The 115,343-nt window shown below is 40.9% G+C and carries 112 protein-coding genes and 1 tRNA gene (2 of these 113 running past the window's edge); 50 read left to right on the top strand and 63 right to left on the bottom strand.

Annotated elements, in window-relative coordinates; genetic code table 11:
- The 5 genes from QWZ01_RS14225 to QWZ01_RS14205 all read right to left on the bottom strand — a co-directional run.
- Window positions 1-1,231: the beginning of a CHAT domain-containing protein gene (locus QWZ01_RS14225; RefSeq protein ID WP_290324196.1), read on the bottom strand. 1,544 nt of this gene lie to the left of the window's left edge; the window shows 1,231 of its 2,775 coding nt (coding positions 1-1,231); its start codon is at window positions 1,229-1,231; its stop codon lies beyond the left edge, outside the window.
- Between the two features lie 15 nt (window positions 1,232-1,246).
- Window positions 1,247-2,590, bottom strand: coding sequence for a S8 family peptidase (locus QWZ01_RS14220; protein ID WP_290324194.1), 1,344 nt, complete (start codon window positions 2,588-2,590; stop codon window positions 1,247-1,249).
- A gap of 4 nt (window positions 2,591-2,594) precedes the next feature.
- Window positions 2,595-3,326 (bottom strand): hypothetical protein, encoded by a 732-nt coding sequence (locus tag QWZ01_RS14215; RefSeq protein WP_290324192.1) that lies wholly within the window; start codon window positions 3,324-3,326, stop codon window positions 2,595-2,597.
- Window positions 3,319-3,909, bottom strand: coding sequence for an RNA polymerase sigma factor (locus QWZ01_RS14210; protein WP_290324191.1), 591 nt, complete (start codon window positions 3,907-3,909; stop codon window positions 3,319-3,321). Before QWZ01_RS14210 ends, QWZ01_RS14215 begins: the two co-directional genes overlap by 8 nt.
- Window positions 3,910-4,130: 221 nt before the next feature.
- Window positions 4,131-5,744 (bottom strand): CBM96 family carbohydrate-binding protein, encoded by a 1,614-nt coding sequence (locus QWZ01_RS14205; RefSeq protein WP_290324189.1) that lies wholly within the window; start codon window positions 5,742-5,744, stop codon window positions 4,131-4,133.
- A gap of 792 nt (window positions 5,745-6,536) precedes the next feature.
- Between QWZ01_RS14205 and QWZ01_RS14200 the strand changes: the two genes are divergently transcribed.
- Entirely contained in the window at window positions 6,537-8,051 is a 1,515-nt protein-coding gene (locus QWZ01_RS14200) for a glycosyl hydrolase (RefSeq protein WP_290324187.1), read from the top strand.
- An 82-nt stretch (window positions 8,052-8,133) separates the two neighbouring features.
- Here QWZ01_RS14200 and QWZ01_RS14195 read toward each other — a convergent pair whose 3' ends face one another.
- Window positions 8,134-9,036: a glycerophosphodiester phosphodiesterase family protein gene (locus QWZ01_RS14195; protein WP_290324185.1), complete on the bottom strand. Its 903-nt coding sequence runs from the start codon at window positions 9,034-9,036 to the stop codon at window positions 8,134-8,136.
- Between the two features lie 196 nt (window positions 9,037-9,232).
- Between QWZ01_RS14195 and QWZ01_RS14190 the strand changes: the two genes are divergently transcribed.
- From QWZ01_RS14190 to QWZ01_RS14180, 3 genes are all read left to right on the top strand, one after another.
- Complete coding sequence (locus QWZ01_RS14190; RefSeq protein ID WP_290324183.1) at window positions 9,233-10,588, top strand: alkaline phosphatase family protein; 1,356 nt, start codon at window positions 9,233-9,235, stop codon at window positions 10,586-10,588.
- Between the two features lie 334 nt (window positions 10,589-10,922).
- Entirely contained in the window at window positions 10,923-14,579 is a 3,657-nt protein-coding gene (locus QWZ01_RS14185; protein WP_290324181.1) for an ABC transporter permease, read from the top strand.
- 100 nt (window positions 14,580-14,679) lie between these two features.
- The gene (locus QWZ01_RS14180) at window positions 14,680-15,207 is read left to right on the top strand and encodes a DUF4760 domain-containing protein (RefSeq protein ID WP_290324179.1); all 528 of its coding nucleotides are present in this window, start codon (window positions 14,680-14,682) and stop codon (window positions 15,205-15,207) included.
- Window positions 15,208-15,298: 91 nt separating this feature from the next.
- Here the strand turns inward: QWZ01_RS14180 and QWZ01_RS14175 are convergent.
- Window positions 15,299-15,371, bottom strand: a tRNA-Phe gene (locus tag QWZ01_RS14175).
- A gap of 237 nt (window positions 15,372-15,608) precedes the next feature.
- On the opposite strand from QWZ01_RS14175, the gene QWZ01_RS14170 reads away from it, so the two are divergent.
- From QWZ01_RS14170 to QWZ01_RS14160, 3 genes are read left to right on the top strand one after another with little or no spacing between them, the layout of a single operon-like run.
- Window positions 15,609-16,910, top strand: a complete 1,302-nt coding sequence (locus QWZ01_RS14170) for a 4Fe-4S dicluster domain-containing protein (protein WP_290324178.1) — start codon at window positions 15,609-15,611, stop codon at window positions 16,908-16,910.
- 4 nt (window positions 16,911-16,914) lie between these two features.
- On the top strand, window positions 16,915-17,346 hold the full coding sequence (locus QWZ01_RS14165; protein ID WP_290324177.1) for a DUF2750 domain-containing protein: 432 nt from the start codon (window positions 16,915-16,917) through the stop codon (window positions 17,344-17,346).
- Window positions 17,347-17,377: 31 nt separating this feature from the next.
- A complete protein-coding gene (locus QWZ01_RS14160; protein ID WP_290324176.1) occupies window positions 17,378-18,169 on the top strand; it encodes a (Fe-S)-binding protein in 792 nt (263 codons plus the stop codon).
- Here the strand turns inward: QWZ01_RS14160 and QWZ01_RS14155 are convergent.
- Window positions 18,164-18,646: a hypothetical protein gene (locus QWZ01_RS14155; protein WP_290324175.1), complete on the bottom strand. Its 483-nt coding sequence runs from the start codon at window positions 18,644-18,646 to the stop codon at window positions 18,164-18,166. The genes QWZ01_RS14160 and QWZ01_RS14155 overlap by 6 nt on opposite strands.
- A 45-nt stretch (window positions 18,647-18,691) precedes the next feature.
- Here QWZ01_RS14155 and QWZ01_RS14150 point away from each other — a divergent pair, with 45 nt between their 5' ends.
- Both QWZ01_RS14150 and QWZ01_RS14145 read left to right on the top strand, forming a co-directional pair.
- Entirely contained in the window at window positions 18,692-19,174 is a 483-nt protein-coding gene (locus QWZ01_RS14150; RefSeq protein WP_290324174.1) for an ABC transporter ATPase, read from the top strand.
- Window positions 19,175-19,215: 41 nt separating this feature from the next.
- Window positions 19,216-19,827 (top strand): YdeI/OmpD-associated family protein, encoded by a 612-nt coding sequence (locus QWZ01_RS14145; protein ID WP_290324173.1) that lies wholly within the window; start codon window positions 19,216-19,218, stop codon window positions 19,825-19,827.
- Between the two features lie 76 nt (window positions 19,828-19,903).
- Here the strand turns inward: QWZ01_RS14145 and mtgA are convergent, their stop codons facing one another.
- From mtgA to rpsF, 4 genes are all read right to left on the bottom strand, one after another.
- Window positions 19,904-20,584 (bottom strand): monofunctional biosynthetic peptidoglycan transglycosylase, encoded by a 681-nt coding sequence (gene mtgA, locus QWZ01_RS14140; RefSeq protein WP_290324627.1) that lies wholly within the window; start codon window positions 20,582-20,584, stop codon window positions 19,904-19,906.
- 179 nt (window positions 20,585-20,763) lie between these two features.
- On the bottom strand, window positions 20,764-21,207 hold the full coding sequence (gene rplI / locus QWZ01_RS14135; protein ID WP_290324172.1) for a 50S ribosomal protein L9: 444 nt from the start codon (window positions 21,205-21,207) through the stop codon (window positions 20,764-20,766).
- 15 nt (window positions 21,208-21,222) lie between these two features.
- The gene (gene rpsR / locus QWZ01_RS14130; RefSeq protein ID WP_022833472.1) at window positions 21,223-21,486 is read right to left on the bottom strand and encodes a 30S ribosomal protein S18; all 264 of its coding nucleotides are present in this window, start codon (window positions 21,484-21,486) and stop codon (window positions 21,223-21,225) included.
- Window positions 21,486-21,851 (bottom strand): 30S ribosomal protein S6, encoded by a 366-nt coding sequence (gene rpsF, locus QWZ01_RS14125; protein WP_290324171.1) that lies wholly within the window; start codon window positions 21,849-21,851, stop codon window positions 21,486-21,488. The genes rpsR and rpsF overlap by 1 nt, the downstream gene beginning before the upstream one ends.
- Before the next feature lie 194 nt (window positions 21,852-22,045).
- On the opposite strand from rpsF, the gene QWZ01_RS14120 reads away from it, so the two are divergent.
- Complete coding sequence (locus QWZ01_RS14120; RefSeq protein ID WP_290324170.1) at window positions 22,046-22,255, top strand: hypothetical protein; 210 nt, start codon at window positions 22,046-22,048, stop codon at window positions 22,253-22,255.
- 77 nt (window positions 22,256-22,332) lie between these two features.
- Window positions 22,333-24,150: a DNA polymerase III subunit gamma/tau gene (locus QWZ01_RS14115; RefSeq protein WP_290324169.1), complete on the top strand. Its 1,818-nt coding sequence runs from the start codon at window positions 22,333-22,335 to the stop codon at window positions 24,148-24,150.
- A 100-nt stretch (window positions 24,151-24,250) separates the two neighbouring features.
- On the opposite strand, the gene QWZ01_RS14110 is transcribed toward QWZ01_RS14115, so the two are convergent.
- Window positions 24,251-24,703 (bottom strand): hypothetical protein, encoded by a 453-nt coding sequence (locus tag QWZ01_RS14110; protein WP_290324167.1) that lies wholly within the window; start codon window positions 24,701-24,703, stop codon window positions 24,251-24,253.
- A gap of 84 nt (window positions 24,704-24,787) precedes the next feature.
- On the bottom strand, window positions 24,788-25,498 hold the full coding sequence (locus QWZ01_RS14105; protein ID WP_290324166.1) for a hypothetical protein: 711 nt from the start codon (window positions 25,496-25,498) through the stop codon (window positions 24,788-24,790).
- A 211-nt stretch (window positions 25,499-25,709) separates the two neighbouring features.
- On the opposite strand from QWZ01_RS14105, the gene QWZ01_RS14100 reads away from it, so the two are divergent.
- Both QWZ01_RS14100 and QWZ01_RS14095 read left to right on the top strand, forming a co-directional pair.
- On the top strand, window positions 25,710-26,939 hold the full coding sequence (locus QWZ01_RS14100; RefSeq protein WP_290324165.1) for an NADP-dependent isocitrate dehydrogenase: 1,230 nt from the start codon (window positions 25,710-25,712) through the stop codon (window positions 26,937-26,939).
- Between the two features lie 136 nt (window positions 26,940-27,075).
- Window positions 27,076-28,056, top strand: coding sequence for a type I phosphomannose isomerase catalytic subunit (locus QWZ01_RS14095; RefSeq protein ID WP_290324164.1), 981 nt, complete (start codon window positions 27,076-27,078; stop codon window positions 28,054-28,056).
- Window positions 28,057-28,133: 77 nt separating this feature from the next.
- Here the strand turns inward: QWZ01_RS14095 and QWZ01_RS14090 are convergent, their stop codons facing one another.
- The 6 genes from QWZ01_RS14090 to QWZ01_RS14065 form a co-directional block, all read right to left on the bottom strand.
- Window positions 28,134-28,538, bottom strand: coding sequence for a response regulator (locus QWZ01_RS14090; RefSeq protein ID WP_290324163.1), 405 nt, complete (start codon window positions 28,536-28,538; stop codon window positions 28,134-28,136).
- 15 nt (window positions 28,539-28,553) lie between these two features.
- Window positions 28,554-30,059 carry a PAS domain-containing sensor histidine kinase gene (locus QWZ01_RS14085; protein WP_290324162.1) on the bottom strand — a complete coding sequence of 502 codons (1,506 nt, stop codon included), beginning with the start codon at window positions 30,057-30,059 and terminating at the stop codon, window positions 28,554-28,556.
- 324 nt (window positions 30,060-30,383) lie between these two features.
- Complete coding sequence (locus QWZ01_RS14080) at window positions 30,384-31,037, bottom strand: DNA alkylation repair protein (RefSeq protein ID WP_290324161.1); 654 nt, start codon at window positions 31,035-31,037, stop codon at window positions 30,384-30,386.
- A 6-nt stretch (window positions 31,038-31,043) separates the two neighbouring features.
- Window positions 31,044-31,514, bottom strand: coding sequence for a YciI family protein (locus QWZ01_RS14075; RefSeq protein WP_290324160.1), 471 nt, complete (start codon window positions 31,512-31,514; stop codon window positions 31,044-31,046).
- 108 nt (window positions 31,515-31,622) lie between these two features.
- On the bottom strand, window positions 31,623-32,747 hold the full coding sequence (hppD, locus tag QWZ01_RS14070; RefSeq protein ID WP_290324159.1) for a 4-hydroxyphenylpyruvate dioxygenase: 1,125 nt from the start codon (window positions 32,745-32,747) through the stop codon (window positions 31,623-31,625).
- 47 nt (window positions 32,748-32,794) lie between these two features.
- Window positions 32,795-33,955, bottom strand: coding sequence for a homogentisate 1,2-dioxygenase (locus tag QWZ01_RS14065; RefSeq protein WP_290324158.1), 1,161 nt, complete (start codon window positions 33,953-33,955; stop codon window positions 32,795-32,797).
- Window positions 33,956-34,337: 382 nt separating this feature from the next.
- Here QWZ01_RS14065 and QWZ01_RS14060 point away from each other — a divergent pair, with 382 nt between their 5' ends.
- From QWZ01_RS14060 to QWZ01_RS14045, 4 genes are all read left to right on the top strand, one after another.
- Complete coding sequence (locus tag QWZ01_RS14060) at window positions 34,338-35,333, top strand: fumarylacetoacetate hydrolase family protein (protein ID WP_290324157.1); 996 nt, start codon at window positions 34,338-34,340, stop codon at window positions 35,331-35,333.
- A gap of 9 nt (window positions 35,334-35,342) precedes the next feature.
- Complete coding sequence (locus tag QWZ01_RS14055) at window positions 35,343-36,233, top strand: flavin reductase family protein (RefSeq protein ID WP_290324156.1); 891 nt, start codon at window positions 35,343-35,345, stop codon at window positions 36,231-36,233.
- Between the two features lie 111 nt (window positions 36,234-36,344).
- A complete protein-coding gene (locus tag QWZ01_RS14050) occupies window positions 36,345-36,560 on the top strand; it encodes a hypothetical protein (RefSeq protein WP_290324155.1) in 216 nt (71 codons plus the stop codon).
- Window positions 36,557-37,324 carry an NlpC/P60 family protein gene (locus QWZ01_RS14045; protein WP_290324154.1) on the top strand — a complete coding sequence of 256 codons (768 nt, stop codon included), beginning with the start codon at window positions 36,557-36,559 and terminating at the stop codon, window positions 37,322-37,324. Before QWZ01_RS14050 ends, QWZ01_RS14045 begins: the two co-directional genes overlap by 4 nt.
- A gap of 34 nt (window positions 37,325-37,358) precedes the next feature.
- Here QWZ01_RS14045 and QWZ01_RS14040 read toward each other — a convergent pair whose 3' ends face one another.
- The 7 genes from QWZ01_RS14040 to QWZ01_RS14010 form a co-directional block, all read right to left on the bottom strand.
- On the bottom strand, window positions 37,359-38,105 hold the full coding sequence (locus tag QWZ01_RS14040; RefSeq protein WP_290324153.1) for a LytR/AlgR family response regulator transcription factor: 747 nt from the start codon (window positions 38,103-38,105) through the stop codon (window positions 37,359-37,361).
- A complete protein-coding gene (locus QWZ01_RS14035) occupies window positions 38,102-39,136 on the bottom strand; it encodes a sensor histidine kinase (protein ID WP_290324152.1) in 1,035 nt (344 codons plus the stop codon). Before QWZ01_RS14035 ends, QWZ01_RS14040 begins: the two co-directional genes overlap by 4 nt.
- A 156-nt stretch (window positions 39,137-39,292) precedes the next feature.
- Complete coding sequence (locus tag QWZ01_RS14030; RefSeq protein WP_290324151.1) at window positions 39,293-39,628, bottom strand: DUF4288 domain-containing protein; 336 nt, start codon at window positions 39,626-39,628, stop codon at window positions 39,293-39,295.
- A 114-nt stretch (window positions 39,629-39,742) separates the two neighbouring features.
- A complete protein-coding gene (locus tag QWZ01_RS14025) occupies window positions 39,743-40,555 on the bottom strand; it encodes a LiaF transmembrane domain-containing protein (RefSeq protein ID WP_290324149.1) in 813 nt (270 codons plus the stop codon).
- Between the two features lie 305 nt (window positions 40,556-40,860).
- Window positions 40,861-41,262 carry a LiaF transmembrane domain-containing protein gene (locus tag QWZ01_RS14020; protein WP_290324146.1) on the bottom strand — a complete coding sequence of 134 codons (402 nt, stop codon included), beginning with the start codon at window positions 41,260-41,262 and terminating at the stop codon, window positions 40,861-40,863.
- 346 nt (window positions 41,263-41,608) lie between these two features.
- Window positions 41,609-42,670 carry an agmatine deiminase family protein gene (locus tag QWZ01_RS14015; protein WP_290324144.1) on the bottom strand — a complete coding sequence of 354 codons (1,062 nt, stop codon included), beginning with the start codon at window positions 42,668-42,670 and terminating at the stop codon, window positions 41,609-41,611.
- Between the two features lie 191 nt (window positions 42,671-42,861).
- Entirely contained in the window at window positions 42,862-43,731 is an 870-nt protein-coding gene (locus tag QWZ01_RS14010) for a carbon-nitrogen hydrolase (protein ID WP_290324142.1), read from the bottom strand.
- A gap of 196 nt (window positions 43,732-43,927) precedes the next feature.
- Between QWZ01_RS14010 and QWZ01_RS14005 the strand changes: the two genes are divergently transcribed.
- From QWZ01_RS14005 to QWZ01_RS13970, 8 genes are all read left to right on the top strand, one after another.
- Window positions 43,928-44,875 (top strand): lysylphosphatidylglycerol synthase transmembrane domain-containing protein, encoded by a 948-nt coding sequence (locus QWZ01_RS14005; protein WP_290324140.1) that lies wholly within the window; start codon window positions 43,928-43,930, stop codon window positions 44,873-44,875.
- A gap of 108 nt (window positions 44,876-44,983) precedes the next feature.
- Window positions 44,984-46,762: an aromatic amino acid hydroxylase gene (locus QWZ01_RS14000; RefSeq protein WP_290324138.1), complete on the top strand. Its 1,779-nt coding sequence runs from the start codon at window positions 44,984-44,986 to the stop codon at window positions 46,760-46,762.
- Window positions 46,763-46,808: 46 nt separating this feature from the next.
- Window positions 46,809-47,513 carry an SDR family NAD(P)-dependent oxidoreductase gene (locus tag QWZ01_RS13995; protein WP_290324136.1) on the top strand — a complete coding sequence of 235 codons (705 nt, stop codon included), beginning with the start codon at window positions 46,809-46,811 and terminating at the stop codon, window positions 47,511-47,513.
- Window positions 47,514-48,074: 561 nt separating this feature from the next.
- The gene (guaA, locus tag QWZ01_RS13990; protein ID WP_290324134.1) at window positions 48,075-49,604 is read left to right on the top strand and encodes a glutamine-hydrolyzing GMP synthase; all 1,530 of its coding nucleotides are present in this window, start codon (window positions 48,075-48,077) and stop codon (window positions 49,602-49,604) included.
- Window positions 49,561-50,805, top strand: a complete 1,245-nt coding sequence (locus QWZ01_RS13985) for an ABC transporter substrate-binding protein (protein WP_290324132.1) — start codon at window positions 49,561-49,563, stop codon at window positions 50,803-50,805. The genes guaA and QWZ01_RS13985 overlap by 44 nt, the downstream gene beginning before the upstream one ends.
- Window positions 50,802-51,974: an RsmB/NOP family class I SAM-dependent RNA methyltransferase gene (locus tag QWZ01_RS13980; RefSeq protein ID WP_290324130.1), complete on the top strand. Its 1,173-nt coding sequence runs from the start codon at window positions 50,802-50,804 to the stop codon at window positions 51,972-51,974. The genes QWZ01_RS13985 and QWZ01_RS13980 overlap by 4 nt, the downstream gene beginning before the upstream one ends.
- Window positions 51,975-52,171: 197 nt before the next feature.
- The gene (locus tag QWZ01_RS13975) at window positions 52,172-52,477 is read left to right on the top strand and encodes an ArsR/SmtB family transcription factor (RefSeq protein WP_290324129.1); all 306 of its coding nucleotides are present in this window, start codon (window positions 52,172-52,174) and stop codon (window positions 52,475-52,477) included.
- 10 nt (window positions 52,478-52,487) lie between these two features.
- Window positions 52,488-52,976 carry an SRPBCC family protein gene (locus QWZ01_RS13970; protein ID WP_290324128.1) on the top strand — a complete coding sequence of 163 codons (489 nt, stop codon included), beginning with the start codon at window positions 52,488-52,490 and terminating at the stop codon, window positions 52,974-52,976.
- Between the two features lie 95 nt (window positions 52,977-53,071).
- On the opposite strand, the gene QWZ01_RS13965 is transcribed toward QWZ01_RS13970, so the two are convergent.
- From QWZ01_RS13965 to QWZ01_RS13950, 4 genes are all read right to left on the bottom strand, one after another.
- Window positions 53,072-53,641, bottom strand: coding sequence for a MarC family protein (locus tag QWZ01_RS13965; RefSeq protein ID WP_290324127.1), 570 nt, complete (start codon window positions 53,639-53,641; stop codon window positions 53,072-53,074).
- A gap of 10 nt (window positions 53,642-53,651) precedes the next feature.
- Window positions 53,652-54,815: an MFS transporter gene (locus QWZ01_RS13960; protein WP_290324126.1), complete on the bottom strand. Its 1,164-nt coding sequence runs from the start codon at window positions 54,813-54,815 to the stop codon at window positions 53,652-53,654.
- A gap of 94 nt (window positions 54,816-54,909) precedes the next feature.
- The gene (locus QWZ01_RS13955) at window positions 54,910-56,466 is read right to left on the bottom strand and encodes an amino acid permease (RefSeq protein ID WP_290324124.1); all 1,557 of its coding nucleotides are present in this window, start codon (window positions 56,464-56,466) and stop codon (window positions 54,910-54,912) included.
- Window positions 56,467-57,031: 565 nt separating this feature from the next.
- Window positions 57,032-59,284: a sodium-translocating pyrophosphatase gene (locus QWZ01_RS13950; RefSeq protein WP_290324122.1), complete on the bottom strand. Its 2,253-nt coding sequence runs from the start codon at window positions 59,282-59,284 to the stop codon at window positions 57,032-57,034.
- A 155-nt stretch (window positions 59,285-59,439) separates the two neighbouring features.
- Between QWZ01_RS13950 and QWZ01_RS13945 the strand changes: the two genes are divergently transcribed.
- From QWZ01_RS13945 to QWZ01_RS13935, 3 genes are all read left to right on the top strand, one after another.
- A complete protein-coding gene (locus QWZ01_RS13945; RefSeq protein WP_290324120.1) occupies window positions 59,440-60,906 on the top strand; it encodes an APC family permease in 1,467 nt (488 codons plus the stop codon).
- A complete protein-coding gene (gene dacB / locus QWZ01_RS13940) occupies window positions 60,884-62,290 on the top strand; it encodes a D-alanyl-D-alanine carboxypeptidase/D-alanyl-D-alanine endopeptidase (protein WP_290324118.1) in 1,407 nt (468 codons plus the stop codon). The genes QWZ01_RS13945 and dacB overlap by 23 nt, the downstream gene beginning before the upstream one ends.
- A gap of 71 nt (window positions 62,291-62,361) precedes the next feature.
- A complete protein-coding gene (locus QWZ01_RS13935) occupies window positions 62,362-62,763 on the top strand; it encodes a hypothetical protein (protein WP_290324116.1) in 402 nt (133 codons plus the stop codon).
- Between the two features lie 205 nt (window positions 62,764-62,968).
- Here the strand turns inward: QWZ01_RS13935 and QWZ01_RS13930 are convergent, their stop codons facing one another.
- The 3 genes from QWZ01_RS13930 to QWZ01_RS13920 form a co-directional block, all read right to left on the bottom strand.
- The gene (locus tag QWZ01_RS13930; RefSeq protein WP_290324114.1) at window positions 62,969-63,388 is read right to left on the bottom strand and encodes an OsmC family protein; all 420 of its coding nucleotides are present in this window, start codon (window positions 63,386-63,388) and stop codon (window positions 62,969-62,971) included.
- A 72-nt stretch (window positions 63,389-63,460) separates the two neighbouring features.
- A complete protein-coding gene (locus QWZ01_RS13925; RefSeq protein WP_290324113.1) occupies window positions 63,461-64,528 on the bottom strand; it encodes an NADH:flavin oxidoreductase/NADH oxidase in 1,068 nt (355 codons plus the stop codon).
- 143 nt (window positions 64,529-64,671) lie between these two features.
- Entirely contained in the window at window positions 64,672-67,089 is a 2,418-nt protein-coding gene (locus tag QWZ01_RS13920) for an outer membrane beta-barrel protein (protein ID WP_290324112.1), read from the bottom strand.
- A gap of 134 nt (window positions 67,090-67,223) precedes the next feature.
- On the opposite strand from QWZ01_RS13920, the gene QWZ01_RS13915 reads away from it, so the two are divergent.
- The 4 genes from QWZ01_RS13915 (at window position 67,224) to QWZ01_RS13900 (ending at window position 70,143) form a co-directional block, all read left to right on the top strand.
- The gene (locus tag QWZ01_RS13915; protein ID WP_290324111.1) at window positions 67,224-67,760 is read left to right on the top strand and encodes a GNAT family N-acetyltransferase; all 537 of its coding nucleotides are present in this window, start codon (window positions 67,224-67,226) and stop codon (window positions 67,758-67,760) included.
- A 111-nt stretch (window positions 67,761-67,871) separates the two neighbouring features.
- Window positions 67,872-68,714 carry a bifunctional helix-turn-helix domain-containing protein/methylated-DNA--[protein]-cysteine S-methyltransferase gene (locus tag QWZ01_RS13910; RefSeq protein ID WP_290324109.1) on the top strand — a complete coding sequence of 281 codons (843 nt, stop codon included), beginning with the start codon at window positions 67,872-67,874 and terminating at the stop codon, window positions 68,712-68,714.
- A 13-nt stretch (window positions 68,715-68,727) separates the two neighbouring features.
- On the top strand, window positions 68,728-69,435 hold the full coding sequence (locus QWZ01_RS13905) for a 2OG-Fe(II) oxygenase (RefSeq protein WP_290324108.1): 708 nt from the start codon (window positions 68,728-68,730) through the stop codon (window positions 69,433-69,435).
- A gap of 141 nt (window positions 69,436-69,576) precedes the next feature.
- The gene (locus tag QWZ01_RS13900; protein ID WP_290324106.1) at window positions 69,577-70,143 is read left to right on the top strand and encodes a hypothetical protein; all 567 of its coding nucleotides are present in this window, start codon (window positions 69,577-69,579) and stop codon (window positions 70,141-70,143) included.
- Window positions 70,144-70,161: 18 nt separating this feature from the next.
- Here the strand turns inward: QWZ01_RS13900 and QWZ01_RS13895 are convergent, their stop codons facing one another.
- From QWZ01_RS13895 to QWZ01_RS13880, 4 genes are all read right to left on the bottom strand, one after another.
- Window positions 70,162-71,049: an alpha/beta hydrolase gene (locus QWZ01_RS13895; protein ID WP_290324104.1), complete on the bottom strand. Its 888-nt coding sequence runs from the start codon at window positions 71,047-71,049 to the stop codon at window positions 70,162-70,164.
- Window positions 71,050-71,072: 23 nt separating this feature from the next.
- On the bottom strand, window positions 71,073-71,960 hold the full coding sequence (locus QWZ01_RS13890; RefSeq protein ID WP_290324103.1) for an alpha/beta hydrolase: 888 nt from the start codon (window positions 71,958-71,960) through the stop codon (window positions 71,073-71,075).
- 65 nt (window positions 71,961-72,025) lie between these two features.
- A complete protein-coding gene (locus QWZ01_RS13885; protein WP_290324101.1) occupies window positions 72,026-72,955 on the bottom strand; it encodes an MBL fold metallo-hydrolase in 930 nt (309 codons plus the stop codon).
- Window positions 72,956-73,340: 385 nt separating this feature from the next.
- Window positions 73,341-74,435, bottom strand: a complete 1,095-nt coding sequence (locus tag QWZ01_RS13880) for an AI-2E family transporter (protein WP_290324099.1) — start codon at window positions 74,433-74,435, stop codon at window positions 73,341-73,343.
- Between the two features lie 203 nt (window positions 74,436-74,638).
- Here QWZ01_RS13880 and QWZ01_RS13875 point away from each other — a divergent pair, with 203 nt between their 5' ends.
- Window positions 74,639-74,815 (top strand): DUF6496 domain-containing protein, encoded by a 177-nt coding sequence (locus QWZ01_RS13875; protein ID WP_290324098.1) that lies wholly within the window; start codon window positions 74,639-74,641, stop codon window positions 74,813-74,815.
- Between the two features lie 317 nt (window positions 74,816-75,132).
- On the opposite strand, the gene QWZ01_RS13870 is transcribed toward QWZ01_RS13875, so the two are convergent.
- From QWZ01_RS13870 to QWZ01_RS13830, 9 genes are all read right to left on the bottom strand, one after another.
- Window positions 75,133-76,104, bottom strand: coding sequence for a Gfo/Idh/MocA family protein (locus QWZ01_RS13870; protein WP_290324097.1), 972 nt, complete (start codon window positions 76,102-76,104; stop codon window positions 75,133-75,135).
- Between the two features lie 69 nt (window positions 76,105-76,173).
- On the bottom strand, window positions 76,174-77,166 hold the full coding sequence (mgrA, locus tag QWZ01_RS13865; protein ID WP_290324095.1) for an L-glyceraldehyde 3-phosphate reductase: 993 nt from the start codon (window positions 77,164-77,166) through the stop codon (window positions 76,174-76,176).
- A gap of 218 nt (window positions 77,167-77,384) precedes the next feature.
- The gene (locus tag QWZ01_RS13860; protein WP_290324093.1) at window positions 77,385-78,692 is read right to left on the bottom strand and encodes a bifunctional folylpolyglutamate synthase/dihydrofolate synthase; all 1,308 of its coding nucleotides are present in this window, start codon (window positions 78,690-78,692) and stop codon (window positions 77,385-77,387) included.
- 111 nt (window positions 78,693-78,803) lie between these two features.
- Window positions 78,804-79,616: an energy transducer TonB gene (locus QWZ01_RS13855; RefSeq protein ID WP_290324092.1), complete on the bottom strand. Its 813-nt coding sequence runs from the start codon at window positions 79,614-79,616 to the stop codon at window positions 78,804-78,806.
- 95 nt (window positions 79,617-79,711) lie between these two features.
- Window positions 79,712-80,113 (bottom strand): ExbD/TolR family protein, encoded by a 402-nt coding sequence (locus QWZ01_RS13850; RefSeq protein ID WP_290324090.1) that lies wholly within the window; start codon window positions 80,111-80,113, stop codon window positions 79,712-79,714.
- The gene (locus QWZ01_RS13845) at window positions 80,110-80,823 is read right to left on the bottom strand and encodes a MotA/TolQ/ExbB proton channel family protein (RefSeq protein ID WP_290324088.1); all 714 of its coding nucleotides are present in this window, start codon (window positions 80,821-80,823) and stop codon (window positions 80,110-80,112) included. The genes QWZ01_RS13850 and QWZ01_RS13845 overlap by 4 nt, the downstream gene beginning before the upstream one ends.
- A complete protein-coding gene (locus tag QWZ01_RS13840; protein WP_290324087.1) occupies window positions 80,820-81,926 on the bottom strand; it encodes an HU domain-containing protein in 1,107 nt (368 codons plus the stop codon). Before QWZ01_RS13840 ends, QWZ01_RS13845 begins: the two co-directional genes overlap by 4 nt.
- Before the next feature lie 37 nt (window positions 81,927-81,963).
- Window positions 81,964-83,865 (bottom strand): porin family protein, encoded by a 1,902-nt coding sequence (locus tag QWZ01_RS13835; protein ID WP_290324085.1) that lies wholly within the window; start codon window positions 83,863-83,865, stop codon window positions 81,964-81,966.
- Between the two features lie 5 nt (window positions 83,866-83,870).
- Window positions 83,871-86,990, bottom strand: a complete 3,120-nt coding sequence (locus QWZ01_RS13830; RefSeq protein WP_290324084.1) for a tetratricopeptide repeat protein — start codon at window positions 86,988-86,990, stop codon at window positions 83,871-83,873.
- Between the two features lie 229 nt (window positions 86,991-87,219).
- Here QWZ01_RS13830 and QWZ01_RS13825 point away from each other — a divergent pair, with 229 nt between their 5' ends.
- Entirely contained in the window at window positions 87,220-88,362 is a 1,143-nt protein-coding gene (locus QWZ01_RS13825; protein ID WP_290324083.1) for a hypothetical protein, read from the top strand.
- Between the two features lie 28 nt (window positions 88,363-88,390).
- Here the strand turns inward: QWZ01_RS13825 and QWZ01_RS13820 are convergent, their stop codons facing one another.
- Both QWZ01_RS13820 and QWZ01_RS13815 read right to left on the bottom strand, forming a co-directional pair.
- Complete coding sequence (locus QWZ01_RS13820; RefSeq protein WP_290324082.1) at window positions 88,391-88,759, bottom strand: response regulator; 369 nt, start codon at window positions 88,757-88,759, stop codon at window positions 88,391-88,393.
- A gap of 983 nt (window positions 88,760-89,742) precedes the next feature.
- Complete coding sequence (locus QWZ01_RS13815) at window positions 89,743-90,099, bottom strand: response regulator transcription factor (protein WP_290324080.1); 357 nt, start codon at window positions 90,097-90,099, stop codon at window positions 89,743-89,745.
- 187 nt (window positions 90,100-90,286) lie between these two features.
- On the opposite strand from QWZ01_RS13815, the gene QWZ01_RS13810 reads away from it, so the two are divergent.
- The 7 genes from QWZ01_RS13810 (at window position 90,287) to QWZ01_RS13780 (ending at window position 97,302) form a co-directional block, all read left to right on the top strand.
- Window positions 90,287-90,640, top strand: a complete 354-nt coding sequence (locus QWZ01_RS13810; protein ID WP_290324078.1) for a hypothetical protein — start codon at window positions 90,287-90,289, stop codon at window positions 90,638-90,640.
- Between the two features lie 8 nt (window positions 90,641-90,648).
- A complete protein-coding gene (locus tag QWZ01_RS13805) occupies window positions 90,649-91,746 on the top strand; it encodes a sensor histidine kinase (RefSeq protein ID WP_290324076.1) in 1,098 nt (365 codons plus the stop codon).
- A gap of 137 nt (window positions 91,747-91,883) precedes the next feature.
- Window positions 91,884-93,200, top strand: a complete 1,317-nt coding sequence (locus tag QWZ01_RS13800) for a gluconate:H+ symporter (RefSeq protein WP_290324073.1) — start codon at window positions 91,884-91,886, stop codon at window positions 93,198-93,200.
- A gap of 12 nt (window positions 93,201-93,212) precedes the next feature.
- On the top strand, window positions 93,213-94,025 hold the full coding sequence (locus QWZ01_RS13795; protein ID WP_290324071.1) for an alpha/beta fold hydrolase: 813 nt from the start codon (window positions 93,213-93,215) through the stop codon (window positions 94,023-94,025).
- A 114-nt stretch (window positions 94,026-94,139) separates the two neighbouring features.
- Window positions 94,140-94,484 carry a YMGG-like glycine zipper-containing protein gene (locus QWZ01_RS13790; RefSeq protein ID WP_290324069.1) on the top strand — a complete coding sequence of 115 codons (345 nt, stop codon included), beginning with the start codon at window positions 94,140-94,142 and terminating at the stop codon, window positions 94,482-94,484.
- 215 nt (window positions 94,485-94,699) lie between these two features.
- The gene (locus tag QWZ01_RS13785) at window positions 94,700-95,866 is read left to right on the top strand and encodes a BamA/TamA family outer membrane protein (protein ID WP_290324067.1); all 1,167 of its coding nucleotides are present in this window, start codon (window positions 94,700-94,702) and stop codon (window positions 95,864-95,866) included.
- 209 nt (window positions 95,867-96,075) lie between these two features.
- Window positions 96,076-97,302 (top strand): multidrug effflux MFS transporter, encoded by a 1,227-nt coding sequence (locus tag QWZ01_RS13780; RefSeq protein ID WP_290324066.1) that lies wholly within the window; start codon window positions 96,076-96,078, stop codon window positions 97,300-97,302.
- Window positions 97,303-97,477: 175 nt separating this feature from the next.
- Here QWZ01_RS13780 and QWZ01_RS13775 read toward each other — a convergent pair whose 3' ends face one another.
- The 5 genes from QWZ01_RS13775 to QWZ01_RS13755 all read right to left on the bottom strand — a co-directional run bounded on the left by QWZ01_RS13775 (window position 97,478) and on the right by QWZ01_RS13755 (window position 99,870).
- Window positions 97,478-98,161, bottom strand: coding sequence for a ClpP family protease (locus tag QWZ01_RS13775; RefSeq protein ID WP_290324064.1), 684 nt, complete (start codon window positions 98,159-98,161; stop codon window positions 97,478-97,480).
- A gap of 31 nt (window positions 98,162-98,192) precedes the next feature.
- Window positions 98,193-98,453 (bottom strand): hypothetical protein, encoded by a 261-nt coding sequence (locus QWZ01_RS13770; RefSeq protein WP_290324062.1) that lies wholly within the window; start codon window positions 98,451-98,453, stop codon window positions 98,193-98,195.
- Complete coding sequence (locus QWZ01_RS13765) at window positions 98,446-98,988, bottom strand: RNA polymerase sigma factor (protein WP_290324059.1); 543 nt, start codon at window positions 98,986-98,988, stop codon at window positions 98,446-98,448. The genes QWZ01_RS13770 and QWZ01_RS13765 overlap by 8 nt, the downstream gene beginning before the upstream one ends.
- Before the next feature lie 181 nt (window positions 98,989-99,169).
- A complete protein-coding gene (locus QWZ01_RS13760; protein WP_290324058.1) occupies window positions 99,170-99,577 on the bottom strand; it encodes a hypothetical protein in 408 nt (135 codons plus the stop codon).
- Between the two features lie 131 nt (window positions 99,578-99,708).
- Complete coding sequence (locus tag QWZ01_RS13755) at window positions 99,709-99,870, bottom strand: hypothetical protein (RefSeq protein ID WP_290324056.1); 162 nt, start codon at window positions 99,868-99,870, stop codon at window positions 99,709-99,711.
- 274 nt (window positions 99,871-100,144) lie between these two features.
- Between QWZ01_RS13755 and QWZ01_RS13750 the strand changes: the two genes are divergently transcribed.
- On the top strand, window positions 100,145-102,022 hold the full coding sequence (locus QWZ01_RS13750) for an SPFH domain-containing protein (RefSeq protein ID WP_290324054.1): 1,878 nt from the start codon (window positions 100,145-100,147) through the stop codon (window positions 102,020-102,022).
- 50 nt (window positions 102,023-102,072) lie between these two features.
- On the opposite strand, the gene QWZ01_RS13745 is transcribed toward QWZ01_RS13750, so the two are convergent.
- Entirely contained in the window at window positions 102,073-102,540 is a 468-nt protein-coding gene (locus QWZ01_RS13745) for a hypothetical protein (protein WP_290324052.1), read from the bottom strand.
- Window positions 102,541-102,569: 29 nt separating this feature from the next.
- Window positions 102,570-103,031 carry a hypothetical protein gene (locus QWZ01_RS13740; RefSeq protein ID WP_290324050.1) on the bottom strand — a complete coding sequence of 154 codons (462 nt, stop codon included), beginning with the start codon at window positions 103,029-103,031 and terminating at the stop codon, window positions 102,570-102,572.
- Window positions 103,032-103,289: 258 nt separating this feature from the next.
- Here QWZ01_RS13740 and QWZ01_RS13735 point away from each other — a divergent pair, with 258 nt between their 5' ends.
- Window positions 103,290-104,459: an acyltransferase family protein gene (locus QWZ01_RS13735; protein ID WP_290324048.1), complete on the top strand. Its 1,170-nt coding sequence runs from the start codon at window positions 103,290-103,292 to the stop codon at window positions 104,457-104,459.
- A 90-nt stretch (window positions 104,460-104,549) separates the two neighbouring features.
- Here QWZ01_RS13735 and QWZ01_RS13730 read toward each other — a convergent pair whose 3' ends face one another.
- Genes QWZ01_RS13730 through QWZ01_RS13720 form a run of 3 tightly spaced genes read right to left on the bottom strand, consistent with a single transcriptional unit; the run spans window position 104,550 to window position 107,141 of the window.
- Window positions 104,550-105,536 (bottom strand): MlaD family protein, encoded by a 987-nt coding sequence (locus tag QWZ01_RS13730; RefSeq protein ID WP_290324046.1) that lies wholly within the window; start codon window positions 105,534-105,536, stop codon window positions 104,550-104,552.
- A gap of 23 nt (window positions 105,537-105,559) precedes the next feature.
- On the bottom strand, window positions 105,560-106,333 hold the full coding sequence (locus QWZ01_RS13725; protein ID WP_290324044.1) for an ABC transporter ATP-binding protein: 774 nt from the start codon (window positions 106,331-106,333) through the stop codon (window positions 105,560-105,562).
- A gap of 1 nt (window position 106,334) precedes the next feature.
- Window positions 106,335-107,141 carry an MlaE family ABC transporter permease gene (locus QWZ01_RS13720; RefSeq protein WP_290324043.1) on the bottom strand — a complete coding sequence of 269 codons (807 nt, stop codon included), beginning with the start codon at window positions 107,139-107,141 and terminating at the stop codon, window positions 106,335-106,337.
- Between the two features lie 427 nt (window positions 107,142-107,568).
- On the opposite strand from QWZ01_RS13720, the gene QWZ01_RS13715 reads away from it, so the two are divergent.
- Window positions 107,569-107,838: a hypothetical protein gene (locus QWZ01_RS13715; protein ID WP_290324041.1), complete on the top strand. Its 270-nt coding sequence runs from the start codon at window positions 107,569-107,571 to the stop codon at window positions 107,836-107,838.
- On the opposite strand, the gene QWZ01_RS13710 is transcribed toward QWZ01_RS13715, so the two are convergent.
- The 3 genes from QWZ01_RS13710 to QWZ01_RS13700 form a co-directional block, all read right to left on the bottom strand.
- Entirely contained in the window at window positions 107,839-108,990 is a 1,152-nt protein-coding gene (locus QWZ01_RS13710) for an MFS transporter (protein ID WP_290324039.1), read from the bottom strand.
- A 171-nt stretch (window positions 108,991-109,161) separates the two neighbouring features.
- Window positions 109,162-109,656: a hypothetical protein gene (locus tag QWZ01_RS13705; RefSeq protein WP_290324037.1), complete on the bottom strand. Its 495-nt coding sequence runs from the start codon at window positions 109,654-109,656 to the stop codon at window positions 109,162-109,164.
- A 180-nt stretch (window positions 109,657-109,836) separates the two neighbouring features.
- Window positions 109,837-110,541, bottom strand: coding sequence for a DsbA family oxidoreductase (locus QWZ01_RS13700; protein WP_290324035.1), 705 nt, complete (start codon window positions 110,539-110,541; stop codon window positions 109,837-109,839).
- A gap of 164 nt (window positions 110,542-110,705) precedes the next feature.
- Here QWZ01_RS13700 and budA point away from each other — a divergent pair, with 164 nt between their 5' ends.
- Together budA and QWZ01_RS13690 are read left to right on the top strand one after the other, a co-directional pair.
- Window positions 110,706-111,518: an acetolactate decarboxylase gene (budA, locus tag QWZ01_RS13695; protein ID WP_290324034.1), complete on the top strand. Its 813-nt coding sequence runs from the start codon at window positions 110,706-110,708 to the stop codon at window positions 111,516-111,518.
- Window positions 111,519-111,776: 258 nt separating this feature from the next.
- Window positions 111,777-113,015: a DUF3179 domain-containing (seleno)protein gene (locus QWZ01_RS13690; RefSeq protein ID WP_290324031.1), complete on the top strand. Its 1,239-nt coding sequence runs from the start codon at window positions 111,777-111,779 to the stop codon at window positions 113,013-113,015.
- A gap of 137 nt (window positions 113,016-113,152) precedes the next feature.
- Here QWZ01_RS13690 and QWZ01_RS13685 read toward each other — a convergent pair whose 3' ends face one another.
- The gene (locus QWZ01_RS13685) at window positions 113,153-113,452 is read right to left on the bottom strand and encodes a hypothetical protein (protein WP_290324028.1); all 300 of its coding nucleotides are present in this window, start codon (window positions 113,450-113,452) and stop codon (window positions 113,153-113,155) included.
- A 191-nt stretch (window positions 113,453-113,643) separates the two neighbouring features.
- Here QWZ01_RS13685 and QWZ01_RS13680 point away from each other — a divergent pair, with 191 nt between their 5' ends.
- The 4 genes from QWZ01_RS13680 to QWZ01_RS13665 all read left to right on the top strand — a co-directional run.
- Window positions 113,644-114,012: a hypothetical protein gene (locus QWZ01_RS13680; RefSeq protein ID WP_290324026.1), complete on the top strand. Its 369-nt coding sequence runs from the start codon at window positions 113,644-113,646 to the stop codon at window positions 114,010-114,012.
- A 188-nt stretch (window positions 114,013-114,200) separates the two neighbouring features.
- A complete protein-coding gene (locus QWZ01_RS13675) occupies window positions 114,201-114,560 on the top strand; it encodes a HupA family protein (protein ID WP_290324024.1) in 360 nt (119 codons plus the stop codon).
- An 81-nt stretch (window positions 114,561-114,641) separates the two neighbouring features.
- A complete protein-coding gene (locus QWZ01_RS13670; protein WP_290324022.1) occupies window positions 114,642-115,013 on the top strand; it encodes a hypothetical protein in 372 nt (123 codons plus the stop codon).
- Between the two features lie 286 nt (window positions 115,014-115,299).
- Window positions 115,300-115,343, top strand: the 5' portion of a protein-coding gene (locus tag QWZ01_RS13665; protein WP_290324020.1) for a TonB-dependent receptor. 2,314 nt of this gene lie beyond the right edge of the window; only the first 44 of its 2,358 coding nucleotides appear in the window; its start codon is at window positions 115,300-115,302; its stop codon lies off the right edge, out of view.

Here is a 115,343-nt window from a genome sequence, read left to right as displayed (position 1 = left end):
TCATATCAACAGACCTGTCTGCGAGCATAAAAGTCTGTAAAGCCGCTTTTAACAAAGATGTGTCCTGGTGTCGCTTGTATAAAGCCAATAAACTTTCACCTTTATCGGCCAATAATGTGCTTACGTAGTAATCGTTTGACACCTGGTTCAACATACTTACAGTAGGATTGCTGGTGATCTCCTGATTTGTAAAGTTTATCGGAAGGCTATTCAATCCCTTTTGATAAAATTGTAAAGCCAGTTTATGATCATTCCGAAGCGCGTAGCTTACCCCTATATTTTCATAAAAGCCCACTATTTGATAAGTATTCTTGTATTTTCGGGCTAAATCAAGCCCTTCATAAAAGCATGTTCTGGCATTGTTCCCTTGTTGCAGTTCGTTGCTATAAACATTGCCAAGGTCATTCAAATCGTTTGCGCTTTGGGTGTAGTTTTGACGGTCCTTATTTAAATTAACTGCTTTGCGGTAATAAAACAAACTGGACGGGTATTGCCGGGTAGCTTTCATCAGGCTGGCGTAAATAGAATAGGCCGATGCAAGTTGAATAGTTGGAGTTGATTTTAGCTTTGATAATGAAGTATCAATACTTTGCCGGGCATTTTTAAAATCACCAAGTTCAATTTCGGCCTGCGCTTTTTGAGCCCAAAGAGCTCCTAATTGTGCAGTATCCTTTGCAGCGTTGGAGTAAAACATGCCTTTCAAGGCCATTCCCTTTGCCTGCTGATAATCGCCGGCTTTATATGCCGAGTAAGCCAGTTGGGTATAAGCCATCCCGATAATAAAATATTTATCATGAAATTTTTTGCCAGCAGCAATACATTGATCAAAACAACTGTTTGATTGATATATGAGGTTTAATTTTAAATAAAATATGGCTAGGTTATAATAGCTATTGCATAAAAAAGGCTCCGGTTTTCCGGTGTGTTTATTGATATCAATAGCAGTGGCCGTGTAAGCTGCTCCCAACTCGAAGTTGCCGGAATGAGCATAAAAATCACCAAGCCTGTGAATAATCTCTGCGTATACAGCTCCTTTTGTTTGATTACAGTTAAGATAGGCAAACCGTAATTGTGTAAGCATATGTATTTTAATATCATCAGTTCCAGAGGCCTTTTTAATAATATTGATCGTATGCCTTATGCTGTCGTCAGAAATACATTGCGCATAAGCCGTAATTGTCCATCCAAGAAAAAGGCATAAACAAACAAAGGGTTTGCGCAAGGTATTCATGATACAAATTAATAATCATACCTGTTCAATACAGACACCATCTTTGATCAGCTCATTTGCCATTGCCGGTTCACGGCTACAAACAGTTGATCCTGGCAAATTAATAAGTTCCTGAATAAATGATTGCTTGTTAATGGTAAACTTGGTATAGAGTTCTAAACTGCAGTGTGCGCCAATAATGCCTGTAGCTATTGCCGTAGCAAATGATGATCCTCTAACATATTCATCTTCTCCAATTTGCTCAAAAGGAACTTTAAAATACTGATCTCCATCTTGGTATTTGTCGGCCTTAACGCCCATATCAACAAAAACATTGGAATGATTTTCAGTTGAGGCAACTTTATCTTTAAGAAATGTGGTAACAGTGACCACATTTTTTGCAGGGTTGCTGAGGCACGCAGGCAAAAATCTGTGTATGGCTAAATTTCGAAGTTGAAACGGTGTAACAATAATTCCTTGTGCTGCAAGAATTTTTTTTGCCTTGTCATCATCCTCGTCTATCTGGTTGCCCGAAGCTGTAACAAATAAAATTCCCTGTGTTCTTAATTTTTCAATTAATATATCAAGTATTTGTACAGAGCTTTTTCCATAATAATAAAAACCCCAACTGGCATTAATGATTTTTGCTCCTCTTGCTATAGCGTAGTGAATAGCGCAAAACGTATCAAATAAATTGCCCCTCCCTGTACTATCGTGGGTTTTAACAGGAATGATCCTTACCGTTTTGGTTGTAATATTTTTAAATTGGTTTATAATAAACTGGGTAACCAGGCTACCATGACGGCCAGGATTATCATCGTTTATATTGTCGGAGTTTTCAATAAAGTTCCAGCCATCTTTCTTATCCCCAAAACATTCAAAGCCGGGCTCATTTTGGTTATCGGTACTAATGTAGGTTTCGTCTACTATTGTTCTGTCCAAACCGGTGTCAAGTACAGCAATTTTTACAATCTCCTTATTGTATTTTTCAGTTACGTAAGAGTTGTCGCATGAATTAGTTTTTGAATGCTTATAATCAAGGGGGGGTATTTTGTTTAAAAAATTCAAAGAGTAGCTTTCCCCAACGGTTCTGCCGTCAGAGCCAGACCCTGAATTAACCCCTTTAGTTACTACCACTGATTCTATATTTTCAGCTTCCCATAATTGTACGTATAGATCGCAATTTTTACATTTCTTTATCTTAACGTTATCAAAGCCCATCTCATGAAAATAGCCTTGCACCGTTTCTATATCCTCAGGTTTAGGGAAATTCTCAAAAGTTACAATCAATTGATTCTTAACATAGGTATCTCCAAGCAAACTGTAATCAGGTATGCAAGGAATGGTTATCCTTTTAAATAAGTTAGGGGAGCTTTTCATGATCTTAATTTTTAATGTATTTTATCCAGTTCCTGGCTTCCTGGCTACCATATAAATTATTGTTGATAACATGCTGTAATATTTCTTTTGCCTGTTTAGTATCTGAACCTTGAGAACGTGCCATTAATGTAAGCGCCTTATAAAACTGCCCTGGATTGGTGTATAAGGGCATGGCCGATAAGTGATCAAAGTTTTTTAATGCTTCCTCATATTGTTTTACAGCCAGATGGGTTAGCCCGAGGTATTTTAGGGCTTCGGGAGCAGTTTCCGGTTTAAATGTAAGAGGAGCGAAAAAATCTTCGGCCTTTTCGTAAGATTTGGCATTGTAGGCAGCTATACCAGCCTGTAATGAGTCTGAACTGCCCATGTTTAATCCCAATGTGTTTAAATTGCTCGCAATGTATTTATCAGCAATTTTTTGAGGAGTGGGAGGTTGTAAAAATGCGAACCAACCTATTATCAATAAAATGCATGCTGCAGCTAAAAATGCTATTCTTTTAAAAGTTACAATTTTAGCAGGTTTTGGAGTGGCCGATAGTTGTTCGTATAGCCGTGCGAATTCTTCTTTCTTTTGTTGTTGTAAATGCGCATTTAACCCATCGCGAACGCTGATGTAGCTGGCAACCTCATTTGCAAAGGCGCCGTCGGTAAGGCATCTTTGTTCAAAGCCCTTCCTTTCTTCATCTGTTAGTGCTCCGGTGAAGTAATTATCTATCAGGTTTAATGAGTTATTCATTTTGATGCAGTATTCTAACTAATTTCAACTTCAATTTTTCCAGGCAGCGTAATCGTGTTGTTTTAACCACGTTAGCCGACTGATACTTCATATGCCCGGCAATTTCTTTGTCGTTATATCCCTCTTCAAAAAGCAGCAGCAACTCTTTGCATTTGTCGCCTATCTCTTGTAATCTATCCATAACCTGCTGCCTTTCATCCTTAGCAATAAGGGCCTGGATAACGCTCCTGGTTTCATCGGGGAGTTCATAAACTAAACTATCATAGGGCATGGTATTTTCTAACTTTCCCTTATTAGTCGTTTTTTTCCGAAGCAGGTCAACACATTTATTTGAAAATATTTGATAGGTGTAAGTTTTTAGCGAAGATCGCCCCTCAAATTTTCCGGAAATGATATTTTTAATGATTGCTATAATGGTATCAGAATATATGCTTGCAGCCTCCTCGGTTTCTATACCATATTTTTTTGCTGCTTCTCTGATTAGGTAGAAGAATGCTTTATACAGGTCTTTTTCAAAAAGATGCCTTGAAAGTCCACCAGACCTTAGTCCATTCAAGATCAAATTTTCTGAAGCTGGATCCATAGCGGTAAGGAGTTATTGCATAGGTAGTTGCGGTAGAAATATATAACCAATATATAATAAAAAACGCCATAAAATGCGTAATTATGGGTACAATTTAATACCCATAATTATTCATATAACTATCATGCAGTCTGCTGTTTACACTCAGGCAAGCTGTTAGCTGTGTTTGTACTTAGTGTAATAGATTAATCGTAATTAATACTTAGTATTTTGAGATTGGCTTATTGAATAACTAATTGCGGTTTATTGGCAGCGTTTTCCTTACTATTAAATTGGATAGTACTGTTTTGATTGGTTGCATCTTTTATGCATAAACTAACAATTTTATCGCCTGATAACTGTGTTTTCACGTATGCGGTTACATCAAATTCAACGTATTTGCCCTGGTTGTTAATTGAAGCGGAGCTCAAATTAGTGCCTGTTGCCGGCGAATTGTTAAAGTTGATTGCTCCTTCTGTCCAGGTATCGGTGTCGACCCCATAGCAGGATAAACTTACTGTTGAGGCATTATCAATATTTAATCCGTAAACCCTCAGTTTGGCTGATGTAATACTGGTTGTTGAACTGCTCAGTGTAAATTTAAGGTAGGCCTTGCGCGCATAGTTGTTAACATTTGAGCCTTTTACCGTTAAACTGGCATCGGTGCCATAGTTGGTGGTTGCAAAAGTTCCGTTGCGCACAAATGCATCGGCAGTTGGTGACAAAGTGTTTCCAGTGGTTGGGGTGCCACCACCACCGCTTGGTACACCTTTATGGTTAACACTTGAAAAATTACCACCGGTATAATATATATTCCCGTTTAATACAGCACCGACACCTGCCGATTTACCAACGGGGAGTGGAGTGAGCTCGGTCCAGGTATTTTTTGCTGGGGTATAAGCCATTACCTGTTTGCTTAATACATTATGCGATGTTTCGCCGCCAAGAACAATAATACGGTTATCATAGGTTACTACAGCCGAAGATATATGATCAACCCCGGTTGGCATGTTGGCTAATTGAGCCCATGAATTGGTTGCTTCGTTATAAACTTCAAGCGTGGTTTGGGTTTGTGTTTCTTCGTCCTGGTGATGGGCGCCACCTAAAAAGTAAATTTTTCCACCCAATACTGCCGAACCCGGATGGTTTACGGGGTTAAGTACGGGAGCTAATGATTTCCAGCCGGCAGCCAAATTGCTCAGATCTAAAGCGTAATGAACGCCTACATCTGCACGTGACAGGTTTGCACCGCTCATATAATGTATTTTGCCATTGAGATACTTTAACTGACCTGCAGCTAAGGCCTGGGGCAGATCGGGCAGGCGTACATAACTGTTTGATGCAATAATATATTTCCAAACCTGCTCTGTTCCGAAGAGTTGTCCGGTACCATTTGCATTTGAGGTATAGCCACCTGCAAAATAAATATCAGTACCGTCAGTAGTAAGGCCAAAGTGGGTAACTCCGCCAAAATTACTGCCACTTGGTGTTTGAGGTAGGCTGGCAATGGATGTCCATGTGTTGGCTATTGGGTCATACACGTAAGCGCGTTTTGTTGGTGTATAGGCAGGCCTTTTATTAATATCGTACCCTCCAAAAATGTATAACTTTCCTTTAACTACCTCGCCGTGCACTTCGTGAGTTAAACTGGGCTGACTTTTAGCGGTTGACCATGTTATAGTAGTAAAATCTGCAGCGGCCTCAACTGATGGGATTGTAGTTACATTCTCCTCCGCTGATGGGGAAGTAGGAGCAGGTGCTTCCTCTTCATTTTGGCTTTTCTTACAGCTTTGAAAGAAAAGAATGCCAATAACAAAAATCAAAACGGGCAGATACTTGACTTTTAAATTTTTCATGCTGTAATATTTATTAATGCTTGGTAATAAGGTTTTCGATATTTATCCACGGCAAATGCTGCCATCTTTATTAAAGATAACGATACATAACACAGTAATAAGGAATGGCGATTTGAATGTTATAAATATGTGAAAAAGTGTAGATTTTGAGTTAGATACTAACTTCAGTTATTGAGTTAAAAGGTTTAGGTTGGCTTGCAAAATGGTCTTTTGGTTAGGTGTGATTATTATGCGGGGAGAAAAATATATTTTTTATTTATGAAAAATAATGAATTTTTAGCTATTATTGTAATAGTATAATTATTAATTATAACGATAGTAATACTTAACCATAAAAAAGTTTCAAACAAGGGGTTGTTTAATTCACAAAATGGTTAGCCCGCGGAAATATTTTTCGCGGGCATTTTTTTGCTCTCTAATTTGGATTTTTTTGTTGAGAAATAAGTTCGGGTACGGTTATTACAAACACATCAGCAAGCAACCGAATTTCTTAAGAAAAAGAATTAGGTGAGATAAGTAAATTAATTTTTAGTTTATGATTTTTTAACAGGAATGAAATACAGCTGTTTTTAGAATTTGTTTTATCGTTACAATTTAATGACATTTTTATGACAAATTAATTTTCTTATAATATTTTATACTTGAAATAGCTTGTAAATGACTGTTTTAGTCAGGTACAAGTGTCATAATGGTGTGAAAAATATTCACACTTTTTCTCACAATTGTAACTTTCTTGTGACTGGTGCGTAAAGAGGGATAATTAAACTATTGATTAACCCCTATTGGACAATTATGCTTAAGTCGAAACAACTATTAGCTATTACAGCCCTTGCTTTGTCATTAAATGCCTGTAATAAAGAGAAAGAGATCACGCCGGTTACTGCAACAGCAAACACATTGGCGGTTAACGCAGTCAGTACACCTGCTGTTAATTTAATTAGTAATGTGGTGGTAGCATCGGGAGCTGCCAATCAGATCTCTACACTTTCAAAAGGAACGGTGTATTACACAGATCGTACTTATACGATCACATCGGTGCCCGATTCATTAGCCAGCCTCCCCATGATCAAAACAACTAATGCCGATAAGTGGAACACCATGGCCTCTTATCTTACCTTTAGTTTGTCGCAATCATCAACAGTTTATGTAGCGTTTGACCCCCGCGCTACAGGATTGCCTACCTGGTTAAAAAGCTGGCAAAAGCTTAAAGCCGTAATTGGCCTTAATGATTCAAAGGTTACGCAGTATTCATTGTACAGCAAAGTTTATCCTGCTGGTACAGTGGTTTTAGGAGGCGCAAATGCCAGTGGAGCCGCAGGTGTATTAAATCAATACTTTGTGCTTGCCAAGCCTCATGCTGTTGTTACCCCTCCGTCTGCACCTGATACCGGAACACCCATAAATAATACTTCGTTTATGCTGGGTGTTAATGGTCACTCATTAGGTGTGCCGGCGTATACATCGGTTAGCCCCGAAGAACAGATCGCGCTTTTGAAAAAGATGGGTATGACCTGTTTCCGCCAGAATATCAACTTTAACGCCGATGGATCAATTCCTAACCAAAAGGTTTTTACTGCACTATATAATGCAGCAACAGCAAACGGAATTACCATATTGCCAATGGTTAACACTACCACCCTTAATTTGGGTGCAACTGAAAGCGCTTCATATGCTGCCGGTAATGTTTTAGGTGCTAAATTGGCGGCCAAAAACGCAGCTTATTTTAAATATTATGAGCTGGGTAATGAGCTTGATCTTCAATGTATCAAAAGCGGTAATGGCGATAAATCAACTGATTACGACGCTAATAAACTTAAAATTATAGCTGCTTACATGAAAGGTTTGGATGATGGTATTAAATCTTCACAACCTACCGCTAAAACCATGATCGATGCAAGCTGGTTACATTACTACTTCTTGCAATACATGGAAGCATACGGCAATAAGTTTGATATCGTAGCATATCACTGGTACTCAGATATGGAAACTACTGCTGCAAGAATTAAAATACCTGATATTTCAGTAAAAGTAGCAAGCTTATTTAATAAACCGATCTGGTTTACCGAAGTAGGACAAAGACCAGATAAAGTTTCTGATATTGATCAGGTACAAAGCGATTTCTTATATGCCTTCTCTAAAAAGATGAAACAAAACCCACAAGTGAAAGCCGTATTAGTGTACGAGCTATTCAATGAACCACAAAGGGGTACTGTTGAACAGAACTACGGTTTAATAAGATGGGCTATACCTTACACTCAGTATACCATGAAAACAGTAGCGCAAACTTTTTCGAATAACCGATTATAAGACGACCCCTATTTAACATATATACTAAAGCCGGAAAGTATTGCAAAAATACTTCTCCGGCTTTTTTGTTTTAATGATTGGGTTATCGATGTAATGATCGTTTGCGCAGATAGGCCAAAAGCTCTCTTATTCTGTCGGTTTGCATCATTGTGGCACCATGGTTAATGATCCAATCCCAGCTATCTTTGGTATTGCCATCATCTACGGCAACATCGTCTTCATGGCCCGCATTCAGGCTGGCCCATAAAGAGTTGATCCATATTTTTGAACCATTCTTGTTAATGAAATCATTTTTGGCCAATATACTTGAAGTATCCGACTGAAAATTAAGCTCAAATGCTACGGGTTTTATTTGCTTTTGATATTCGTTTATTATTTGACGCGCTTCAGGTTTATCAAGATTAACCACCGGCATAAATACAATGCTATCCAGTAGTTTTCCATATTTGGCCCTTACATTTTGATAAGTATCTTCAGTTTTAAAAATGGCCTGGTTTAGTGTGCCTGTTTTTTTCAATACCTCGTATGCTTCAATGTAATAAGGATAGCTTTTATCCAGATTAACAAGCACCTTGCCCTTAGCCAGGGTCATTACCTCTTCCAGTGTAGGTATGGTGTGCCTGGTAACGCGGCCCAGTCCGTTTCTAAGATGAAATTTTTTGATCTCCGCTAATGTATAGTCAGATGGTTTTCCTTTTCCATTGGTGGTTCTGTCAATGGTGCCATCATGCATAATAACAATTACGCCATCGCTGGTTTTATTCAAATCAATTTCAATAACATCCACACCCAGTTCAATGGCGCGTTTATAAGCCTCTAATGAATTTTCGGGTGCGTCGCGCCAATCACCGCGGTGAGCGGTTACCATCACATGTTTATCATTGGGGTCGTGAAGCTGACTGATGATCTTGCTTACTTGCCCGTATGAGTCAAGGCTGTAAAGCGAAAACAGGGATATCGTTGTAATTTTTAATAGGTTTTTCATAGCGGGCAAAAATCCGCTTTTATTATTATAGCAATGTTAACCAGATGAAAATAACCTATTGTTGAGTAAGGTTGTTACAAATCCGTGTATCAGGTAAAAGGCATGACACTTCACCCAATAGAGATAGATTTGATGTTTTGGTAATGCAGTCTTAACATTCCGGGTGCTTGCATCACATATTTTCGCGAAAAAAACTATGAAAAAACTATTCAGCAGCCTTGTCATTGCTCTATTAATGACATCGATGGCCCAAGCCCAGGACAAACATGTGGTATTGATCAGTATAGACGGGTTACGCCCTGAATTTTATATGGACCCATCATGGGGCATGGTGAATGTGCGCCAGGGTATGAAAACCGGCGCTTATGCTGAAGGTGTTCGCGGAAGTTTCCCTACGGTAACATATCCATCCCATACTACCATTATCAGCGGAGTATTGCCGGCTAAACATGGTATTTACTACAATACCCCGGTAGAGCCTTTAGGTATTTCTGGCAAGTGGTTTTGGTATTATAAAGATATTAAGGTACCTACATTGTGGACTGCCGCTAAAGATGCCGGCTTAACCACAGCAGGAGTAAGCTGGCCTGTAACCGTTGGCGCGCCTATTGATTATAACCTGCCCGAATATGTGATACTTCCTAAAAACAAGGGCGAAAAGAATGATGAGGTTAAGGCTTTGTACGATGAATCGAACCCGAAGTCTTTATTTCAGGAGGTTCAGGACAACGCTATTGGCAAGTTTGGTGAGTATGGAGCAAGTCTTGATTTTTATACAAATGATCAAAACAAGGCCCGGATGGCTGCCTATATTCTGCGTAAATACAAACCCGCGTTTTTGGCGATACATATTGGCCTTACCGATCATTTTGAACATGAACAAGGCCGCGATGGTGATAAAGTACGCTCGGCAGTTACCGGGGTAGACGTTGCTATTAAAACCATTATGAATGCTGTGGAGATGGCAGGTATGCGTGAGAATACAACATTTGTTATCACTGGCGATCATGGTTTTGTTAATATCAACACCCAGTTTAACCCTAATGTGATGCTGGCCGGTGTGGGTTTGTATAACAACGATAATAAGGAAAGCTGGAAGGCATATTTCCAGGCCAGCGGCGGTTCGGCATTTCTGCATCTTCGCGATCCTAAGGATAAAGCAACACTTGAAAAGGTAAATAAAGCACTTGCAGAATTACCGGATGGTATTAAAAAGCTGTTCCGTGTTGTAGATAAAAAGGAGCTTACTGACGCCCAAGGCGATCCGAATGCAGCATTGGCGCTGACGGCCAAGCAGGGTCTTAGCTTTGGTGCTACTGCTAAGGGTGATCTTTTATCTGCGGCAAAAGGCGGTACCCATGGATATATGCCGACTGATTTTAAAGAAATCCAAACCGGTTTTGTCGCTTTTGGCCGTGGGATAGCGCCGGGAGTGGTGTTGCCGCTTATAGGACAGGAAGATATAGCACCGCTGATAGCAAATTTGCTGGGTTTGAAATTAAAAACTGATGGTGTTCTTTACCCAGGTATTCTGGCAGCCGAAAAAAAATAAATTTGATAAGGAGTAAGGTTGCCTTTGTAACCTTACTCCTTAATTAATATGTTAACCACATATTGACCAATAAAAAATATCAGGTACAGGTAGTTGGAGGCTTTCCCAAACTCACTCAATTTAATAACCTCATCTACTTTTTTGTGCATCAGCTGTATGCTTAATGTTACAGCGTTTCTTTATGTTACCACCACAGTGTTTCATTGAACTTTTCTCATCTAAAACCGAACATATGGTTGTTCGGTTTTATTACAATGTGTAATGAGTAAATATATAATTTATTATATATCAATTAGTTGTAAATTTGGAACAGGTATTGAGCCACATAAGCTGATTGAAAACCTACACATTTCATATTAACCTCTTCGATCTGGCCTTTTTGGGAGTTATTTTCCTTGGATTGGCTTTGGCCGCGCTTTTATGGTTTACCAAAAAAGTAAACAAGGTTGCAAACCGATTTTTAGCACTGGCGCTGATCGCTATAGTATTATTTATAGCCCGCATATTAGCCATTGATATTGGGCTGGAGGTCTATATTGCACATTGGAGTTGGGTGCCCTTACAGTTTTTGTTTGGAATTGGCCCGCTGATATTCTTTTACGTTCTTAAATTAACCCGCCCCAAATATAAATTCAGGCTGAGGGATCTGTCGCATTTCATTCCATTATTGCTGGAGTTGAGCATTCAGCTGATGGAGGTTAAAGAAAGTATCGTGACTGGTGCGGCCACTTATCATACACTCGTTTTTCATCAGCTTAATCAGTTACTACAAATACTGGCTTTTATTTCGGTGATAGCTTACCTATATGCATCTCGCAAGCTCATAGAAAAATTTTATCGTCGCCTCAAATTTAATAATGGCGATAGATACCGGTACGAAATGCGATGGCTACACCATTTGTTGACAGGTTTTGCAATACTTTGGGTATGTTGGGTATTCTACGCGGCTATAGACTATTTTTATTACCATTATCAGTTAAGTTCACATGCCTATTATCCTTTGTATCTCTTTTTGGTGATTCTTAGTTTCTCAGCAGCGGCCATGGCTTACTTTCGGCCCGAAACTGGTTTTATGCCGGCCGCGTCTCCACTATTAAAATCAGCACCACCGGCTGAGTTAAAACAAAAGGGCACCTGGCTTAAAAAAGCATTGAAGGCTAACGCATATTACCAGGACCCGGAACTTAATTTGCGTTCACTTGCCGAAAAACTCAACCTGCATCCCAATGAATTATCAAGGATAATTAATACTGTGCTCAAAAAAAGTTTTAACGATTTTGTGAATGAGTATCGCGTTGCAGAGGTGGTTAGGAAGATGCATGATCCAGGTTTCGATCACCTGACACTGCTCGGTATTGCATTTGAATCCGGGTTTAATTCAAAAACAACCTTTAACCGAACTTTTAAAGAAATAACGGGTAAAAGTCCAACGGAATACAAGGCTGAACTAAAAAAAGAGCGACCATATTATAACTTGGAGCGCTATTCGCGTTTTGCGACGGTAATTTCACAACATGAAACGGCTCCAAAGTGGACTGTCGGGAAATCAAATCGCAACCTTATGTTCAAAAATTATTTAAAGACTGCATGGCGTAACCTGATGCGTAATAAAGGTTATGCCACCATTAATGTTACCGGCCTGGCAATAGGCATAGCTGCTTGTCTGCTCATATTCCTGGTTATTCAGTTTGAAACAAGCTTCGATAATTATCATACTCATAAAGACAGTATTTATCGTATTGTAACAGTAAGCAATGGCCCTGATGGAACCCATGCCGGTCCCGGAACGCCTTTGCCGATGACAGAGGGTTTGAAGCTTGACTTTCCGCAAATAAAGCATTTTGCTAACATTATGCGGAACGATGGTTCGCATTATGCGGTGAGCAATGGGAGTAAGGATGGATCGCCGAAAAAATTTAAGGAAGACGTGGCTTATTATGCTGATCCCGAATTTTTTCAGATTTTTGATTTTAAGTGGCTGGCCGGAGATAAGAATACCGCTTTAGCAGAGCCCAATACCATTATCCTATCCCGTGATGAAGCTGATAAGTTTTTCGGCGACTGGCATACCGCAATGGGAAAAATAGTACGATACGAAAACAAACGTGATCTTAAAGTGACTGGTATTTTAGAGTCAACTCCTGACAATACTGATTTTCAGATGAAACTGGCTGTCTCCTGGGTTACGCTTGTTGGAAAAGGAGGCGATCTTAACGGCAATGCACAGGATTGGGTAAGTAATTTTAGCGATAAGAACTGTTATATCATTTTGCCACCCGGCATGAATGAAAAGAGATTAAATACCGAACTCGCGGCCTTTGCAAAAAGGCATATTCCTACACCTTATAATAAAAACCAGATCTTCCAGCTGCAGGCATTGAAAGATATGCATTACAATACCGAAGTGGGCGTTTATGGTGGCCATTCGTTCAGTAAGCAGATGATCAGTGTTATCAGTTTGATCGGTTTATTCCTGCTAATAATAGCCTGTGTTAACTTTATCAATCTTGCTACTGCCCAGGCCGTAAACCGCTCAAAAGAAGTAGGTATACGTAAAGTTTTAGGAAGCAATCGATACCAACTGGTATTGCAATTCATTAGCGAAACTTTGATCATTACTTTATTTGCGGTAATACTGGCTTGTATAATATCGTTGATAACTTTACCAATGTTGAATAACCTTCTTGAGATACATGTGATTGGCGGTTTTTTGGGCAACCCAATGGTGATCTTGTTTTTATTTGGAGTGCTTATTGGGGTTACCTTGCTGGCCGGGTTTTATCCTGCACTGGTGTTATCGGGATTTAACCCTATAGCGGCATTGAAAAACAAGATCAACGCCGGGCGGGCAAGCGGCATCTCCTTACGCAGAGTATTGGTGGTAACCCAGTTCTGTGTGGCACAGTTCCTGGTAATTGGAACTTTGGTCATGGTTTATCAAATGAATTATTTTAAAACCAAATCTCTTGGATTTAATAAAGATGCTGCGATAATTGTCCCTTTCCCGGGCGATAGCATAAGCAGAACAAGGGTAAATGCTTTGAAAAACCAGCTTTTAAAAGAGCCAGGAATAAGAGCTGTGAGTATGAGTACCTATGGGCCATCTGATTACAGTGCTTGGTTTAGCGATTTTAAGTTTAATAATGCGGCTAAACAGGTTGACTTTGCCGCATGCTTGAAATGGGCCGATGTCGATCATTTTAGCTTGTATGATTTAAAATTTGCTGCCGGTGCACCATACAAAAATACGGATACTATATCAGGTTATGTTGTTAACGAAACCTTGATACATAAATTAGGAATCACCGACCCCAAACAAGCCATAGGCAAATATATTATGCTATGGAACAGCAAAAAATTGAATGCGCGGATAACAGGTGTGGTAAAAGATTTCAATGTAGGATCGTTGCGAAGCGCTATCCCGCCTGTGCTGATGGGGCCATGGAAAGAGCAATATTCAAAATTGAATATAAAAATAGAGCCGGGGAATGTGAAACAGACCCTTGCCAACATTGAAAATCTGTGGAATAAAACTTACCCGGAAGGTGTATATGAATACCAGTTTCTTGACAAAACGATAGCTGATTTTTACAAAAGTGAAGATGAATTATCTACACTCTACAAAATATTTGCAGGCATAGCTATCTTTATTTCGTGCCTCGGTTTGTATGGCCTCGTGTCGTTTATGGCACTGCAGCGTACTAAAGAGGTGGGTATACGTAAAACATTAGGCGCTTCTGTAGTGAATATTGTATTGTTATTTTCAAAAGAGTTTACTGTGCTTATTGTTATCGCCTTTGCAGTATCAGCTCCTATTGGTTACTATTTTATGCATAAATGGCTTCAGGATTTTACATACAGGATCACTATTGGCCCGGATATATTCATTTTGGCAATACTGGCATCAATAGCCATAGCCTGGACAAGCGTAGGTTATAAGGCTGTGAAAGCAGCATTGGCTAATCCGGTAAAAAGCCTGCGAAGCGAATAAGATAATTATTAGGAACGGATTAAGTTATGAGGTGAAAAATCTTATTATATCCTCTGTTTTTATTAATTTCAGGTAACAATTATCTTAAACAATCTTTAGCATGTTCAATACCCCTCATGAACTTATAGATCTTGTTTTTAAGATCATAGCTTCTATAGCTGCTATCGTGGCAATATTGCAGTTGATAGAAGTGCGGAAAAAGAGGTTGGTTGAAATGTATTGGAAGATTGCTGAGATATATGCAACTGATGAACAGAGAAATGCCCGGAAAAATGTTTGGTTGCTGAGGGAAGATTTCCTTAAGAAAAATGGGATATCAGCAAGTAATGACGAGGAATTGATTGACCTGTATAACAGAGATTACCATAATGCTGCAGAGGGAGATAATAAAGACATAGATACAAGCATTATAAATAGAATACGATTTTTAAATCAGGTAGGAGTGTTATTAAACAAAAGGCTAATTGATCAGGACATGCTTTTTGGTTTGATTGGAATAGGCTTTGAAATTGATTACGAAACCTTAAAGTTTGTGCTTAGGGCACATAGAAAAGAACATGGAACTCCTAATATGTACGCACATTTTGAAACCACCTGGCATCAATATAAACTATGGGCTAAAAGTTGAATGAATCGAACCTCAATTGTATAAATAATTATTGTGAAGGTCATTTTTAAGCAAAAAAAAGTCTCTTAGTATACTAAGAGACTTTTTTTTGTGGTACCAACTGGGATCGAACCAGTGACACAAGGATTTTCAGTCCTTTGCTCTACCATCTGAGCTATGGTACCTTCCTTCGTTTCGGGAGTGCAAATGTAGCTTTTTTTTTATGGTTGCAAACTTTTTTTTGAAAAAAGTTTGCAACCATAACTTTTCAGAAGGTGATTTTTAAGGTGTGATCTTGTTAATACTAAACAATGTTTCAGATAATCAGTTGGTTAACGCTTGCTTTGTTTTTCGGCGCCAAAACGTTTTTCTCTTTCAACATTTCATTTAACTTTGAATAAAACTACCATGCACAAACCATAATGATTGCACAAGCTATATTTATTATCATTTTAGGATTAGCCGTATTTCTGTTTGCCAAAAATGTGGGTAAAATAAGGCGTAATATATTGCTGGGGAAGGATACTGACCGTTCTGATAATCCAGCTTTGCGCTGGAAAGTAATGGCTAAGGTAGCCTTAGGGCAAACAAAAATGGTAAAAAGGCCGGTAGCTGCTATCATGCACTTTTTTATTTATGTGGGTTTTGTGATCATAAACCTTGAAGTGCTCGAGATCATGATTGATGGGATATTCGGTTCACACCGCATATTTTCGCAGCCTTTAGGAAGTCTGTATGGTTTACTTATTGGCGCGTTTGAGTTGTTAGCAGTTTTGGTGCTTACTGCTTGTGTAGTTTTCCTTTGCAGGCGTAATGTGGTGCATTTAAAGCGCTTTTCGGGCGTGGAGATGACCTCGTGGCCTAAATCTGATGCTAATTATATCCTCATTACCGAAATATTACTGATGACAGCGTTTTTAACCATGAACGCGGCCGACTATAAATTACAGCTATTGCATTTTGAGCATTATGTTAAAGCAGGTAGCTTTCCGGTGGCATCACTTATAGCTCCTATACTGCCTGATGGCGCAGGGGCATTAGTAGTTGTTGAACGAGTTTGCTGGTGGTTTCATATTATTGGTATTTTGGCGTTTTTGAATTATTTGCCCTATTCCAAGCATTTTCATATCCTGCTGGCTTTCCCAAATACTTATTACTCAAATTTGAACAATAAGGGGAAGTTTACCAATATGGCATCGGTTACCAACGAAGTTAAAGCAATGCTTGATCCTTCTTTCGTGCCTGAAAATACCGGCGAACCTGCCCGTTTCGGAGTTAAGGATGTAACCGACCTGAGCTGGAAAAACCTGATGGAAGCATATACCTGTACCGAATGCGGCAGGTGTACTTCGGTATGTCCGGCTAATATTACCGGTAAACTTTTGTCGCCACGCAAAATTATGATGGATACGCGCGACAGGGTTACCGAGGTAGGCAATAACCTGGATAAGTATGGAAAGGATCATGATGATGGAAAAACCTTACTGGATAATTACATCACCCGCGAAGAACTTTGGGCCTGTACAACCTGTAATGCCTGTGCAGAGGCCTGCCCGGTAAACATCAATCCTGTGGAGATCATTACCGAGATGCGCCGCTATATTGTGATGGAAGAATCGCAAGCCCCCGCAAGCCTCAACAACATGTTTGGTAACGTGGAGAATAATGGCGCTCCATGGAAATACAGCCAGGCCGACAGATTTAATTGGGCTGAAAATAAATAAATATATGTTACAGGACACGGAGACAATTGAATCTAAATATCAGCTATTTATAAACAGGGTAGCAGCTACCAAACTGGTATGGGCTTTAAAAAGTAAAGATGGATGGGCTAATTCTCACTCAAATGACGATGAAGCGATTATTGTGATACCATTTTGGTCAGACAGAGCTTATGCCAAAGTTTGCGCCAAGGATGATTGGAAGGGCTATTTACCTGTTGAAATTCCGCTGGCAGATTTTTTGGAAAACTGGTGCGTAGAACTGGCAGAAAATGAAGTTTTAGCTGGTATTAATTGGGATGCCAACATGTTTGGAAAAGAAAGTGAGGCCTTAAGCGTTGCACTTGATATTTTGAAGCAGTTGGATGCTATAGATTCTGCAATTGTATTTAAAAACTATAGCAGTATAAACGAATTTATAACCGAGATCAGCGAGTAAGTGGATCAATTGGTCATATAAAGGATAAATAATGAGTGAAATAAAAATACCCACCATGGCCGATATGGCCGCACAGGGCCTTGAGCCGGAAATATTATTTTGGGTGGGATGTGCCGGTAGTTTTGATGAGCGTGCACAAAAAATAACACGCGACATTTGTAAGATATTACAGCATGTAGGTATAGGTTATGCTGTGCTGGGTACTGAAGAAAGCTGCACCGGCGACCCAGCTAAACGTGCCGGCAACGAGTTTCTATTCCAGATGCTGGCCATGACCAATATAGAGGTTCTTAATGCCTATAATATTAAAAAAATAGTAACCGGCTGCCCGCACTGTTTTAATACCATTAAAAACGAATACCCAGGCTTAGGTGGCAACTATGAGGTAATTCACCATTCACAACTGATACAGCAATTAATAAACGAAGGTAAATTAAAGGCCGAAGGCGGAGAAAGCTTTAAAGGTAAAAAGATCACCTTTCATGATCCCTGTTACTTAGGTAGAGGTAATGATGTATATGAAGCGCCCCGTGCCGCGCTCGAAGTGTTAGATGCCGAACTGGTTGAACTGAAACGCTGCAAATCAAACGGCTTATGTTGTGGTGCTGGCGGTGCACAGATGTTTAAAGAACCTGAACCGGGCAAAAAAGATATTAACGACGAGCGTATGGTTGATATTCTGGAAGCAAAGGCACAGGTGGTAGCTGCTGCTTGTCCGTTTTGCATGACCATGCTTACCGATGGTGTAAAGCATCAGGAGAAAGGGCTGGAGATACAGGTTCTCGATATTGCCGAGATCACCGTTAGGGCAAATAATTTATAGGCCCTTCGCCTTAAAATAACTTAGCGCGTTTTTAAGGCTATCCAAACGGCCGGAGCTCATGTTTCTTACCGGCAACTCAAGGGTGGTCGACATGGAGTCGATATCGCCCTTGGGGTCTTCATAAGTTTGCACAATAATGTCATCGGCAGTGGTATTTAGTTGGAGGACTCCAACCTTGTCATCGCCCTGGTATTCTACGTTGTTTAAGCGGTGCAAATTGAAGGAAAAATATTCCTGTTTACCATGTTGATAAGTTTTTCGCAGGCGCAAAAAATAATCGTTTGTGAGGGCAAGTTCCCACTTTTTTAATTTAACATCGGGTAGGGGATTGTAGGATTCTGTAAGACATTTATTGCTCCAATCCAGCCATTCAATATCGTCAGTTTCTGCTTTAAAGCTATAATTAAGCCAACTTATGAGCAAAACAGGGCCAACCAACAATATTTTTTTTGTTTGCGACAGAAGTGTTTTTTTCATGACAACAAAATGTAACCCGAAGTTAATAAATTGATATTTTTGTAAATGGAATTTTCTCAACACTCAAGAGTTTGGGTCTATCAGGCCGATAAAAAATTAACCGATCAGGAAGCTCAGCAAATACAGCAGGAACTGGATAATTTTACCATCAGCTGGACTGCTCACAACAACCAGTTAAAGGCAAAAGCTGAGGTTAGGTACAACCGCTTTTTTATCTTGATAGTTGATGAAAGCCAGGCAGGTGCCAGCGGTTGCTCTATTGATAAATCGGTTCATTTTATGAAACAGCTGGAGCAGAAATTCAATATTAATTTGTTCGATAGGTTTAACCTCGCCTATCGCGAAGGAGAAGAAATTAAATCATTACCCCGTCAGGCCTTTGAAGAATTACTTAAGCAAGGGAAAATCAATACCGAAACCATTGTATACAACAATATGGTACAGAATGTAACCGAGTTGGAAAATAAATGGGAGGTGCCGTTTAAAAATAGCTGGCATATACAACTATTCAGAGATTTGGTTAGTTAACAAGTTCTTGTAAAAATCGTAGTGTTTGTATAAATTTATTTATGGAACAATATGATAGCCGGGTAGATGCATACATAGCCAAGTCTGCCGAATTTGCCAAACCCATATTAGAACACATTCGCGACGTTGTACACGAAGCTTCGCCGCTGATTGGCGAAACTATGAAGTGGGGTATGCCATTTTTTGATTATAAAGGCCCGGTATGCCATATGGCCTCCTTTAAACAACATTGTGCGTTTGGTTTTTGGCGATCATCTCTTATTAAGGATCTATCAGGAAACTTATTACAGGGAACCGATGATACTGCCCATGGTACCTTTGGCCGCATTATAAGCATTGATAAACTACCCCCCAAAGCAATACTGATTGACTATATTTTGCAGGGAATTGAACTGAACGAGATGGGAGTTAAAGCTCATCCTAAGAAGCCTGCAACAGAACGGGCAGAGTTAGTTATCCCCGAATATTTTACCGGGTTGCTTGCCAATCACCTAAAAGCGAAAGAGGTTTTTGATGCCTTCAGTTATTCTAATAAAAAAGAATATGTAGAATGGTTTACCGAAGCCAAAACCGAAGCTACCCGCCAAAAACGTTTGGATACAGCCATTGAGTGGCTTACTGAAGGTAAAACAAGAATGTGGAAGTATAAGTAGAAAACCCCTCTATCTCCTAAAGGGGAAGTGTTAAAACGTAATTAACTTTTATTATTCCCTTTTAGGGGTAGAGGACCTAAAAATCCAATGGCCCTAACCTGCGCATGTTCTTCATAATCAAGTATTGCCTATGCTTTAAGTAGCGGGTAGGCTTAGTGGCCGACCATTTCAATGGGCTCGGGAATATCACCGCGATGGCCGCTGCTTCATGTTTGGTTAAATCAGCTGCAGATTTATGGAAATAGGCCTGCGAAGCAGCCTCGATACCATAAATGCCATCACCCATTTCTATTTCGTTGAGGTAAACCTCCATGATGCGTTTCTTGCTCCAGAAAACCTCGATCAGCACGGTGAAGTAGGCTTCAATACCTTTGCGTAATAAAGAGCGGCCTTCCCAAAGGAAAACGTTTTTGGCTACCTGCTGCGATATGGTACTGCCGCCAATTAGTTTTTTGCTGTGCGCGTTTTTTTCAATGGCTTTTTCAATAGCCCTGAAATCAAAACCATGATGCTCTAAAAAAGACTGGTCTTCGGCGGCCACAGCTGCGCGCTTCATGTTGTCTGATATATCATCAAAATCTTTCCACTGCTTATCTATCTTCCACTCTTTACCGGCAGCTTTACGCTGAAAACCACGCTCAATCATGAGCCAGGTAAAGGGTGGGTTTACAAAACGGTAAAAAAGTACCCCTAAAAGGCTTATGCCAACAAAAACCAAAAACACCAGTTTAAATACCCTGAACACAAGTTTAAAGATGCCTCCAAATTTTGATTTGGAATTACCAGATTTTGAACGTTGACTGGGCTTTTTATTTGATGGAGCAGTTCGTTTCACGAAAAACTAATTTGAGCTATAAAAAAGAGGGTGCTTTGCTCAGCAAAACACCCTCTAAAATTTTAAATAACATTGATGATCCTAAAGTGGATCTGTATAAATTACTCAGCTACAACTGAGAAAGGAACCTGTACTTTTACTTCTTTGTGCAGGTTTACGTTTGCGATGTAATCACCAACAAACTTAGGTTCCTGATCAAAAGTAATACGACGACGGTCAACCTCAAAGCCTTCTTTTTTCAATGCATCAGCAATTTGAATAGTGTTGATGGCACCGAAAATTTTACCGCTTTCACCGGCTTTAGCGCCAATGTTCAATTTAACGCCTTCTAAACGGGCAGCTATCGCGTCGGCATCCTTACGGATTTTTTCTTGTTTAAACTGAGCTTGTTTCAAGTTTTCAGCTAAAACTTTACGTGCGCTTGGAGTAGCTAATATGGCGTAGCCTTTTGGTAAAAGGTAGTTACGGCCATAACCTGGTTTAACGTTTACTACATCGTCTTTATCACCCAGGTTTTTTACATCTTGTTTTAAAATAACTTCCATTTCTTAAATCTCCTATTATTTTAATGAATCTGTAACGTAAGGTAATAAACCAATGTGGCGTGCACGTTTAACAGCTTGAGCCACTTTACGCTGAAATTTTAATGAAGTACCAGTTAAACGGCGTGGTAATACTTTACCCTGATCGTTAATGAACTTTAATAAAAAGTTTGCGTCTTTGTAATCAATATACTTAATACCATTCTTTTTGAAACGGCAGTATTTTTTACGGTTATCCTCCACTTTAGGAGCGGTAACGTATTTAATTTGTTCGTTAGCCATTAGTTTGTTTCCTCCACTTTAGCTGCTGGTTTCTTGTTAAAAGCACCGCTGCGTTTTTTGTCATTGTAAGCGATGGCATGTTTATCCAAAGCAATGGTCAGGAAACGCAAAACACGCTCATCGCGCCTTAACTCAACCTCCAATTTGTTAATTAATTCACCTGGAGCCTTAAATTCAGTTAAGTGATAGTACCCTGTAGTTTTTTTCTGGATAGGGTACGCTAATTTTCTCAAACCCCAATTATCCTCCTGGACAATTTCGGCTCCGCCATCTGTTAAAATTTTGCTGAATTTGGCATTTGCCTCTTTAGCAACCTCTTCAGATAACAACGGGGTTAGAACGATCACGATTTCGTACTGTTGCATTATTATTTGATTTTTAATTATTTACCCGCACTAAACGGGCTGCAAATGTAGATAGATTATCTGTATTTATCAAATGTTTTTAGCGCGAAAAGTAAAATAGTTTTCTGTACAAATTGTAGTTTTTGAATATATTTTAATGAAATATTAACCATGAACAAACTCTCTGTGTAAATTGCGCCTGATATTATTAAACTATGAAATTTACGCATAACGAGGGCGAAAATTTAATTCAACATACAATGAGCCCTCTGGACATTATACTACCAGGTGGTAACGGACATATTGAAGGTGACTGGGATGATGAGGATGATGAAGATTTTGACGACAGGCTTGACGCAGAGAACGACATAGCCGCTGCCGGCGCAGAGGATGATGATCATTTGCCTGATGATGACCTCCAATAACACTCCGCTGTTTTAATTTTACACATTCGTTTTATTGGCACTTTAACTTAAAGCAATTTCTTGCTAACTTCGTGGCTGTGGATAATTTTATTGTTTCGGCCCGTAAATATCGCCCGGCTACTTTTGAAACCGTTGTTGGTCAGCAACATATAACCAATACGCTCAAAAACGCTATTAAAAATAATCAGTTAGCGCAAGCATTTTTGTTCTGCGGCCCGCGTGGTGTGGGTAAAACTACCTGTGCGCGTATATTGGCAAAAACAATAAACTGTACCAATTTACAATCCAATGGCGAGGCCTGCGGCGAATGTGCCTCATGCAAAGCCTTTGAAAATGGCAATTCATTTAATGTGCATGAGCTTGACGCGGCATCAAACAACTCGGTTGATGATATCCGCAGCCTTATTGAGCAGGTACGTATACCACCACAAGCTGCCCGTTACAAGGTTTATATTATTGATGAGGTGCACATGCTATCGCAGGCGGCTTTCAATGCCTTTTTGAAAACGCTGGAAGAGCCACCTCATTACGCCATATTTATATTGGCCACTACCGAAAAACATAAGATATTACCTACTATACTTTCGCGCTGCCAGATATTTGATTTTAACCGTATCAGGGTTGAGGATATGGCCGCGCACCTGGCCTCTATTGCTGGTAAGGAAAATATAAGCTACGAGCCCGATGGCCTGCATATCATTGCTCAAAAGGCGGATGGTGGCTTGAGGGATGCCCTGTCAATGTTTGATCAGATCGTTAGCTTTTCGGGCGGTAAGGTTACGTATCGTTCTGTAATTGATAACCTCAATATACTTGATTACGATTACTACTTTAACGTAACTGATAGTCTGCTTCAGGAAGATACAGCCAAAACACTGCTCTTTTTTGATGAGATATTATCGCGTGGTTTTGATGGTGCTCATTTCATCGCCGGCTTGAGCGAACACTTCCGCAACCTGCTGGTAAGTAAAGATCAATCAACCTTAAAGCTGCTGGAAGTAAGTGAGGGTATTAAAAATAAATACCTGCAGCAATCGCAAACAGGTTCGGTATCGTTCTTGCTTTCGGCCATGAATATTGCCAACCAGTGCGATATCAGTTATAAGCTAAGTAAAAACCAGCGACTACAGGTTGAACTGGCACTACTTAAGATGTGTCACCTGCCCTCGGCCTTTAATATGGCCGTTTCGCCGCTCACTGCAACATCCGCTACCGACGGGTCATTAAAAAAAAAACCTGATACCCCAGCAGTAAAGCCTGCAGCACCCGAAAATAAGATCAATAATGATACATCTGTATTAAGTGATGCGCCATTAACTTATAATACCGCTGCCAGGCCGCAAGCTGCTCAAAACAGCCAGGCAACAGCACCTGTAAGGGAGCAAACACCTGCCGAAAAACCAAAAATATTTATCCCAAGCCCGAGCTTAGGTTCATTATCAGTAAAAATACCTTCACTTACAGATACCGCTAAAACAGAAGAGGAAAAAGCCGAAGAGGAAGATCCGTACCTGAAAGGTGATGCCCAGGATGATTTTACGATGGATAACTTTTTACGCTACTGGAGTGATTTTGCAGCCAGGGTGAAAGCTGAAGGTAAAAAGAATTTAGTTACCATTTTTACGTCAAACGCTCCGCGGATGATAAAGCCTTATGAATTTGAGGTTGTGGTAGGTAACAAGGTACAGGAAAATCTTTTTAAGGAGGAACGCCCCGAAATGCATAACTTTTTACGCAGTAAATTAAACAATTTTACTATTGAGGTAAATGCTCGGGTAGATGAACAGGAGGTGGTACGTAAGCCTTACACTGCTATTGAAAAGTTTCAGCATATGGCCTCGCGCAATCCTCAGCTTAATGATCTGAAGAATCGCTTTAACCTTGATTTTGATTAGCGGGTAGTTGAGAGAGTATTAAGTTTTGAGTGATGAGTTAACGTTGTCCTCATTTAAAAAACTGAGAACTCAAAACCTATCACTCAAAACTTAAAAGAATTTATTTGAAAAAATTACCTGTGTCGTTTTTAGGATAGCCCTCGTCGTCAAGATCATCGCGGTCATCTTCCGGAGTGTGTGCTAATGCAGAATCTGTAGGGTCAACCTCAACAATATCACCATTATCAATGTGCATGCCAAGGTCATCCACGTCCGTTTCAAGCGATCTTTTTTCCGTGTATTCATCAGCTGTATCATAAGGGTTGGCCTCATCATACGTTGAATTCATGTCATCGCCGCTTTTTACCGTAGTTTTATAAGGATCGGGGTGGTCATAATCAGGATCATCGCTCTGAACGTCATATTCAAAACTGTCTTCATCTTCATTGTAACTCAGATCTTCCTTGTCAATAGTTTCGCCTAATTCATCTTTTAATGTCCTGTCCCGGTCATTAGTGTTATCTGATAATGCATCGTCGTCATCAAATTCGGGGGTTATATTTTGACTGCTCATAGGATATATTATTTATAATAAAGGTACCTAAAAACCTTGCCAAAAAGACCAAAAAAATCAATAAAAAAATAGACTGAAAGGCTATCAGTAAGATATTTGCTTGCGATAAGAGGTTACACCGCCGATAGCAAATTTTACCCCGATGGTAAACTGCGAAAAAATATCATTATGATTCCCTGCTATGTATCCATCAAGGTTATCATCTAAAATGAGGTTGTATTGATAACCAAGGTCAATTTTAACGCTGGGCTCGTTATACTCGTTATAAAACTTAAACTCATAACCTACCCGCAGCGGTACAAAAGGTATCTGGCTGTTGTTATCGCCGGCCAGCATAAACCCCGGAGGGAGGCTATGATCGGGCGTTTTAACTACTATATGGTTTACAATGTACCCTATGCCGCTTGAAAGATAAAAGTTTTTAAAAGCGTTAGTTATGTTACTTTGCGAATAATCAATAAGCTCGCCGGCCTGTAGTTGTACTTTCAGCGCAAAAGCGGCAAAGTGGTTTTCAAACATGCGGCCATAGCCAGTAAGTTCGTTACCACCTTTTAGCCGGCCAAACTGCCCTTCAAAAACATAATTTACATATGGAGTTTGATTGTAGGTAAAATTAAAATGTGCCGATGGGGTACTTTTTAGCGATTTAAATACATCGGTACTTACAGGATAGTTGATACCAATCGCGGTGCCTATGTCATATTGGGCATAATCATAACCTAACTGGGCTTTGGCTAAAAATGCGCTTGTACATAAGAAAAGTATGAGCGAGACTTTAAATATCAGTTTTGTCATAATAGGGCATTATGGCACTTTAATAAGGCTGCCGGTTTTATTATCAACTTTAATTCTATAAAAATAGTATCAAACCTTATAAATACAATAAACTTGCCATAATAAATGCTAAGATAAGGCAATCAAGAAATTTCACACATCATTAGTATAAATGGTAAAGGGTAATTAATATATTTGAAACCATTAAAATAATAAAAAAACAACATCAGGTATGTCAAAAATTAAAGTAGAAAATCCGGTAGTTGAACTGGATGGAGATGAAATGACCCGAATTATCTGGAAATTTATCAAAGACAGGTTGATAATTCCTTATCTTGATCTTGATATCAAATATTACGATCTGGGTATCGAGTATCGTGATGAAACTAACGATCAGGTGACTATTGACGCCGCAAATGCTATTTTAAAATATGGTGTAGGTATTAAATGCGCAACTATTACACCTGATGAGCAACGTGTAGAAGAATTTGGATTAAAACAAATGTGGCGTTCGCCAAACGGTACAATCCGTAACATTCTTGACGGAACAGTTTTCCGCGAGCCTATTGTAATGTCAAACGTACCTCGCCTGGTACCTAACTGGACAGCTCCTATCTGCATCGGTCGTCATGCGTTTGGTGATCAATACCGCGCTACCGACTTTTTAACAAAAGGCAAAGGTAAATTAACCGTAACCTTTACTCCTGAAGATGGCGGCCCAGAGCAATCATACGAGGTGTACAATTTTAAGGGCGATGGTGTTGCATTAACTATGTACAATACTGATGAGTCAATAACAGGTTTTGCTCATGCTTGCTTTAACCAGGCGCTTATGAAAGGCTGGCCTTTATATTTATCAACTAAAAACACCATTCTTAAAAAATATGATGGCCGTTTTAAAGACATTTTTGAAGCCATCTATCAGCAAGACTACAAACAAAAATTTGCTGACGCAGGTATCACTTATGAGCACCGCTTAATTGACGACATGGTTGCATCTGCATTAAAATGGAACGGTAACTTTGTTTGGGCTTGTAAAAACTATGACGGCGACGTACAATCTGACACCGTAGCACAAGGTTTTGGTTCATTAGGTTTAATGACCTCAACACTGGTTACACCAGATGGTACTGTAATGGAAGCTGAAGCAGCACACGGTACAGTTACCCGTCACTATCGTGAGCACCAGGCCGGTAAACCAACTTCTACAAATCCTATCGCATCTATTTTTGCCTGGACAAGAGGTTTGGAATTCCGCGGTTTGCTTGATAACAACCAGGAGCTGGTTAACTTCTGCAAAACTTTAGAACAGGTTTGTATTGAAACTGTTGAAAGCGGTAAAATGACAAAGGATTTGGCCATCACCATTAAACCGAAAGTGGAGCACGGTACCGACTACCTGTACACCGAAGAGTTTTTAGCAGCAATTGACGAAAACCTGAAAGCTAAATTAGGCAAGTAATTTTTGTAATAAATTTGCAAAGCCCGCCCTTTTTAAGGCGGGCTTTTGTGTTTTAAATAAGTTTTTAGTAAAAAATGCTGAATCGGTTTATCCTTTCTTATTTAACTCCTACCTTAGCATGATTAAAAATTACATCATGTCAGCATTATATCCGTTAAAATTCAAAACCATTTATAAAGACAAGATCTGGGGCGGTCAAAAGATCAAAACCTATTTACATAAAGATTTTGGTGATTTGCCAAATTGCGGCGAAACCTGGGAAATATCAGGTGTAAAATCTGATGTATCTGTAGTGGCCAACGGCGAACTGGCAGGCGAATCACTGGCCGATCTGTTAGAGAAATTTCAGGGCGAATTGGTTGGCGAAAAGGTGTATGCACATTTTGGTAATATATTCCCTTTACTGATAAAGTTTATTGATGCCAATGAGGACCTGTCTATCCAGGTGCACCCAAATGATGAATTGGCCAAAAAACGCCACAATTCATTTGGTAAAACAGAAATGTGGTATGTAATTGAAGCCGATCCGGGCTCAACATTAATTGCAGGTTTTAACCAGGAACTTACCGAACAGGTTTACCTTGATAAGCTAAACAGTGGCCACCTAACGGATATTTTGAATAAAGAAGATGTTGCTGCAGGTGATGTTTTCTTTTTACCGGCCGGCCGTGTTCATACCATTGGTAAAGGTTTGCTGATTGCCGAAATTCAGCAAACATCTGATATCACTTACCGCATTTATGATTTTGACCGTGTTGATGATAAAGGCAACAAACGTGAGCTGCATACCGAAGAAGCTCTTGCTGCCATTGATTACAAACATTACCCTGAATACAAAACCAGTTATCAGCCTAAAAAGGATGAAACTGTAAAGCTGGTTGCCTGCCCATACTTTACAACTAATTTGCTTGATTTTACGCACAGCACCTCAAAAGATTATTCGACGCTTGATTCATTTGTAATACATGTATGCGTTGAAGGTGCTTATACTGTAAAATACAATGGTGAAGAGTATTCGGTTAAAATGGGCGAGTGTATTTTATTACCAAAAAACATAGATAAGGTAGAGCTGGATACAACAGAAGGCTTTAAAATACTGGAAAGCTATATTGAATAATTAAAGCACAGCTAACGCAAAGAATAGAAAACATGTAATTTCTTAAACTAAGAAATTACATGTTTTCTATTCTTTACTTAACCTGCCATTTGCAGGCTGTTAAATATCTCTTCTAAACGGCACCAGTCAACTGGTTTCAGGATATAATCTGAAATGTCAGAAATATTTTTAGCGCGTTCAATATCGTTAATGTCAGCTGATGCGCTTAAGATGTAAATCGAGATTTTTTTCCTCAACTGCGATTTTATTTCCACAAATTCGTTCATGAATTCCCAGCCATTCATAACCGGCATATTAATGTCAAGGAATATGATGTCGGGTAAGTTAAAGGCGTTAAGTGGATTTTTGAGGTAATCGATAGCCTCAACACCATTGTTAAAATGAGTTACCTGTTGGCCTGCGTTTTTAAGGCTTATCATTTTTTTGAACCCGTAAACATAGGTGCTGTTGTTATCAATGATGCAAGTGTTTAAATCAATCATTTTATCTTCAGATAATTACACCAGTTTTATTGTAAATTTAGTGCCAATGTTTACGGTGCTTTCTACTTTGATAGTACCGCCAAGAGCCTCTATTTGGTTGCGTGTTATAAACAAACCAATTCCCCTTGCATCGGGGTTTTGATGAAATGTTTTATACATGCCAAATACTTTATCGCCATAGCGCTCCAGGTCGATACCTATACCGTTATCCTCAAATATGAGATAAACATAATTGCGGTCTTTTATGGTATAGCACTTAATAAACGGCTGCCTGTCCGGATGGCTGTATTTTAAGGCATTGGTGAGCAGATTTTGCAAAATACTCTCCATGTATGCCGGCACATAACTTATTTCGGTACACTGGCTAAAATCGTACTCAATATGGGCGTTAAGGGCGTCAATGTTGCTTTTTATAGCCAATTGTACATTTTTGAAAATAGATTCAAAATTGATTACACTGCGCTCGTTGGTTATTTCGGTTTGAATTTTAACAATTTCGTTAAGGTGTTCAATTGTTGAATTAAGGCTGCTGCCGATAGATTTGATGTGCGAAAATATTTCAGCACGATCTTCCCTAACGTCAGTTTCCTCGTATAATTTAACCATAAACTGCAGGTTGCCAGTATGCGAACGCAGGTTATGCGATACGATGTAGGCAAAATTCTGCAGGCGCTTGTTTTGATCAGTAAGCAAGTTAAGTGACGACTCTAAACTTAAGCCTTTACGCTTGCTGTTATCAATATCCTGAATAATATTTTTTACAATAATGCATTTGCCATATTCATTTATAATAGGCACACCCTTGGCTTTTACCCACAATACATGATTTTTAGCCGTTCTGAAAAGTAATTCAAGATCATAGGGCTGGCAAAATTCAAGAGCGTTGTTTATTGCGGTTTGCAATGTGGCGCGATGCTGAGGCTCAAAAAAACTGATAACTTCATCAATGGTTAGCTTTACCTCTGCCTGGAGTTCAAAAATGTCATATGTATGTTTTGATAAGGTTAGGTTAAGGCTACCTGCTTCAATTTCCCAGCTTCCTAATTTGGCTATTCTGAGCGTGTCGGCGTAATTAAGGTCATCACGCGCGGCTTTTAGTTGTGCCTGTTTATAATCATGTATATTAATGATTGAGCCGTAAATGGTCTTGGCTTTAGTATCAGGATATCTTTTAACGGTGCTCTCAAACCAATGATAACCAGATGATTTGGTAAGCAACCTTACTTGTACCGGGTTGCTTTGTTTGGAGTTTTGATTGGTTAAAGCATTCAGGAAAATCGTTTTATCCTGATGATATAACAGCTGTTCAAAAAAAGTATGATTAGAGCATTCAATTTCGCCGGGTTCATAACCTAACAGAGTATAAAACCCTGCCGACCATTTAATTACCCTTGTATTAATATTATATTCCCAAATGCCGGCATTAATATTATCAATTATTTGAGCAAGATGTAACCTGCTGTCATCAGAAAATTTATCTTCAGAAAAACTCATATTATCAATAGCCTGCTCATTACTCATTATTCATACGCCTACCAATAGAAAATTATGTGCCATAATTTCAAATCTTAATAAATACAACTTAAAGTTGTATTTATATTTCCAGATTCAACACCATTTAAGCATAAGCCGGCCAACCTCAAATATAATATTTGAAATGATACAAACTACTCTTATACTGATGATTGTAAAGTAAATTTATTAATGTGAAACGCTTATGTATAAGGTTGTGAAGCTAAATAACAGGTTTTTCAGCATTTTGATTCTTAATTATTAAAAAAGCATTCGTAAAAAGAATATGATACAGACTTTGTGGTATGTCTTTTTTCTGGATTGAAGCAATCACTATCTGGATTGGAGTTCGGCTAACGCGTTAGTGGCTATCCATTTGGCAGATTTATGATCCTGCCTTAAAATATTATTAGCTGTTTGTATAGCCAATTCTTTTAAAGTATTATTTCTTTTACCAATTTGCCGCAGTGCCCAGTTCACCGCCTTTTTAACAAAATTCCGATTATCCCAGGCTTCACGTTCCATAATGGGAAATAATTTAATAAATGTATCATCAGGTGCGGTTTTGTTATGCACGGCATATTCGGCCATTAAAACAAAACCGGCACGTTTTACAAATTCTTCTTCACGCGTGCTAAACTCAGTGGCTTTAGTAATGGCAAAGGGTGTACGGTCAAATAAATTACCACATACCTGATCACAAATATCCCAGGAGTTGAAATCTCTTGTCCAGCTGTTTATTTGCTGTTCGGTTACCAGGGCAGGATCATCAATTAGGGAGGCCAGCATGCGTGCCTCATGAAATTGGGTATCCCAAAGTTCAAGGGCAAGGGCATGGTCTTTCCCAATTACTTTAGCCAGTTTTCGTAACTCCGGAAGCCTAACCCCAAGGGCATGATCGGTATTAATACCATAGCGGGTCATGCCGGCCAGATAGGCAGGTTCGGCTTTATGTTTTAAAAGGTCAATGATCTCTTGTACAGCCATTCGGGTTTAATCGGCTACGCTCTTGCTTTCTATACGGTGATGAATGCTATTAACCTCCATTAAGGCTGCAGAACAGTAGAAGGGGTGAAGTTCCATTACCAGCGAACCCGCTTTTACGGCCGGGTCAGTTTCGGTAAGTTGTTTAGCTTCTTCAATGGTTTCTACATTAAAAATGAATATACCCCTAATTGGCTGATCATCCATAAAAGGCCCTGCTACCACTAATTTACCTTCGTTAGCCAGGCGTGTAATGTTTTTTAGATGTGCCATTTGTAATTGCATGAGTGCTGCCGAGTCTTGCAAACGGTTAGGGCCCGCTTTTAAAAAAGCCATTACATATTTTTTCATACCATATTTATCGGCACCGAGTTTTTTAGCAAGGGCAGCATCAAAAACAGGTTTGGTATTGGAAGGTTCCTGGGCAAAGCAAGTAAAAGCAAAGGCCATAATTGCTATTAACAAAGTGAGCTTTTTCATGATATCGAGGATTTGAGGTATATCAAATATAACTAAATCAAGACACAAAAAAGCCGGGCAACAGCCCGGCTTCGTTAAATCTCCTATTTCAAATCTAACTTCTCATATCTAAAGGTTTCCTCTGATTTCCTGTTCACGCTCAATGGCCTCAAATAAGGCTTTAAAGTTGCCCGCACCAAATGATTTGGCACCTTTGCGCTGAATGATCTCGAAGAAAAGGGTTGGCCTGTCTTCAATAGGTTTGGTGAATATCTGTAGCAGATAACCTTCATCATCCCGATCAACCAGGATGCCCAATTTTTTGAGCGGTTCCAGATCTTCATCAATATGCCCAACACGGTCGGTAAGGTCATCATAATAAGTGGTAGGTACGGTTAAAAACTCCACACCACGGTTTTGAAGATCGGTTACAGTAGCAACAATATCATCAGTAGCCAGGGCCATATGCTGTACGCCTTCGCCTTCATAAAATTCAAGGTATTCCTCAATCTGCGATTTCTTTTTACCTTCTGCCGGTTCGTTGATCGGGAATTTTACATAGCCGTTTCCATTGCTCATCACCTTACTCATTAAGGCCGAGTATTCGGTGCTGATCATTTTATCATCAAATGTTAAAATGTTTCTGAAACCCATAATATCTTCATAAAAATTAACCCATTGGTTCATTTTATGCCAGCCCACGTTGCCTACGCAATGGTCAACATATAATAAACCCGCAACAGGCGGATTGTAGGTGGTTTGCAACTTTTGATAGCCGGGTAAAAAAAGGCCATTATAGTTTTTACGCTCTACAAACAGGTGAACGGTTTCGCCATAAAGTTTTATGCCGCTGGTACGTACCTCTCCATATTCATCGGTAAGGGTTTGAGGCTTTTGATAAGGTATGGCACCGCGTTTGGTGGTTTGCTCAAAGGCATCATATGCATCATCAACCCATAAGGCCAGTACTTTTACACCATCGCCATGTTTCTTGATGTGCTCTGCAATGGGATGAGCAGAGTGTAAGGGGGTTGTAAGTACTATCCTGATCTTACCTTGCTGCAGAACATAGGATGCCCTGTCGCGTACGCCGGTTTCCGGGCCGGCATAGGCCAGGTTTTGAAAGCCGAAAGCGGTTTTATAATAGTGAGCAGCCTGCTTGGCGTTACCCACATAAAATTCAACATAATCTGTACCGTTTAGCGGTAAAAAATCTGCTGTATTTGGTTGTTTATCTATAGTTTGTATTTGCATTGTTTTAATTTTTTAGCCTCATCTGCCCCTCTCCAAAGGAGAGGACTTTAGGTGAGGCTCCAACTCTTATAATAATTCTCGTCTTCAATTTTTATGGCCTCTTCCGTGAGCATCAGCGGCCTAAATGGATCTATCATCACGGCCAGTTCATCTGTTGATTCCTTGCCGATAGATTTTTCAACCGAGCCCGGATGAGGGCCGTGTGGAATGCCGCCCGGGTGCAGTGTAATTTGACCCTTTACCACACTTTTGCGGCTCATAAAGTCGCCATCTACATAGTATAAAACCTCGTCGCTGTCTACATTACTATGGTTATAAGGCGCAGGGATAGATAGCGGGTGATAATCAAACTTACGGGGTACAAATGAGCATATCACAAAATTGTTGCCCTCAAAGGTTTGGTGCACGGGCGGCGGCTGATGCAGCCTGCCGGTTATGGGTTCAAAATCATGGATAGACAGTGCCCAGGGATAATGGAAGCCATCCCAGCCAATAAAATCAAACGGATGGGTGCCATATATGTACGGATATATTAAGCCTTGTTTCTTGATCAGGATCTTGAAATCGCCATGCCTGTCGTGAGTTTCCAGCTCGGTAGGGCGTTTGATATCACGTTCGCAATAGGGCGAGTGTTCCATCAGCTGTCCATATTGATTGCGGTACCGTTTTGGCGGACGAATAGGACTAAAACTCTCTATAATAAATAAACGATTATCGGGCGTATCAAATTCTAACTGGTAAATGGTACCGCGGGGTATCACCAGGTAATCACCGTATACAAATTTGATATTGCCAAAACCAGTTTTTAATGTACCGAAACCCTCATGTATAAAAACTACCTCATCTGCCTGGCTGTTTTTATAAAAATAATCAGTCATTGATTGGCGCGGCGCCGCCAGCGAAATATGCAGATCGCTGTTTACCAGCACCGGTTTGCGGCTTTGCAGGTAATCATCTTCAGGCTTTATATTAAAACCTATCAGGCTGGTATGTTTCAGGTGTTTTTCGCGCGCTATTTTAGGCTCAACGCTATAAGGCTCACCCAAAGTTTTTACAATAGTAGGCGGGTAGGCGTGATAAACCAGTGAATAAAGACTTGAAAAACCTTCTGTTGATACCAGTTCTTCGGCATATAAAGTACCATCGGGCTTACGGAACTGCGTATGCCGCTTGGGAGGGATAACTCCTAAAGTATGATATAAGGGCATGGTGTTTTAATTGGTTAACAATAAAACGTTTAAAATGTCCGGATAGTTTTAATTGGCTTTGAGCCTATTGGGCTATGGATTTTTTGGAAATAAGCAGGGACAGACATACCCGTCATTCCTCCAATAGTCTTTCTCCAAAATCTTAATTAGTACTGGGCAAGTACTATTTTGGCAAGCATAGCATCCCTGAACGATGAGGCGTCGCTCATACTGGTAAGGCCCAGGGAAAATAGAAAATGCTTTTGTATGGTTAACATGGTTAACACGAAATTAGAGGTAATATTTTTAATATGCAAGCATAGTTTTTTTGATCAGTACATCATCATGCTCTTAGCTAATCAACTAAATTTGCTTAGTTTTGATTTAACCAATTAACCTACCTATGAAATTAGTATCATATAAAACCGATGACCGCGAACATTTAGGAGTTTTTATAAACAATCATATTTATAATCTTAACTCCTGCGACAAGCTGATACCCGATAATATGAATGAGTTTTTATGGGGAGGTGAGGAGTTGATGGATCATGCAAAGCGTGTTCATGAGGCAATAGCTTCAGGAAAAATGGAAGCTAAAGAAGAGCTCTTTTTTGAACTTACTGCTCCTGTACCGCACCCAACATCATGCCGTGATGGTTATGCCTTCAGGCAGCATGTGGAGGCTGCACGTCGTAACCGCAAGGTTGATATGATACCCGAGTTTGATCAATATCCCGTATTTTATTTCACCAACCACAATGCCATACAGGGCCCCGGCGAAATTGAATGCATGCCCGATCATTTTAACAAACTTGATTTTGAATTAGAGGTAGCGGTAGTCCTTTATAAGAAGGGCCGTAACATTAAAGCTGCCGAAGCTGATAGTTTTATAGCAGGCTATATGATCATGAATGATATGAGTGCACGTACCCTGCAAATGGAAGAAATGCTGCTAAATCTGGGCCCGGCAAAGGGTAAAGACTTTTCTACCGTAATTGGCCCATGGCTGGTGACGGCCGATGAGCTGGAGCAATATAAAGTTGCACCTAAAGCAGGGCATACCGGCAATGCCTATAACCTTGAAATGAAGTGCGTAGTAAATGGTAAACAGGTATCCTTAGGTAACATGGCCGATATGGACTGGACCTTTGCTGAGATCATTGAGCGTGCTGCTTACGGTTGCGACGTATTGCCCGGCGATGTAATAGGCTCAGGCACCGTTGGTACAGGCTGCTTCCTGGAACTGAATGGTACCGGCTTGCTTAACGATACTAACTATCAGCCTCAATGGTTAAAAGATGGTGACCTGGTTGAAATGGAGATAACCGGACTGGGGATGCTGGCTAATATCATAAAAAAGGCTGATAATGATTTTTCAATATTAAGATTGAAGAAATAAAAAAACAGAATGCTCTCCATTAAAGTCTCCGATCTTTCCGTAGGTCAACTACATAATTACCTGAACCACGCTGTTGCCCCCAGGCCTATTTGTTTGGCATCAACCGTTGATGAAGATGGTAATGTTAATCTGAGCCCGTTCAGCTTTTTTAACGTGTTCAGTACCAACCCACCGGTTTGCGTTTTTTCGCCATCGCGCAGTGTAAGGGATAATACTACCAAACATACTTTAGACAACGTTTTGGAAGTGCCCGAATGTGTGATAAACATAGTTAATTACGATATGGTGCAGCAGGTTTCGCTCTCCAGCGTAGCTTATGCCAAGGGTATGAATGAGTTTATTAAGTCGGGCTTAACACCTCTTGCCTCAACTATAGTTAAACCACCGAGGGTGGCTGAAGCCCCTGTACAGCTGGAATGTATGATCAGGGAGGTTATTTCCTTGGGCGATACCCCGGGCGCAGGTAACCTGGTTTTGGCCGAAATTAAAATGCTCCATATTAATGAAGATATTTTAGATCCCGACGGGAGAATTAATCAGGCTAAAATTGATCTGGTGGCTCGCCTTGGTGGTGATTGGTACTGCCGTGTAACGGAGGATAACCTATTTAAAGTGGCCAAACCCAATATGAAAATGTGTATTGGCGTTGATGCACTCCCATATAGCATCCGCAACTCAAGGGTACTTACCGGGAATAACCTGGGGCAGTTGGGTAACCTGGAAATTTTGCCAACAGATGAGGCTGTTGAGGCCTATGCGCAACTTCCGGATGTAAAAGACTTATTGGATGCTACCATCGGCGACAGCCAAACCCGTGAGCTGCAACTGCACCTGAAAGCCAAGCAACTTCTTGATGATGATAGGGTAGAAGAGGCTTTGATGGTGCTGCTGATGGCATAGTTTTACAGAAATTAAAATACTCCAAATGCTCACTCCAATAATTGTGAAATAACAAAACTTAAATACAAGATTATTTCATAAATTCGTATAACAGGCTAATAATGAGTTGTTATGAAGCAGGAAGAGTTGGACGAACGGTATTCAATTGTTGAAAAACTGGTAAGGCTGTTTAAGTTTGAAAGGTTTATTCACCTTGCCGTTACCGGTATTTCACTGGTGATCCTGCTTGTTGCTATTTCGCTCATGATCTATAATAAAGAAGCAGGAAAGGCCGAACTATCTTTGATGTTTGGTTCATCGGGCTTGATAACCTATACAGGTGGATGAATGATCTGGATAACCTTGAGAAATCTTCGCGCAGATCGGCCATCATCAGCCTCATCGGTATCCTGATCTTTATTACATCGTTATTATTTGCCAGTTATAATTTGTTTAATTCAAACAAGGAATTAAAGAAGATAAAGGTTGAGCTTAGAAGATCTGCCGATAGTTTAAACAAACAGAAAAAAGCAGTAGACGAACTTCAAAACAGAATAGCCGGATTAAAGCTTGACGAATCGCAGCTTAATCAGTACCTAATAGGCTTGATGGAAAGTACTCAGACCAACCAGGGTAATACCTTAGGCGATGGTGGTAGTATTAATTGGACCGATATTCAAAAAACTATTATTAATCTACCTTCCGGTAAAAGAAAATTAGCATTAACAATAGCGCTTTTAACCACCTGGAAGCAAATTCCTTTTGAATTGGGTAAGAACACGCCCAAATCAAGTTTTGATTCGCCAGGCTACATTCAATACGTATTAAAACAAACAGGTATTAATATTGCCAGAAATAATGCCGAACCACTTTCCGTAACCATTATGAAACGTTATAAAAAAGTTGATGGTCCTTTACCCGGCGATCTTATTTTTTATAAAGGGCAGATAGGCAGCTTTGGTTTCTTTTATCTTGGGCAGGGTACGCCTAAGGGGCAGGGTATTGCCATAGGTACTTTACAGGCTGCATTCCCCTTAGGTATTTATGATACCATAAACGTAAATACAGAATATTTTCCTTTTATTGGTTACTACAGGGTTGAGTATGATTAAATAAAACCCGGAAGCCGGGTTTTATCGGAGTAGTTTATATACCAAGCACTTGTTTCAGTTTCACATAGCCGGTTTTACTTACCGGTATTTTTGCGCCCGATTTGAGGATGGCCAAGTGGGCGTCCTTTTCATAAGGATCAATACGGGTAATTTGCTGTATTGCTATAATATATGAGCGGTGTACGCGCACAAACTGGCGGGCATCAAGGGTTTGCTCAAAAAAGTTCATGGTTTTGTTTTTGAGGTACGAACCTTCTTTGGTAAATACGCTCACATAGTCGTCATCAGCTTGCAGGTATTCCACATCGGCTACAGGGATGATCTTTACTTTGGTGCCTGTTTTAACTACAATACGCTCATGTTGTGATGGCGATTGCGCGGCGGCTGTTTCCAGCAGTTCTTCGGTTTGCTTTGGCGCATGTTTTTCAGGGGCTGTAGCCAGATATTTTTCAATGGCCTTATTAAACCTGTCTTTACTGAAGGGTTTTAACAGGTAGTCAATAGCGTGAGCCTCAAAAGCCTTTATTGCATATTCGTCAAAAGCGGTAGTAAATATTACTGCAGGCGGCTGCTCAACCAGTTCAAGCATTTCAAAGCCATTTATCTTAGGCATCTGCACATCCAGAAAAATCAGATCGGGCTGGTATTGCTGTATAGCTTTAAGTCCCTCAAAACCATCGTTGCACTCCTGCAGCAATTCAATTTCACTAAAATTTTGCAAATATTCCTTTACAACCATGCGGGCTAAAGGTTCATCATCAATAATTAAGGCTCGCCTCATAACTGTGGTATTTTTATAATGGTTGTAAATATATTATCATTTGCATGAGTTTCCATCAAATCGTTACGGGCAAAAAGTAAATACAGGCGTCGTTGTACACCCCGCAGGCCAAAGCCGGTTCCTTTTTGAGGGCGCGACGTTTGTGGATCATACGGGTTTTGAACCATCAGTATCAGGTAATGGTCTTCAATTTCGCCGCGGATGCTTACGGTAACCTCGCCAGTGGTATCATATAAACCAAATTTTATGGCATTTTCAACCAATGGTTGCAGCAGCATAGAAGGCATTACGGCTGCACTGCATTTATCATCGCAGCTAATTTCGGTTTGCAGGCGATGGCCAAAGCGCACCTTTTCAATATCAAGATACAGGTTTAAATGAGCCAGCTCTTCACTTAGAGGTACCTGCTGCTGGTCATCTTTTTTTAATGTACCTCGCAAAAAGTCAGAAAGCTGGTGTATCATGCGCCGGGCCTCATCGGGTTTAAAACCAATGAGCGCGTTAATAGAATTAAGACTGTTGAACAGAAAGTGCGGCTGTAATTGCTGACGTAAATTGTATAGTTCGGCATCGCGGGCCAGTTGCTCTGCTTCGGTTTTGCGTTTTTGGGTTTCTTTCTGATCAAGCTGCGAATACCATAACAAACTGATCATGGCCATCCAGCCGATAGCCAGAAAGTCGGTAAAAAAACGAATGGTTAATGATTGCTGTACAAAATTGATAAATACCTTATCGGTATTAATTAAAGGCAACAGGTATCGGCAGCCTAAGGTACATATACCTGCCAGTGCCACACACCATATAAATAGGTTAATATAGCTGCCTTTACCGGGCTGATAGTAGCGTAAATTGTTATTGATAAGCCAGCAGGCACCTGATAATAGTACTGCGCTCATAAGGCCATCAACCGAGGCTGTGAACCAGAAAAAACCAAAACTATGCACAATATAGGTTTGCAGGCCGGCCCATATGAGCCCGCATGCAATAAATGCGCCGTATAATTTTGAAGCTGATAATGCTGGTAATGCCATGCTTTTTAAGTCGGAGATGTGAGAATTAAGAAACAAGAGTCAAGAATCAAGACAGGAAAACGCAGATGTGTCTTGAATTCCTAATTTAATTCTTGTAATCATGTGTCTTAATTCTTATCTCTTGATTCTTGTCTCTTATTTCTTGGTTCTTTTTACTCAGTTTCTTATGCCTAATAGTGCCGATTTATGATGAGCCCATGCAATGTATAAATCGGCATCGGGTGTTTCGTGTATGTTATAATAAAGTTCTGCACCATCAGTAAGTTCGCCTATCTGGTTTAATTCGGCTACATCAATAAACTGCCATTTAACGGTTTGTTTTTCGATGTTTTTAAAACTATCCTGATTGGCATGACCTATTTTGTTTGCCTTTTCAAAGGCGCTTATTTCAGTATCGGCGCTAATAAGCCTCAATTGTTCGTCAAATTGCGCCTGGTGGTCGCCATCGCCACTAATTACCCTGAAAACTAATTTTGCTACGTACCAGTTCATAATTGTTTGTTTTTAGTATCAAGTAGTTAGTATTAAGTAGTCAGTATCAGGTATCAAGATTTTAGTATTCAAAGTTCCTGCTTTGATACCTGATACTAACTACTTGATATTAAATTAATAGCTGCGTATATCAACACCGGCAAAAATGGAGGTACCTTTCAGTACCAGTATCTTTTCGTTATTAGGCGATGCGGTGCTCCTGATGCGTTTATCGTCAACCCCGGCAAAAACAGCGGCCAAATCTGATACTACCTGCCAGTTTGATGGCACAATAATTTTGGTGCCACCAAATACCTGGGTAATGTCAATGTAAACCCGGCCGCTAATATCGGCCTGTGTAAAATCAAGTTCGGCACCTCCAAAAATGTTTACAATTTCGCCGCCTTTAAAGCTTTTTGAAAGTACTGTTTTATTAACCCCGCCAAAAATAGATACAGTATCCAGATAATCGTCGCTTGAAGCGTATGGAGGGGTAAAAGGTTCATTAGGTGGTACATCGTCGCCATCTTTCACAGTATAATCAACCTGTGGGTCGGCTTTGTCAAAGTTGAAGTTAGCCGGTTGTTTGTCGCCCCATTTTTCGTTTTTATAATCATGGTGCTTGCCGCGCCTTATTATCAGCCAAATGCCAAAAGCTATAATTGCAATGGGCCAAACAACACGGTCAGCATTATCAATATTTTCGTTCAGTAAAAAGATGACCCCTAAAAATACCATAATGCCCCATGATGATTTTTTGAAGTTATGTTTGGCACCCAGGTAAAGTCCCCAGGCTATAAGCCACATTGGCCAGCTGAACAGCCAGCCGGGTATAAAGAAGTCGCCAAGTTGTTTTATAAGCAACAACCCGCCCACAGCAAGGAGGATAAGCCCCGCCATTACTTTTCCCTTATTTGGGTTGTTTGCATTTCCTATATCGTTGTTCATTTGTGTGCAAATTAAATCATATCCAAAACTAAGGTAACATTATACATGAGCCAAACAAAAGTTGGCGACATATTTAAAGAAATCGGTGGAAAGGTAAGTTTTGTCGGTGAAAAAGTTGGCGGGTAATTAAAATTAGATGTTGGTACATATTTATGTTTGTCTGAACCGGGATTAAACAGATTAAGAAATTACGGGATTTTTTGAATCGTGGCAATCTATTAATCTGTTTAATCCCGGTTCAGATAAAAACAAAAGGGGAGAACCCAACCGGTAACTCCCCTGATGCATGAAAACAAAATTATTAATTACATTTCCGGTTCGGTTGGTTTATGGAACTGAAAAGTTTCTTTAGGTTTTTCAAAGTTATATTCCTCCCTATGCTTGCGCGGTTTCATGATCATCCAGGCACCGAAGCCCATTACCGCTACCGGCCAAATAATACGATCGGCATTGACTATATTATCGCTTAGTAAAAAGGCCGCACCAATTAAAGTGATCATGATCCATGATGGTTTGCGGAAATTGTATTTGGCACCCATGTAAAGGCCCCATGCTATTACCCACATTGGCCAGCTAAAAAGCCAGTCGGGTATTAAGAATATATCAAATTCCCTGATCAGTAATATTGCGCCAATGGCTAATAAGATTACCCCTGCAGCAGTTTTGCTATTATTAGGAGTAATGGTAGTTTCTATGTTGTTGTTCATTGTTGTAAGTATTAAATTATACCCTAAAGTTAAGGCAGTATTCATGTTGCAACAATGAATAATAGGCGATTGAGCGGGGGAAATCGGTAAAAGTGAGGGTTTATCCGGTGAATAAGGAAGGGGATTTTTGCCGGTAGAGGTCTTCGCCTGAACGGTGATCAGACAGGTTTTAAAATTGCTGCGATTCGAATTTTGTCTGAACCAGGATTAAACGGATTAATGAGATTTTTCAGGATTTTGTCTGAAACACGATTAAACAGATTGTAAGATTACCACGATTTAAAAAATCCTATAATCTCCTAATCTGTTTAATCGTGGTTCAGACAATTCATTAGACAGGTTATACTTACACCTCAGGTTCCTGTTGGCTCAGGCAGTGAAAACTTCCCAGTCCCCAGATAATATCTGTAGAATCAATGCCTATAACCTCGTGGTTAGGGAAACACTGCTGTAAAATATCGCAAGCCTTATCATCATTTACAGAGCGATAGGTTGGCACAATAACCGCCGAGTTAGCTATGTAAAAGTTGGCGTATGAGGCAGGTAAGCGTGTATCATCATAAACCACAGCTTCGGGCATTGGCAGCTCCACAATGTTAAGTTGCTTGCCGTTAAGCAGGCGCATGGTTTTTAAAGTTTCCAGGTTTTCCTGCAGTATATGGTAGTTTTCGTCGTTTTTATCCTCTTCAACTACGGTAACTACGGTATCCTCATTTACAAAACGGGTAATGTCATCAATATGGCCGTCAGTATCATCGCCAATAATACCATCACCCAGCCATAAAATTTGCTCGGCTCCGTAATAGTTGCGTAAATAGGTTTCTATTTGGTCCTGGTTTAAATGAGGGTTGCGGTTTTTATTCAGCAGGCAAGCAGTAGTAGTTAAAATAGTGCCTTTACCGTTAAAATCAACCGAGCCGCCTTCCATTACAATACCTGGATTGAAAACAGGCAGGCCAAAACATTCACCAATTTTGGTAGGTATCACATCATCCAGATCAAAGGGAGGATATTTTCCGCCCCAGGCGTTATAGCCCCAGTCAATAATGGCTTTTTGTTTGGTTTCAGGGTTGATCACAAATGCAGGCCCGTGATCGCGGCACCAGGCGTCATTAGTTCCAAAATCAAACAGCTCAACCTGATTCATATCAACGCCCGCGTTTTGCAGCTGGAAAGTAACCGAGGCCTTCATAACCTCGTCTACCACGTTGATGCGAACCAGCTCATTACGGGTTAAAACTTTTATAAATTCAATGTATGACGGATATATAGTATCCAATTTGCCCGGCCATGAAGCTTCCTTGTGCGGCCATGAAAGCCAGGTAGCAGTATGTTTAGTCCACTCTGCAGGAAAGTAAAAGCCTTGCGAGGCTGGGGTTTGTATGGTTGAAATGTTTTTAAGGTCCATATTGGTTAAAGCAAATAAGTAGAATAAGGTATTACTTATCAAATCATTGCGAGTATGAAGCAGAGGCCTCCTCTAAATCAAAGCATTTAAAAGCCCTCTCCTTTGGAGAGGGTTGGGTAAGGCTCTTGCTTCGTACCTCGAAATGACAAATTTATAAAAGCCCTTTCCCTTTAGGGGAGGGGTAGGTGGGGCTAATCCTCGTCTAAAAATCTTTTTGTTATTGGCTGATAGCTGTCGATCCTTCTGTCGCGCAGAAACGGCCAGTGGCTTCTGTAATAGTCAGATTTATCAAGATCGAGCTCCTGTACCACCACTTCTTCTTCATCGTGTGATGTTTGATGAATGATGGCTCCAAACGGATTAGCAAAGAATGATCCGCCCCAAAATTTTACACCTGCTTCTTCGCCAACACGGTTTACGCTTACCACGTGTATGCCATTGGCCACAGCGTGCGAACGCTGGATGGTTTGCCATGCATTGTATTGCTCAATATTGGTAGCCTCATCCTGTGTAGTGGCCCAGCCAATAGCAGTTGGGTAAAATAATATATCGGCACCCATCAGTGCGGTAATACGGGCAGCTTCAGGATACCACTGATCCCAGCATATAAGCACACCTAATTTTCCGTATTTGGTTTTGAATACTTTGTAACCCAGATCGCCGGGGGTAAAGTAAAATTTTTCGTAAAAGCCCGGATCGTCGGGGATATGCATTTTGCGGTATTTGCCCAGATAGCTTCCATCAGCATCCAATACTGCTGTGGTATTGTGATAAAGGCCCTGCGCACGTTTTTCAAACAGCGAGGCTATGATTACCACATTTAGCTCGGCCGCTACTTTTGACAGCTCATCAGTTGATGGGCCGGGGATGGCTTCGGCCAGTTTAAAGTTGTCGTAATCCTCAACATCACAAAAATAAAGTGAGGTAAACAGTTCCTGTAAACAAACTATTTGCGCGCCTTTGGCAGCAGCTTCCCTTACTTTAACTATAGCCTTTTGCAGGTTCTGTTGCTTATCAGCAGTGCAGCTCATTTGTACCAGGCCAACTTTTACTTTACTCATCTTACTAAAATTTGCGCAAAAATAACAATTGATATGATGATTTTCATTCAATTAATTAATGATTACACGCTGTTGATACTTTATGTTTTTATAATAATATGCAAACTTTAGTACTATAAACTGCGTTGTTGAACCAAAGTTGTTACAATTAAAAAAAAATTCATGTGTGCATTCAAATAATTAGCTTTGCAGCCAAATGACAGAAGACGAAATAATTGACGAAGGCGCAGAGCATAAGACCTGGAAAGGCAAGCTTTGGGGCGTTATAAAAGTTATATTAATTATTGTTGTAACCGGAGGCTTGTTGTACTGGGTTTTCAGTAAAGTACCTTTCGCCAAAATAAAATTCCGGTTGGCACATGCTAACCGGGCCTGGCTCACCGCGGCTATTCTTTGTTATTTGGGTTCCATGCTGTTTTCGTCATGGCGCTTGCTTAGTTTCTTTAAATCTATTGGTCTTAGGCTCGACTGGCGTTTTAACCTGCGCCTGTACTTTTTGGGCCTGTGTTATAACGTGCTGTTACCCGGTGGTATAGGCGGCGATGGGTATAAAATTTATTTACTGCATAAAACCTATAAATTACCTACTAAAAAAGTTTTCTGGGCTATTTTGTTCGATAGGCTAAGTGGTTTTTGGGCTATTGGTGCCATTGTTGTGGGCCTTATTATTTTGATCCCGAGTTTTCCATATCATTTAGGTATTCCGCTAAGCATAGTTTCGGTAGGATCTGTCATCTATTATTTTGTTGCACGCAAATTTTTCAGGGATTACACCCATAATTTTTTCTCGGGCCATCTGAAAGCTATAGGCGTGCAGAGTATGCAATTATTGTCCATTGTGTGCCTGCTGCTTGCCCAGGATTTTAACGGCAAATTTGCTCCTTACCTTTTGTCATTTTTATTCTCTTCATTAGCGGCGGTTATTCCGTTTAGCTTAGGCGGCGGCGGTATCAGGGATGCTCTTTTTTTAACCCTGGCACGTCAGTTTAATCTTACTGAAGATATGGCTGTTTATCTGAGCTTTGGCTTTTACCTCATCTCCATTATTGTTGCCTTAATTGGTATTTATTATGTAATACGCCCGAAACGATTGGAGAAAGGTTTGCAAGCACCATCCGAATTTTCATTGACTGAGCAGAAATAAACGGAATATTATTCTGATTTAAAGGTGTTATTAAAATCATATTCTGAACTTTGCAAGTGAGGTAAGCATTTAGCTAAATTGGCGTTCTGTATATAATTTTATTTATAAATGAGCCATTTTAATGATTTTAACAACCCGCAGGTTGCCGCATTGCCGGGTCATTTAAAGCAATTTATTGTTGACCAGCATTACGAACATTATACTCCTATAGATCATGCTGTTTGGCGTTATGTAATGCGTCAGAATTACAGCTATTTAAAGGATGTGGCCTACTACCCGTATATACCCGGCCTAACCAAGGCTGGGTTAACTATTGAGCGTATTCCCGATTTGCAGGAAATGAACAATGCCTTGGCCAAAATAGGCTGGGGTGCTGTTACTGTTGATGGCTTTATACCCCCTGCGGCCTTCATGGAATACCAGGCTTACCGCGTTTTGGTTATTGCTGCAGATATACGCCAGCTAAAGCATATTGAATATACCCCGGCACCCGATATCATACATGAATCAGCAGGGCATGCGCCTATTATTGCAGATAAAGATTACCACGAATACCTGAGTTATTTTGGATCAATAGGGGCTAAGGCTATGTTTTCGGCACAGGATTTTGAACTTTATGAGGCTATAAGGGCCTTATCTATACTAAAAGAAATGCCTGATGCTGATGAAGAGGAGATCAAAAAAGCCGATGAACTGGTAACCTATCGTCAGGAAAACATGGGTGAGCCCTCCGAAATGGCCCTGCTCAGCCGCTTACACTGGTGGACGGTAGAGTACGGACTGATCGGTACCTTGGATCAACCTAAAATTTACGGTGCAGGCTTATTGTCTTCAATAGGCGAAAGTTCAAGCTGCATGAACCCCGAGGTTGAAAAACTATGGTATACCATTGATGCCCTCAAATACAGTTATGACATTACTAAGCCACAGCCGCAGCTGTTTGTAACACCAACTTTTCAAAATCTGATCAATGTGTTGGAGGAGTTTGCCAATACCATGTCGTTCAGAAGAGGAGGCGCTTACGGGCTAACCAAGGCTGTAGAAAGTAAAAACACCTGCACGGCTGTTTACAGTTCGGGTTTGCAGGTATCGGGCACCATTACTGAGTTTAAGGTTGATAAACATGATAACCCTTATTTTATTAAAACCACCGGGCCAACCATACTGGCTGTAGATAATAAGTTATTAAAAGGCCACGGCAAAGATCACCACAAGGATGGTTTTAGTTCGCCTGTTGGTAAACTTAAAAATGCGGATTTGCCTTTAGAGGATCTATCAGCAGATCAGTTAAAAGACCTGGGTATTATAGTGGGCGTTCAAGCTAAGCTTGATTTTGAGAGCGGTGTAACCGTTAACGGTACCGTGAAAAATATACTGTCATCGACAGAAAAAATACAGCTCATTACCTTTACCAACTGTACGGTTACTGATAAAAAGGGCCATATTCTGTTTGATCCATCATGGGGGGGATATGACATGGCCGTGGGCGAAAAAATTGTATCAGTCTTTTGCGGTGCTGCCGATAAGGAAGCATTTGAGGAGATTGTTTATAAATCAAAAACTGAGACCCACCATGCAGATTATGATTGGAAAACCCGCGAACTGCATAAACTTTACCAGCAGGTACGTAATTGCAGGCTCAAACAGGGCGACTATGGTTTTCTGGGTAATGTATGGCAAAAACTACAGCATGACCATCACGACGACTGGCTTTGCGCGCTCGAGATACTGGAAATGCTTGAGCATGAACATATAGAACCAGCCTTAACTGCCGAAATCAGGCAGTTCTTGGGGCAAAAAGCCACAGATGAGCCCGAACTGAAAAAACTTATCAGCGATGGTTTTTATCTGATAGCACATCCGGTTGAACAGAATTTGGTATTTTAGGCACAACTTTTAATAAAAATTCCCCCTTTAGGGGGCTAGGGGGCTTATGAACGTTATAATAACAGGCGCCAGCAGCGGCGTAGGATTTGAAGCTGTAATTGAACTGATACTTTCAGGTAAACATAAAGTAATTGCACTGGCCCGCACACAGGAAAAACTGGAACGCCTGCTGGAAATAGCACATGGCTTAAATCCCGACTGTGAACTTTACGCTCTGAAGTTTGACATTGTTCATGACGATTATGAAGGCTTGCAGCAATTTATCGCCACCAATTTTGATAACCGGGTAGATGTATTGATCAATAACGCTGGCGTACTCATCAATAAACCTTTTACCGAGCTACAGGAAACCGACTTTGTAGAAATGCTGCAAGGTAACTTCATAGGCCATGTGCGCATCATTCAGGCATTGTTACCAGTAATTCCGGCCGGGTCGCATATATTAAATATCGGCAGTATGGGCGGTTATCAGGGTAGCGCTAAGTTTGCGGGTTTGGCAGCATACTCTGCAAGTAAGGCAGCCTTGCATACCTTAACCGAATGTCTGGCACAGGAACTGGTTGAACAGGATATTAAAGTTAACTGTCTTGCCCTCGGCTCGGCACAAACCGAAATGTTAGAAAAAGCTTTCCCTGGCTATCAATCGCCGGTATTGGCCTTTGAAATGGGTAAATACGTAGCAGATTTTGCGCTTACCGGGCATAAGTTCTTCAACGGTAAAGTACTGCCTGTTGCAGTGGCTACACCGTAGTAGAGGAGCGAAGAGTTAGGTACGGGGGGAAGCCTCACACAATCCTTTTCAAAGAATAATAGCCCATGAAGCTACAGTTTCAAACCAGGCTGTTTATCGACTCACCCCGACATCGCTACGCTTGTCGACCCTCTCTTCAGCTTATGTCTTTTGATGGAAGATTACTCACCAAAGGAGATGACTTTAGTTACTTTGTGTCATTGCGAGGAGGAACGACGAAGCAGTCGCGAATTTGTCTGAACCAGGATTAAACAGATTTATCGGATTAAAAGGATTTTGCTTTTATTTTTAGATAGATCGCAGTAATCTCTTAATCCCCCAAAATCGTGGTTCAGGAAATTTTCGCGATTGCCACGCTGCGCTTTCAATGACAAAGCTTACCAGTAATGCCAAGAAATCTTTATTATCCCGTAACCAAGAAAATCAAAATCCACGCAAAAAAAATCAACGTCATCAACGTAATCAAAGAAATCAGCGGTCAAGAATCAATGGTCAACCACCTGAATTTCAAAATCTCAAATCTCATATCTCACATCTCATATCTAATTTTTATCTTTGCCCATGCAAGAAAAAATCCTCATTCTTGACTTTGGCTCGCAATTCACCCAACTTATAGCGCGCCGTGTCAGGGAGCTCAATATTTACTGTGAGATCCACCCGTATAATCATTATCCCGAAATTGACAGCACTGTAAAAGGAATCATACTTTCCGGCAGCCCGTATTCTGTACGGCAGGAAGATGCCCCAAGGTTTGATTTTGAGCAGTTTCATACCACTCGCCCTATTTTAGGTGTTTGTTATGGTGCGCAATATGTAGCTCATTTTCATGGCGGCGAAGTTTTGGCTTCAAGCACTCGTGAGTATGGTCGCGCCAATCTGGATTTTATTAATAAAGAGAATCCACTGTTTAAAAATATTCCTGAAAGCTCGCAGGTATGGATGTCGCATGGCGATACCATTGATCGCATTGGTGATAATTTCGAGATCATTGCCAGTACCGATACTGTAAAGGTTGCGGCTTACCAGGTAACAGGTACCCAAACTTACGGTATCCAGTTTCACCCTGAGGTAACCCATAGTATTGATGGCAAGCAATTGCTGGAGAACTTTTTGGTTGATATTTGCGGTTGCAAACAGGACTGGACACCCGATTCATTCATTGAAACAACCATTGCTGCCCTGCGTCAAAAACTGGGCGATGATAAGGTAGTTCTTGGTCTTTCGGGCGGTGTCGATTCATCTGTTGCGGCGGTATTGCTTCACCAGGCCATCGGTAAAAATCTGCATTGCATATTTGTTGATAACGGTCTGCTGCGTAAAGACGAGTACGAACAAGTACTTGACTCTTACAAGCACATGGGCTTAAATATAAAAGGTATTGATGCCAAACAGCGTTTTTATGATGCACTGGCAAGCTTAACCGATCCTGAAAAGAAACGTAAGGCTATTGGCCGCGTGTTCATCGAAGTATTTGATGATGCCGCGCACGAAGTTCAGGATGTAAAATGGTTAGGTCAGGGTACCATCTACCCGGATGTTATTGAGTCAGTTTCGGTAAAAGGCCCATCGGCTACCATCAAATCACATCATAATGTTGGTGGCTTGCCCGATTTTATGAAACTTAAAGTGGTTGAACCGCTTAATACCTTGTTTAAAGACGAAGTAAGACGTGTAGGTAAGGCCCTGGATATTGATCCGAATATATTAGGCAGACACCCTTTCCCGGGTCCGGGTCTGGCTATCAGGATTTTGGGTGATGTTACACCAGAAAAAGTAGCTATATTGCAGGAGGCTGATGCAATTTATATCAACAATTTACGGTCATACGGTGTTTACGATAAAGTGTGGCAGGCCGGAGCTATATTTTTGCCGGTACAATCGGTAGGTGTAATGGGCGATGAGCGTACTTACGAAAACGTGATTTGCCTGCGTGCTGTAGAATCACTTGACGGGATGACAGCCGACTGGTGCCATTTACCTTATGACCTGCTGGCCAAGATCTCGAACGAGATCATTAATAACGTAAAAGGAATTAACCGGGTAGTATATGATATCAGTTCGAAACCACCTGCTACCATTGAGTGGGAATAAATGGTTACTGTTTTTTAGCGCGGCGCTGATACTGGGTGCATGCTCACCAAAGGTGCGGCCTGTATCGGCGCCCGCAAAACCAACTGAAAAGCCCGAAAACGTAGCTAAGGAAAAGCCTGATACTAAACCACCGGTTGCAAAGCCGGCGGTGATAGCTATGATATTACCCATGGGGCTTGATCATGTGCAGCCACGCAATTATAGTAGCGCGGGCTTAACCCGCGCCAATCTCAGCGTGGAGTATTACCAGGGCTTTAAGCTGGCGCTTGATTCGCTTGCTGCAGAGGGTGCCAACTTTAAACTGGAACTTTATGATTCAAAAGATGATGCTTCGGCTGCGCATAGTTTGGCTTATAATCCCCAGGTACGAACGAGTGATCTGATAGTAGGTCCCGTTTTTCCTGATGGAATAAAAGAGTTTACCGCGACTATGGGTAACCGCGTGCCAATCCTATCGCCGCTTTCTCCGGCCTCGCCCAATACCATTAAGAACGACAAGCTTATTACAGCAATTCCGCCTTTGGAATATCATGCCCGGGGTGCCGCACAATACATCAATGATAAAATAAAGCCCAAAAAGATCTTTGTACTTCGTTCGGGTTTTAGCCAGGAAAATGATTACGTAGTTAACTTTAAAAAAGCCACCGATAGCCTCAGCAGTAAAAAAGTAAAGGTGGTAAGCGTTGTCATTACAAGAGGGCAGTTAGGTGGACTAATTCCACAATTGTCAAAAACAGAGGATAATGTATTTGTGATACCGGCTACTGATCAGGCATTTTTAGGAGTTACGCTGCGTTCCTTAGACACCTTAAATAAAAATTACCCGGTGGTTCTGTTCGGCCACCCCAGCTGGGAAAAGTTTAGTTTCCTGAAAGCCGATATTTTACAGCGCCTTAAAACGCATATAACATCGGCCGATAAGGTTAATTATAAACAGGATGCTACTGTTGCATTTTTGCGTAACTATCGCAGGGCTTATCACGTTGAACCTACCGATTATGCCATAAAGGGATTTGACGAAGGTTTATACTTTGGTAAACAACTTTATGCGAATGATAAAGGAATGGGCGAGCTGGATAAAACAGATTTTACAGGTATTCACAACAGCTTCCGCTTTGTAAAAAAAGCAGGCTTAGGTTGGGTAAATACCCATGTAAATATATTAATGTACACTAACTTTGAATTAAAACAGGTAGAATGAAGGCTATAAACCAGCTTAAAACGTTTCAGCGAATTTTGGGTGAATACCCGGCCGATACGCCTCTAAGTAAGTTTTTACCCGGTTTTTACCGACAAAATAAGCAAATGGGCTCAACCGATAGGCGCGTAGCCAGCCGGTTGATATATAATTACTTCAGAATAGGCAGGGTATTACCCGATGTACCTGCAGAAGATCGCCTGCTTGTAGCCGAGTTTTTATGCAACACCCAAACCAATTCGCTTTTACAGAATTTTAAACCCGAGTGGGTGGCTTGTGTAGGTTTTAGCATTGAGGATAAGCTTGCCCTTGTAAAAACTGCATATCCGGCGTTTGATCTGAATCATATATTTCCCTGGGCCAACCAGCTATCTGCAGGTATTGACCGCGAAGCTTTTCTGAAATCGTTTTTTTACCAGCCCGATCTGTTTATCAGGGTACGTAACGGCTACGATCATTTAGTGAAAGCCGAACTAAGCAAGGCTGAGGTTGTTTTTAAAGATGAGGGCAACGGTTGTCTCTCATTGCCAAACGGTACCCGTCTCGAAACTATATTTCCTAAACAACACTGGTTTGAAGTGCAGGATTTTTCATCACAGCAAACCGGTAGTTTTTTCAGGCCGCAGCGCTGGGATAGCTGGTGGGATGCCTGCGCGGCATCTGGCGGTAAATCTTTATTACTGCACGAGGATGAACCTAATATTAAATTGGTAGTTTCTGATATTCGCGAGTCGGTACTTGCTAATCTTGATGAACGTTTTCAGCTGGCAGGGCTTACCAAATATCAAAAAAAAGCGCTTGATCTTACTACCAATGTTGATCAGGTATTGCATGATTATGCTTTTGACGGTATCATTCTGGATGCTCCCTGCAGTGGTTCCGGCACCTGGGGTCGCACACCCGAAATGATTGCCCAGTTTGATGAGCATAAGATCGAATTTTTTCAAAAGCTCCAAAAAAGCATCGCCCAAAATGTGGTGAAATATTTAAAAGCCGGTAAACCCCTTATATACATTACCTGCTCAGCCTTTAAGGCGGAGAATGAAGATGTGGTTGATTTCCTGGTAAATGAACTGGGTTTAAAACTTGAGGAAAGCACGGTGCTCAAAGGTTATGAACGCAAGGCCGATACCATGTTTGTAGCCCGGTTAAGCCCGCCGGCCTCTTCATAGATGCGCGTGTGATTTTGCTTATGGCAATCACAACTAAGCAAAAAAATCCTTTAATCCGATAAATCCGTTTAATCCTGGTTCAGACAAATTTGAGGTTGTTTCGTGATGATGGGTTAAAATCTCCATTAAAAAATGAAATTAAACTTGCGCAACTAATTAGTTGCGTTTATATTTGCAATCAATCAGTTGCAAATACAATGAGACGAGATATTTTTCAAGCCATAGCCGATCCTACACGCAGAGCAATTTTAAGTCTGCTGGCCTTGCAAGCAATGACTCCCAATGCCATAGCCGAACATTTTGAAAGCAGCCGCCAGGCGGTATCAAAACATATACAGATCCTGACAGAATGCGAGGTGGTTAAACATCAGCAAACGGGCCGGGAGATCTATTATCACTTTAATCCCGAAAAAATGAAAGAGATAGACATATGGCTTGATCGTTTCCGTAAGCTCTGGGACGATCGTTTTGATCAGTTAGATGACATTTTAAAAGACCTTTAAACTAACCATTATGACAACAAAAACAGAGATCACGAAAGATGTGGCAAACAAAAAAATCAATGTGACGCGTGCGTTTGCCGCTCCCGTTGAAAAAGTATGGAAAGCATGGACAGACAGCAGTATTCTGGACAAATGGTGGGCACCAAGACCCTGGCGTGCCGAAACTAAATCGCTTGATTTTAAGGCAGGCGGTTTATGGCTTTATGCCATGATTGGGCCAAATGGCGAAAAATCATGGTGCCGGGTTGATATCAAAACGGTTAGCCCGCAGCAAAGCTTTACGTCAACTGCCAGATTTTGTGATGAAGAGGGTAATCCTGACGCGAGTTTTCCGAGTATGCATTGGATAACCCAGTTTTCGGCTACCGTAGCAGGAACCAATGTTGATGTGGAGATATCATTTGATAACGAGGTCGATCTGCACAAAATAGTTGAAATGGGCTTTGAACAAGGCTTTACTATGGCTTTGGGTAACCTTGACGAAGTATTGGAAGCATAACATAACGATAACAAAAAAAGGAGGCTGTTCCATTAGGACAGTCTCCTTTCTTGTTTGTCATATTTTCACAGCTCCCCCTTTAGGGGGCTGGGGGGCTACAAATGCGTATTACTCCTGAATAATTTTATAGCAATGGCTAATAATATAATTCCAAATGCCTTACGCAGTATGCTGAGCCCGATTGGCCCAAGCAATTTTTCGAGCCATTTTACATTTTTGAGCACCAGGTAAACTACAATAGTGTTCAGCACAATGCCTACCATGATGTTTTGGGTTTGGTATTGTGATTTTAAAGAGAGTAGGGTGGTCATGGTTCCGGCACCTGCAATGAGCGGGAACGCAATAGGTACTATAGAGGCTGCCTGGGGTATCTCCTCCTTGAAAAAATCAACACCCAATATCATTTCCATCGCGATGATAAAAATCACCAGGGAGCCTGCTATGGCAAACGAAGCTATATCCAAACCAATAATGGCCAGCAATTGATCGCCCACAAATAAGAAACCAATCATGAGCACCAAAACCGCAACACTTGCCTTTTCCGACTCAATATGGCCTACACGCTGCCTCACCTGTATAATTACAGGTATAGCGCCAAGGATATCAATAATGGCGAAAAGGATCATGGTTACAGAGAGTATCTCTCTGAAAATCAGCTTGTGCATGGCAGAGTATTTATGCTTTTAACGTTAATCTGAAACTTAATATGAGTGCTATCAAAATATAGAGGGAAGATAAAAAGAAAATGGCATGTACCGAAATTAACCCGGCGTATCCGGCAGTAATTGGCCCGATGATTTGACCTATTGATGCGTATGATTGATTAATGCCCAATATTTTACCCTGTTCATTATGATGAATATTATCTGCAATAATGGCGTTGATCATGGGGTTGCGTAAACCATTAAACAAGCCATAAATACATATACCAATAGTAAAAGTGATAAAGGCTGTGGTGAGCCCTGTAGTAAACATAGCTGCCATACATAACACAGACGATAACAGCAGAATCTTTGATTTTGACGAGAACCATTTGGTAAGCAGCGGTACACTCAGTTGCATAATAATACCGCTTATACCAAAGCCGGCATATAGTATGCCTATTTGTGCAGGGGTAATTTTCAACACATCAACACTAAAGGTTTGAAAGCCGATGATCATCGTAAACTGCGCCATGGTAAGCAGGAAGCCGGTAAATACCGCGGTACCTATCACCTTACGCTTTAATGTGGTTATCAACGCCGAAAACCTGAAATCCTCAGTATTGTCTTTTTTGCTTTGAGGTTTGGCGGGGTTGGTTTCACGAAGGAAAAATACAGTACATAACGTACCTATAAGTGATATTCCGGCAGCAAAAAAGAAAGGCACCTGCGGCCCGAATTTATTGAGCAGGCCACCAATAGCAGGCCCAATTACAAAGCCAAAACCAAATGCCGAACTCAGTATTCCAAACTTTTTGGCCCTGTTTTGTGGCGTGGCTGTATCAGAAACCATGGCCTGCGCTACCGATACATTGCCGCCGGTAATACCATCCAATATACGGGCTGCAAACATCATGAATATGTTGCTGGCCCAGGCAAATAGAAGAAATGACAGGCATGTACCCGCCAGGCTGATGATGAGTACAGGTTTGCGTCCCCATTTGTCGGATAGTGAACCCAGGACCGGTGTGGCAAAAAACTGAGCTATAGAAAAGGAAGCGGTAAGCACCCCAAGTGTTTCGCCGGTTATGCCAAACGTTTTGCCGTAAGTGTATAAAACGGGTACAATGATGCCAAACCCCAGCGAATTAATGATACAAACAAATACTAATATCCACAGATTTTTATCGCCCCTCATAAATTGGTTTTAGTTGCAGGTAATAAAATAGAAGGTAACAAAAAAGGTTCTGAAAAATCAGAACCTTTTTTAAATGTATCTTGAAATTTAATGTTTACTCAACAAATTTTGGGTTGATAGGATCAGCAGCGCCTTCAACTTTGCCATGCCTAACGTGCGAGCGTTTAATGCTATAGCCAAAGTAAATAACAAAGCCAATCAGCAACCAAACAATTAAACGTGCCCAGTTTTCCCAACCTTCGCTGGCAATCATACATAAACAGATAAGAGCGCCCAGCGGACAAACGATCATGTAAAGTGGGGTCTTGAACGGACGCACGATATTAGGATCTGTTCTGCGCAGGATAAAGATGCCAAGGCAAACCAATACGAAAGCAAATAAGGTTCCTATACTTACCATATCACCTACATATTTATCAGGAATGAAGCCTGCAAACAATGATACAAACACAAAGAATAACCATTGTGATTTGTATGGAGTGCGGTGTTTAGGGTGCAGTTTTGAAAATACTTTAGGGATCAGGCCATCAGTGCTCATGGTATAAAACACACGGGTTTGGCCCATCAGCATCACCAGGATAACTGAAGAGAAACCGGCAAGGATAGATACTGTTACAAATGAAGCTAACCATCCGTAACCCGGCATGGCAGTTTTTATAGCATAACTAACTGATGCTTCTTTACCTTGAATAAGGAAATCTTTGTATGATACTAATCCTGTAAGTACGTGTGAAAATAAAATGTAAAGAGCAGTACAAAAAACCAAAGAGATCAGGATACCTTTTGGCATATCTCTTTGTGGATTTTTAGCTTCCTGAGCCGCCGTTGAAACCGCGTCGAAACCGATAAAGGCGAAGAATACCACACTTGCACCGCGCAATACACCCAGCCATCCGTGGTTAAAAGTATCACCATAATCAACTACACCGGTACTTACCTTAACTACACCAGCATCAGCAGGTATCATATAAGGAGTGTGAAACGCAGGGTTGATAAAGTGCCAACCTAAACCAATGATCATTAATACGATAGCAACCTTAACAATTACGATGATATTGTTAACAATAGCCGATTCCGCAGTACCGCGAATCAATAGTAGTGTTAACAAAAACAGGATAAGTATGGCCGGTAAATTGATGATACCTCTTGTACCAAGTTCAGCGGCATACATGCCCGATGTGGTGTTAGATACCTCGAAAAACGAGTGCGTCCACTGATACGGTATGTGAAAATTGAAAAATGTTGTTAAAAACTCGTTGAAATACTGCGACCAGCCAATAGAAACGGTTGCTGCCCCAAGAGCGTATTCCAACACAAGATCCCATCCTATGATCCAGGCAATAAATTCGCCCATGGTAGCATAAGAGTAAGTATAAGCCGAACCGGCAATAGGTATCATACTGGCAAATTCTGCATAGCACAAACCTGCCAGGGCGCAGCCCGCGGCCGCAATAAGGAACGAAATTGTAACAGCAGGACCGGCATGCTCACCCGCCGCCGCTGCCGTACGCACAAAAATACCGGCCCCGATAATGGCACCAATACCCAATGCAATAAGTGACCCAACGCCTAAGGTTCTTTTCAGCGATTTTTCTGTTTCTGCCGAAGCAGCCATCAATTGCTGAATAGGTTTCTTAATAAATAACTTCATTTTAAAATAGTAAGATCAGTAGTAAAAATTTAAAAATTCACATTCCCCCAAACGTACTTAAATTTATTGAAAAGATAAAGTGCCGAATGTAACCAAAGTAGCAGACTATAAAACCAATTTATAGTTTGAAAAATACACTAAATCCATAGATAATTAGGATTTGTATTTGGAGATTGTAAGTGCCTCATTTTTAAATCGCGAAGTTAAAATCAGTATTTCAATGACGCTTTATTTTTTTGAAAGAATGATATACACATGACCTTTAAAATAGTTAAAATAAACTCTTAAGTTAAAACAAGTAGAGCCTTTCTTAACTATTGGTGTTCAAAAAAAGGCCCACAAAACGCGTAAATTGATGTTTTGTTCCTCCAGATGTGATGTTTTTTAACTCTTTGGCAGGGTTGATATTTTTATGCGTGATTTATCGGTTTATTTTGACCAGTAAATATAAAATAAGTAAAAAGTACTACCAAAATATTGATCTCTTACTTAAGGATATTGTTCTAAACTAACAAAGATCTCTTTAATGGGGAGGTCTTTGTTAGTAATTACACATTTTCTGCTGTTAAGCTTTCTTTTCAATCTTTATAATTGGTGAGCTCAGGGCCTGCACCTTCACTTCTTTCTTTACCTCATGTTTCATTGCTGTAGGAGCGGCAACATGCGCGTTTAAATGTGGCGCGATAACCAATGAAACTATCGACATTAGTTTAATAAGGATATTCATTGATGGGCCCGAAGTATCCTTGAACGGATCACCTACGGTATCGCCAGTTACTGATGCTTTATGCGGCTCAGATTTTTTATAATGCATTTCGCCGTTGATCATACAGCCTTTCTCAAATGATTTTTTGGCATTGTCCCAGGCGCCGCCAGCGTTGCTCTGGAAAATACCCATCAGTACGCCTGATACGGTAACGCCCGCCAGTAAACCGCCCAATACTTCGGGGCCAAAGGCAAAACCAATGATCACTGGGGTAATGAGGGCGATGAGGCCCGGAGCAACCATCTCACGTATAGAAGCTTTGGTTGAAATGGCCACACATTTTTCATATTCAGGTTTGGCCTTGTATTCCATAATTCCGGGAATTTCCCTGAACTGGCGGCGTACTTCCTCAACCATAGCCATAGCCGCACGGCCCACTGCCGAAATACATAATGCCGAAAAGATAAAAGGGATCATACCGCCTACAAACAGGCCTGATAAAACATCGGCCTTGTAAATATCAATATGCTCAATGCCTGCAACCCCCACAAAGGCCGCGAACAAAGCCAATGACGTTAACGCTGCCGATGCAATGGCAAAACCCTTGCCCGTTGCTGCTGTGGTATTGCCCACGGCATCCAGGTTATCTGTACGATGACGAACTTCTTCAGGCAGACGACTCATTTCGGCAATACCACCTGCATTATCTGCAATAGGGCCAAAGGCATCTATAGCCAGCTGCATGGCTGTAGTAGCCATCATCCCGGCAGCTGCAATAGCTACACCATATAAACCTGCAAAGTGATAAGAACCATAAATACCCGATGCCAAAACCAAAATAGGTAGTACGGTTGATTCCATACCCACGGATAAGCCGCCGATGATATTGGTAGCATGTCCTGTTGACGACTGACGGATAATGCTCAACACCGGGCGTTTACCCATAGCCGTATAATATTCAGTGATGATAGACATCAGTGTGCCTACAATAAGGCCAACTACAATTGATCCAAAAACGCCATCTTTAGTAAACGGAATAATGCCTGTTTTAATAACATGGCTCGCATCCTCATCACGCACCATATGAAATTCGCCGGCCGGCAGCATCCACTGCACCACAAAATAAGTAGCAATGGCGGTTAAAATGATAGAGGCCCAGTTGCCGATATTGAGTGCTTTTTGTACACTGTCATTTTCATTTTTAATTTTTACAAATGCCGCGCCTACTATCGAAAATATCAGGCCTAAACCTGCTATCACCATAGGTAATAAAACCGGGGCAATACCACCAAATGCATCATGCGATACAATCTCGCGGCCCAGTACCATGGTAGCCAGCATTGTAGCCACGTATGATCCAAATAAGTCGGCACCCATGCCTGCAACGTCACCAACGTTATCACCAACGTTATCGGCAATGGTGGCAGGGTTACGTACATCATCCTCCGGTATACCAGCTTCTACCTTGCCTACAAGATCGGCACCTACGTCGGCAGCTTTGGTATAGATACCGCCGCCCACACGCGCAAATAAAGCGATTGATTCAGCACCTAATGAAAAGCCTGCTAATACGTCAAGGGCTTTGGCCATAGCCTCGCCATTAACGCTGCTGCCAGCCACCTTAACCACATAAACCTGGTAAAATACAATGAATAACGATCCTAACCCGATAATGGCAAGGCCGGCAACACCGAGGCCCATAACAGTACCACCGGTAAATGATACCCTTAATGCCTGAGCAAGACTGCTACGCGCTGCTTGTGTGGTACGTACGTTTGCCTTGGTAGCAATACGCATACCCAAAAAACCGGCAAAGGCTGATAGAAATGCACCTATTACAAATGATATGGCTATAACCGGGCTCGAGGTGGCTACGGTTGTGCCGGAGTAAGCCAGTAAAATACCGGCAATAATTACAAAGTAGCTGAGTATTTTCCACTCTGCACGTAAAAAAGCCATGGCACCATCGGCAATGTAACCGGCCAGCTGCGCCATGTCGCCGTCACCGGCATCTTGTTTGGTAACCCAGGCGGCTTTAGTGGCCATAGCAATTATGCCAATAAGGCCCATCACCGGAATTAAATAGATCAAGTAATTGTTCAAAAAATCCATGTTCACAAATTTGGTTTATAAGTGGTTCTATTAATACAGTTTAGGTAGATCTTTAATAATTGGTATTGCAAAATAGTATTTTATTTCTTTACTATAGCCTGCTTTAATATAAAGTTTTTTGAATAGTTTAGGGCTTTTAACACTTAAACATACTTATGGCAAAAAATTCCGGACAATCAAAAATGAAACATGAACTTGGCCTGCTTGACGGCACTATGCTGGTAGCAGGCTCTATGATTGGGTCGGGTATATTTATAGTAAGTGCTGATATTATACGTAATGTTGGCTCATCGGGTTGGCTTATAGCCATTTGGCTGCTAACCGGCTTCATGACACTTACCGCGGCACTCAGTTACGGCGAGCTAAGCGGCATGTTCCCCAAAGCAGGGGGACAGTATGTTTACCTGAAAGAAGCTTACAATAAACTCATCGCATTTCTGTACGGATGGAGCTTTTTCGCGGTGATACAAACCGGCACCATAGCCGCGGTAGGTGTGGCCTTCTCTAAATTTACTGCCTATCTTATACCAGCCTTCAGCGAGGATAATATTTTATGGAAACTCAAAACTGGTGTTGATGTTGCCGGTCAGGACAAATTTTTCACTATCAGCGCAGCGCAGGTGGTGTCTATTTTGCTTATTATACTGCTCACCTATATCAATACCCGCGGGGTAAAGGGGGGCAAGCTCATACAAACTACATTTACGCTTACCAAGCTGTTAAGCCTATTTGGTTTAATAGGTTTTGGATTTTTAGCTTTTAAAGGCGAAATATGGCACACCAACTGGACTAACGCCTGGGATATTCATAACCTGGGTAAGGACGGTAGCATTACCAGCCTGACACTTGGCGGCGCTTTGGGTGCTATTGCGGCAGCTATGGTAGGTTCCATTTTCAGCAGCGATGCCTGGAACAACGTAACCTTTATTGCCGGTGAAATGAAGAATCCCAAGCGTGATGTGGCCCTGAGCCTTGGTTTGGGTACACTGATCGTAACGATTATCTACGTATCGGCCAACATTGTTTACACTGGTGTATTGCCCTTGCATGATATTGCCAATGCCGAGAAGGACCGTGTGGCTGTTGCCGCCTCACATGTAATATTTGGTAATGTGGGTACCTATGTAATAGCCGTTATGATCATGATATCAACCTTTGGCTGTAACAACGGACTTATACTTTCGGGTGCCCGGGTATATTACACTATGGCTAAGGATGGCTTGTTTTTTAAACGTACGGGTACACTGAATAAGTTTGCGGTGCCTCAGTTTGGCTTGTGGATACAATGCCTTGTGGCAAGTGTTTTATGTTTAAGTGGCCGTTATGGCGACTTGCTGGATATGATCTCCTTTGTAGTAGTAATATTTTATGTGCTTACCATTGTGGGCATTTATATTTTACGTGCCAAATATCCCACTGCGGAGCGACCTTATAAAGCTGTTGGTTACCCTATATTACCGGCTATTTATATCCTGATGGGTATCACTTTCTGTATTTTGCTCATTATTTATAAACCACAATTTACCTGGCCGGGCTTAATAATTGTATTAATAGGTGTGCCGATATATTATATATCGCAAAGGAATGCTAAACATGAGGATGAAACGGTTACTGATAGTTAGTTTATTTATTCTTGGTGGGCAGGTTTATGCCCAGGATCTTCAGCAAAAAATTTCGAGTGCTTTTAGCAGGTTACAGGCCGATAGCCAGTGCAGTTATGCCTCGCTGTCATTAACCGTGCTTGATGCTAAAACTGGCGAGCAGGTATTTGCGGGCAACCCCAATATGGGACTGGCCACGGCATCAACCTTGAAAACTATTACCAGCATCACAGCCTTCAATATTTTAGGTGCCGATTTTAAATACCAAACCCAATTGGGCTATGTTGGTGAAATTACTGCAGATGGTACCCTGAACGGCGATATAATTATTAAAGGCGCAGGCGATCCAACCCTGGGCAGCTGGCGCTACGAACAAACCAAAGAGGCTCATGTGTTGGCCCTCATAACCGATGCCCTGCAAAAGGCCGGTATCAAAAAAATTAATGGCCGTATTATTGGCGATGATAGCATTTTCGGCAGCCAGTCTATCCCCGAAGGATGGATATGGCAGGATATAGGCAACTATTACGGCGCCGGAACATCGGGCTTATGCTGGCGCGAAAACCAGTTTGATATTAAACTGCGCACTGGCGTTGTCGGCAACCCGATAGGTGTATCACGCACAGTTCCGCTGATGCCAAGCCTTACCTTTAAAAGTGAATTAATCAATGGCCCGGCCGGTTCCGGTGACCATGCGTATGCCTTTTTGCCGGTAGGCAGCACTGTAATGTACCTGCGCGGTAGTTATGCCGTTGATCAGGATAAAAAGGCTATCTCTGTCGCTATACCTGACGCTGCGTATGATGCAGCTTTCCGTTTGGCAGATACCCTCAGTAAACTGGGTATTACTGTAAGTAACGGTGCGGAATCAGCATCAACGTTAAGCGCCAAGGCATTGCAGTTGCCTTTGATCGCTAAAAATTTAACTACCATACAATCGCCGCCATTGAGTCGTATAATTTACTGGCTTAACCAGAAAAGCATTAACCTGTATGCCGAACAACTACTTAAAACCATTGCCTGGAAACAAGGCCGTAAACCTACTACCTCAAACGGAGTAGAGGAGGTACAAAAATTCTGGAAGGCACGTGGCATCGACCCAAATACTATTAATACCTATGATGGCAGCGGTCTTTCGCCCGGCGATAGGGTTACTACAGCCACGCTGGCAAAAATCCTACAATCGGCCAAAAAGGAAAGCTGGTTTGCCGACTTGTACGAAAGCCTGCCGGTTTATAACGATATGAAAATGAAAAGCGGTAGCATCAACAACGTGCTATGCTATGCCGGTTACCAAACACATAATGGCCGCGAGCTTTGTTTCTCTATCATGGTAAACAATTTCAACGGCACAAGCCGGGGCATCAAAGAGAAAATGTTCAGGGTGCTGGATGTGCTAAAGTAGAAGAAACGAATTTTGATTTGTTTAATAATGTGCAGTAAAACTTTGTAAGTTTATATGTCAATTAATAAACAATGAAAAGAACAAGCATAGCCATCATGCTGCTTTTGGTATCAGTAATTTTTGCCTGCAAGTCTAAAAGCAATCCTGCTGACGATATAAAAAGCATCCGATTTAAGTTTACCGAGCTTGGACGCGAAACCCAGTTCAGGATAGGCTGCGATAAATTTGATTACTATTTTCCTGAAGCCCGGGTCAAAAATTTTACTCAAAAGGTGGGTATAGATAGCGTAATGCAGTTATTAAGGAATCTGCAAAAGGCAGATGAAGGTTTTTTGCCCGATGTGCGGGGCAAAATATACATTAACCATACTAATAACACTATAGATACCCTCTGTGTAGGTGTAAAAGTGCTTAACTATAAAGATGTCACTTACCAAACTCCACAGGAATTACTGGCTCTGATACAGAAGTAGGCTTACTCTGAAACTTGTTTTTTTATAAAAAGCTATAGGCCGTCATGCTGAGCTCCATCGAAGGATCGTGCGTAGAGACCCCGCCACCATGCTTCGATGGAGTTCGGCATGACACCCTGTCTTGGCATACAGATAAAACTTCCCCAAAATAAAAAGAGCAGATCATTAAGATCTGCTCTTTTTATAAAATGTGTTGGAGTATCAATTAAGCGTAAGTAACATTTAAAGTAATTGGAACACTTAGTGCTTTTGAAATAATGCAACCAGCTTTTGCGCCTTCTGCAATTTCTTTAAACTGGCTTTCGCTCACGCCTTCAATAGCAGAACCTTTAAGTTCCAGGTGAATGCCGGTAACGCTTAAGCCAACCATATCCAGATCCAATATAGCATCGGTAGTAAGGTCATTTGGCGTAAAGCCTGCCTGGGTTAAAGCAGCACCAACAGCCATAGTAAAGCAACCTGCATGTGCAGCAGCAAGTAATTCTTCAGGGTTGGTACCTACGCCATCGGCGAAGCGGGTTTTAAATGAGTATTGAGTTTTGTTTAATACAGTGCTTTGGGTAGTGATCTCTCCCTGACCTGCTTGTAATGTGCCGTTCCAATGGGCGTTTGCTGTACGTTTCATAAGATGGTTTGTTTTATAATGTGATGTTTTATTAGTTCATGGTTGTATAAGAACGATTTTGGTTAGCCTAAACTACCACTTGGCCCTTTCATACTGTACGGGCCACTTCACTTCCACACCTAATTCATGTGCGGCACGTAACGGAAAATGTGGGTCACGCAGCATCTCCCGAGCTAAAAATACAATATCAGCCTCGCCTTCCTGAATTATTTCGTTTGCCTGGTGCGACTTTGTTATTAAGCCCACGGCACCTGTAAGTATACCACTTTCTTTCTTAATTTTCTCGGCAAATTCAACTTGATAACCTGGTTTTAACGGTATCTTAGCATTGAGTACATTACCGCCTGAAGAAACGTCAAAAAGGTCGACACCTTTGTCTTTTAAAATTTTTGCCAGGGCTGATGATTCATCCGGTGTCCATCCGCCTTCGGTCCAGTCGGTTGCAGAGATCCGGACAAACAGTGGGTTTTCTTTAGGCCAAACTTCCAGTACTGCCTCCACCACTTCAAGGGTTAAACGTATGCGGTTTTCAAATGATCCACCATATTCATCAGTGCGTTTATTGCTTATCGGCGATAAAAACTGATGCAGCAGATAACCATGTGCACTATGTAATTCAATAACTTTGAACCCGGCAGCAATGGCCCGACTTGCGGCTGTTTTAAAATCGGCCTTTATTTTTTCAATACCGGCTTTATCCAGTTCAATAGGAGCCTCCTCACCTTCAGCAAAAGGTATAGGGCTTGGTGCTAAAGTTTTCCATCCGTTTTGCTGGTCAGATGGTATTTGCCTGCCCCCAGTCCAGGGTTCCTTATGGCTGGCCTTGCGGCCGGCATGAGCCAATTGTATGCCTGCAATGGCGCCATGCGCGTGTATAAAATCAGTTATTTGCTTTAGTTTTGGTATATGTGCATCATCATAAATGCCAAGATCGGCAAAAGTGATACGGCCTTCCGGCGATACAGCTGCGGCTTCGGTAATAATCATCGCCGCACCTCCAACAGCCTTGCTTCCTAAGTGAATGAGGTGCCAGTCATTGGCAAAGCCATCTTCGCTTGAATATTCGCACATAGGCGATACCGCAATACGATTTTTTAATTCTATGTTTTTTATTTTTAAAGGAGAAAACAGATGAGCCATAGGTTACTTTCTATATGTAAATATGGTAACAAACAGTGGTATCTTCTTTTAAGTTTCACAGAAACCGCATCTATTTGAATAAAATGATATCTATCTGAATATTTGAATCATTTTTTGCCTTTCATATAGACCTCTGCTATGATTTAATGAACACGCCCGCGTTCTTCCTCGTTACCGGTATCACGTTTTTTAGTGCCATCCTCTCCGCCAAAACGATAACTCAGGCCCACCAATACAAATCTGTTAAGCTGAAAATTGGTAAATTTTGTCCTGATGCCATTTACGGTAGTTGTTACTGCCGACGCGCTGCTTCTGAAAGCATCATTAAGATTTAAAGTAATGTTTAGCTTCTTTTTCATGGCCAACGCGGTAAAGCCCACATCTAATTTATAATAAGGATCTGATCGGCCGATGTGATCAATCTCCGGAAACTGGTACCAGAAATTAACGGCCATGGCAAAGGTTTTATCAGCATTAAAATAAGCAGTGTTGTTGGTTGCCAGGTAAGCACCATAACCATTTATACTTTGAATATAAGAGAGGCTGGAGTGCGCGTTGGTATGGTAAAAGGTGGCCTGGTTATTATTATCAAGCCAGGAAAAAGGGTGAAGGGAAACATTTTCAGAAATACCTACCCGATAAGTTTTAATAAAATTAAGTGGTACGGTGTAAACAAGATTAGTATCGGCACTGGCAACGGTTATGTTGTTAAATCCATTATCTGTGATATTCAGAAACAGCGCCGATGTAAGTATATTTTTATACGTGTGCGACAATTCCAGGTTGCTATTGTACTCGGGTTGCAAAAACGGGTTACCCTCTCCATAACTATAAGCAGTGAATAGTGATTTAAACGGATTCAGATTCCAAAACGAAGGGCGGTTTATCCTGCGGCCAAAGCTTAACGAAAAGCTATTGGCCGAATCGGCCTGATAAGAGATAAGCACCGATGGGAAAAGCCTTAAATATTTATTGGTGTTAGTTTGGTTAAAGGTGTATGATGTGCCTTTGGTTTCAGTGTATTCGGCACGTAAACCCGCCTGGTATTTCCATCGCTCTTTTTCTTTATTGAGATTGATATACAGCGATTGTGTGTTTTCAATATACCTGAATTCGTTGCTTAAATTGGTATTATAGGTAAGCTTGTCATTTACATCTTTATCATAATAAAAAGCATTGCTGTAATTATTGATAAAGCTTAGCTTGCCGCCAAATGCCAGTTTGGCAAATGGGGTAGGTATCTCCGCATCGGCTTTAAAGGTGTATACATTAATGAGCTGCTTATTGGTATCAAAATAACGGGTATTATTTGAAGGTATTCCTTGGCCGTTTGGCAGGTAGGTGTTACTCTCGAAGTCTGATCGGTCATTGCGGTTGTAATTAAAGTAATCGGCATTAAGCATAAGCTTTTTACCTGTAGTATCAAAGTTAATAATGGCATGGGCATTACCCGAATTACTGAGCGCTATGGGATGGTATGTAGCATAGGTTCTTAAAGTAGAATCGAGCCCGCCGCTGTTGTTATAGATGGGATTATTTACATGATCTGATCCATCGTAAACACTTTTGCCACCCAGGTACGATATGCCAATGGTGGTTTTAGGGCTCAGCTTATAATCAACCCCGGCAACTATATTAAAGTTGTGCCCGCGGTAATTACCGGTATCGGTTTGCAGCCAGCTTTGTTTGGGATAAAAAATGTCGGTTTCAAAACCTTCCAGCTCATGGTCATGATCTACACTGATATTGGCGTAGGCCGACCATTTATCGGCATTATAATTCAAATTGGCACTCCCCGCCGCCAGCCAGTAGTTACTGGTGCCAAAAACAGTGGCCGGGCTGTGCAGCGATTGCCTGTCGCTCAGTTGTACATTGCCTGAAAAACCTTGTTTGCTGCTGTGTTTAGTAGTGATATTAATAAGGCCCGCATTACCATCGGCATCGTAATTAGCAGAAGGGTTTTTGATAACCTCTATTTTCGCTATCTGATTGGCCGACATGGACTTCAGGTATCGTACCAGATCAACCCCTGCCAGTTGAACAACCCGGTCGTTGATCATTACTTTAACCATGCCTTTACCCGCAATGCTGATCTCATTACCATTCACTTTTATACCCGGAACTTTACTAAGGGTGGTTAATACATCGGTACCAGTGGCTGTTACGTTGGAGGCTACATTATAAATCATTTTTTCCTGATTGTTTTCGATCGTAGCCTTAGTGGCGGTAACTACAACCTCACTCAACTGGGTATTTGAACGCTGCATGGTAATATTGATGGCAGTATCCCGCAAAACAGAAAACTTTGATTGAAATTGCTGGTATCCGGTGGAGGTTGCGGTAAGCATATATTGCCCTGCCTGAAGGCCATTAAAAATGAAATTTCCTGAATTATCAGTTTGCAAGGATTGATTTTTCTGATCAGCAATGTTGATCAGGCTTACACCAGCATAATCTACCGGGTGATGTGATGCATCATTTACAGTGCCTGTAAGTTTTATCTGCGCCGAAAGGCTGGTATGTATTAAAACTAAAAGGAAGAAGGTAGACAGTAATTTCAAATTTGGCAGGTTTAAAAATTTCCCTAAGTATAAGAAAAGATATGGCTAATTGGGGAACACAATTCCTAAATTTGATATTTTCAGGCATGTTATGAATAACATGAAACATAGCCTGAAGCTTAATTAAAGTTTTTATGACCATTACTACCCGGCTTGCCACATTTGATGATATTCACTTTTTACAGCAGCTGATAGCGTTATCGGTACGTGGGTTAAGCACTGCTTATAATACCCCCAGCCAAATTGATAGCGCACTTAAATATATTTTCGGTATTGATACACAATTGATAATTGACGGTACCTATTACGTGGCCATGGTAAATGATACTATAGTTGGCTGTGGCGGATGGAGCAAACGCAATACCCTGTATGGTGGTGATCAGCATAAGGATGTAGTAGACCCATTACTTGACCCCGCTATAGATGCAGCGCGAATAAGAGCCTTTTTTGTACACCCCGATTGGGCAAGGCGAGGCGTTGGAAGCCATATTATGAAGGTATGCGAAAGTGCTGCCCAAAGCAATGGGTTTAAAAGTTTTCAGTTGGGTGCTACCCTGCCTGGTGTACCACTTTACGAAGTTATGGGTTACACCGTTGTTGAACACATTAACCAGCCCATGCCCAATGGCGAAGCATTGCCTATTGTGAAAATGCAAAAGCTTTTATCGTAGGTTAATAATTTATATTTACTCTATACAAGAGGCATAAACAGCGCAAGTTCCGGGTTTTACAGCGTGTATTAGCGGCCTACATTTGTAGTGTAATCATTAATAAATAACATTATGAACACGCAGGAAGAAATCAATTACCAACGTATTGCCGAGGCAATTAATTACATAAAGCTGAACTTTAAAAGCCAACCTAATTTAGATGATGTGGCCGAAAAGGTACACCTGAGCCCTTTTCATTTTCAGCGCTTATTTACAGATTGGGCAGGTATCAGCCCTAAAAAGTTTCTTCAATACCTAAGCCTTGATTATGCTAAAGGTATCCTGAAAGATAAACAGGCCACCTTATTTGATACCGCTTTTGAAACAGGTTTGTCAGGTACAGGCCGGCTGCATGACCTCTTTGTGAACATTGAGGGGATGACACCAGCCGAATATAAAAATGGGGGTAAAGAGCTTAATATTAACTACAGCTTTGCCGAAACGCAATTTGGTAATATCATTGTTGCATCAACCGCTAAGGGTATTTGTTATATCGCTTTTGCTGATGACCGGGAAGAAGCTTTCGGTCTTCTTAAACAGCAGTTTCCTAATGCCTCATATGAGCAGGTGGTAGATGTGGCTCAGCAGGATGCCCTGCACATCTTCAAAAAAGATTGGTCGGAGTTATCAAAAATTAAACTGCACTTAAAAGGCACAAATTTTCAGCTCAAGGTATGGGAAGCTTTATTGAAGATACCTATGGGGCAGTTGAGCACTTATTCAGATATTTCTAAACAGATACAGCAGCCCAATGCCAGCAGGGCCGTAGGTAGCGCTATAGGTGCCAATCCCGTGGCCTTTTTGATTCCTTGCCATCGGGTTATCAAATCAACCGGCGAGTTTGGTGGTTACCATTGGGGTCCAACACGTAAAACAGCTATTATTGGTTGGGAAGCAGCCATAGTTAATAATTAAGCATTATTGGAGTATGAGTATTCGGGAAAGAATTGATCAGCTGAACTGGGTGGCTATTGCAGCGGCTATGGATAGCAAAGGCTTTGCCCTGGTTAAAAATGTTTTAACAGGAGATGAGTGCGACTTGTTGACGGCTCATTACAACGATGAGCATTTGTACCGTAAAACCATTGTTATGGAACGGCATCATTACGGACAGGGTGAGTATAAATATTTTAAATACCCATTGCCAGCACTTATACAGCAATTGCGCGAAACTGTATATCCTAAAGTGGCGCCTATTGCTAATAACTGGATGCAGCTTTTAAATAAGGAGCATAGTTTCCCGGATACTTTGGATGAATTGCTGCAGCACTGCCATGAGCATGATCAGTTGCGCCCCACGCCTTTGATATTGCAATATGTTACAGGCGGATACAATGCCATGCACCAGGACCTTTATGGGGAAGTGTTTTTCCCGATGCAATTGGTATTCATATTAGATGAACCGGATGTAGATTATGAAGGTGGCGAATTTATATTAATGGAGCAGAAGCCACGAGAACAATCGCGGGTGATGGTTTTAAAACCGACAAAAGGTGATATGCTTTTGTTTACTACCAGTTATCGTCCCGCCAGGGGCAGTAAAGGTTATCACCGGGTAAACATGAAGCATGGTGTAAGTGAAATAAGCTCCGGCAAAAGACGCGGCATGGGCATCATATTTCATGATGCTAAGTGATAATTGTATTATCATTGTATTTTATTCTTGCGCTCGTCTGTGACGAGTGCTTAATATGGTTTAGCGATTGTATCGCTTGTATCATAACCTACAACTTTTGCGTTAGTACCTTTAAACGTATATTAGGCCAACCTAACCATCATGCTAAAAAAAACACTACTGATACTACTTGTAATATTTACGGCTAAAATATCCCAGGCACAAACAGCCGATGAAGTGTACGATAAATACACCGATTTTAATTTGGCTATGCTGCAAAATGAGCATGATAAGGCCCTTGATCTGGGCCAGCAGATATTGCCCGATACAGCCAAATTAAACTCCAAGGTACGATTGAGCTTTTATAATGGTTTAGCTAAATTATATGAGGATGACAGCCAAAGTGTAAAGGCTATTGAATACTATAACCGGGTGGCCTCGGCGCAGCCTGATTATTATGTGGCCCATCGGGCGTTAGGTTATCTCTACATTAAGGATATTTCAGGCAAGCCGGCTAATGAGATTGTTATAGATGCCGCTTATATAAACAAGGCAAAAAAGGCCTTGCCGCATTTAGAAAAAGCCCAGGCATGTGATCCGGATGACGACACCCTAAACCTGATCAAAACGCTTTACCGCAATATTAAGGATGATAAAGACCTTGGCTCATTACCGGAACGACTTAATCAGTTAAAGAAAAACTGTATAGATATTTTAGATACTCAATAAACAAAAAGGGTTGATTTCTTATTTCTGCCTGAAACTATCACCTATAAATTCCAGAGCATCGGTAATACCGGTGCGCCAGTATGTCCAGTTGTGGGCGCCATCACGTATCCTGAACTCATGCGGAACTTTCTTTTCGGTAAGGGCAATGTGCAACAACGAATTACCTTTACTTAGGGGGTCATCATCACCGCAATCAATCCAGTAACGTACCTGTTTAAGCTCATCAGTAGTTTTATTTTGAACCAAACCGAGTACCGAATTGCTTTGCCAGGTTGAATTTAAACGTTCGCGGCCTTTCAGATCAGGGCCCATGGCCTGGCTATAAGCCTCGGCCCAGCGGCTATCAGGTATAGCCATAAAATCTTCATCGCTGCGTACGGCAGCGCTTAATGCAGCAGCAGCCGAAAACTGGTCAGGGTGTTTCAAGCTATATACCATTGTACCGAAACCACCCATAGAAAGCCCTGCAACGCCTCGATATTTCTTACTCGCCTTAATACGGTATTCATGCTCAATATCAGGCATAAACTCCTTGAAAAAGAAGTCCTCATAATTTTGTTTACCATCGTACGAGTTGATGTACCAGGTAATCTGCGCATCAGGCATAACAATGATCATTGGGGGGATCTTACCTTCGGCTATAGCCTTATCAGCATAGCGATTAATTTCACCAAACTCCAACCAACCGGTATGATCATCTCCAAAACCATGCAGCAGATATACTACCGGGTAACTACGATTTGATGTTTCATAATCAGCCGGCAAATAAATTGCATATTTTACGTTATGCTTTAAAATATCGCTTTTAATGTTTTGTTCTTCTATCACTTTGCCCTTGGGCTGTGCAAAAACAGTGCCCGCAGAAAAAAGCAAACAAAAAAAGATCAGCCTTTTAAATATACTCATACGTTATTGTATCTAAGGATCTCTTATTTCTGTCTAAAGCTGTCGCCAATAAATTGTAGCCCATCAATAATACCGGTGCGCCAATAAGTCCAGGTATGGGCTCCATCACGGGTTCTGAATTCGTGAGGCACTTTCTTTTCTGCAAGTGCTATATGCAACAGGCAATTTCCTTTGGATAAAAAATCATCATCACCGCAATCTATCCAATAACGTACTGTTTTTAGTTCGTCGGTTGTTTTATTTTGTACCATGTTTAAAATGGAATAATCCTGCCAGGTTTTACTAATTCGATCTTTACCCTTTAACCCACGACCGTACAGCTGGCCGAAAATATGCTCCCAGTCATTATCAGGCATGCTAATCATTTGATCATCCGGAACAACAGCCGCGCTTAACGCTGCGCCTGCAGCAAACAATTGCGGATATTTCATGGTAAACATTAGGGTACCAAAGCCGCCCATAGACAGGCCGGCAACGCCACGGTATTTTTTTTCGGTTTTAATGCGGTATAGCTTTTCTACATAAGGCATGAACTCTTTGATAAAAAAGTCCTCATATTTTTCTTTCCCATCGTATGAATTGATGTACCAGCTGGTCTGGCCATCAGGCATTACAATGATCATAGGAGGAATGGTGCCTTCGGCTATGGCCTTGTCGGCAAGGCGGTTAATCTCACCAAACTGCAGCCAGCCTGTATTATCATCAGAGTAGCCATGCAGCAAATACACCACCGGGTAACTGCGGTTCGCTGTTTCGTAATCGGCGGGCAGGTAAATGGTATACTTTACATTGCGTTTTAAAATACTGCTTTTAACGGTTTGCTCTTCAATTACTTTACCCTGAGATTGTGCAAATGCCGAATTAATGCACATTATGCAACAAAACAGCAGGCATTTCTGAATGATATTCATATGGTAGGTGGTTTAGTTTTGGTTTACGGAAATTAAGTATTTTTTTGTACCGGGCAAATACCTGCTTATAAATTAAGTGCTTTCCCTTGGGTAGGGTATATCAGGTTTAATTGCAGTTTATTGGCCTCGGCAAGTTGCGCCTTAATTTTAGTAATGCTGGTTGCAGGTGGTTTAAGGTGAGTAATCACTACGTTTAAACCTTTAAGCTGAGCCGGGCCTGTAAGCGAGGCCAGTTTATCCATCTCGGCCATAAGCCAGTGCGGGGTCAAATGTCCAAAAAGGGTTTTATCAGGCTGCTCATTAGGGAACGATACCTCAATCAAAATAGCTTTCAGCAGGTGATCTTTTATTAGCGGGGCAATATACTGCCAAAGGTTTTGCAAATTGTTGCTTTTTTCAACAGCATCCGGGCCGGTATCACCTAAATATAATACATAGCTGTTGTTGCTTTGTACCAAAAAAGCAGTGCTGGTAAGGTTAGAGTGTGCAAGCGAAAATGCCTGTACTTTGAGTTCGGTATTTTCAACAGGGGCTTGAGTGCCGGGTGTAAGTACCTGGTAATGATATTTTTTTAAAGCTGGTGTTTCGCCCTGATCGGCAAAGTTTGCCCAGCTGGCCCAGGTGAAATAATGTGTTTTAATGGTTTCAAGAGTGCTTTGCAAACCATAAATATTTTTAGTACTATCCTCCGGCGAGTTAATTATTAGCCCTGAAATATGATCAAGATGCGCGTGCGATATAAAATACCCTTTAATATACTGCCGTAATACTTTATCGCCAGTTACCTTAAATGTTTTGTTGGCCACCGCTTTTTCTATACCATAATGCAGCGTGCCAGCATCAAGACAGATAAAGTTATTACTGCTTGCGGTTGCCAGCATATAGGCAGATAAATTGCTTTCGTCTATACCGCCCAGTACGCCTAAAGGCACCAGTTTAAAGGCCGCGTTTTGGTTTAGCTGTGCTAATGCCCAAAAAGGCATTAGCACGCTCATGAAAATTAAGGGTACTCGTTTCAGGTACATTTTTAGCACATTTTTCAACTACAAACCCTGTAGTTGATACGATACTAAATTAATGATATACCTTTCAATTAAACAAACCTTTGATTCTGATAATTAAAAATGATAACGCATTTTTAAACAGCGGTCACAAAAGAACTTTTTTACCGGTAACCAAAATAGGAATGTTTTAATTAATAAGCCTCTTTTACGGCGACTGTAAAGGACTTCATTGCATTTTTTACACCTGTAAACAGGATGGGTAGATTTAGCGACAAGATGCATTGTTTAGGGGTATTAATACTCCAAATTTAAGTATAAAACTTTAAATTTTGAATATTCCTAAAACGAATATTGCAATTTTTTTGCTACAAAAACGTTAATCAGTTTTCATTGCTTTGGCAGCCTTTTTTTTGTATTCATAATCGCCGCCAAGCAGGTACCCCCATGGCTTTAAGCTCTCGATCCGGTCAAATATGATCTTAAAGATTGCAATAACCGGGATCGACAAAAACATACCCGATAGCCCCCATATCATCTCGCCTAAGATAATGCCTATAAATGATATTAAGGCATTAAGTCGTACTTTAGAGCCCACAATTGTTGGCAATAGAAAGTTGGCATCAATAGCATGTATACCTACTACGCTGCCAATTACAATGATTGTTTCCTTGATATTACCAGTTGCAAAGGTTATTACAGCGCTTAACAATAATGCCGTAAAAATACCGATGTACGGAATAATGTTAAACAAGCCCACGATTATACCCAGCAGGGCAGCATATTTTATGCCTATTATCCAAAAGGCGGTAATGGCTACAGCAGCTACAATTACCATCTCTAAAAGTAAACCCAGTATATATTGCCTTAGTATAGATTGAATGTTTTGCACGATATCCATTACAACATGCTCGTTCTCATCGCGGAATACCCAGATGATAAAACGAAGCAGCAAGCGCCTGTACAGCAATATGAAGAATGTGAATATCATGATAAACACATAAAACAGCATTAATGAGGATATGGCACCAAAAGTTGTTCCCAGCACATCACTTCCCGAGGCCATGATCTTATCGGCAGTAGTATGCACATAATGCATTTGTTTTTCGGCGTTGATGTGGAAAGCGCCCTGTATCCACTCTTGCAGATCCTTTAACGATTGGGTTACCTGGTTTTTAAGCATAGGCCAATCGTTGGCCACATTTGATATTTGTGAACCCACAAGATAAAGTATACCAAATACCAGGCCTACCAATAACAATATAGATACTAAAGACGAAGCACTGCGGGGTAACCGGCACTTCCTTTCCAAAAAATTTGATACCGGCAGCAACAATATGGCAAATATGAACCCGAAGATCATGGGGTCAAGCAACTCCTTACCTACAATAATAAGGTAACCAAGGGCCAAAAAACCAATTAATACTAATGCAAGTCGTTCGTAAAAAGGTGCTAATAGTTTTTTTGCAGTCATATCAATCAGAATTTCAGCGTTTTTTAGTTGGTAACATATATCTGTACCGGATGTTTGAAGTTAAGCAATAATTGGATATAATAATTTTTATCCTTTTGGTTTTTACCAATTTAAACGCCGGAGAGTCTTGTTGAAGTTGAATACCATTCTTCTTTTGGCAAATATTTTGCAGTAATTAATTTATCTACTTAAAACTTAAAGTTATGGCAAAGTATTCAGAAAAAGCAGGTGAAAAAGTTCAGAAAACCATGCACGAAATGAAAGAAGGAAAGCTAAAAAGTGGCAGCGGTAAAAAGGTTACCAGTAAAAAACAGGCAATAGCCATAGGTCTATCAGAGGCCCGCAAAGAGGGTGCAAAAGTGCCCAAGAAGAAAAGCTAAAATTATAATTCTGAGCGAAGCAAAAAATGTTGGTGCCAACACCATAGATGTTTAGAAGATTTTCAACTCCCTCCTTGGGGAGGGGTGCGGTGGAGTTGTGTAATGGAAGGGAGGGGTTTATACTCCATTTCAAACGAATAAGTCTGACCCCTTAAACCCCTCCCTACCCCCTCCCAGGGGAGGGAATCGCACAGGCGCTAACTTTTTATTTCTTCCGAACACAATGGTGACAACACCAGCATTGGCGGGAATTATTACCTAAATAATTATGTCGTTCCTTCATGCAATGACAAATTTTGGATGCATGCACGCTCACATCACTTTGTAAAGGCATCCAAAATATCCATCAGCACGATAGCTTCTTCGATGGAGCAGGGGTTTGGCCCTTCATTTTTAAAATAAGATACGATGTTGGTTATATGCGGTTGTTGTATATGCTCCGGGTGCACAAAGGTGAGGGTTTCATCTTCGGTTTCGGTTTTCCAACTAATGTAGGTTCCAAAAAACGGGAAGGTGATCTTGCCTTCTGTTCCAATAATTTCGCAGGTATCGGTAGTCAGGCTTTCGGCAACATTAAAACACCAGGAGCCATTAACTACTACTTTATTTTTGAATAATATCTCCCCGCAAACATGATCATCTGCAGGAGAGGTTCCGGCCTGGTTGAGAGAAAAACCGTGGTACTTTTCGGGTTCGCCAAAAAAATAGAGCATCAGATCGAGCTGGTGAGGGGCAAGGTCATGAAAGTAGCCACCGCCAGATAATTCGGGTTGTAAGCGCCAGTTGGTTTCTACCGGGGCTATTAACGCCGGTTTGCGGCTTTGCCACATCCTGATCTGAACGGTACGGATATCGCCTACTTTTTTTTGATCTATCAGTTCTTTAACCTTCAAAAACATGGGTAATGCGCGACGGTAATGCGCAACGGTCAGTTTTGCATTACTTTGTTTAACAGCTTCGGCCATGGCACGTGCTTCGGCAGCGTTGCGAGTAACCGGCTTTTCTACATAAACATTAAGTCCCTTGCTTAGGGCAGCTTTTGCATAATCCAGGTGCGATGATGGAGGCGTAGCAATGTAAACGGCATCAACCCCGGCCTCATTCATTAGCTTATCGGCATCACTGTACCATTGTGCCACCTGGTGCCTTTTGGCATAGTCGGCAGCTTTGGCCGCATCGCGCCGCATAACAGCAACCAAATTGCTGCCGGGGACTTTTTTAAATGCGGGTCCGCTTTTTTTTTCTGTTACATTACCGCAACCAATGATGCCCCAATTGATATTGCTCATAAAGTCCCTTATAAGTCTCCCCCTTGAAAAGGGAGACTTTTTTAAATATGATTAATAATGATTGATAAATTAAGCAGCCAATATTTTTTGTATATGGCTCAGTTCTTCTGAAGTAAACTCCAGTTTGTCTAATGATTTTAATGAATCGGCCAGTTGTTCGGCACGGCTTGCTCCAATTAAAACTGAAGTCACCCGGTTATCTTTCAGTAACCAGGCCAGGGCCATTTGTGCCAGTGTTTGTCCGCGTTTTAAGGCAAGATCATTCAGTTGCTTTATCTGAGCCAATTTTTCGTCGGTGACCTGGCTGGTTTGCAAGAAACCGGTTGCTTTTGCAGCCCTTGAATCTTCAGGAATACCGTGCAGGTATTTGTTGGTTAATAAGCCCTGTGCCAGTGGCGAAAACGGAATACAACCTACGCCTGAATTACCTAATACATCCAATAAACCTTCCTCCGGATCGCGTACGAACATAGAGTATTTTGGCTGGTGGATAAGGCATGGCGTACCCAGATCTTTCAATATAGCGATAGCTTTTGCTGCTTCATCAGCAGGATAGTTAGAAATACCGGCATATAAAGCTTTACCCTGGCGTACAATAAGGTCAAGTGCAGCCATAGTTTCTTCAAGCGGTGTTTCCGGATCGGGGCGGTGGTGATAAAATATATCCACATAATCCAGCCCCATACGTTTAAGGCTTTGATCTAAACTGGCCACCAGGTATTTTTTTGATCCCCAGTCGCCGTAAGGGCCATCCCACATGGTGTAACCTGCCTTGCTCGAGATGATCATTTCATCGCGGTAGCCACGAAAATCTTCTTTTAAAATACGACCAAAATTTTCTTCGGCCGAGCCTGGAGGCGGGCCATAATTGTTGGCCAGGTCAAAATGGGTAATGCCGCTATCAAAAGCCAGGTGCAAAATTTTGCGGTAGGTTTCGGTAACGTCAACGTGGCCGAAATTGTGCCATAATCCCAATGAAATAGCCGGAAGTTTAATGCCGCTATTACCGCAGCGGCGGTATTGCATTTTTTTATATCTGTCTGCAGATGGTACGTAGGTCATATGATAAATGAAGGATTAGAATGGTTTTACGAAAAGTAAAAATAGAATTTTATACAGATAACAGAAGTAAATATTTTGTTAAGGATTGATCGGGATTTACAGGATTTAAGAATTTTCGGAATTATAGTTGAAACAGGATCATAATATCGGTTGATTGATTAATTATTCAATACAAAATACAAGTATTTTGCTAATTCCTTAATTCTGAAAATTCAGATTTAAACAACTTCTGTTACTACAAAAGTGCTCCCCCCCACAAAAACAAGATCGTTATCTGCAGCGTTAGCATGTGCATCCGACAGAGCTGATTTTACCGATGAATAAGCTGCACCCAGTAATCCATGATCTGCTGCCTGTTGTTTCAAAATCTCTGCATCAAGCCCTCTTGGGATGTCGGGTTTGCAGAAATAGTAAACAGCATTTTGGGGTAGCATGTTTAAAACTTTGGTGATATCCTTGTCGTTAACCATACCTATTACAAAATGGAGCCTTGTGTAACTTACTGCGGCAATATTTTTAAGTACTTCTTCAATACCGTCGGGATTGTGGCCGGTATCGCAAATGGTAAGGGGCTGAGTATTTAAAACCTCCCAGCGACCATGTAAGCCGGTTAGGGTTTTTACCTGCCGTAAAGCAGTTGCTATATGATTATCGGTTATCACAAAACCCTGTAAACGTAACTCATCAACGGCTGATAAAACCGTTTTAACGTTTTTTTGCTGATAGGAGCCTGTGAGATCAAGCTGTAAGTAATAAGTGGTGAGTTGTGAGTGATGAGTTAAAGTCAAATCACTATGTTCAAACTGTTCTTTTGACTTTTGACTTTTGACTTTTGAATTATCAATAGTCCATTCCTCCGAGGCAAATTTAATATCGCTTCCTTGTTCTGTAGCCTTATCAATAAAAACCTGCGCTGTTTCAGGTTGATTTTCGCCAATGATCACTGGGATGCCGGGTTTAATGATACCCGCCTTTTCGCCAGCTATGAGCTGCAGGGTATTACCCAGCATATTCATATGATCCCAGCCAATATTGGTAATAACAGATAGGAGAGGAGTGATGATGTTGGTTGAATCGAGCCTGCCGCCAAGACCCACTTCAACAATGGCTATATCCACCTTTTCCTTTGCAAAAACATCAAAGGCAAGGGCTACGGTCATTTCAAAAAAGGAGGGAGCTATATCATCAAAATCGGTATGGTGATCGGCAACAAAATCAATAACCGTTTGCTCGCTGATCATTTGACCGTTGATGCGGATACGTTCCCTAAAATCTTTTAGATGTGGCGAAGTGTATAAGCCGGTTTTGTAACCCGCGATTTGCAGAATAGCTGCCAGCATGTGCGATGTAGAACCTTTACCATTGGTGCCACCAATATGTACACTCTTAAATTTATGCTGCGGGTCACCAAGGCGCTTGCAAAGTTCAATGGTATTTGTAAGGTCCTTTTTAAATGCCGAAGCCCCATCACGTGTAAACATCGGAAGCTGGGTATAAAGGTATTGGATGGTTTCCTGGTAGTTCATTTCTCAGTTTGCAGTGGGCATTTATAGCAACAAAGCTATAGTTTGCTACTGCAAACTGCAAAACTATTTTAGCAGGCCACAAGTGTACTGTTGCAAACTGCAAACAGAATATCAATTAACCTTAAATACAAATACCACATTTCCCTGTTGTTCATCAGGCGCAGTGTCAAGCGAGGTTATCTTGGAGTTTTTAACGGCATTTTCGCACTTTTCAATCAGGTTGAAATCAGATATGGTAGTGCCGCGGGTTGCCTTGGCATAAGTTACGTTTCCCTGTTTATCTACGTGTATCTCAATTACAATTTTACCGGTAAAACGGTTACCGTCATCAACATTTGGCTTGCTGACAAAATTACGTGCAGATAAGTTTAGATTACCGCCATTGCCAGATCCTGTACCATTATAATTATTGGTAAGCGTAGTACCGGTAGGCTTGCCCTGGTTACCCGGGGTACTGCCGGTTCCGTCGCCTTCACCAGTACCGGTTGTAGCCTTGCCTTTGTATAGGGCATTTTGATTTACAGTTGGCTTTGGCTGGGTTTTTACCGGCTCCGGAGTAGCTACCGTGTTTGATGGCTTTTTGGTAGGTGCGGCAACTTCCGGCGCATCCTCTGTATTTTGGGTCACTACCGTTTTATCGCTGCTTTGAGGGGTGGGCTTATCTTCCGTTGGCTTTTCATGAGTAACCTTGTCGGGTTTGGTGTTGTTTGCCTTTTCGGCAACTGAAGGTTCCTCGGTGCTCATGTAGTCGTTTCCCATACCCTCATCAACAGTACCGTAGTTTACCAAAATGCCCCCGGTTCCTTCTTCTTGTTTCGGTGGATTTTGAAACACAATAAAATAGCAAGCCGCTATCAACACGGCTAAAATAATGCCTGTTGCCAAAAACGCCTTCGGATAGTTATTTTCTTCCCTGTATTCCATCTTTATATTTAGTGCGGGGTAGTCAGTTGCGGAGTGCGTGGATACTTACAACCTGTTAAACCGGCTCTTTGCACCCCATACTCCGCACTTCCTAACTATCCTTTAGGTTCTGTTGCCAGTACCAGTTTTATATTTAATTTTTGTGCTATATCCATTACCTGTACCACATCCTGTATGGCTACAGTTTTATCAACATATAAAACAATGGTAAGCTCATTTGCCAGTGTTTTGTAGCCCGATAGGGTGGCTTGTAATCCATCAACAGGTACTTCCTTTTTATCAACGTAATACCGGAGATCCTTAGTTACCGATACCGTTATTGTTTTTTTTGATACCGACTGCCCGCTTGATGATTTAGGCAGTACCAGTTTAATAACATTTGGGTTGGTAACTGTAGATGCGATGAGGAAAAACAAAAGCAGGAAGAACATGATGTCGTTCATAGCCGATGTATGAACTTCTGCCGATGCACCTCTGTGTCTTTTTCTTAAATTCATTTGCTTGGCTCCTCTAACAGGTCAATAAATTCAATAGCGTCTGTTTCCAGGCTCAAAATTACTTTATCAACCATCATATTCAAAATATGGTAACAAACATAAGCCACAATACCCACCATAAGGCCGGCGGCTGAGGTTACCATTTTTACATATAAACCACCTGATATAACACCCATGCTGATGTTATCTGTTTTTGATATATCATAAAATATCTTGATTACCCCTGCAATGGTTCCCAGGAAACCAAACATAGGAGCAATACCGGCAACAATGCCCAAAATGCCAATGTTTTTTTCCAGTTTAGATACTTCAAGTTTACCCACGTTCTCGATAGCGCCTTCAATATCTTTTATAGGTCTGCCTATACGTAAAAGGCCTTTTTGCAACATACGGCCAAGCGGCGAATTGTTATTGCGGCAAAGTGCTATAGCTGATTCCAGATTGCCTGAATGAATGCTGGCACGTACCTGTACCATCAGGTTGGCTTCGTTTTTAGAGGCCTTACGGATAGTGAAATAACGTTCAAAAAATATCACCAAACCTAAAACAGCCAAAATACCAATAGGTACCATTACCCAACCACCTTTTATCAGGAGGTCTCCAAAACGTAGTTCTTCAGGTTGTGTTGTTATGGGTTGGGTTAGGTGGTTAGCGGTGTCAGCTACATGTTTCGCGGTATCTGCTATTTGCTGTAATAATAATAACGTCATTTCTTTTGGTTAATAATTTGCGTGTACGAGTCTTTTCTTAATTTTCCTGATTTTACTAATTTAATTCTTAATGCTTCACCTTCCGGGTAAGTAGCAAAGCTGCCGATAACAACTTTTATAAGCCTGCCTGTGCCGGGCCCGTTTAACAAGCGGGCATCAATATCAATGCTTTTATAGTTTTGAACAGCAAGTTCGCTTTTTGCCAGTGTTTTAAATGAACCGGCAAATATAACATATTGCGGTTTGGCCACGGTATCGGTATTGGCCACAGGTTTATTTAACGGCGTATCGGCCCTGGAAATTGCCTTTGAAGGTGTATCTAATGGCTGAGCTACCGTTTTGGCAGTATCCGCAATAGTGCTATCCGGCTGGGTTTGTGGCTCTGCTTTTGGTTGTACCGTATCAGTTTTTGAAACCTGCCGGTTGAGCCCAAACAACTCGGGTTTATACTTATAAATGCCGAAAGCAGAAAGAGCTATAACCACAATAACAAGCAGTACAATTAACCATGTATTTGATGAGTGTGGGTTTTCTTCTGGTACAGGCTCATCATATTCTGTTGGTGGATTGTATACAGGTTCTGGTGCCGGTACTTGTATTATCTCTGGTTCAATTACAGGTTCTGGTTCAGTTATATTTTCTTGTAATGTAGCAGGTTCCTGCTCCAAAACCTCTTCAGGTTTATCTGCCTCGTCATTTAGTTTTCTAAGCGCTACGGTGGCAAAACCGTAAAACTCAGGATCGTCTTTATGGTTAGGATTTGATTTAAATACTATTTGATCCTGACTTACAGAAAACCAACCCAGGTTGGCAAAGGGAACCTCCTTTATGGCAAGTTCATGCTTTAAACCATTAATGTATTTTTCAGTAAAGTATTTTGACGATGCCAGCGAGATCTTCTTCTTTTCGGCAATGTGTTTAACCAGGGTATCATCTTCAAACGGTTCCGGGCTAAACTGTATCTGATTGCCCGGAGGATAGAACTGCTTTTCAGTATCACTGTAATAGCCATTTACACGAACCTGTGTAAAGTAACCAAGACCGGGCACACCTACTTTGCCGTGTCGGTCTAACAGTTCGCTTAAATAATTGGCTATGTCCATTTGCTAAAAATACGGTTAATTATAAAACATCATAGGCTTAAAACGAAAAGCCAACGCCGCCAAAGATATTAAATCCGTAGTTAGGATAATATAACCAGTTTTGATAGCTGGTGCTTAAAATGTTATTAGCCTGTACAAACACCGATATTTTATTGGTTGCCTTGTACTCCACGCCACCACTCAGGTCAGCAAAGGAAGCAATAGGCTTTTGAACAAATGAGGTGCCCGTTGCTGTTGTGGCCGAAACCCTATCATTGGTCGATCCGCGGAACAATAATGAACCGGTGATGCTTAGTTTGCTATCAATATGGATGGCTGTACCAGCGGTTAGCAAAAACTTAGGCAGGTTCCAGGGTTGTGCTTCAGAAGCAAGCTGGTAATCTTTAGCTTCAACGCGACCAAAAATATTGAAGTCGTCACTGGCTTTAAAGTCAAGTTCGCCGTTAAAGCCATTTACACGTGCTTTACCATCGTCATAAATCACGGTAAACTTGTTCACCTCAGTATCAAAATTACTTACCAGTAACGGCATGTTTCTTACACTGTTGCGGAATACCGATGCTTTAAAGCTCAGGCCCGGTGCCAGTGTGCCTTTTAAGCCGGCGCTGATATCTAAACGGTCAACCGAGTTTTGGATATTGATGTTTTGACCAAGGAAAGGGTTAATGTTAGCCAGATCACGAATAGAGGTTCTGTTGATATCACCTTTAGCCTCAATAAACAAACGTACATATTTAGGGATAACCTGAACTTCTACTTTAGCGGCAGGGAAGATGTAGAATTTACCGAAGTCGCCAAATTCCTTTTCAATGTTCACGCCCGCATCAATCTTGTAATTAGTACCCTGAAATTTGATGTATGGGTTTAATCTTAAAATGTTGTTATTGATCTTGTACAAACTATCTTTCTGGCTGTTGATATCAATGGAGCCGCTTAAACCCGCATAAAATTGGTTAACGGTTTGGTTGATAAAACCCGAAATGATGAAGTTGTTTTCCCTGGCCTGATAAGCGTTGCTGAAAGCATAACCTTTTACCTTTAATGCATAGGTAAAATCATTCTCTACATCCTTGTAGTTTTTGGCCAGTTCAGCTTCGGCACCAATGGTATTAAAGTGCTGTTTGCCTGGTACAAAAGTAGCAGGCGGCGGAACCGATTGGTCGTAACCATAAAAGTTAGTACCCAGGCGGTTGTAGGTAATGCGGCCGCTGATGTTATTATCTCCTAAAATGCTTTTGCCAAATACGCCTACATCATCCCTGCTTTGGCTTTGTTTCTCTAACGAGCCGGATTGCGAAAAATGCTTGATGTAGCCACCTAATTGTAAAGCCTGGTCGCGGCCATTTGAAAAGTAGCCTTCGCCGAAAAGTGTTTTCAGGTTACCTAAGCCTGCTTTAACATAATTATTAAGCAATACAGAATCTTGCTCAGCGGGTCTTTTCATGGCCTCTAACTGCCTGATTTCGGAGTTTTGTTCCTGTCTTTTATCCAAAGGAGCGTACGCCAGCGGAGCTTTATAAGGAACTTTATCTTCCAGATCGGGGTTACGGCGTATTTTTACCGCATCGGCCAAAACCGGTTTATATGCAGTGGTAACAACGATCTCTTCAGAAAGACTGCCACCATTTGCCGGATTATTACCATTGGCAACGCCTTTCTTAGTTGTATCCTGATTTGCCTTTGCGGCTGCATCGCCTAAGTTTTTTGACGAGGTATTGCCACTTGCTTTTTTAGTTGTGCCTGTTTTTTTAGGAGCAGGGGCAGGTGTTTTGGCTGCCGGTTTTTTCGCGGGTTTGGCAGCGGTTTTAGTAGTTGCTTTTTTAGCCGGTTTCTTTGTTTGTGCTTGTGCAGGAACAAAGTATAATGCTATTATTAAGGTAAGCAGCGTATATATGTATTTTAAGTTCATTGCTTGTCTTTTCATCTTATTCTTTGTCATCCTGTTTAGTTTTGACCTGGGGCTTTAGTTGTATCTGCAGGTGCCGTTGTGGTTGAATCAGTAGCGGTTGTATCAACTACAGGTTCTGGTTTTACAGGCTTACCGGTTAGTATGCCCATTTTTTGTCTGGCTGTTTGCAGTATATCATCTTTACCCTTGTAATTATCAATGATACTTTGTAAAGTGGCTTTAGCCTGGAAGTTATCTTTTAACCTCACATAATTATCGGCCAGCAAAATGTAAGTTTTGGCTACCCAATAATCATAGTTAGGCATGTCTTTAGCCAGGTCAAAACACATTTTTTGTGAAGTTTTATAATGCCCTTTTAAGTATTCAATGTTGGCAACGTTATACTTAGCTTCTGCAGCGGCCACAGTTTTGGTGTTGGTTACAGTGTAATTAAATTCCTTAACGGCAGCTGTGGTGTCGCCTTTTTGTAGATAAGCCTTACCAGCGTAAAGGCCGGTGCGGAACTTGTCTTCCTGAGCAGCTTTATCGTTATCGCGTACTTGTTCAACATAGTTAAGCACATCATCAGGCATTTGCATTTGCGCATAGCAAATCATCAGATTATTGATAGCAAATGAATAATCCTCCTTAAACTCGGCATTGGTTTCCAGTTTTTTCAGGAACACGATGGCTTCATTGTATTTTTTCTGAGAGATGTACAGCTTGGCCATACTGATCAGTGATTTTTCGGTATAAGCACTTGTCCAGTCGTTCAGGATCACGTTATAATCAACCACAGCCTCTTGCGATCTGTTGAGGTTAACCAATGCCTGTGCTCTGATAAATCGGGCCTGCTTTTCGTAGATCTGCTTGCTCGGGAATTTATCAAAGTAGGCATTCACAGCACCTACGGTACCTTGCCAATCGCCTTTTAAATACAGATTATTGGCAGCTGTGATCATTATATCTTCCTGTTGCGAGGTTGTATAGTTACCGATAGGAGTGCTGGTAGCATAAGTAATGAATGTTTGAGCATCACCCTTATCAGTGTATATTTTTTCGATTTGCTTAAGCGCCTGTTTAGCCTCATCAGTTGAAGAGTAGTTTTGAACCACTTTTTTAAATGATTCCACAGCGGCATCATCATTGTTGGCGTTGTAATCAATTAAACCGATAGTAACCAGCGCACGGGGTACGTAGCTGCTATTCGGGTATTTCTGGATCATGGCATTCAGATCAGTTTTAGCCCGGTCACCATCATTTTTCAGGAAGTAAGTATAGGCTATCTCAAATGATGCATCATCAGAATAGTCAGAATTAGGGAAAGTGCTTAACACATCATTCAACGTGCTGATCTTAGTATCTAACGAGCCTTGTAAACCCTGGATCATACCGCGCTGAAATAAGGCATAATCTTCGCCCTGATTGTGCATGGCAATAATGCGGTTATAATAATCAAGAGCCGTACCATAGCTTTTTAATACAAAATAGCTATCGCCAAGCCTGGTTATGGCATCATTTTCGGTGTTTTTATCCTTTACATCGCCACGTAAAAACTTCTCGAAGTAGCTGGCGGCTTTTCCGTATTGTTCGCCATAAAAGGCGGCATAAGCCAGTGCATAATTAGCGTAATTGCCCAAGTCGGTTTCTTTGGCTTCGGGCATGCTTAAAAACTTCTCAAAGTTTTCAACCGATTCACCGTATTTACGCACCTCGTACATAGCCTCAGCCATCCAGTAGGTGGTGAGGGCCTGGGTTTTGGCATCAATAGGATTTTTTAATGAACGTAGGAAAATACCGATAGCATTTTCAAAAGCACGCTCATTGTAAAACTCCAGACCACGGTAGTAGGTAACTTTCTGATAAGCTATTAACGCACTTTGCGATTTATTAGGTATCGGCTCCAGAATTTCTACTGCCTCTTTGTAATTACGAGAGTTTAATAATTCTTCACCAAGTAATACTTTCACTTCGTCATTACGGCGCGAGCGCGGGTAATTTTTTAGATATAAGCGGGTAGCGGCTAATGCCTCGGTGTTAAAATCAAGCTCATATGATAGTTTAGCATATTCATACAACGCATCTTCTTGTAGCTGCTTGTCATAAGTAAGTTTTGATGCAGCAAGGAAAGCGTTACGTGCGCTTTGCTTGTTATTCATTTTCAGGAAAACATCACCCAAAGTGTAATTACCGCTCTGGCTGTAAACGTCACCTTGCTCTATCAAACGCTCCAGTTCGGTAGCGGCCTTGGCATAGTTACCAACCTTGTAATAGGTATAACCTATCTGATAGCTATCCTGTGTGTTTTGAGTTTTGCCCTGATCACGCTGTTGAAAACGATCATAATATTTAACCGCGTTATCATAGTTAGCTTTGGCAAAGTATGAAGCAGCAATGATGCGCAGCATTTCTGTTTCATGCTCCTGGTGCGTGCTGTTTACAATGGGTACAGCGTAGCTTAAAACATCATCATAACGTTTATCTAAAAAGTAAACTGCCGATATGTAGTATGGATAGCTGCTTTCGTATTTTTTTGAATTTTTTAAGCGCTCGAAGTTGGCAAGGGCCAGGTGGTAGTCTTTATTAAGATAAGCTATATAAGCAAAGTAATAGGTTGCATCTTCAGTAAATTCCGAGTGCCTGCTTTTTACCTCTGCAAAAAGCGGTTGCGCGTTCTTAAAATCGTTGGTTGAAAAGTAGGCATAAGCTTTACGGAACTTGTATTCGGTATTGTCATGACCATTAAGCTCATTGGCTTCTACTTTATCAAACCAGCGCAACGCGTCCTGGTATTTACCCTGTTTAAAGTATGATTTACCTATCTGGAAGTATGCAAGTTTGGTTAACGGGTTTTCCGGGTGCTCTTTAATAAAGCGCAAAAACATGCTTTCAGCATCGTCATTGTCTAAATTTAAAGCACAAAAGGCCTCGTAGTATTGGCTGTTTTCTTTAACCATTGATAGCTCAGATTCAAACTGAGGCTGGGTAGTTGTTTTTATTCGGGATGCTTCAACCTGGCGAAACTGCTCAGCAGCCGACACGAATTTTCCCTTGTCCATCAGGTCAATAGCCGAATGGTATATGCGGTAAATTTGTGTGGAAGGATTTTGCTGGGCATGTGCTGTTGAAACGATAAATACCGGGATTAGCAGGGAGGTGTATTTAAATTTGATCATAAAGCGCATACTAACGATTGTGCTAAATTAGCGAAACGAAAAAGAGCTATTAACATAAGTAATTAACAAATGTGGATAACACATTCTATTGAACGAAGGTAATACTTAAGACAATATCTGTGTGGAAAACTTTAAAATTGTTGAATAAACCATGGTGCTGGCGCGGCGCCAAAGTTAATTAAATAGTGTTCACAGCCGCAATTTATTTGAAGATAAAGCATTATATAGTATGACATATTTTATAATGATACCATTGCTTTTGGCCGGCTTTGTTTTTGGGCGGTTGTATAAGTGTGTTTGTAAATTACTGATCATGCTGTTGGTTTTGCCTCAGGTTTTAAAGGCACAAAAAATAACTGCGCCAATTGTTTTAATTAATGAACAATTGCCTGTAATACCCAAGGAATTTTACGTGGCCAATGTTGTCGATGATCGTGATGATCAACGTGCGGTGGCGTGGCTGCTGCCTGTATCTGCTGCAGGTGCAATACCCGCATCTCCATACACTACCGACCTTAAAGGAGGCACTTTAGCGGCATTAAAACAGTTTGTAAATTTTGCATTACCGCCCAACAGATCATTAAGACCGGTAGTTATTCATATCAGGAAACTGCGGATTGAGGAATCGGTACTGCCAGGAGGAAGTGTGGAGGGAAAGTTGAAAATATCGCTATCCTTTTATTTACAAAAAGAGGATCAGCAAATTCACCTGATTGATTATACCGGAAGTGCAGGGTATAATCGGCCGGCCGGGCAAATGATCGATGTTGAACCCGTATTGCGCCATGCGCTTCAATACGGCCTGACTTATTTTAACACCTGGATAAACCGCGAAGCCGATACTAATATTAAGCTGGCTAAAGGCGCAAGGATAATTTTTACCGATTATACTGAGCAGCCCGAGGGCGATACCATTTATTATTCAGCCAAAAGGCCATTACGCTGGGACGATTTTAGGGCCAAACCTATGGGTGGAAAGTATGAGGCAGAGGTTTTTCCGAGTATTGGTTATACCGAAGAGGTGGAAGTAGTTAAAGGAATTGTGAACGTGAAATTGGCTGTTAAGGCTTATGTGCCCAAAAGCGCCTGCTGGGTAAAGCCGGATAGCCGTAATGATTATAGCTTAAACCATGAACAGCGGCATTTTGATATTGTTAAAATTATTGCCGAGCGTTTTAAACAAAAACTGAGGGCTGAGAAGTTAACCGTTGATAATTACGATGGCCCTATTAATGTGCAGTACCTGGAATCTTTTCATGAAATGAATGTGATGCAGGATCAGTATGATGATGAAACCAGGCACGGCACCAACACATTTACCCAACAGCAATGGAATGAAAAGATAGATAAGGAACTGGCCAGTTTTAAATAAGAAAGATCAATTAGTAATTGTACGATGATTAAGCCGCAGTACTCAATTGCCTGCTGATGCTCCCTAACAATACATCAATATCAAAAGGTTTGGCTATAAAGTCATCGGGGGCACCAATCTGGTTTAATGATTGGGATACATCGTGACTTGCAGATATGAGTATTACAGGGATGTTGCGCGTATCGATATTACTTTTAACTTTTCTGCACAAATCACGGCCATCTAAATTGCCCAGCATAATATCAAGCAATATTAAATCGGGCGGGTTTTGTTTTATTTTATCAAAAATGTATTGACCGTTAGCCAGTGTTTCAACCTGATAGCCCGAATCTTCAAGTATGTATTGTAAAACCTCCAGAATGTCTTTATCGTCATCCACCGCTAATATCCGTGTCATATTGTATCTTTTTAACTACTTAACAACCGCTTAACTAACAATAAGCGTTCCAAGTACAATTAAGCAATTGTTGTACCAGTTTTTTTCAAGTACTTAAAATTCAGATAAATAATAATAAAGCCGCTTGCAGTGGACAAAAAAAGAATACACCGGGCATTCTTATGCATTGTGTATAAATGGTGTATGGCTTAAATAAACTACAAGTCGTTTTTATCGATAAAAACAAGGCTTGATTTTTTACACCTGGCACAAAAATACTTTCGCACGTTCAAAAAAAAGAGTACGTTTTTTGTAAACCAGCTCCTGCGCATCTGGAAGTGATACGGCTCGCCGCATCTGGAGCAGTGATATTTTTTTCTTCTTTGGCTACTTAAACTTAGGTCGTCCACTATGAAATTTATGAAAGGGTCCAAATTACGATACCTTCCATGAAAATGAAGTGTGAAATTCAAAAACATACTAAAAAGTCTGTTTTAATTAACTAAAAGGAAATAAAAGACCCTTGTTTTTTCTTTTTTATCCCAGTAGATAATGTTTACGCTGGCACTTATAACACATGTAACGCTTAAGGGGAAGAAAAAAAAGTATCGTTTTAACAAAAAGGCTTCTGGGTACCCGACTATCAAACTGAGATTTGCACTTTGGGCAAGCCGGTAATTTTTTATACTGAGCAATTATAGGTTCGTTTGGGTTAGCTTGCACAACCATAGCCTGATCAGAATTTATTATGTCAAAAAATATCTACCTAAACCGTTATCATAACAAATTTAAAAAACTTATCATTATTTTAATCAGTGTAGTTGATTATTAGTTAATTGACTATTTTAAGATAGGTAATTGATCAGATTTGTAATATTGATGAGTTTGGGGGGATATTTATTACTTATTTATCAAAATATCAATAAGGCATATAATTATAGCAGTTAGCTATAGCTGCTTTGAAAACACGATTATTATATTTTTATAACTGTAAAAGTGTAAGGTTATATGAGGTTGTTCACCTTTTCTACCAGTTCAGATAAATCAAAAGGTTTATTGATAATACCATCGCAACCGTAATTGAGCAAATGATCATCATTGTTTAAATAAGCCGAGAATATAATTACAGGTGTGTTGCAAAATTTAGGATGAAGTTTAATGCTTTTACAAATTTCGCCTCCGGTAGTACCTGCTACACGGTAATCCAATATCACCAGATCGGGAGTAAATTGATCCATTAGTGGCAATACATCCAGGCTGTTTGAGGTGCTTTTTACTTCAAATTGCTCATAGGTAAGGGTTTCATGAACAATATCTAATATGTCCTGATTATCATCCAATACTAAAATACGTTTTGACATATAAAATATTAAAAAGTGAAAAGGCCGAAAAGGTACTAAAGTATGTTTGTGCTAATATAAATGATGTAAAGGCAACTGCTTGGGCTAAAAAACTTTATCGGGATTTAACGTGCAAATTTAATTAATTTTATGGTATAGAGTTGAAAAAAAAAGTTGAATCAAACATATTTCTGTTTTAATCAAAATTTTGGAAAGCAACGGTCAAAATAAATCAGCGGTACAGTGTATTAATGATTTAATTACGCAGGCCCCGGTGGCAATCAGTTTCCTGAAAGGGCCTGATCTTGTTATTGAATCGGCCAACCCGCATATTCTTGAACTTTGGGGTAATCCCTGTAATATTATGGGGATGCCGCTTGCGCTTGCTTTACCAGGTGCCGATAAGCTGCAGTTTGTAAACCTGGTATACGTAATGTTTACGAAAACGGGTGTATTCGGTACGGTTACGAAACCAAAGTATTACTTAACCGCAATGAACGCAATAACCTATTTTATTTTGATTTTGTTTATAAACCGGTTAAGGATGATTGCAATAATATAAGTGGGGTAATGGTAGTTGCCACTGAGGTAACTAAACAGGTGGTAGCCAGACAGCTTCTGGAAAATGCAGAAGAACGGCTGCGCCTGGCTATCGAAGCCACCGGCATAGGTAACTGGGACCTTGACCTGGTTGATGATGATCTGATCAATTCGCCCAAGCTTGCTATAATATTTGGTCTTGATCCTGAAGACAAGATCAATGAAAAACAATTGCGCGATATGATTCATCCCGAAGACAGACATATCGCGCTAAAAGCGTTTAAGAAAGCGATTAAAACAGGCGTTTATTTATATGAGGCTCGTATTGTATGGGCCGATGGTTCAACGCACTGGATCAGGACAACAGGCAAAGTCATATATGACGATCAGCATAAACCTTTGAGTATGCTGGGCACCACCAACGATATTACCGAACGGCGGCACGATGAGATTATGAAAAATGATTTTATAGCTATTGCCAGCCATGAATTAAAAACTCCACTCACCTCGCTTAAGGCCTACACCCAGATACTGGCCTCAAAGGCCAAAAAAGCGAATGATCAGTTCTTTATAGGTGCGCTTGAAAAATGCGAAAAGCAGATCAATAAGATGACCAGGTTGATATATGGTTTCCTGGATATGTCGAAAATTGAATCGGGCAAAATGCAGTTAAATACACAAAGCTTTGACATTAGCGCGCTGATTACCGAAGTTGTGGCCGATAACCTGTTTATGGATGAAGGGCACAATCTTATATTTAAAAGTAACGGGATTATTCATATTAATGCCGACAAAGAAAAGATAGTTCAGGTGCTCAATAACCTGATAAGTAATGGTATAAAATACTCAGCAAAAGGTAGTGCGATAACCATAACAACCCTTGTTAAAGGCAGAAACTTAAAAGTAAGCGTAAAAGATAAGGGCATTGGCTTAAAACTTAAAGATCAGCAAACTATATTTCAGCGTTTTTACAGGGTTGATAATGAAACCACTCGCGGGTCATCAGGATTTGGCATAGGGCTTTACCTTTCGGCCGAGATCATCAAACTGCATCACGGTAAAATAGGGGTTGAAAGCCAGGAAGGCAAAGGCTCTGAATTTTACTTTTTGCTGCCCTTGCCTGTATAAAGAAACCTGCACACATATAGTTTTGTAACGCTTTTATCTATAAAAATCTTAAACTCAAATATTGTTATTACTTTAGGCGTATAACATTTAGGCTTTATTCATAGGGCCATTACCTAAGTATAATTGTTTTTCGCATCATGGCATTATTAACTATTCTGATCTGTATTGTTCTGCTTGTTTTACTGGTGAGCTGGGCAAAGGTCAATCCGTTTATAGCATTTTTATTAGTATCTATAGCTGCCGGCGTTATGCTGGGTATCCCTATCAATAAAGTTACCGCATCGGTACAAAAAGGGATGGGCGATATTATGGGGCAGCTGCTTATCATTATTTGCCTCGGCGCCATGCTGGGTAAACTGGTAGCAGTAAGCGGTGCAGCCCAAAAAATAGCAGAGGTACTGGTAAATGCCGTTGGACAAAAATATATCCAGTGGGCCCTGGTAGCTGCGGGTTTTATTATAGGTATTCCCCTGTTTTATGGTATTGGCTTTGTGCTGATGGTGCCGCTTATATTTTCGGTGGTATATAAATATAAGCTTCCGGCAGTGTATATTGGTTTACCTATGCTGGCTTCACTTTCGGTAACGCACGGTTTTTTGCCGCCGCATCCTTCACCATCGGCTTTGGTTATGTTGTTTCATGCCAACATGGCCACCACCTTTATTTACGGGTTAATGATAGCTATACCCGCAATCATTTTAGCCGGACCTGTATTTGCCCGTTTCCTGAAAAAAATACCTTCCGAGCCTTTGGCTACTTTCAGGGCCGAAGAGTTACCCGAAAATAAACTGCCTGGCGCTTTCAACAGTTTTTTTACTGCCTTGCTGCCGGTGATGTTGTTAATGCTTACCGCGTTTTTCCCTTACTTGGGTATTAAAGATGCAGGCTTGTTAAAATTAGTCGCTTTTTTAGGTGATCCATCTATAGTAATGCTGATCGCTCTTATTGTGGCCACGCTTACCCTGGGCGTAAAGCAGGGCAGGAGCATGAGCGAGCTGGCTGTTAATTTTACAGATGCTGTAAAAGATATAGCGCTTATACTGCTCATAATTGCAGGCTCTGGTGCCTTTAAAGAAGTACTTACCGCCAGTGGTGTAAGCGATCAGATAGCCGCGCAATTACAGCAGTTTAATTTGCCACCACTTGTTTTGGGCTGGGTAATAGCTGCCATCATCCGCATTAGTTTGGGTTCGGCAACAGTGGCTGGTTTAACCGCTGCGGGTATTGTATCGTCGTTAGTACTGCAAAATCATGTGAACCCTAATTTGATGGTATTATCAATAGGTGCAGGTAGTTTAGCGTTTTCACATGTAAATGACTCAGGTTTTTGGTTGTATAAGGAATATTTTAACCTGAGTATTAAGGATACTATTAAATCATGGTCGATGATGGAATCGCTGGTTTCTGTTATTGGTTTAATAGGAGTGCTGATCATCAATCAATTTGTAAAATAAAAATAATAACCTATGAAAAAGCTTGCGTATAGCACTCTTACTTTAATGCTGCTGTTGCTCATTAATACAATCAGTTATGCGCGGCAGGCAGATACAGGAAGTTATTACACCTCTTTTGATGGTATAAAGATCTATTATGAAGTAAAGGGTGATGGGTATCCGATAGTGCTGATCCATGGTTTTTCGGGCACAGGTGAGGGTTGGAAAAAAGGCCCTCTTTATAATGATCTGCTTAACGCGGGGTATAAAGTAATTATACTTGATCAGCGTGGCAACGGGCGGTCAGATAAACCGCATACAGATGCCGCTTATGCCCACGATGCGGAGGCTAAAGATATAATGGGCCTGGCGAGCAGCCTAAAGATTAAACAGTATAGCATAGTTGGATATTCCCGCGGTTCTATCATAGCCTCGCGTTTATTGGTGCTTGATAAACGGGTACATAAACTGGTGATGGGCGGTATGGGCGATGGATATACCAACCCCGAATGGCCAAGACGTATACATGCCTACAAAGCCTTAATGGGCGATACCAGTTTTCACGATGTAGATGGCATGGTGAAATACATACATAGCAATCCCGCATTTGATGTACAGGCGCTGGCGTTGCAGCAAAAGTATCAGCCATCAACCAGCAAGGAGGAATTGTCAAAAGTAAAAATTCCGGTAATGATCATTTGCGGCACAGAAGATCATGATAACGGATCTGAGACTGAACTTCAAAAATTTATCCCCGGTTCGCAACTAAAATATGTTCCCGGCGATCATAACAGTGCATCCAGAAGTGTACAGTTTTCGACTACAGTGCTTGCATTTTTGAAATAGGCAGGTCTTCATAATGTCTTTTTTAAACATATTTAAGCCCTTATTACATCTGCGGCTTGTTATTTGTATAGGTATTAACTGAAAGTTTATTAACACTTATCAGAATACGTACATATGAAAAAGCTAATGTTATTTGTTTGTCTGTTTGTGGCGTTCTTGCTAACGCTAACATTTAATGCGCAGGCTCAAACGCAAAAAAAGGGAATCAGTAAACAGGGTAAAGGTGCTATTATAGGTGGTGCAGGCGGTGCAGTTGCAGGCGGACTAATTGGCCACAATGTTAAAGGTGCCTTAATTGGCGGCGCAATTGGTGCCGGCGGCGGTTATATTATTGGTAACGAACAACGCCGTGCCGATGAAAAGAAACGTGCCGCATGGCGCAGAGCACACCCTAAGCATAAACGCCATTATACCAAGACCACCAAAACAACTACAACAACCACTATTGAAAATCACTAATAACTGTTAAAAAAGGTTAAAAAGCCCGTTGCTCATTTAAGCTTCGGGCTTTTTAATTATATTAACATCATCAATGGTTTTGTTGTTACGAAAGGGCTGTTTTGATCGTAATGTATAACAAGTAATTTACAAACAGCATGCTTCAATATTTGGTTTAATGTATAATGGGTAGAGCGCTTGCGGCATTAATTTTTTGTTTGTTCCCTTTTATAGTGATGGCTCAATCCCCGGGGGCAGACACCGTTAAAGTTAATGCTGATACCGTTGCTCAAAAGGACCTTATTGATGTAGCCCGATCCATACTTAATATAAAGCCACGAAAAATATCTTATACCGAAAAAAAGAAGGTTTATTTCACCATCTTACCCATATCATCTTCTGATGGCCGTAGCGGCGGCAGGGCGCTTTTTACTTCAACTACAGCCGCTGTTTATCTCGGCGATCCTGAAACAACTAATCTTTCCAGCTTTACATTTACACCTTATTTTAATTTAAAGGGGAGGTACGGCTTGCCCATTCGCTCAAACATTTGGTTAAATAACAACCAATGGAATATTGTGGGCGATACCCGTGTGCTGGTTTATCCGCAATATACCTGGGGGCTGGGTGGTAACCAAAGCGAGGATGACCGGTTTCTGGTGAACTACAGGTACCTGCGTTTTTATCAAACCGTGCTCAAAAAAATAAAGCCATATTTTTATGCGGGTATAGGTTACAATTTGGATTACTACATGGATATTGAGGACGATGGAGCTACCAACCTGCATAATTTCACCAACTATAATTATGGCACCTCAACCGGGCAGGATGTATTGGCATCGGGTGCTACAGTAAACTTATTGTACGATACACGTAAAAACTCCATTAATCCCTTACCCGGCGCTTATGCCAATGTGGTTTACAGAGTTAACACCAGGGTGTTGGGTAGTCATAATAACTGGCAATCGTTATATATTGATGTTCGTAAGTATATATCACTGAATAATTCGGGACCTAAGAATGTGCTGGCCTTTTGGTCGTACTATTGGACCTCACTTACACCCGGCACACCATATTTGAATTTGCCCAGCCTGGGTTGGGAACCCTACCAGCGATCGGGCAGGGGGTTTGTGCAAAACCGTTATCGCGGCCAGCGATTGGCATATTTTGAAACCGAATACCGGCGTGATGTTACCCGAAACGGCCTGCTTGGTTTTGTTTTGTTTGGCAATGTAAACTCCGTTACAGAGGCTAACAGCCATAATTTTGTTTACTGGCACCCAGCCGGTGGGGGCGGGCTCCGTTTTAAATTCAATAAAAAATCGGGCACTAACATTAGTTTAGATTATGGTGCAAGTAAGCATTACTCGGCCATATACCTGAACGTAGGTGAAACTTTTTAAGCAGTCAGATTCTGTTGATTATCAACTAAAAAGATAATAAATTACAAATTAAGGATACTTCGTTATAATTTAATCCATTATTTTAGCGGCATGTTTTTACCCGGCCGCTTATAGCATAGTTTATTATCTACCGTTCATTGCCGGATACTTTGCCCCATTAACTATTTTATTGCACTGGTTTATTGACCACATCATTTGCCAAAAATTACATGACAAAAAAAAGATACGTATACCTGATCCTTATATTAGGATCGCTCACGGCATTGGGACCGTTTTCTATAGACATGTACCTGCCGGGCTTTAAGGCCATAGCCAAATATCTCCATACCAGTACTGATCAGGTAGCGTTATCCCTGTCGAGCTATTTTATTGGCATATCTTTCGGGCAGTTACTTTATGGCCCTCTCCTTGACAGGTTTGGCCGTAAACCTCCTTTGTATTTTGGGCTCTGTCTCTATATAGCTGCTTCTATTGGTTGCTTCTTTTCCACCTCGCTCGAAATGCTTATTATCATGCGCTTTTTTCAGGCAATAGGCAGTTGTGCGGCTACCGTAGCCGCTATGGCTATGGTACGTGATCTTTTTCCTGTTGAGGAGAACGCCAAAGTATTTGCCTTACTTATCCTGGTATTGGGAGCATCGCCAATGCTGGCGCCCACCATTGGTAGTTATATTACCGCGGTATATGAGTGGCAGGTAATCTTTTTAATATTAACCGTTATAGCCGTATTGATATTACTGGCGGTTATATTTTCGCTGCCTGAGAGCTACCAGCCCGATCCCACTTATTCATTAAAACCCATACCCATTATTGGTAACTTTTTGCAGGTGCTCAAAAATCCGCAGTTTTTAACTTATTCGCTTAGCGGGGCATTTGCCTTTGCCGGATTGTTTGCATACGTATCATCCTCGCCCATTGTATTTATTGAGGTTTTTAAAGTTAGTGAAAAAGGTTTCGGATGGATATTTGCCGGTTTATCTGTGGGTTTTATAGGCTCGAGCCAAGTAAACAGTATGCTTATGAAAAGGTTTAAAAGCGAACAGATGGTTAATGTATCGCTCATATGGATGGTACTTATTTCAACCATTTTTTTAATAGGATCATTGCAAGGCTGGTTTGGCATCGGCGGTACCATAGCCATGATATTTGGTGTTTTATGCGGTGTAGGTATCAGTTATCCAAATACCGCAGCCTTATCGCTTGCGCCATTTACCAAAAATGCAGGTTCGGCATCGGCATTAGTTGGCGCATTTCAAATGGCTATAGGTTCGCTGGCATCGATAGGTATTACGCTGATCAAAAGCCATAGTCCGCTACCCATGGCCGGGGTTATGGCGGCATCATCTGTTGTTGCACTGTTGATATTACTCATCGGCAAACGCTTCATTAAAAACAAGGTAGAGGCGAGTGCTGATTCAACCGTAATGGCGCATTAGACCGTTGATTTCTTTTTGATTACATTGATTTCGCTGATGTTTTTTTAGATTATACAAATGATCAGTAAACGCCTTTTCAAAAGGCGTTTACTGAATGATGATCGGTTATTGATCCTTTATTCAAAAGTCTTTTGTCCAATAGTCCTAAAATCCCACAATCCCAAAGTCTCAAAATCTATCCTAATACTTCATCAATGATACCAAACTCTTTGGCTTCGCTGGCAATCATCCAGTAGTCACGATCAGCTAAATCGTATACCTTTTGGTAAGGCTGACCACTGTGTTTTGAAACGATCTCATATAATTCCTGTTTCATTTTACGTATTTGCACAGCGGCTATTTCAATATCTGATGCCATCCCCTGAGCACCGCCTGATGGCTGATGCAGCATTACCCTGGAATGTTTAAGTGCGGCTCGTTTGCCCGCTGCCCCGGCACACAGCAATATGGCTCCCATTGATAGGGCCATACCGGTGCAAATGGTAGCTACATCGGGCCCTATAAAATGCATAGTATCGTAAATTCCTAAACCAGCATACACCGAACCTCCGGGCGAATTAATATACATCTGGATATCCTTTTTAGGGTCGGTTGATTGGAGGAATAATAATTGCGCCTGAATAATATTAGCTACATTATCATCAACCGCTTGGCCAAGAAAAATAATGCGATCCATCATGAGGCGTGAAAATACGTCCATCTGGGCTACGCGCATCTCACGTTCTTCGGTTATGTATGGCGTTTGGGCCACTGGTAAAGTGCTTTTTTCAACACCGGCAATAAATCCATCTACCCGGGTACCGGCAATACGATGGTGCATGACCGCATATTTGCGGAATTCCTGTTTATTAATATTCATAAAATTTTGTGCTTTTAGGTAATGGTTCTGCTTACCTGTTTAAAAATATGCGGGCTATTTTCTGCCTGAAACTTGTGTGTTCTGGTTGGGTGAATAACTGCTGGTGTATAGCCTCGATTTCGGCTTTGAGCTGCTTACGGCCATATTGTTTTACAAGGCTGTAAACTTGTTGCTGAGCCGCAACATCGCTTTGCAAGTCCTCGTTAATAAGCATTTTGGCTTCAAAGAGGATAGCGCTTGCAGGCGTCGACTTTTTGAGCAAATGCCGCTCGGTCAGTGCTATATTATTCAAGGAAGTCCTCATACGTTAATGCTTTTTGTTTAACTGTTTCCCTTACTTTTTCAATGCACTTATACTTTTGTACCGTAGCTGAACGCACACCCGAAAAGCCGAATAATTGTGCCACCTTGCTCATAGGTAGCTGATCATAATAAAATGAGCGTAGCAACTCCATGCAGCGTTTGCCTGTAGTTTCTAAAAAAATTAACAATTTATCTTCAGCCAGCACTGTGTTAACCTGGTCAACAATCCCGGTGGCGTAATTATCATCTAATTGAGCATTTCGGTTTCCTTCTTTGTAGCGCTTTATCCATAGGTAGCGGGCCATACCATAAATATAAGCGCCCTCGCTGCTATTGATCGTTATTGTGGCAGATCTGCTTTTTTCATAATAACTCAACAAGGCATCCTGAAAAACATCTCTGGCCTCATCAAAAGAGCCACCATGTTTGCTCACATACTTTGCCACTGCCGGGAAAACCTTTTGGTACAATGCTATGAAAAGCTGCTGCCTTGTGGCCTGCTCCTGTAAATTAACTGTATCCATTGTTTCACTGTTTTATTACTATGTGTAAATCATAACAGATATATCACCTTTTTTGGGATAAAAGATTTTTGGAGCAATGAATAATGATAAAAATTGAAACAAAAAGACGTAGATCGCCTTCACTCACTACTCACTACTCACTACTCACTACTCACTACTCACTACTCACTACTCACTACCCTTAAAACTTACTCATCCTTACCGCGGTAACTTTGGAGCCTTCTGCGCCTATGGTTTCAAAAACGATATTAGTTTCGGTAAGTTCACTTACGGTAAACACAAAATCACGGGTTTTGCCATCGGGCAGTTTTTCGTTCACTTTAATGTTATTGCCATTAAGTGTAAAGCTGCCGTGCGACAAATATTTACCGCCCCATACAATATTCCATTTCATCTCGGGGGTAAACTGAATATAGGGAGAGGCCTCATCTAATTCGGCTTGATTCATTTTGTCGGGCGGGTTTGCATTAGGATGCTCTACCTTTACATATTTCCATTTACCTGTAAGGGTGGCGGTGCTAACACCTGGCTTGCACGACGCCATGAAACACAATACGATGGCAATTAATAAAAAGCTATAATTTTTCATTAGTATGATTTGTTTTTAATGGTATTAAAACTATCATGGGCAGGCTCTTAAACTGTAATTCATGATAAAGTTAAGTTTATCTAAGCTATACAATTACCATTAAAAAATAAAATCAGCCGGGTGCAAACTATCTATTTGCCTTGCATATGTTTTCTGGTTTTTTCTTCGGCTTTTTTTACTTCGTCTTTTTCACTAAGCGGGCCTTCGGTTTTAAGTTCTTCGCCAGATGATTTCTTTTTGCCGGTGTCAACTTTTTTAGCACCGGTCTTGTTTGATGATGCTGGAGTATTCATGATTACAGGAATTAATAATATATATGTAACTCTACTTAAACAGCATTTGTTTCCAATTACTTGATAAATCAAAAAATCATTTAATCACATGAATCAGAACCCAAAATCAACGTTCAAAAATATTTTTGAAAAAAGCTGTAACAAGTGCAAATTACAACTGTCTTAATGACACTATATAGCCAAGGTACTCCAATCCAGTAAAGCTATAAGTTATTGTGAGGGCCCGCACCTTAAGGGTTCCGTTAAAAAAATCAAAATTCTAAATCTTAAAAAAATGAACAATCTAATTGTGATGTTTTGGTGGGCTGTGCCTGTCATCCTGATTTTGCTGATGTACAAATCTGTTTTACGCGTATTTTTCGGTATGGTGATCGTGCCGGATAACCGTATTGGGCTGGTGGTTAAAAAATTCACTTTGTCCGGTAAGTCGCGCTTGCCCGATGGTCGTATCATAGCCATTAATGGTGAGGCAGGTATGCAGGCTAAAGCACTTGCACCGGGCTTATATTGGGGTATGTGGCCATGGCAATATGGTATTACCATGGAACCCTTCACCATTATTGAACAAAATAAGCTTGGACTGGTGAAGGCCAAAGATGGCGCCACGCTTGATACAGGTCGCGTGCTGGGTAAACCGGTTGATTGTGATAAGTTTCAGGATGCCATAGCCTTCCTGAACAATAACGGACAAAAAGGGCCGCAGGCAGCTTTTCTTACACCGGGTAGTTATCGTATCAATACTTTTCTGTTTGAGATTGAAATGGTACCTATAACCCAGATACATGAAAATAAAGTGGGTATAGTTACCACGCTTGATGGTGAACCATTGGATAAAGGTGAAATTGCAGGCGAATCGGTATCGGGACATAAAAACTACCAGGACCCTATTGCTTTTATTAACGCAGGTGGCCGTAAAGGTTTGCAGGAGGATGTGATACTGGCTGGTACCTATTACCTTAATCCCTGGTTTGTAATTGTTGAGCAGGTTGATATGACCTATATACCTATTGGTTATGTGGGTGTGGTAAACTCGTTTGTTGGACCCGAAGGTAAGGATACCAGCGGCGACGCCTTTAAACATGGCAACATAGTTCACCGCGGGCAAAAAGGTGTTTGGGAAGATCCGCTTGATCCGGGTAAACACCCTATCAATATTTATACTCATGCTGTGGAGGTTGTGCCAACTACCAACATTGTACTCAACTGGGCCGATAGCCGTACCGAAGCGCATGAACTGGATAAAAACCTCTGTACAATTACCGTGAGGTCAAGCGATGGTTTTACTTTTAACCTTGATGTGTCACAGATCATACACGTGCCACGTAATGAGGCTCCAAAGGTAATAGCTCGTTTTGGTAAAATGAAAAACCTGATATCGCAGGTGTTGGAACCTACTATTGCTAACTATTTCCGTAACTCGGCACAAAAGAGTGATGTGATAGGCTTTTTGGCCAACCGTATACAAAGGCAAAGCGATGCCCGTGATCATATAGGCACAGTTTTAACCACCTACAACGTAATTGGTGTTGATACGCTGATAGGTGATATTGTACCGCCAGCCGCCTTAATGAAAACCCTGACCGACCGTAAACTGGCCGAAGAGGAAAAAGTAACTTACGAGATACAGCGCCATGCACAGATTGAACGTAAGGAATTTGAAAGCGCCAGGGCCGGTGCTGATATGCAGCCTGAGGTAGTAAAATCAACCCGCCAGGTAGAGATCAACACCCAGATGGCCGCATCAAAGGTTGCTGCTTCGCGTGGTGAGGCAGAGGCAAAAACCATTAATGCAAAGGCCGATGCCGAGGTAAGGATAACCATAGCTAAAGCTGATGCAGAAGCCAAAACAGTGAATGCTAAAGCCGATGCCAACGCCACCGAAGTAAACGGTATTGCCGAAAGTACCAAGATCAAAGCCATAGGTTTGGCTGAGGCTGAGGTAACAAAACAAAAAACCGATGCCATGGGTACCGAACAATACGCCATTGTGCGTGTGGCCGAAGCGCTGGCTGCAAACGGTATTAAACTGGTACCTGAGATATTGGTTAGTGGCAAAGAAAATAGCGGAGGTAACGGAATCATTGATGCCCTGATAGGCAGCGAAATGCTGAAGAAATTGCAGAAATCAAATGAGGAGGATAAAGCCGAATAATTATATACGTTTAACAAAAACAAAGGCTGCCAATTGGCAGCCTTTGTTAATTATTTGCTTTTCAGTAGCCTGATCTCAGTCTTTAATTCCTGTATCTGCTCCTGGGTATGTTTGTTTTCGAGATAAAAGTATATGGCAAATGCCAGGAATATTTTGCCAAGTATAAAAACCGCTGCAAATACCCAGCGCCACGATTTGTGCAGGCGCATATGGCTTGATTCGCCTTCTACTACAATGTACTGGTCGGCTTTACTGGTTTCTTTTTCGGGTTGCTTGTAGTTATCCCGGCGGTTAAATACTTGCGGTGCTGTCTCCTGGTGGGGTATAACTGCATTTATTTCCTGCGCAATTTTATACCAGGTTCCGGATGGTGGCTCAACAGCCAAATCGCGGGCAAGTTTTTCCATATCATTTTCAAGTTGTTGGAGTGCTTCATTAACTTCAGGGTATTTGGCCTTCATGTACAGCAACTCCTTCACCTCCTGCTCAGTGGCCACTCCCAAGACAAAAGTTTCCAAGATACCGCTCTCTATATATTCCTGTGTCTTCAATTGCTGTTCCTGATAATGGTAAAACAATCTTTTAATATTTTCCTGATGCTTTCTTCAGGTTTGTTAAGTTCGGCTGCAAGGCTGGAAGTTGTTTTACCCTGCCAATGGATCCCGCAAAAAACAAATTGCTGTTCAAAGCTCATCTGACGCAGGTATTTATTGTTACTGTTATAACTCTCCCTGTTGTGGTATGTTGTATCCCTGAAATATTCGGCCAACTTTTTACGAGTGATGGCATGAAGATAGCAAAAAGTACTCAAATCTTCGTTAGCGAATTCATTCAGCTCATGAATTGCATCTCTAAATACAGCTATCAGATACTGCTCGGCAATGGTCTCGTTTTTAACAACGTCAAATATATAGCCTAAAAGCATACCCGCGTACTTGTGATATAGTTTATGTACTAATAGTAAGCGGCTATGGCCAATAGAAACCGGATTTTGTACTTGTGTATTCAAATAGTGCTCAATTACCAGTTAATAATTCGATTCAAATTTATTAAAATTATTTATAAGCTTTTATAAACGAGAATGTTTCAACAAATGTTTCTTATTGTTATCAAGAAATGTTATCAACACTAATTTTAGTTAAAATCCTTATTCTTTAGGACAATATTCACGCCTTTTAGTTATTTTTTTTATTATCTGTGTAACTAAAATCAAATTAATGCATCATTTAATGGTGAACATCCAATAAACCATGTCAACCTGTTAATAATGCAAATTTCTACCATAGTATCACCACCGTCTACCGAAAGCAATATACAAACCAACAAAATAGTATATATAGATAACCTGAAGGTTGTTCTTACTGTTTTGGTGGTATTGCATCATGCTTTTATAACTTATGGTGCACCCGGCGGATGGTATTACAGTGAAAAAACAACCCAAACAGTAGCGCAGATATTGATGACCGTATTTGTGGCAACTAATCAGTCGTTTTTTATGGGCTTTTTCTTTTTTATATCAGCCTATTTTACAGAATCATCTTATCATAAAAAGGGAGCAGCCCGGTTTCTTGCCGATAGATTAAAACGGCTTGGTATCCCGCTTGTGTTTTACTCCTTTATCCTTTCACCGGTATTGAGCTACCTGGTTTACCGTTTTGGAGAAGGTCATGAAATAACCTATATGCAATATTTAGGCGGTTTTCATCATTGGATAGATTTTGGGGTATTATGGTTTGTAGCGGCATTGCTACTGTTCAACTTGTTATATGTATTGGTTATGCAGCTGTTTAAAAATGTGAAAGCGCTACCCTTAGGACAAGTGCCCTGCATAACAACTACTGTTTTCTTTACATTGACTCTGGCTTTAGGTACTTACCTTGCGCGTTGTGTATTTCCGGTTGGCTGGGTTTTAAATCCGGTAGGTTTTCAACTGGGACATTTTGTGCAATACATAGCTTTGTTTGTTTTGGGAATTATCGCCCGGCGCGGGCACTGGCTTAACAAAATTGATTATAAAACTGGGAAAACGTTTGCTGTATTGGCATTGTTGATGCTGGTTGTTGGTTTCCCCGCTATCTATTACGTAAAAACTGTAACCAACAGTGCCATAGAAACTTTTAGTGGCAACGGCTACTGGCAATCGTTAATGTATGCTTGTTGGGAGCAGTTTACAGGGATATTCATTATCGTAACACTATTGGGGATAGCGAGTCAAAAATGGCAGAGGCAAGGTGCTCTTATGAAAAAACTATCACGAACAACTTTCGGGGTATATATTTTTCATCCGCTGGTGCTGATCTCCCTATCTATGCTATTTAAAATTTGGAGCGCTGACCCTGCCATTAAACTGCTGCTCGTGGCGCCCCTGGCGGTTGCCGGTTCATTTTTGTTGGCGCATTTGCTTTTAAAAATACCGGGTGTAAAGGCGGTTATTTAAAATGAAGGTATATCCAAAAATACCAACAAAGCAGCGTTATCCACAATAATACAGGTTAAAAGCTGCATTGTTCACCTTACAAAATAAACTTTACTGCGCTTTCAAACTATCTGCTTTAGCTTTTGCCTTTTTCTTGAAAAAGCCACGCAACAAAAAGTTGTGCTGAACGGCTTCCAGATCGTCATTTAACTTTACCGAGCTTTGCTGCAGATAATTTAATGTGGTACGCACCTGTGTGGCCCCTTTAGGATCGTTCAGCAGTACACCAATGGCGTTATCTGTAGTATTTAGCTTATTGCTGGCCTTAGTCAAATTATCTGTAAGGGTTGAGGCATTAGCTGCTGTTTGTTGCAGTTGCGCAACCGACTGGCTTATTTTATTAAAAGTAGCGGTATCTGTAAGCAGCTTATCAGCAAGACCCCCTTTAGTATTCATTTTGGCACTGAAATTATTAAGCTGTACGGCCATCAGGGCAGCACTTTGAGTAGCTGTTTGCAAATTGCGCATGGCAGCACGTAATTGCAGCGCCATGGTGCTATCAGTCATCAGGGTACCAATGGTTCCTTTGCCTTCCAGCATTTTATGGCTTAGTACTTTAAAATCATTAGTAATGGCTAAAATGTTCTGGTTATTATCCTGCAGGGTTTTCAGCATATCGTCGGTTGATAACATCTTTTCTGCCTGTAATTGATCACCATCCTGCACTACAGGCGCTTGCGGACTGCCTCCGTCAATAACAATGATCTTATTGCCTATCAATCCATCAGAGCTTATTTTAGCTCCGGCATCATGGTGTATGTATTGTTGGGTAGCCTCATCAATGTTCATGAATACCTGTACGCGCGAGGGGCCAATGAATTTCACATTGCTGATAGTGCCTACCTTAACACCTGAAAACCAAACATTGTTACCCTTTTTTAATCCGGCAACATCAGTGAATATAGAGCTGATCTTGATGTTTTTTACGAAGCTTTTTTGCTGGCCTCCAAGGGTGAACACACCCAGTATAAACACCACAAGGCCAAGTGCTAAAAATATGCCTACTATAATTGCTTTCTTATTTTCTGTTCTATCCATGATAATGGTTATAATAGCTTTTCTTATTGTATAAAGTTGTAATCAAAAAATGGTTTAACCCGTTCATCATTAGTGTTAAACACTTCCTCAAAAGTGCCAGTACGCTGAAACTGCCCGTCAAGCAGCATGGCAATCCTGTCGCCGGTTTGTTTGGCACAGGTAAGGTCATGAGTGATGATGATGGATGAAGTATTGTACCGTTGTTGTACTTCGTTGATCAGGTCGTTGATCTCGATACAGGTAATCGGATCAAGGCCGGCAGTTGGTTCATCATACAACATAATTTCCGGGTTAAGAATAAGCGTACGTGCAATGCCAATGCGCTTACGCTGCCCGCCCGAAAGTTCTGAAGGCATCTGGTTAATGGTTTGCGACAGGCCAACCGCTTCCAGTACTGTTTCAACCGATGTATTAATTTCTTTGCGGGTTATATTTTTGCGGTTACGAACTAATGGAAACTCAAGGTTTTTGCGTACCGTCATACTATCATATAAGGCGCTGTTCTGGAACGAAAAACCTATCCTGATACGGAGCTCCTGCAGTTGGGCTTCCGTTATCTCGGCAAGGTTGTGACCCAATACGGTTATTTCACCTTCATCTGGTTTTAACAGGCCAGATATGATCTTGATCAGTACTGATTTACCTGTGCCTGAACGACCAAGCACTACCAGGTTTTCGCCCTGGTACAGGTCAAGGTCTATACCGCGCAGAACTGCATAATCCTCAAAAGATTTTTTAAGTCCTCTGATGCTGATAACCGGGTTGCTATGATCTACCTGTGTTTTTACCTTTTTCATATTAGCGGAACCAACTGGTTATCTGTACAATAATTACTTCTTCAATAAACACCAGGAACATGGCCGTAACCACTGCTCCGTTGGCGGCTTTACCTACGCCTTCGGTACCTTTGGTTGAGTTATAGCCCTGGTAACAACCCACAATGCCAATTGTAAATCCAAACACTATCGACTTTATTAGTGATGCCACAAAATCAATAAAAGTGAGTGGTTCAAATACCTGTTGAATGAATGTGCTCCAGCTGGTACCTTCATTCTGGCTTACATTCAAATAGCCACCAACAATGGCAATCAGTGCAGTATAGGTTGATAAAATAGGTATTGTAATGGTAGTAGCCAATACACGGGTACATACTAAAAATTTAAATGGTTTGGTACCCGATACTTCCATGGCATCAATTTGCTCGGTTACCCGCATAGAGCCCAGTTCGGCACCAATACTTGATCCAACTTTACCGGAGGCTATCAGCGCTGTAACCAGTGGAGCCAGTGCACGCATAATAGCAATAGATACCAGCGAAGGCAGCCATGAGGTTGCCCCAAACTCTGATAAGGACGGCCTGGATTGCTTAGTGAATATTACCCCAACAATAAAACCGGTAACTGAAATGAGGGTAAATGAACGCACACCCACTTCAAAACATTGCCGCACTACCTCTTTTAATTCAAACGGAGGTAAAAAGGCTTCCCTGAAAAAACGAAGGATAAATTGATTGATCTTATAGAGGTCGGTAAAAAAGTTTATCAGGCTTTGTTTAAGCTTTGAGTTTTTTTTAGGTACCGTTGTTGTGCTTTCTGCTGTATCCATTAATATGATATAGTAGTACTTTGTACAAATTTAGCTATGGTTACTCTACAATAAACTTATTGCAATTGTTTGCTGCTAAGTGCATTATCCGGTGTTTTTTGCTTCGATATGATAAAATAGGGGGTGGCAGTATCTTTATCAATCAACCAGGGTAAGTTAAGCAGGCAAATTTGAACAACATGTTAATTTGAGTTTAAGCTTTTGACCATATGAGTTAAAAGTTAAAACCACAAGCGGGTGCAAACCTAATAGTTATAATTTATATAGAATATATAAGCGTTAAAAAATATAGTTAAAAGAGTGTAAAATTCCGTTGAAAATGCAATAATCGGGTATTCAAAGTCGCTTGTTATTGAAATGAGCCTTCTATAAGAAAATATTTAAAACCAATTTCCCTGCTTAATCCTTATTAAACAAAAAATTGATTATGAACCCTTATCAACAAAAATGGCTGGATGTATTACACCACGCTAATTTGCCAGGATGGAAGATAGAAGCCCGCGGCGAAGACATATTTATTGAGATGCCTAATGTTACTGATTTGAAATTAATAAGGGATAACCTGCCGCAAACGCTTGGCTTAATGTCGCTGGATATTCATGAGCCCAAAGAGCGCCTGAACTTTATTTTTCATAACGGGCATGAGCAGTTTGAATACCTGCTTAATCCAGGCGATGCCGACTTGAACAGGAGATGATCAAATCTTAGCTTTGGTTGATACCACTACTACCGAAACCCCCATCAGGGCTATTAACACGAATGAAGCTCTCAGGGTGGCAATGCCGGCTATAAAACCAATTATAGGTGGCCCAACTAAAAAGCCCAGGAAGCCAATGGTTGATACCGCAGCAAGGGCAACCCCTGGCTGCATAGTTTTTGACTTGCCCGCCGCGCTGAATACCATAGGCACAACGGATGATACGCCAGCGCCCACCAGCAGGAAGCCAGCCATGGCAGTATAGATATATGGGAAAGCTACGGCAATAAGTAAGCCTACAGCAGTTAGGTTGCCGCTAACCTGCAGCGTACGTTTTAAGCCGAATTTGTGAGCAAACCAGTCGGCAACAAACCGGCCACCCGCCATAGTGAACATGAAGGTAGTGAAACCTAAACCTACCATAGCGGTAGGGGCAAGTACTACTTTTTTAAAATAAATCACACTCCAGTCAAACATAGCACCTTCGCATATCATAGAACAGAAGGCGATAACACCTAACTTGATCAGTGAGCTATCTGGCATTACAAATACAGGGCCAGAGCTGGCTACTTTATCATCTTTAAGATAGCGGGCCGCTATAATCACACCGGTAAATATCACCGCCATCATTACCAAAAAGTGGTGAAAAGGATCAATGTTATTACCTATCATATAGGTTCCTATACCTGCACCAACAAATCCGGCCAGGCTCCAGAGGCCGTGGAAAGATGCCATGATGGGCTTTTTATAGATCTCCTCAGTGGCAACGGCCTGGGTATTAACTGAAATATTAACAGCATTGCTGCTAAAGCCAAAACACACCAGGCAAATAATAAGCTGGAACGTATTTTGTGCCAGGCCCAGTGTAACCAGCGCGGTGGCATATACCAGCAAAGCACTGATAAGTAATTTACGGCTGCCGATCTTTGTGATTATCCAACCAGAGAATGGCAGGGAGCACATTAAACCTACGGGCAATGAAAAGAGTACCGCACCCAAAGCAGCATCAGAAAGTCCCATCTCTTGCTGTACAGTGGCAATACGTGATGCCCAGCTCGAAAAGCTTAATCCTGCCATAAAAAACATGGCTCCTACAGCTATGCGAAGCGCCTTTTTTGATGTTGGAACAGTTACGGCCGGAGCGTTGATCATGCTTATTTTTATTATGTAATTGTGTATAAAGTACACATTGATATTTACTTGCAAAGATATGCAAAAAAATAACACTCAAAATATAGCTAAAACGTTTTTTACTTTGCTGTGAATTAGTGAGTTGAGTTGCAAGGTAAATGCAAAGTGTTTGTTGTTAGCCAGTATTGTAATTTACATTTTTATATTAAAAGACCCAACAATGTGATAGGATTTGCCGTTGTCATCAACAACATCGGCGTAAAATGTGCCTTGTAAAACATTTGAGCTTAGTTTTGTTATGGTTACCTTTCCCGATTTATCGTCGCCTGTAAGGGGGCCGGCATTAATAAAAAAGATATCAGATGTTCCAACCTTGGAGGTGAGGCATACCAGTGAAAAAATGTCATTTTCTTGATCAGCACCACTTCCGAAGATACTGATCTGTCCGGTTTCAGAATTTATGGCCTTTGGGTCGCCTGGTTCAAAAAGAACAAATGAAGTAGTGCTGTAGATACTTGTTACCCCTTCAATATCAAACTTTATGGTGTTTTCGGCGGCCGGTTGATCATCATTGTATCCGGGTATGGGTACAAACTTTTTAGGATTAATGGCCTCATCCGGCTTGCAGCCATTGATAGTAATTATCAAAAGTAGAAACGTGATAACTTTATAGCTTAGGCTCTTCATGCGCACAATTATGATAAGGTTGAACTTGCCTTAAAGATATAACTGTTTAGGGTTTTTAAAAAGAGCAAAGACTTTTTTAACCGTAGGTTGCTTACATTAAAATGAAATTACCCGGGCAATGTGGGGAAATAAAAAAGCACCTGTATTGTTTATTAAACTTACAGGTGCTTTTAGTAACTATCAGTTGCAGTCGCCATCAGGAGTGCATGACTGGCCTTCAATAATGGTTAGCGCGGGTTTTGAATTTTCTTGCTCCCATTCTGCAAATGATTTTTCAATGGTTTCCAGAAAAACTGGAAGTGCCTGGGCGCCGGATACACCATACTTGTTATTCATTACAAAAAAGGGCACTCCGCTTATTCCTAAATGTTGCGCCTCGGCAATGTCTTGTTCTACCTCATTTGCATAAGTTTCGCTATCAAGCACCTGTTGTATTTCTTCGGCATTAAGGCCTATTTCGGTTCCAAGCTTTACAAGGGTGGCTTTATCATCAATGTTTTGCGCATCAATAAAATGTGCTTTAAATAACGCTTCTTCGGCTTCGTTCCCTAAATTGTATTTTTTTGCCAGATGGCTTAAGCGATGAGCGTTAAAGCTATTGGCCACAACACGTGTAGAATTGTAAGAAAGACCAACCTCTGAGGCCATTTGGGCTATTTGATCATTCATTTGTGTGGTATAGTCAATAGTCCACCCCTTTCTATCGGCAAGGTATTGTATATAATTTACAGATGGGTCTGTTTTTAAATGTGGATTAAGCTGAAAGCTTTTCCACTCTATTTCTATTTTATCCTGATGTCCGGACTGCTGCAATGCATCTTCAAACCTGCGTTTGCCGATATAGCAAAAAGGGCACATCACATCCGACCAAATTTCTACTTTCATATTGAATAATATTTTATTGTATATGTACAAAATTAGCATACCCATACGTCATCGGGGTAAGCAAAAAGTAAAATTAAACCCATCAATATGGTGTTTTATCCATAGCATTTGTTCATTTGCTCAAAAAGCAATTGCTTTGCCTTTACATCTATATTTATAACATCATGAAAAAAACACCCCTTATTTTTTCTCTTTTATTGGCTTTAACCTGCATCAGTTTCAGGTTATCCGCTCAGCAAAATGCGCGGCCGGCTAACTTTAACGAGCATAATTTATTCAGTGCAGGCGTTGCCTCTTCTTTTATAGCCGGCTTATATGATGCCTGGTATCCGTATAAACAACTTAAACAACATGGCGATTTTGGCCTTGGCGCACCCGACCAGGTTGATGGAGAACTGTTGCTATTTAAAGGTAATTTATACAAAACACAATATACCGGCAAAACCATACCATTGGCTGATACAGGAAAAACACCATACGCGTTAGCCTGCTTTTTTCATCCGGTTAAAGTTTATAAACATAGCGGTACTTTAAATAAAACCGCTTTTTACAATTATTTGGATAGCCTGTTAAGCAACCAAAACGGTATTTATGCCATACACGTTAGCGGTAAATTTAAACTGGTGAAGGCCCGTGCCTTTCCACCGGCACAAAAGCCTTATTTACCTCTTGCGGAAATGCTTGATAAGCAGCACTTTTTTGACCATGCCGATATGCAAGGCGATATGATAGGTTTCAGAACGCCCAAGTTTATGGAGGGCCCGCATATTGCCGGGTACCATTTTCACTTTATATCGGCAGATAAAGCATTTGGAGGGCACGTTGTTGACCTGATTGCTGAGGATATTACTGTAGAGGTTGATCCTTTAACCAGTTATTCCCTTGAGCTGCCTCAGATAGCAGGTTTTGAGCGTTTTGATTTTAGAAAAGACCGCAAGGAAGAGATCAAAAGCGTGGAAAACGGAAAGAAACAGTAGCGCTCATCATATTCAGTTGAGGAACCGGTTGTGATAAAATAATTATGCGGTTTGCTATTCTTTTTAACAGGAATTTTTAATAAATTCGAGATAGTTATAAACCAATTATTATTTTATTTACTGAAGGTGCAAGCCGGTTCCTTACTAATGTTATACCCATATAACATTAGATAAAAATCTGTACGTAATTACAGTTCGCTGAATTTACCGGCAGTTTAACTGTTTGCCTTTCAGGATCACTCTAAATTCTGAAACGTGATGAGCAATAAACTGAGTGCCCGGATATTTTGGTTAGGTGTTATATTATTGATATTGCCCGGATTGCTGCACGCATACTTGTTGATGCCTTTTCCCGGCAGCCAGGATCTGAACGCTATAACAGTATGTTATTATCTCGAAAAAATTGTAAATCCTTTGCGTGCAATAGGTGCTGTGCTGATACTTTGGTATCTGTTTAAGCACTACACCCAAAATTCAAATCGCAATAAGATTGTAAAGGCGGCGGTATTGCTGCTTTGCCTGGTTAGTTTTTACTTTACCGATGTAGCCTATAAAGCCGAAGCCATGTTTAAGGAAACAACAGCGGCAAAATTTGCCAATGGGCTTACCAATAGGGTTCCGTTAAATTACCTGGTTATTGGCGTGGTTAATAATGGAGTGGCTAAAGCATACCCGGTGGTTTATCTGGGTTACCATCACAAAGTACAGGATGTGGTGGGTAATAAGCCTGTGCTGGTTACATATTGTACCATGTGCCGCACAGGCAGGGTATATGATCCGGTCATCAACGGAGTAAAACAAAGTTTCCGACTGGTGGGAGCAAGGCATTATAATGCCATTATTGAAGATCAAAGTACCAAAACATGGTGGTACCAGGCTACAGGTAAAGCAGCGGTGGGGGAGTTAAAAGGGAGCCAGTTACAGGAACTGCCATATGAACAAGCTACCCTGAGTGCCTGGCTGCAGGAACATCCAACATCGCTTATTATGCAACCCGATAATTTATATACTGCCGATTATGCCGACCTTAAAAATTATGACAGGGTACAGGCTATTGATAAAGATAGTACGCTTAAAGATAAAGACTCGCTTATCAGGAAAAGCTGGATAATCGGCGTTATTGTTGATGGCCGTTCCCGTGCCTATGACTGGCGTAGCTTAAATAAACAGCATATACTTAACGATGAGCATTATAATAATTCCCTGCTGATTGCCATTGAAAAAGATGGTGAAACCTACCATGTATGGAATAATACCATAAAAGGTACAACATTGCACTTTAAATTATCAGATAAGGGCCTGCTTACAGATAATGAAACAGCATCTGTTTGGAACTGGGAAGGATTGTGTATATCTGGTCAGCAAAAAGGTGTACAATTAGTTAAAGTGCAGGCTTATCAGGAGTACTGGCATTCCTGGAAACATTTCCACCCGGCAACAACATTTTGGAAAGGGGAGCAAACTACAGAGTTGGAGCACGTAGCTGCAATTTATTGATGGAAATTGTTTTATTGCATAATAGCCTTACAACCATACGTCATGATGAACTTGTTTCAGCATCCCATCAGATTTAGGGGGTACTTTTATGGGGTCCGAAATAAATTCGATATAAGGGGGGTATAGTTTGTGTTTTTTTATCCCTCAATAACCGCCAAAATTTTACCCACATCACCATCACTCAACAGTTCCTCCTCCGCTATGTTGGGGTAATATTTGTTAAGTATCTTTTTAATAATGAGGTAGCTTTCTATTGATTGAATAGGTGGATTGGCCAGTTCGCTGATGATAGAGCCTACCATCTTGATCTTTTTTGCTTCATATTGGTTCAGCACAAAATCAGATGTTTTTTTGGTACGGCTGGCCGCAATCAATTCATCATGTTTCCTGATATCTTCAATCAAGTCCATCAGCTTTAGTACTTCCACTTTTTTCATTACAGCAAAATTAAACAAATATTTGCGCCGCTAAATAACATTCAGTTAATATATGAAAATAAACAGCTGCATAAAGCTTGTTTAAACATGAATTATATCACATTTATGGCTAATATGAGTGTTTTAAATAATTTTTGCTTAATGGATTTTTAACAAAAAACCTTTTATCTTTAGGAGAAAACTAATCAATTATGAAAAGAAAGATTTTTACTACAATGATGCTGCTGGGCTGCTTTATGGTATGCTTTGCTGCTATTACTAACCTAAATGGTAAATGGGCCGGTAAATTAGTTATGGGCGATGGTACCGAATATCCGTTATTATATAACTTTAAGGTTGATGGTGAAAAATTAACCGGCACCGCGCTTACTCCTGATGGCGATGTGCAAATTGCCGATGGTAAAATAACAAGCGACACTACTTTTACCTTTACTGTGGCCACTTCAGGAATGACCATACCTCATACTGGTAAATTCTATGGTGATTCAACCGGGATTGATCTGGAAATTAACGGATCAAAAATTCATTCAGTGTTAAAAAGACCGGAAGAAAAGAAATAATTCTTTTTTGAAAGATAAAGAAGAAGCTGCCCTAACGGGTTTGTTAAACCATTTGCACAAGGCTCTTCTGTCACTATAAAAAAACCTTACTTTTTAGTAAGGTTTTTTTATTTGTAAAACTTTTTAACCTGGGGTTTGTATCCTCATAACAGGAAACTTTAACAAGCTGCCTGTTAAAGCCCTCATCAATGAAAAAGAAATTATTTGCTACCGTTCCGTTAATTATGCTGATGGTTATTTGTTTTGCAGCAGCGGTAGATCTGAATGGAAAATGGACAGGTAGTGTAAAGTTACCTCCGGATAGCTCTTTGCTGGCATTAAGCTATAACTTTAAAGTGGATAGCGGAAAACTTACCGGCACTGCCCGTATGGCGCAAGGTGATGTGAATATTACCGATGGCATGATCAACGGTAATGATTTTTCTTTTAATGTGCCTGTACCTGGTGGTAACGCTCCTCATACGGGTAAGCTTTACCAGGATTCTATCAAAATGCATATAGTTTATAAAGGGCAGCATTTGAATACCGTGCTAAAGCGCGACAAATAATTTTGCCATAACCCACATTGCTGTCAATTAATTTGCACATAGGTTGCTTATTAAGCGTCCAGCTACTACCTTTGCGGCAACATGCTGCAACGTTTAACAGCCTATTTACTCATCGTTTCGCTGGTTACAGTTAACTTCTCGCGTTTTTTTATTTACGCGGGTTTTGAACTGAACAGGAATTACATTGCCACAAAGCTTTGCGAAAACCGGAATAAGCCCTGGTTGCATTGCGATGGTAAATGTTATTTCGCGAAAAAGATAAAACAGGCAGAGGATAAGCAGGCCAGCGATGAAAGGCAATCGCAAAAAAGCCTCTTTCAGGAAGTTTATGTAGCCAGTTCGACGGTTATCAAATTCCACTCCAGCTTGTTGCAAGTAATTGTAACCCCTTATGATTGCACCCTGCCGGTAAAACCTGTCGGTGCTATCTTCCGCCCTCCGCAGTTAGGATAATTTTTCATTCTTATTTTTCCGGATTTTTTTAATTGATGGCTTTGCTATGCGCTTGGCGTACGTTAAATCATTTCTCCATTGTCATCTCGAACGAGGTATGAGGAGAGATCTTATACGTGTGGCTTTAACAGCTTAAAAGATTTTTCGCTGTCGCTCAAGAGATAGTTTCTCCCTTTGGTCAAAATGATAGTTGAGGGTGCAAAACATTAATTCTCTCCCGGGAAAAATACCGTGTGTTCTATACTAAATCATATACCCCGGGGCGTGAGCTCCTGATTCACTATACATGAAAAAATATCTAATCCTATTTATACTTTTTATATCGTTGCA

It is taken from the genome of Mucilaginibacter aquaedulcis, assembly GCF_030409325.1.
Taxonomy (GTDB): Bacteria; Bacteroidota; Bacteroidia; order Sphingobacteriales; family Sphingobacteriaceae; genus Mucilaginibacter; species Mucilaginibacter aquaedulcis.
Note: the sequence above shows the minus strand (reverse complement) of the source record. Positions and strands in the feature narration are given on the sequence as shown.

Excerpts from the sequence above, each read along its gene's own strand:
- QWZ01_RS14220 (WP_290324194.1), bottom strand. The coding sequence starts at position 2,590 with ATGAAAAGCTCCCCTAACTTATTTAAAAGGATAACCATTCCTTGCATA.
- QWZ01_RS14215 (WP_290324192.1), bottom strand. The coding sequence starts at position 3,326 with ATGAATAACTCATTAAACCTGATAGATAATTACTTCACCGGAGCACTA.
- QWZ01_RS14210 (WP_290324191.1), bottom strand. The coding sequence starts at position 3,909 with ATGGATCCAGCTTCAGAAAATTTGATCTTGAATGGACTAAGGTCTGGT.
- QWZ01_RS14205 (WP_290324189.1), bottom strand. The coding sequence starts at position 5,744 with ATGAAAAATTTAAAAGTCAAGTATCTGCCCGTTTTGATTTTTGTTATT.
- QWZ01_RS14200 (WP_290324187.1), top strand. The coding sequence starts at position 6,537 with ATGCTTAAGTCGAAACAACTATTAGCTATTACAGCCCTTGCTTTGTCA.
- QWZ01_RS14195 (WP_290324185.1), bottom strand. The coding sequence starts at position 9,036 with ATGAAAAACCTATTAAAAATTACAACGATATCCCTGTTTTCGCTTTAC.
- QWZ01_RS14190 (WP_290324183.1), top strand. The coding sequence starts at position 9,233 with ATGAAAAAACTATTCAGCAGCCTTGTCATTGCTCTATTAATGACATCG.
- QWZ01_RS14180 (WP_290324179.1), top strand. The coding sequence starts at position 14,680 with ATGTTCAATACCCCTCATGAACTTATAGATCTTGTTTTTAAGATCATA.
- QWZ01_RS14170 (WP_290324178.1), top strand. The coding sequence starts at position 15,609 with ATGATTGCACAAGCTATATTTATTATCATTTTAGGATTAGCCGTATTT.
- QWZ01_RS14165 (WP_290324177.1), top strand. The coding sequence starts at position 16,915 with ATGTTACAGGACACGGAGACAATTGAATCTAAATATCAGCTATTTATA.
- QWZ01_RS14160 (WP_290324176.1), top strand. The coding sequence starts at position 17,378 with ATGAGTGAAATAAAAATACCCACCATGGCCGATATGGCCGCACAGGGC.
- QWZ01_RS14155 (WP_290324175.1), bottom strand. The coding sequence starts at position 18,646 with ATGAAAAAAACACTTCTGTCGCAAACAAAAAAAATATTGTTGGTTGGC.
- QWZ01_RS14150 (WP_290324174.1), top strand. The coding sequence starts at position 18,692 with ATGGAATTTTCTCAACACTCAAGAGTTTGGGTCTATCAGGCCGATAAA.
- QWZ01_RS14145 (WP_290324173.1), top strand. The coding sequence starts at position 19,216 with ATGGAACAATATGATAGCCGGGTAGATGCATACATAGCCAAGTCTGCC.
- rplI (WP_290324172.1), bottom strand. The coding sequence starts at position 21,207 with ATGGAAGTTATTTTAAAACAAGATGTAAAAAACCTGGGTGATAAAGAC.
- rpsR (WP_022833472.1), bottom strand. The coding sequence starts at position 21,486 with ATGGCTAACGAACAAATTAAATACGTTACCGCTCCTAAAGTGGAGGAT.
- rpsF (WP_290324171.1), bottom strand. The coding sequence starts at position 21,851 with ATGCAACAGTACGAAATCGTGATCGTTCTAACCCCGTTGTTATCTGAA.
- QWZ01_RS14120 (WP_290324170.1), top strand. The coding sequence starts at position 22,046 with ATGAAATTTACGCATAACGAGGGCGAAAATTTAATTCAACATACAATG.
- QWZ01_RS14110 (WP_290324167.1), bottom strand. The coding sequence starts at position 24,703 with ATGAGCAGTCAAAATATAACCCCCGAATTTGATGACGACGATGCATTA.
- QWZ01_RS14105 (WP_290324166.1), bottom strand. The coding sequence starts at position 25,498 with ATGACAAAACTGATATTTAAAGTCTCGCTCATACTTTTCTTATGTACA.
- QWZ01_RS14100 (WP_290324165.1), top strand. The coding sequence starts at position 25,710 with ATGTCAAAAATTAAAGTAGAAAATCCGGTAGTTGAACTGGATGGAGAT.
- QWZ01_RS14095 (WP_290324164.1), top strand. The coding sequence starts at position 27,076 with ATGTCAGCATTATATCCGTTAAAATTCAAAACCATTTATAAAGACAAG.
- QWZ01_RS14090 (WP_290324163.1), bottom strand. The coding sequence starts at position 28,538 with ATGATTGATTTAAACACTTGCATCATTGATAACAACAGCACCTATGTT.
- QWZ01_RS14085 (WP_290324162.1), bottom strand. The coding sequence starts at position 30,059 with ATGAGTAATGAGCAGGCTATTGATAATATGAGTTTTTCTGAAGATAAA.
- QWZ01_RS14080 (WP_290324161.1), bottom strand. The coding sequence starts at position 31,037 with ATGGCTGTACAAGAGATCATTGACCTTTTAAAACATAAAGCCGAACCT.
- QWZ01_RS14075 (WP_290324160.1), bottom strand. The coding sequence starts at position 31,514 with ATGAAAAAGCTCACTTTGTTAATAGCAATTATGGCCTTTGCTTTTACT.
- hppD (WP_290324159.1), bottom strand. The coding sequence starts at position 32,747 with ATGCAAATACAAACTATAGATAAACAACCAAATACAGCAGATTTTTTA.
- QWZ01_RS14065 (WP_290324158.1), bottom strand. The coding sequence starts at position 33,955 with ATGCCCTTATATCATACTTTAGGAGTTATCCCTCCCAAGCGGCATACG.
- QWZ01_RS14060 (WP_290324157.1), top strand. The coding sequence starts at position 34,338 with ATGAAATTAGTATCATATAAAACCGATGACCGCGAACATTTAGGAGTT.
- QWZ01_RS14055 (WP_290324156.1), top strand. The coding sequence starts at position 35,343 with ATGCTCTCCATTAAAGTCTCCGATCTTTCCGTAGGTCAACTACATAAT.
- QWZ01_RS14050 (WP_290324155.1), top strand. The coding sequence starts at position 36,345 with ATGAAGCAGGAAGAGTTGGACGAACGGTATTCAATTGTTGAAAAACTG.
- QWZ01_RS14045 (WP_290324154.1), top strand. The coding sequence starts at position 36,557 with ATGAATGATCTGGATAACCTTGAGAAATCTTCGCGCAGATCGGCCATC.
- QWZ01_RS14040 (WP_290324153.1), bottom strand. The coding sequence starts at position 38,105 with ATGAGGCGAGCCTTAATTATTGATGATGAACCTTTAGCCCGCATGGTT.
- QWZ01_RS14035 (WP_290324152.1), bottom strand. The coding sequence starts at position 39,136 with ATGGCATTACCAGCATTATCAGCTTCAAAATTATACGGCGCATTTATT.
- QWZ01_RS14030 (WP_290324151.1), bottom strand. The coding sequence starts at position 39,628 with ATGAACTGGTACGTAGCAAAATTAGTTTTCAGGGTAATTAGTGGCGAT.
- QWZ01_RS14025 (WP_290324149.1), bottom strand. The coding sequence starts at position 40,555 with ATGAACAACGATATAGGAAATGCAAACAACCCAAATAAGGGAAAAGTA.
- QWZ01_RS14020 (WP_290324146.1), bottom strand. The coding sequence starts at position 41,262 with ATGAACAACAACATAGAAACTACCATTACTCCTAATAATAGCAAAACT.
- QWZ01_RS14015 (WP_290324144.1), bottom strand. The coding sequence starts at position 42,670 with ATGGACCTTAAAAACATTTCAACCATACAAACCCCAGCCTCGCAAGGC.
- QWZ01_RS14010 (WP_290324142.1), bottom strand. The coding sequence starts at position 43,731 with ATGAGTAAAGTAAAAGTTGGCCTGGTACAAATGAGCTGCACTGCTGAT.
- QWZ01_RS14005 (WP_290324140.1), top strand. The coding sequence starts at position 43,928 with ATGACAGAAGACGAAATAATTGACGAAGGCGCAGAGCATAAGACCTGG.
- QWZ01_RS14000 (WP_290324138.1), top strand. The coding sequence starts at position 44,984 with ATGAGCCATTTTAATGATTTTAACAACCCGCAGGTTGCCGCATTGCCG.
- QWZ01_RS13995 (WP_290324136.1), top strand. The coding sequence starts at position 46,809 with ATGAACGTTATAATAACAGGCGCCAGCAGCGGCGTAGGATTTGAAGCT.
- guaA (WP_290324134.1), top strand. The coding sequence starts at position 48,075 with ATGCAAGAAAAAATCCTCATTCTTGACTTTGGCTCGCAATTCACCCAA.
- QWZ01_RS13985 (WP_290324132.1), top strand. The coding sequence starts at position 49,561 with ATGATATCAGTTCGAAACCACCTGCTACCATTGAGTGGGAATAAATGG.
- QWZ01_RS13980 (WP_290324130.1), top strand. The coding sequence starts at position 50,802 with ATGAAGGCTATAAACCAGCTTAAAACGTTTCAGCGAATTTTGGGTGAA.
- QWZ01_RS13975 (WP_290324129.1), top strand. The coding sequence starts at position 52,172 with ATGAGACGAGATATTTTTCAAGCCATAGCCGATCCTACACGCAGAGCA.
- QWZ01_RS13970 (WP_290324128.1), top strand. The coding sequence starts at position 52,488 with ATGACAACAAAAACAGAGATCACGAAAGATGTGGCAAACAAAAAAATC.
- QWZ01_RS13965 (WP_290324127.1), bottom strand. The coding sequence starts at position 53,641 with ATGCACAAGCTGATTTTCAGAGAGATACTCTCTGTAACCATGATCCTT.
- QWZ01_RS13960 (WP_290324126.1), bottom strand. The coding sequence starts at position 54,815 with ATGAGGGGCGATAAAAATCTGTGGATATTAGTATTTGTTTGTATCATT.
- QWZ01_RS13955 (WP_290324124.1), bottom strand. The coding sequence starts at position 56,466 with ATGAAGTTATTTATTAAGAAACCTATTCAGCAATTGATGGCTGCTTCG.
- QWZ01_RS13950 (WP_290324122.1), bottom strand. The coding sequence starts at position 59,284 with ATGGATTTTTTGAACAATTACTTGATCTATTTAATTCCGGTGATGGGC.
- QWZ01_RS13945 (WP_290324120.1), top strand. The coding sequence starts at position 59,440 with ATGGCAAAAAATTCCGGACAATCAAAAATGAAACATGAACTTGGCCTG.
- dacB (WP_290324118.1), top strand. The coding sequence starts at position 60,884 with ATGAAACGGTTACTGATAGTTAGTTTATTTATTCTTGGTGGGCAGGTT.
- QWZ01_RS13935 (WP_290324116.1), top strand. The coding sequence starts at position 62,362 with ATGAAAAGAACAAGCATAGCCATCATGCTGCTTTTGGTATCAGTAATT.
- QWZ01_RS13930 (WP_290324114.1), bottom strand. The coding sequence starts at position 63,388 with ATGAAACGTACAGCAAACGCCCATTGGAACGGCACATTACAAGCAGGT.
- QWZ01_RS13925 (WP_290324113.1), bottom strand. The coding sequence starts at position 64,528 with ATGGCTCATCTGTTTTCTCCTTTAAAAATAAAAAACATAGAATTAAAA.
- QWZ01_RS13915 (WP_290324111.1), top strand. The coding sequence starts at position 67,224 with ATGACCATTACTACCCGGCTTGCCACATTTGATGATATTCACTTTTTA.
- QWZ01_RS13910 (WP_290324109.1), top strand. The coding sequence starts at position 67,872 with ATGAACACGCAGGAAGAAATCAATTACCAACGTATTGCCGAGGCAATT.
- QWZ01_RS13905 (WP_290324108.1), top strand. The coding sequence starts at position 68,728 with ATGAGTATTCGGGAAAGAATTGATCAGCTGAACTGGGTGGCTATTGCA.
- QWZ01_RS13900 (WP_290324106.1), top strand. The coding sequence starts at position 69,577 with ATGCTAAAAAAAACACTACTGATACTACTTGTAATATTTACGGCTAAA.
- QWZ01_RS13895 (WP_290324104.1), bottom strand. The coding sequence starts at position 71,049 with ATGAGTATATTTAAAAGGCTGATCTTTTTTTGTTTGCTTTTTTCTGCG.
- QWZ01_RS13890 (WP_290324103.1), bottom strand. The coding sequence starts at position 71,960 with ATGAATATCATTCAGAAATGCCTGCTGTTTTGTTGCATAATGTGCATT.
- QWZ01_RS13885 (WP_290324101.1), bottom strand. The coding sequence starts at position 72,955 with ATGAGCGTGCTAATGCCTTTTTGGGCATTAGCACAGCTAAACCAAAAC.
- QWZ01_RS13880 (WP_290324099.1), bottom strand. The coding sequence starts at position 74,435 with ATGACTGCAAAAAAACTATTAGCACCTTTTTACGAACGACTTGCATTA.
- QWZ01_RS13875 (WP_290324098.1), top strand. The coding sequence starts at position 74,639 with ATGGCAAAGTATTCAGAAAAAGCAGGTGAAAAAGTTCAGAAAACCATG.
- QWZ01_RS13870 (WP_290324097.1), bottom strand. The coding sequence starts at position 76,104 with ATGAGCAATATCAATTGGGGCATCATTGGTTGCGGTAATGTAACAGAA.
- mgrA (WP_290324095.1), bottom strand. The coding sequence starts at position 77,166 with ATGACCTACGTACCATCTGCAGACAGATATAAAAAAATGCAATACCGC.
- QWZ01_RS13860 (WP_290324093.1), bottom strand. The coding sequence starts at position 78,692 with ATGAACTACCAGGAAACCATCCAATACCTTTATACCCAGCTTCCGATG.
- QWZ01_RS13855 (WP_290324092.1), bottom strand. The coding sequence starts at position 79,616 with ATGGAATACAGGGAAGAAAATAACTATCCGAAGGCGTTTTTGGCAACA.
- QWZ01_RS13850 (WP_290324090.1), bottom strand. The coding sequence starts at position 80,113 with ATGAATTTAAGAAAAAGACACAGAGGTGCATCGGCAGAAGTTCATACA.
- QWZ01_RS13845 (WP_290324088.1), bottom strand. The coding sequence starts at position 80,823 with ATGACGTTATTATTATTACAGCAAATAGCAGATACCGCGAAACATGTA.
- QWZ01_RS13840 (WP_290324087.1), bottom strand. The coding sequence starts at position 81,926 with ATGGACATAGCCAATTATTTAAGCGAACTGTTAGACCGACACGGCAAA.
- QWZ01_RS13835 (WP_290324085.1), bottom strand. The coding sequence starts at position 83,865 with ATGACAAAGAATAAGATGAAAAGACAAGCAATGAACTTAAAATACATA.
- QWZ01_RS13830 (WP_290324084.1), bottom strand. The coding sequence starts at position 86,990 with ATGATCAAATTTAAATACACCTCCCTGCTAATCCCGGTATTTATCGTT.
- QWZ01_RS13825 (WP_290324083.1), top strand. The coding sequence starts at position 87,220 with ATGACATATTTTATAATGATACCATTGCTTTTGGCCGGCTTTGTTTTT.
- QWZ01_RS13820 (WP_290324082.1), bottom strand. The coding sequence starts at position 88,759 with ATGACACGGATATTAGCGGTGGATGACGATAAAGACATTCTGGAGGTT.
- QWZ01_RS13815 (WP_290324080.1), bottom strand. The coding sequence starts at position 90,099 with ATGTCAAAACGTATTTTAGTATTGGATGATAATCAGGACATATTAGAT.
- QWZ01_RS13805 (WP_290324076.1), top strand. The coding sequence starts at position 90,649 with ATGGTAGTTGCCACTGAGGTAACTAAACAGGTGGTAGCCAGACAGCTT.
- QWZ01_RS13800 (WP_290324073.1), top strand. The coding sequence starts at position 91,884 with ATGGCATTATTAACTATTCTGATCTGTATTGTTCTGCTTGTTTTACTG.
- QWZ01_RS13795 (WP_290324071.1), top strand. The coding sequence starts at position 93,213 with ATGAAAAAGCTTGCGTATAGCACTCTTACTTTAATGCTGCTGTTGCTC.
- QWZ01_RS13790 (WP_290324069.1), top strand. The coding sequence starts at position 94,140 with ATGAAAAAGCTAATGTTATTTGTTTGTCTGTTTGTGGCGTTCTTGCTA.
- QWZ01_RS13785 (WP_290324067.1), top strand. The coding sequence starts at position 94,700 with ATGGCTCAATCCCCGGGGGCAGACACCGTTAAAGTTAATGCTGATACC.
- QWZ01_RS13780 (WP_290324066.1), top strand. The coding sequence starts at position 96,076 with ATGACAAAAAAAAGATACGTATACCTGATCCTTATATTAGGATCGCTC.
- QWZ01_RS13775 (WP_290324064.1), bottom strand. The coding sequence starts at position 98,161 with ATGAATATTAATAAACAGGAATTCCGCAAATATGCGGTCATGCACCAT.
- QWZ01_RS13765 (WP_290324059.1), bottom strand. The coding sequence starts at position 98,988 with ATGGATACAGTTAATTTACAGGAGCAGGCCACAAGGCAGCAGCTTTTC.
- QWZ01_RS13760 (WP_290324058.1), bottom strand. The coding sequence starts at position 99,577 with ATGAAAAATTATAGCTTTTTATTAATTGCCATCGTATTGTGTTTCATG.
- QWZ01_RS13755 (WP_290324056.1), bottom strand. The coding sequence starts at position 99,870 with ATGAATACTCCAGCATCATCAAACAAGACCGGTGCTAAAAAAGTTGAC.
- QWZ01_RS13750 (WP_290324054.1), top strand. The coding sequence starts at position 100,145 with ATGAACAATCTAATTGTGATGTTTTGGTGGGCTGTGCCTGTCATCCTG.
- QWZ01_RS13735 (WP_290324048.1), top strand. The coding sequence starts at position 103,290 with ATGCAAATTTCTACCATAGTATCACCACCGTCTACCGAAAGCAATATA.
- QWZ01_RS13730 (WP_290324046.1), bottom strand. The coding sequence starts at position 105,536 with ATGGATAGAACAGAAAATAAGAAAGCAATTATAGTAGGCATATTTTTA.
- QWZ01_RS13725 (WP_290324044.1), bottom strand. The coding sequence starts at position 106,333 with ATGAAAAAGGTAAAAACACAGGTAGATCATAGCAACCCGGTTATCAGC.
- QWZ01_RS13720 (WP_290324043.1), bottom strand. The coding sequence starts at position 107,141 with ATGGATACAGCAGAAAGCACAACAACGGTACCTAAAAAAAACTCAAAG.
- QWZ01_RS13715 (WP_290324041.1), top strand. The coding sequence starts at position 107,569 with ATGAACCCTTATCAACAAAAATGGCTGGATGTATTACACCACGCTAAT.
- QWZ01_RS13710 (WP_290324039.1), bottom strand. The coding sequence starts at position 108,990 with ATGATCAACGCTCCGGCCGTAACTGTTCCAACATCAAAAAAGGCGCTT.
- QWZ01_RS13705 (WP_290324037.1), bottom strand. The coding sequence starts at position 109,656 with ATGAAGAGCCTAAGCTATAAAGTTATCACGTTTCTACTTTTGATAATT.
- QWZ01_RS13700 (WP_290324035.1), bottom strand. The coding sequence starts at position 110,541 with ATGAAAGTAGAAATTTGGTCGGATGTGATGTGCCCTTTTTGCTATATC.
- budA (WP_290324034.1), top strand. The coding sequence starts at position 110,706 with ATGAAAAAAACACCCCTTATTTTTTCTCTTTTATTGGCTTTAACCTGC.
- QWZ01_RS13690 (WP_290324031.1), top strand. The coding sequence starts at position 111,777 with ATGAGCAATAAACTGAGTGCCCGGATATTTTGGTTAGGTGTTATATTA.
- QWZ01_RS13685 (WP_290324028.1), bottom strand. The coding sequence starts at position 113,452 with ATGAAAAAAGTGGAAGTACTAAAGCTGATGGACTTGATTGAAGATATC.
- QWZ01_RS13680 (WP_290324026.1), top strand. The coding sequence starts at position 113,644 with ATGAAAAGAAAGATTTTTACTACAATGATGCTGCTGGGCTGCTTTATG.
- QWZ01_RS13675 (WP_290324024.1), top strand. The coding sequence starts at position 114,201 with ATGAAAAAGAAATTATTTGCTACCGTTCCGTTAATTATGCTGATGGTT.
- QWZ01_RS13670 (WP_290324022.1), top strand. The coding sequence starts at position 114,642 with ATGCTGCAACGTTTAACAGCCTATTTACTCATCGTTTCGCTGGTTACA.